Origin of the sequence: Virgibacillus byunsanensis, from assembly GCF_042675965.1 — a bacterium.
Classification (GTDB): Bacteria; Bacillota; Bacilli; order Bacillales; family Amphibacillaceae; genus Virgibacillus_R; species Virgibacillus_R byunsanensis.
The window spans coordinates 57672-156458 of record NZ_JBHTKJ010000035.1 but is presented as its reverse complement, the minus strand read 5'-3'; the positions used below and the strand labels follow the sequence as shown (position 1 = coordinate 156458).

General features: G+C 36.1%; 102 protein-coding genes and 3 pseudogenes (1 of these 105 cut by a window edge). 68 read left to right on the top strand and 37 right to left on the bottom strand.

What is annotated here, in order from left to right; all coding sequences use genetic code 11:
* Positions 1–118 precede the first annotated feature (118 nt).
* The 4 genes from ACFQ3N_RS13810 to ACFQ3N_RS13795 all read right to left on the bottom strand — a co-directional run bounded on the left by ACFQ3N_RS13810 (position 119) and on the right by ACFQ3N_RS13795 (position 2954).
* A complete protein-coding gene (locus ACFQ3N_RS13810; protein WP_390363116.1) occupies positions 119–283 on the bottom strand; it encodes a hypothetical protein in 165 nt (54 codons plus the stop codon).
* A gap of 84 nt (positions 284–367) precedes the next feature.
* A complete protein-coding gene (locus tag ACFQ3N_RS13805) occupies positions 368–1327 on the bottom strand; it encodes a metal ABC transporter substrate-binding protein (protein ID WP_390363115.1) in 960 nt (319 codons plus the stop codon).
* A 26-nt stretch (positions 1328–1353) separates the two neighbouring features.
* Entirely contained in the window at positions 1354–2211 is an 858-nt protein-coding gene (locus ACFQ3N_RS13800) for a metal ABC transporter permease (RefSeq protein WP_390363114.1), read from the bottom strand.
* A complete protein-coding gene (locus ACFQ3N_RS13795; RefSeq protein WP_390363113.1) occupies positions 2211–2954 on the bottom strand; it encodes a metal ABC transporter ATP-binding protein in 744 nt (247 codons plus the stop codon). The genes ACFQ3N_RS13800 and ACFQ3N_RS13795 overlap by 1 nt, the downstream gene beginning before the upstream one ends.
* Positions 2955–3408: 454 nt before the next feature.
* Here ACFQ3N_RS13795 and ACFQ3N_RS13790 point away from each other — a divergent pair.
* The 3 genes and pseudogenes from ACFQ3N_RS13790 to ACFQ3N_RS13780 form a co-directional block, all read left to right on the top strand.
* A pseudogene (locus ACFQ3N_RS13790) lies at positions 3409–3795 on the top strand (MBL fold metallo-hydrolase); the annotation flags it as partial.
* 712 nt (positions 3796–4507) lie between these two features.
* Entirely contained in the window at positions 4508–5083 is a 576-nt protein-coding gene (locus tag ACFQ3N_RS13785) for a biotin transporter BioY (protein ID WP_390363112.1), read from the top strand.
* A gap of 393 nt (positions 5084–5476) precedes the next feature.
* On the top strand, positions 5477–6043 hold the full coding sequence (locus tag ACFQ3N_RS13780; RefSeq protein ID WP_390363111.1) for a CBO0543 family protein: 567 nt from the start codon (positions 5477–5479) through the stop codon (positions 6041–6043).
* Positions 6044–6936: 893 nt separating this feature from the next.
* Here the strand turns inward: ACFQ3N_RS13780 and ACFQ3N_RS13775 are convergent.
* The 5 genes from ACFQ3N_RS13775 to ACFQ3N_RS13755 all read right to left on the bottom strand — a co-directional run bounded on the left by ACFQ3N_RS13775 (position 6937) and on the right by ACFQ3N_RS13755 (position 10763).
* Complete coding sequence (locus ACFQ3N_RS13775; protein ID WP_390363110.1) at positions 6937–7242, bottom strand: MerR family transcriptional regulator; 306 nt, start codon at positions 7240–7242, stop codon at positions 6937–6939.
* 125 nt (positions 7243–7367) lie between these two features.
* Positions 7368–7529, bottom strand: a complete 162-nt coding sequence (locus tag ACFQ3N_RS13770; protein ID WP_390363109.1) for a Fur-regulated basic protein FbpA — start codon at positions 7527–7529, stop codon at positions 7368–7370.
* Between the two features lie 35 nt (positions 7530–7564).
* A complete protein-coding gene (locus ACFQ3N_RS13765; protein ID WP_390363108.1) occupies positions 7565–8251 on the bottom strand; it encodes an LrgB family protein in 687 nt (228 codons plus the stop codon).
* A complete protein-coding gene (locus ACFQ3N_RS13760; RefSeq protein WP_390363107.1) occupies positions 8248–8607 on the bottom strand; it encodes a CidA/LrgA family protein in 360 nt (119 codons plus the stop codon). Before ACFQ3N_RS13760 ends, ACFQ3N_RS13765 begins: the two co-directional genes overlap by 4 nt.
* A gap of 827 nt (positions 8608–9434) precedes the next feature.
* Positions 9435–10763 (bottom strand): cation:proton antiporter, encoded by a 1329-nt coding sequence (locus ACFQ3N_RS13755; protein WP_390363106.1) that lies wholly within the window; start codon positions 10761–10763, stop codon positions 9435–9437.
* A 353-nt stretch (positions 10764–11116) separates the two neighbouring features.
* Here ACFQ3N_RS13755 and ACFQ3N_RS13750 point away from each other — a divergent pair, with 353 nt between their 5' ends.
* Together ACFQ3N_RS13750 and ACFQ3N_RS13745 are read left to right on the top strand one after the other, a co-directional pair.
* Entirely contained in the window at positions 11117–11404 is a 288-nt protein-coding gene (locus ACFQ3N_RS13750; RefSeq protein ID WP_390363105.1) for a GlsB/YeaQ/YmgE family stress response membrane protein, read from the top strand.
* Positions 11405–11410: 6 nt separating this feature from the next.
* Complete coding sequence (locus ACFQ3N_RS13745) at positions 11411–11824, top strand: hypothetical protein (protein WP_390363104.1); 414 nt, start codon at positions 11411–11413, stop codon at positions 11822–11824.
* A gap of 230 nt (positions 11825–12054) precedes the next feature.
* On the opposite strand, the gene ACFQ3N_RS13740 is transcribed toward ACFQ3N_RS13745, so the two are convergent.
* Complete coding sequence (locus tag ACFQ3N_RS13740) at positions 12055–12300, bottom strand: hypothetical protein (RefSeq protein WP_390363103.1); 246 nt, start codon at positions 12298–12300, stop codon at positions 12055–12057.
* A gap of 21 nt (positions 12301–12321) precedes the next feature.
* Positions 12322–12567, bottom strand: coding sequence for a hypothetical protein (locus ACFQ3N_RS13735; RefSeq protein ID WP_390363102.1), 246 nt, complete (start codon positions 12565–12567; stop codon positions 12322–12324).
* Between the two features lie 70 nt (positions 12568–12637).
* On the opposite strand from ACFQ3N_RS13735, the gene ACFQ3N_RS13730 reads away from it, so the two are divergent.
* Positions 12638–13054: a MerR family transcriptional regulator gene (locus tag ACFQ3N_RS13730; protein ID WP_390363101.1), complete on the top strand. Its 417-nt coding sequence runs from the start codon at positions 12638–12640 to the stop codon at positions 13052–13054.
* A 363-nt stretch (positions 13055–13417) separates the two neighbouring features.
* On the opposite strand, the gene ACFQ3N_RS13725 is transcribed toward ACFQ3N_RS13730, so the two are convergent.
* Positions 13418–13882, bottom strand: coding sequence for a hypothetical protein (locus ACFQ3N_RS13725; RefSeq protein ID WP_390363100.1), 465 nt, complete (start codon positions 13880–13882; stop codon positions 13418–13420).
* A gap of 85 nt (positions 13883–13967) precedes the next feature.
* Positions 13968–14555, bottom strand: a complete 588-nt coding sequence (locus ACFQ3N_RS13720) for a YitT family protein (RefSeq protein WP_390363099.1) — start codon at positions 14553–14555, stop codon at positions 13968–13970.
* A 182-nt stretch (positions 14556–14737) separates the two neighbouring features.
* Here ACFQ3N_RS13720 and ACFQ3N_RS13715 point away from each other — a divergent pair, with 182 nt between their 5' ends.
* From ACFQ3N_RS13715 to ACFQ3N_RS13700, 4 genes and pseudogenes are all read left to right on the top strand, one after another.
* Complete coding sequence (locus tag ACFQ3N_RS13715; RefSeq protein WP_390363098.1) at positions 14738–15658, top strand: ParA family protein; 921 nt, start codon at positions 14738–14740, stop codon at positions 15656–15658.
* Positions 15651–16217 carry a hypothetical protein gene (locus ACFQ3N_RS13710; protein WP_390363097.1) on the top strand — a complete coding sequence of 189 codons (567 nt, stop codon included), beginning with the start codon at positions 15651–15653 and terminating at the stop codon, positions 16215–16217. Before ACFQ3N_RS13715 ends, ACFQ3N_RS13710 begins: the two co-directional genes overlap by 8 nt.
* A 374-nt stretch (positions 16218–16591) precedes the next feature.
* Complete coding sequence (locus ACFQ3N_RS13705) at positions 16592–16795, top strand: rhodanese-like domain-containing protein (protein WP_390363096.1); 204 nt, start codon at positions 16592–16594, stop codon at positions 16793–16795.
* A 117-nt stretch (positions 16796–16912) separates the two neighbouring features.
* Positions 16913–17709, top strand: a pseudogene (locus ACFQ3N_RS13700) (MFS transporter); the annotation flags it as partial.
* Between the two features lie 108 nt (positions 17710–17817).
* Here ACFQ3N_RS13700 and ACFQ3N_RS13695 read toward each other — a convergent pair.
* On the bottom strand, positions 17818–18471 hold the full coding sequence (locus ACFQ3N_RS13695; RefSeq protein WP_390363095.1) for a TetR/AcrR family transcriptional regulator: 654 nt from the start codon (positions 18469–18471) through the stop codon (positions 17818–17820).
* Between the two features lie 631 nt (positions 18472–19102).
* On the opposite strand from ACFQ3N_RS13695, the gene ACFQ3N_RS13690 reads away from it, so the two are divergent.
* The 11 genes from ACFQ3N_RS13690 to ACFQ3N_RS13640 all read left to right on the top strand — a co-directional run bounded on the left by ACFQ3N_RS13690 (position 19103) and on the right by ACFQ3N_RS13640 (position 31202).
* Positions 19103–19888, top strand: coding sequence for an enoyl-CoA hydratase (locus tag ACFQ3N_RS13690; RefSeq protein WP_390363094.1), 786 nt, complete (start codon positions 19103–19105; stop codon positions 19886–19888).
* Positions 19889–19954: 66 nt separating this feature from the next.
* The gene (locus ACFQ3N_RS13685) at positions 19955–21121 is read left to right on the top strand and encodes an iron-containing alcohol dehydrogenase (protein ID WP_390363120.1); all 1167 of its coding nucleotides are present in this window, start codon (positions 19955–19957) and stop codon (positions 21119–21121) included.
* Between the two features lie 15 nt (positions 21122–21136).
* Entirely contained in the window at positions 21137–22597 is a 1461-nt protein-coding gene (locus ACFQ3N_RS13680; protein WP_390363093.1) for a CoA-acylating methylmalonate-semialdehyde dehydrogenase, read from the top strand.
* A gap of 27 nt (positions 22598–22624) precedes the next feature.
* Positions 22625–23677 (top strand): enoyl-CoA hydratase/isomerase family protein, encoded by a 1053-nt coding sequence (locus ACFQ3N_RS13675; protein WP_390363092.1) that lies wholly within the window; start codon positions 22625–22627, stop codon positions 23675–23677.
* Positions 23678–23746: 69 nt separating this feature from the next.
* The gene (locus ACFQ3N_RS13670; RefSeq protein ID WP_390363091.1) at positions 23747–24562 is read left to right on the top strand and encodes an enoyl-CoA hydratase/isomerase family protein; all 816 of its coding nucleotides are present in this window, start codon (positions 23747–23749) and stop codon (positions 24560–24562) included.
* A gap of 55 nt (positions 24563–24617) precedes the next feature.
* Entirely contained in the window at positions 24618–26765 is a 2148-nt protein-coding gene (locus ACFQ3N_RS13665) for an acetate--CoA ligase family protein (RefSeq protein ID WP_390363090.1), read from the top strand.
* A gap of 117 nt (positions 26766–26882) precedes the next feature.
* Complete coding sequence (locus ACFQ3N_RS13660; protein ID WP_390363089.1) at positions 26883–27680, top strand: ABC transporter permease; 798 nt, start codon at positions 26883–26885, stop codon at positions 27678–27680.
* 36 nt (positions 27681–27716) lie between these two features.
* Entirely contained in the window at positions 27717–28817 is a 1101-nt protein-coding gene (locus ACFQ3N_RS13655; protein ID WP_390363088.1) for an ABC transporter substrate-binding protein, read from the top strand.
* A 23-nt stretch (positions 28818–28840) separates the two neighbouring features.
* Complete coding sequence (locus ACFQ3N_RS13650) at positions 28841–29626, top strand: ABC transporter ATP-binding protein (protein WP_390363087.1); 786 nt, start codon at positions 28841–28843, stop codon at positions 29624–29626.
* Positions 29627–29797: 171 nt separating this feature from the next.
* Positions 29798–30577, top strand: coding sequence for an ABC transporter permease (locus ACFQ3N_RS13645; RefSeq protein ID WP_390363086.1), 780 nt, complete (start codon positions 29798–29800; stop codon positions 30575–30577).
* A 331-nt stretch (positions 30578–30908) separates the two neighbouring features.
* A complete protein-coding gene (locus ACFQ3N_RS13640; RefSeq protein WP_390363085.1) occupies positions 30909–31202 on the top strand; it encodes a DUF1292 domain-containing protein in 294 nt (97 codons plus the stop codon).
* Between the two features lie 90 nt (positions 31203–31292).
* On the opposite strand, the gene ACFQ3N_RS13635 is transcribed toward ACFQ3N_RS13640, so the two are convergent.
* From ACFQ3N_RS13635 to ACFQ3N_RS13600, 8 genes are all read right to left on the bottom strand, one after another.
* The gene (locus ACFQ3N_RS13635) at positions 31293–32081 is read right to left on the bottom strand and encodes a DUF2935 domain-containing protein (protein ID WP_390363084.1); all 789 of its coding nucleotides are present in this window, start codon (positions 32079–32081) and stop codon (positions 31293–31295) included.
* A gap of 142 nt (positions 32082–32223) precedes the next feature.
* The gene (locus tag ACFQ3N_RS13630) at positions 32224–32367 is read right to left on the bottom strand and encodes a hypothetical protein (protein ID WP_390363083.1); all 144 of its coding nucleotides are present in this window, start codon (positions 32365–32367) and stop codon (positions 32224–32226) included.
* Positions 32368–32540: 173 nt separating this feature from the next.
* Positions 32541–33581 (bottom strand): sigma-70 family RNA polymerase sigma factor, encoded by a 1041-nt coding sequence (locus ACFQ3N_RS13625; RefSeq protein ID WP_390363082.1) that lies wholly within the window; start codon positions 33579–33581, stop codon positions 32541–32543.
* Positions 33582–33699: 118 nt separating this feature from the next.
* A complete protein-coding gene (locus ACFQ3N_RS13620) occupies positions 33700–34482 on the bottom strand; it encodes a DUF817 domain-containing protein (protein ID WP_390363081.1) in 783 nt (260 codons plus the stop codon).
* Between the two features lie 88 nt (positions 34483–34570).
* Positions 34571–34792 carry a helix-turn-helix domain-containing protein gene (locus tag ACFQ3N_RS13615; RefSeq protein WP_390363080.1) on the bottom strand — a complete coding sequence of 74 codons (222 nt, stop codon included), beginning with the start codon at positions 34790–34792 and terminating at the stop codon, positions 34571–34573.
* 10 nt (positions 34793–34802) lie between these two features.
* Positions 34803–35279 carry a DUF2975 domain-containing protein gene (locus ACFQ3N_RS13610; RefSeq protein ID WP_390363079.1) on the bottom strand — a complete coding sequence of 159 codons (477 nt, stop codon included), beginning with the start codon at positions 35277–35279 and terminating at the stop codon, positions 34803–34805.
* Positions 35280–35933: 654 nt separating this feature from the next.
* A complete protein-coding gene (locus ACFQ3N_RS13605) occupies positions 35934–36251 on the bottom strand; it encodes a TIGR04104 family putative zinc finger protein (protein ID WP_390363078.1) in 318 nt (105 codons plus the stop codon).
* A 207-nt stretch (positions 36252–36458) separates the two neighbouring features.
* On the bottom strand, positions 36459–36797 hold the full coding sequence (locus ACFQ3N_RS13600; protein ID WP_390363077.1) for a YobA family protein: 339 nt from the start codon (positions 36795–36797) through the stop codon (positions 36459–36461).
* A 214-nt stretch (positions 36798–37011) separates the two neighbouring features.
* Here ACFQ3N_RS13600 and ACFQ3N_RS13595 point away from each other — a divergent pair, with 214 nt between their 5' ends.
* The 13 genes from ACFQ3N_RS13595 to ACFQ3N_RS13535 all read left to right on the top strand — a co-directional run bounded on the left by ACFQ3N_RS13595 (position 37012) and on the right by ACFQ3N_RS13535 (position 52991).
* Positions 37012–38310, top strand: coding sequence for a DUF4139 domain-containing protein (locus tag ACFQ3N_RS13595; RefSeq protein ID WP_390363076.1), 1299 nt, complete (start codon positions 37012–37014; stop codon positions 38308–38310).
* A gap of 1590 nt (positions 38311–39900) precedes the next feature.
* On the top strand, positions 39901–40215 hold the full coding sequence (locus ACFQ3N_RS13590; protein WP_390363075.1) for a DUF3870 domain-containing protein: 315 nt from the start codon (positions 39901–39903) through the stop codon (positions 40213–40215).
* A 165-nt stretch (positions 40216–40380) separates the two neighbouring features.
* A complete protein-coding gene (locus tag ACFQ3N_RS13585; protein WP_390363074.1) occupies positions 40381–41610 on the top strand; it encodes a M20 family metallo-hydrolase in 1230 nt (409 codons plus the stop codon).
* Positions 41611–42510: 900 nt separating this feature from the next.
* A complete protein-coding gene (locus ACFQ3N_RS13580) occupies positions 42511–43845 on the top strand; it encodes a dihydroorotase (protein WP_390363073.1) in 1335 nt (444 codons plus the stop codon).
* Between the two features lie 21 nt (positions 43846–43866).
* Positions 43867–44925 carry a TRAP transporter substrate-binding protein gene (locus tag ACFQ3N_RS13575; RefSeq protein WP_390363072.1) on the top strand — a complete coding sequence of 353 codons (1059 nt, stop codon included), beginning with the start codon at positions 43867–43869 and terminating at the stop codon, positions 44923–44925.
* A gap of 74 nt (positions 44926–44999) precedes the next feature.
* Positions 45000–45500: a TRAP transporter small permease gene (locus ACFQ3N_RS13570; RefSeq protein WP_390363071.1), complete on the top strand. Its 501-nt coding sequence runs from the start codon at positions 45000–45002 to the stop codon at positions 45498–45500.
* A gap of 1 nt (position 45501) precedes the next feature.
* Positions 45502–46782, top strand: coding sequence for a TRAP transporter large permease (locus ACFQ3N_RS13565; RefSeq protein WP_390363119.1), 1281 nt, complete (start codon positions 45502–45504; stop codon positions 46780–46782).
* A gap of 22 nt (positions 46783–46804) precedes the next feature.
* Positions 46805–47617, top strand: coding sequence for a creatininase family protein (locus ACFQ3N_RS13560; protein ID WP_390363070.1), 813 nt, complete (start codon positions 46805–46807; stop codon positions 47615–47617).
* Between the two features lie 40 nt (positions 47618–47657).
* On the top strand, positions 47658–49001 hold the full coding sequence (locus ACFQ3N_RS13555) for an aminotransferase family protein (protein WP_390363069.1): 1344 nt from the start codon (positions 47658–47660) through the stop codon (positions 48999–49001).
* Between the two features lie 126 nt (positions 49002–49127).
* Positions 49128–49787 carry a CoA transferase subunit A gene (locus ACFQ3N_RS13550; protein ID WP_390363068.1) on the top strand — a complete coding sequence of 220 codons (660 nt, stop codon included), beginning with the start codon at positions 49128–49130 and terminating at the stop codon, positions 49785–49787.
* A 3-nt stretch (positions 49788–49790) separates the two neighbouring features.
* Positions 49791–50417, top strand: a complete 627-nt coding sequence (locus tag ACFQ3N_RS13545) for a 3-oxoacid CoA-transferase subunit B (RefSeq protein WP_390363118.1) — start codon at positions 49791–49793, stop codon at positions 50415–50417.
* Between the two features lie 13 nt (positions 50418–50430).
* The gene (locus ACFQ3N_RS13540; protein ID WP_390363067.1) at positions 50431–51621 is read left to right on the top strand and encodes a thiolase family protein; all 1191 of its coding nucleotides are present in this window, start codon (positions 50431–50433) and stop codon (positions 51619–51621) included.
* 11 nt (positions 51622–51632) lie between these two features.
* Positions 51633–52991, top strand: coding sequence for an aminotransferase family protein (locus ACFQ3N_RS13535; protein ID WP_390363066.1), 1359 nt, complete (start codon positions 51633–51635; stop codon positions 52989–52991).
* A 427-nt stretch (positions 52992–53418) separates the two neighbouring features.
* Here the strand turns inward: ACFQ3N_RS13535 and ACFQ3N_RS13530 are convergent.
* Positions 53419–53910 (bottom strand): annotated as a pseudogene (locus ACFQ3N_RS13530) (transposase); the annotation flags it as partial.
* Between the two features lie 255 nt (positions 53911–54165).
* Between ACFQ3N_RS13530 and ACFQ3N_RS13525 the strand changes: the two are divergent.
* The 5 genes from ACFQ3N_RS13525 to ACFQ3N_RS13505 all read left to right on the top strand — a co-directional run bounded on the left by ACFQ3N_RS13525 (position 54166) and on the right by ACFQ3N_RS13505 (position 56818).
* Complete coding sequence (locus tag ACFQ3N_RS13525; protein ID WP_390363065.1) at positions 54166–54549, top strand: hypothetical protein; 384 nt, start codon at positions 54166–54168, stop codon at positions 54547–54549.
* Entirely contained in the window at positions 54446–55360 is a 915-nt protein-coding gene (locus ACFQ3N_RS13520; protein WP_390363064.1) for a hypothetical protein, read from the top strand. The genes ACFQ3N_RS13525 and ACFQ3N_RS13520 overlap by 104 nt, the downstream gene beginning before the upstream one ends.
* A gap of 146 nt (positions 55361–55506) precedes the next feature.
* Positions 55507–55659, top strand: coding sequence for a hypothetical protein (locus ACFQ3N_RS13515; RefSeq protein ID WP_390363063.1), 153 nt, complete (start codon positions 55507–55509; stop codon positions 55657–55659).
* Positions 55660–56171: 512 nt separating this feature from the next.
* A complete protein-coding gene (locus ACFQ3N_RS13510; RefSeq protein ID WP_390363062.1) occupies positions 56172–56456 on the top strand; it encodes a hypothetical protein in 285 nt (94 codons plus the stop codon).
* A 152-nt stretch (positions 56457–56608) separates the two neighbouring features.
* On the top strand, positions 56609–56818 hold the full coding sequence (locus ACFQ3N_RS13505) for a hypothetical protein (RefSeq protein ID WP_390363061.1): 210 nt from the start codon (positions 56609–56611) through the stop codon (positions 56816–56818).
* Positions 56819–57071: 253 nt separating this feature from the next.
* Here ACFQ3N_RS13505 and ACFQ3N_RS13500 read toward each other — a convergent pair whose 3' ends face one another.
* Genes ACFQ3N_RS13500 through ACFQ3N_RS13490 form a run of 3 tightly spaced genes read right to left on the bottom strand, consistent with a single transcriptional unit; the run spans position 57072 to position 58871 of the window.
* The gene (locus ACFQ3N_RS13500) at positions 57072–57284 is read right to left on the bottom strand and encodes a hypothetical protein (protein WP_390363060.1); all 213 of its coding nucleotides are present in this window, start codon (positions 57282–57284) and stop codon (positions 57072–57074) included.
* Between the two features lies 1 nt (position 57285).
* Positions 57286–58041, bottom strand: coding sequence for an IS21-like element helper ATPase IstB (gene istB, locus ACFQ3N_RS13495; RefSeq protein WP_390363059.1), 756 nt, complete (start codon positions 58039–58041; stop codon positions 57286–57288).
* Positions 58038–58871 carry a Mu transposase domain-containing protein gene (locus ACFQ3N_RS13490; RefSeq protein ID WP_390363058.1) on the bottom strand — a complete coding sequence of 278 codons (834 nt, stop codon included), beginning with the start codon at positions 58869–58871 and terminating at the stop codon, positions 58038–58040. The genes istB and ACFQ3N_RS13490 overlap by 4 nt, the downstream gene beginning before the upstream one ends.
* A 158-nt stretch (positions 58872–59029) precedes the next feature.
* Between ACFQ3N_RS13490 and ACFQ3N_RS13485 the strand changes: the two genes are divergently transcribed.
* From ACFQ3N_RS13485 to ACFQ3N_RS13475, 3 genes are read left to right on the top strand one after another with little or no spacing between them, the layout of a single operon-like run.
* Positions 59030–60274, top strand: coding sequence for a tyrosine-type recombinase/integrase (locus ACFQ3N_RS13485; RefSeq protein WP_390363057.1), 1245 nt, complete (start codon positions 59030–59032; stop codon positions 60272–60274).
* Positions 60271–61239, top strand: a complete 969-nt coding sequence (locus tag ACFQ3N_RS13480) for a tyrosine-type recombinase/integrase (protein ID WP_390363056.1) — start codon at positions 60271–60273, stop codon at positions 61237–61239. The genes ACFQ3N_RS13485 and ACFQ3N_RS13480 overlap by 4 nt, the downstream gene beginning before the upstream one ends.
* Positions 61232–62272, top strand: coding sequence for a tyrosine-type recombinase/integrase (locus ACFQ3N_RS13475; protein ID WP_390363055.1), 1041 nt, complete (start codon positions 61232–61234; stop codon positions 62270–62272). Before ACFQ3N_RS13480 ends, ACFQ3N_RS13475 begins: the two co-directional genes overlap by 8 nt.
* Before the next feature lie 55 nt (positions 62273–62327).
* Here the strand turns inward: ACFQ3N_RS13475 and ACFQ3N_RS13470 are convergent, their stop codons facing one another.
* Complete coding sequence (locus ACFQ3N_RS13470) at positions 62328–63119, bottom strand: integrase catalytic subunit (RefSeq protein ID WP_390363054.1); 792 nt, start codon at positions 63117–63119, stop codon at positions 62328–62330.
* Between the two features lie 431 nt (positions 63120–63550).
* Here ACFQ3N_RS13470 and ACFQ3N_RS13465 point away from each other — a divergent pair, with 431 nt between their 5' ends.
* The 8 genes from ACFQ3N_RS13465 (at position 63551) to ACFQ3N_RS13430 (ending at position 71639) form a co-directional block, all read left to right on the top strand.
* Positions 63551–64156, top strand: a complete 606-nt coding sequence (locus ACFQ3N_RS13465) for a TetR/AcrR family transcriptional regulator (RefSeq protein ID WP_390363053.1) — start codon at positions 63551–63553, stop codon at positions 64154–64156.
* Positions 64157–64531: 375 nt separating this feature from the next.
* On the top strand, positions 64532–65410 hold the full coding sequence (locus ACFQ3N_RS13460; protein ID WP_390363052.1) for a BKACE family enzyme: 879 nt from the start codon (positions 64532–64534) through the stop codon (positions 65408–65410).
* 13 nt (positions 65411–65423) lie between these two features.
* On the top strand, positions 65424–66392 hold the full coding sequence (locus ACFQ3N_RS13455) for a 3-hydroxyacyl-CoA dehydrogenase NAD-binding domain-containing protein (RefSeq protein ID WP_390363051.1): 969 nt from the start codon (positions 65424–65426) through the stop codon (positions 66390–66392).
* Positions 66393–66407: 15 nt separating this feature from the next.
* On the top strand, positions 66408–66887 hold the full coding sequence (locus tag ACFQ3N_RS13450) for a thioesterase family protein (RefSeq protein WP_390363050.1): 480 nt from the start codon (positions 66408–66410) through the stop codon (positions 66885–66887).
* A gap of 16 nt (positions 66888–66903) precedes the next feature.
* Complete coding sequence (locus ACFQ3N_RS13445; RefSeq protein WP_390363049.1) at positions 66904–68103, top strand: quaternary amine ABC transporter ATP-binding protein; 1200 nt, start codon at positions 66904–66906, stop codon at positions 68101–68103.
* Positions 68100–68930, top strand: coding sequence for an ABC transporter permease (locus tag ACFQ3N_RS13440; RefSeq protein WP_390363048.1), 831 nt, complete (start codon positions 68100–68102; stop codon positions 68928–68930). The genes ACFQ3N_RS13445 and ACFQ3N_RS13440 overlap by 4 nt, the downstream gene beginning before the upstream one ends.
* A gap of 19 nt (positions 68931–68949) precedes the next feature.
* Complete coding sequence (locus ACFQ3N_RS13435) at positions 68950–69831, top strand: glycine betaine ABC transporter substrate-binding protein (RefSeq protein WP_390363047.1); 882 nt, start codon at positions 68950–68952, stop codon at positions 69829–69831.
* A gap of 62 nt (positions 69832–69893) precedes the next feature.
* Positions 69894–71639, top strand: coding sequence for a CocE/NonD family hydrolase (locus ACFQ3N_RS13430; RefSeq protein ID WP_390363046.1), 1746 nt, complete (start codon positions 69894–69896; stop codon positions 71637–71639).
* A 395-nt stretch (positions 71640–72034) separates the two neighbouring features.
* On the opposite strand, the gene ACFQ3N_RS13425 is transcribed toward ACFQ3N_RS13430, so the two are convergent.
* Together ACFQ3N_RS13425 and ACFQ3N_RS13420 are read right to left on the bottom strand one after the other, a co-directional pair.
* The gene (locus ACFQ3N_RS13425; protein WP_390363045.1) at positions 72035–72262 is read right to left on the bottom strand and encodes a heavy-metal-associated domain-containing protein; all 228 of its coding nucleotides are present in this window, start codon (positions 72260–72262) and stop codon (positions 72035–72037) included.
* 134 nt (positions 72263–72396) lie between these two features.
* On the bottom strand, positions 72397–73209 hold the full coding sequence (locus tag ACFQ3N_RS13420) for a cytochrome c oxidase assembly protein (RefSeq protein WP_390363044.1): 813 nt from the start codon (positions 73207–73209) through the stop codon (positions 72397–72399).
* A 280-nt stretch (positions 73210–73489) separates the two neighbouring features.
* Here ACFQ3N_RS13420 and ACFQ3N_RS13415 point away from each other — a divergent pair, with 280 nt between their 5' ends.
* The 4 genes from ACFQ3N_RS13415 to ACFQ3N_RS13400 are packed head-to-tail and all read left to right on the top strand — an operon-like array spanning position 73490 to position 75475.
* Positions 73490–74077, top strand: a complete 588-nt coding sequence (locus tag ACFQ3N_RS13415) for a DeoR family transcriptional regulator (protein ID WP_390363043.1) — start codon at positions 73490–73492, stop codon at positions 74075–74077.
* Between the two features lie 26 nt (positions 74078–74103).
* Entirely contained in the window at positions 74104–74409 is a 306-nt protein-coding gene (locus ACFQ3N_RS13410; protein WP_390363042.1) for an SCO family protein, read from the top strand.
* On the top strand, positions 74396–74671 hold the full coding sequence (locus ACFQ3N_RS13405) for an SCO family protein (RefSeq protein ID WP_390363041.1): 276 nt from the start codon (positions 74396–74398) through the stop codon (positions 74669–74671). The genes ACFQ3N_RS13410 and ACFQ3N_RS13405 overlap by 14 nt, the downstream gene beginning before the upstream one ends.
* 33 nt (positions 74672–74704) lie before the next feature.
* A complete protein-coding gene (locus tag ACFQ3N_RS13400) occupies positions 74705–75475 on the top strand; it encodes a FixH family protein (protein ID WP_390363040.1) in 771 nt (256 codons plus the stop codon).
* Between the two features lie 484 nt (positions 75476–75959).
* Here the strand turns inward: ACFQ3N_RS13400 and ACFQ3N_RS13395 are convergent, their stop codons facing one another.
* The 4 genes from ACFQ3N_RS13395 to ACFQ3N_RS13380 are packed head-to-tail and all read right to left on the bottom strand — an operon-like array spanning position 75960 to position 78890.
* A complete protein-coding gene (locus tag ACFQ3N_RS13395; protein WP_390363039.1) occupies positions 75960–76634 on the bottom strand; it encodes a dihydrolipoamide acetyltransferase family protein in 675 nt (224 codons plus the stop codon).
* A gap of 18 nt (positions 76635–76652) precedes the next feature.
* Positions 76653–76895: a biotin/lipoyl-containing protein gene (locus ACFQ3N_RS13390; RefSeq protein WP_390363038.1), complete on the bottom strand. Its 243-nt coding sequence runs from the start codon at positions 76893–76895 to the stop codon at positions 76653–76655.
* Between the two features lie 6 nt (positions 76896–76901).
* The gene (locus tag ACFQ3N_RS13385) at positions 76902–77885 is read right to left on the bottom strand and encodes an alpha-ketoacid dehydrogenase subunit beta (protein ID WP_390363037.1); all 984 of its coding nucleotides are present in this window, start codon (positions 77883–77885) and stop codon (positions 76902–76904) included.
* Positions 77886–78890 carry a thiamine pyrophosphate-dependent dehydrogenase E1 component subunit alpha gene (locus ACFQ3N_RS13380; RefSeq protein ID WP_390363036.1) on the bottom strand — a complete coding sequence of 335 codons (1005 nt, stop codon included), beginning with the start codon at positions 78888–78890 and terminating at the stop codon, positions 77886–77888. It abuts the gene before it with no gap.
* Positions 78891–79234: 344 nt separating this feature from the next.
* On the opposite strand from ACFQ3N_RS13380, the gene ACFQ3N_RS13375 reads away from it, so the two are divergent.
* Positions 79235–79897 carry a TetR/AcrR family transcriptional regulator gene (locus ACFQ3N_RS13375; protein WP_390363035.1) on the top strand — a complete coding sequence of 221 codons (663 nt, stop codon included), beginning with the start codon at positions 79235–79237 and terminating at the stop codon, positions 79895–79897.
* A 210-nt stretch (positions 79898–80107) separates the two neighbouring features.
* Here ACFQ3N_RS13375 and ACFQ3N_RS13370 read toward each other — a convergent pair whose 3' ends face one another.
* A complete protein-coding gene (locus tag ACFQ3N_RS13370; protein WP_390363034.1) occupies positions 80108–80881 on the bottom strand; it encodes an SDR family NAD(P)-dependent oxidoreductase in 774 nt (257 codons plus the stop codon).
* 62 nt (positions 80882–80943) lie between these two features.
* Here ACFQ3N_RS13370 and ACFQ3N_RS13365 point away from each other — a divergent pair, with 62 nt between their 5' ends.
* From ACFQ3N_RS13365 to ACFQ3N_RS13355, 3 genes are all read left to right on the top strand, one after another.
* The gene (locus ACFQ3N_RS13365) at positions 80944–81120 is read left to right on the top strand and encodes a hypothetical protein (protein ID WP_390363033.1); all 177 of its coding nucleotides are present in this window, start codon (positions 80944–80946) and stop codon (positions 81118–81120) included.
* A gap of 729 nt (positions 81121–81849) precedes the next feature.
* Positions 81850–81984, top strand: coding sequence for a hypothetical protein (locus tag ACFQ3N_RS13360; protein ID WP_390363032.1), 135 nt, complete (start codon positions 81850–81852; stop codon positions 81982–81984).
* A gap of 337 nt (positions 81985–82321) precedes the next feature.
* Complete coding sequence (locus ACFQ3N_RS13355; protein WP_390363031.1) at positions 82322–82828, top strand: restriction endonuclease; 507 nt, start codon at positions 82322–82324, stop codon at positions 82826–82828.
* 195 nt (positions 82829–83023) lie between these two features.
* On the opposite strand, the gene ACFQ3N_RS13350 is transcribed toward ACFQ3N_RS13355, so the two are convergent.
* Complete coding sequence (locus ACFQ3N_RS13350) at positions 83024–83698, bottom strand: AroM family protein (RefSeq protein ID WP_390363030.1); 675 nt, start codon at positions 83696–83698, stop codon at positions 83024–83026.
* Positions 83699–83757: 59 nt separating this feature from the next.
* The gene (locus ACFQ3N_RS13345) at positions 83758–85383 is read right to left on the bottom strand and encodes an ABC transporter substrate-binding protein (RefSeq protein ID WP_390363029.1); all 1626 of its coding nucleotides are present in this window, start codon (positions 85381–85383) and stop codon (positions 83758–83760) included.
* A gap of 241 nt (positions 85384–85624) precedes the next feature.
* On the opposite strand from ACFQ3N_RS13345, the gene ACFQ3N_RS13340 reads away from it, so the two are divergent.
* From ACFQ3N_RS13340 to ACFQ3N_RS13300, 9 genes are all read left to right on the top strand, one after another.
* On the top strand, positions 85625–86590 hold the full coding sequence (locus ACFQ3N_RS13340) for an ABC transporter permease (protein WP_390363028.1): 966 nt from the start codon (positions 85625–85627) through the stop codon (positions 86588–86590).
* 1 nt (position 86591) lies between these two features.
* Entirely contained in the window at positions 86592–87485 is an 894-nt protein-coding gene (locus tag ACFQ3N_RS13335) for an ABC transporter permease (protein WP_390363027.1), read from the top strand.
* A gap of 15 nt (positions 87486–87500) precedes the next feature.
* Positions 87501–88532 (top strand): ABC transporter ATP-binding protein, encoded by a 1032-nt coding sequence (locus tag ACFQ3N_RS13330; RefSeq protein ID WP_390363026.1) that lies wholly within the window; start codon positions 87501–87503, stop codon positions 88530–88532.
* A complete protein-coding gene (locus ACFQ3N_RS13325) occupies positions 88510–89478 on the top strand; it encodes an ABC transporter ATP-binding protein (protein WP_390363025.1) in 969 nt (322 codons plus the stop codon). Before ACFQ3N_RS13330 ends, ACFQ3N_RS13325 begins: the two co-directional genes overlap by 23 nt.
* 16 nt (positions 89479–89494) lie before the next feature.
* Complete coding sequence (locus tag ACFQ3N_RS13320; RefSeq protein WP_390363024.1) at positions 89495–90430, top strand: DUF1177 domain-containing protein; 936 nt, start codon at positions 89495–89497, stop codon at positions 90428–90430.
* A gap of 16 nt (positions 90431–90446) precedes the next feature.
* Entirely contained in the window at positions 90447–91718 is a 1272-nt protein-coding gene (locus ACFQ3N_RS13315; RefSeq protein WP_390363023.1) for a M20 family metallopeptidase, read from the top strand.
* A 95-nt stretch (positions 91719–91813) separates the two neighbouring features.
* Positions 91814–92578, top strand: a complete 765-nt coding sequence (locus tag ACFQ3N_RS13310) for an IclR family transcriptional regulator (protein WP_390363022.1) — start codon at positions 91814–91816, stop codon at positions 92576–92578.
* A gap of 20 nt (positions 92579–92598) precedes the next feature.
* On the top strand, positions 92599–93516 hold the full coding sequence (locus tag ACFQ3N_RS13305; protein WP_390363021.1) for an aminopeptidase: 918 nt from the start codon (positions 92599–92601) through the stop codon (positions 93514–93516).
* A 77-nt stretch (positions 93517–93593) separates the two neighbouring features.
* Positions 93594–94001, top strand: coding sequence for a CocE/NonD family hydrolase C-terminal non-catalytic domain-containing protein (locus ACFQ3N_RS13300; protein ID WP_390363117.1), 408 nt, complete (start codon positions 93594–93596; stop codon positions 93999–94001).
* Between the two features lie 150 nt (positions 94002–94151).
* Here the strand turns inward: ACFQ3N_RS13300 and ACFQ3N_RS13295 are convergent, their stop codons facing one another.
* The gene (locus tag ACFQ3N_RS13295; protein WP_390363020.1) at positions 94152–96863 is read right to left on the bottom strand and encodes a class I SAM-dependent DNA methyltransferase; all 2712 of its coding nucleotides are present in this window, start codon (positions 96861–96863) and stop codon (positions 94152–94154) included.
* Between the two features lie 225 nt (positions 96864–97088).
* On the opposite strand from ACFQ3N_RS13295, the gene ACFQ3N_RS13290 reads away from it, so the two are divergent.
* A protein-coding gene (locus tag ACFQ3N_RS13290) for an McrB family protein (RefSeq protein ID WP_390363019.1) crosses the window boundary here: on the top strand, positions 97089–98787 show its 5' portion. 878 nt of this gene lie beyond the right edge of the window; the window shows 1699 of its 2577 coding nt (coding positions 1–1699); the start codon lies at positions 97089–97091; the stop codon falls past the right edge of the window.

Below are 98787 nucleotides of genomic sequence, written 5' to 3'. Positions count from 1 at the left end.
TCCTTGAGGAAAGGTCCCCTCCTACTTGACCCATTAAGGCTTGCACTCCAGAGCATAAGGGCTTCTATGAAAGCAAAGTTCGCTTACTAAGAATTCCTTTAACGATAAGCCAAGTTTTCTAATAAATACCAGGCCCCTTTTCATCAAACTTTTGCATCATTTTAGTTATAGAGGAAGGAAGGACACCTAATGGAGAAGCTATATCCACTGACCGTTCATAGCCTTTTTCTTCAAACAATAAATATATTTTTTCTGAATAGTCCTCCATACTAGGTGTTGGCAAATATCTCCCATCCTTCCTATTTCTTATTATTGAATGGTTTTATTTTTTATTTTTTTGCTAGATTTGAATGAAACCCTTTGTCATTTAATTTGTTAATCCTTCAAAAATAGTTTTTATATTCCATTCCATCATTTTTATATACGTGTCTCCTTCTTCACCAGGTTTACCAAGAGAATCTGTAAATACGTCTCCTTTGATTTCAATACCTGTTTCTCTTGAAACCATTTCCATGCTACGGGGATCAATACTTGTTTCTAAAAATAGTGCTTGAATATCCTTTTCATTAATAATATCTACAATACGAGTAATCTGGTTCGGTGTTCCTTGGTTTTCTTGATTAATTTCCCAAATATATTCAGCCTCAAAATCATAAGCTTTACTAAAATATTTAAATGCACCTTCACTCGTAACTAATATACGTTTTTCTTTTGGGATTTCTTTAAAACGCTCAAAAGCATTATGATGAAGTGCCTCTAGTTCATTAATATAGTTTTCAGCGTTTTTTTCATAATCATCAGAATGTTCCGGGTCAATCTTTATTAAAGCATCTCTAGCATTTTCTGCATACTTAATCCCGTTTTGAACGTCTAACCATGCATGAGGGTCTTCTTCTCCTTCATTCCCTTCCGTTGTTAAGAACATCGGATCAACATTTTGACTTAACCGAAATACCGGTGCATTATCTCCCTTTTTTCCAGCGGTTCCTAGTAAGTTTTCAAACCATGAATTTCCAGCTTCAAGATTTAATCCATTGTAAAAAACTACATCAGCATCTGTTGTGTTTTGTACATCTAATGGGAGTGGTTCATACTCATGGGGATCGCCACCAATCGGTGCCAAGCTGTGAATCTTCACTCTATCCCCACCTATATTTTTTACAATGTCATAAAGAACAGAATACGTCGTAACTACCTCTAATTTATTATCCTCTTCAGTGTCGCCGTTCGTTTCACCATTTCCATATCCATATCCACTTGTTCCACAACCTACTAAAATAAACAATAAAAACAAGCCAATCATTAAGAATTTCGCTTTTTCCCTCATAAGTATCATACTCCTTTTTTAAATTTTTAAGTTAATCTTTTGCGTTTCCTTTTGGCGCTTAATTCCCTCCACAAAATCCCTTGTTTAGGTGAGAAGAGAAATGCTAGAAAGAACATAGATGTTGCTGCAAGCACAATAGTTGCACCTGAAGCCATATTGTAAACAAAACTAAAATATAGACCAATTACAGCGGTGCTTGCACCTATAATAGCTGAAACGAAAATCATTACGGATAAACGGTCCGTTAATAAATAGGCCGTTGCTGCAGGTGTAATAAGCATGGCAACCACGAGAACTATTCCAACTGTCTGTAATGACGCTACTGTTACCATAGTAAGAAGTGTCATTAAAAAATAATGGATGATTCTATTGGGTAGTCCGTAAGCTGCCGCCATTGTTGGATCAAAAGATGTAACAAGAAGCTCCTTGTAAAATAAATAAACAGATAATAAAACGATTACTCCGATACTAAGTGTTATCCACATATCTGAAGGGCGGACAGCCAGGACATTACCGAACAAAATGTGATATAAATCCGTACTAGTTTTTAGCATAGTAATAAGAATAATCCCTAATGCAAATGCGGCTGTAAACATAATCCCTATTGATGTATCATGCTTTATCCGACTATTTTGGCTAATATAACCAATCCCTATTGCTGTTAATACACCTGTGAAAACAGCTCCAAAAAAGAAATTGATTCCAAGCATATAAGATAAAGCTACACCAGGTAAAACAGCATGTGATATGGCTTCTCCCATCATCGCCATACCTCTTAAAATAATAAAGCAACCAATCACACCACAAATGACACCAACCATAACTGATGTTAAAAGTGCTTTTTGTAGAAAATCATAATAGAACAATGCATCAATAAAACCCACTATGCTTTCACCCCGATTTCCTCTAAAAAGGATAGCTCTCTTTCATAGGCTTTAATCATTACATCTGGACGGAGAACTTCATCCACATTACCAAAATGAATCAACTCTTTATTTAACAAAACCAATTTATCAAAGTAATCTTTTGCTTTACTTAGATCATGGTGAACAACAATCACGGATTTCCCCTTATCTCGCAAAACCTTTAGTAGATTTATAATGGTTTCTTCACTAGTTATATCAATTCCGACAAATGGTTCATCTAAGAAGAAAACATCGGCTTTTTGTGCAAGTGCTCTTGCAAGGAAAACTCGTTGTTGCTGTCCCCCTGACAATTCCCCTATTTGTCGATTATAAAAGTTTTCCATCCCAACCTGCTTTAGACACTCATACGCCCATTCTTTGTCTTTCTTCTTTGGACGATTAAATATACGTAAATTAGGATAGGTTCCTATTAAAACCGTATCAAGAACATGAATTGGAAAATCCCAATCAATTTGGCTACGCTGAGGAACATACGCGATGTTTTTACGAGTCTCAATTATCGTTCTTCCAAATATGTCAATTTCCCCTTTATCGATCGGAACCAAATTTAGCATAGCTTTTAGCAAAGTGGATTTACCTGCACCATTTGGCCCAATTATTCCGACTAAATTCCCCGGTTCAATCGATAAATTTATGCCATTAATTGCTTCTTTACCGAAATAAGAGACATGTAAGTCCTTAACTGAAATCGTAGAAATCATTTTAACCTCTCCTTTCTTTCCTTAAGTAATTATTGTTTCCTAAGGGAAACTTTTGGTCAAAAAAATATGTTTATGTCATGACACGATCCAAAGTCCTTTTACTAAAGGGGGATATTTGGGGTTTATTTTGTATGTTATGAATTCATATAAGTAACTGTGATTACCAAAACCACAAAATGGCTTCAAATTACATTTTGACTTTACGAACCTTTGTTTACTTTATGCAACTTTTGTTAATTGTATAACGTTAAAGAGTGTTTGTAAACAAAAAACTTTGATAAAGGCGCAATTATTTTTAAAGAGAGCTTATATAAGGCCTATCATGTCATCTACACAAATTCTCATTTTGTATGGATCATTACTAAACATGGTGAAATTTAAAATAACATATGGAATTTTATGTTAAAGTATGATCAATAATTGTTATATTTTAAATTAAGGAAATGATGTAACCCTCATAGACTCAGGAAAAGAAGAACATTTCGAGCACCTTGAAACTGCAATGAAAAGCATTGAAATCGATAAAAGAGACTTTTCTAACTTTATAGCGACTCACGGTCACAAAGACCACATAGGAGGAGTTCAATTTTTAGAGGATGTAGAAGGATTTATTCATAACCATGATTTAGAATTGTTACCAGAGAAGATTAAAAGCAAATTAAATCTGAATCTCTCTAACAATGGCGTAACTATAACCAATTTAGAATGTGTTCTCCTTGGGCATCATACCAAAGATTCTGTTGCGTTATATCATAACGATAGCAAAGTGCAATTTTGCGGTGATCATATTTGTTTCTTCGGAGAACCATTGAATGGAAAGTTGTCGAGGAAGGTAGGGTAGACAGAGAAAAATTTAAGAAATTTGTATTAGATTCGTCTCAAAGTGAAGAAATGAAAATACAACAAACCTTTGATTTGTGTATCAAAGGTTTAAGGGCAATCAACAAATTTGATATAAAATACCTGTGTACGGGACACGGATTGGTTTTAAAAAAATATTATAAACGGATTTATTTCAGATTTACTTGAATTTAAATAACAGTTAGAGAACTGATTCTATCGGGAGTTTAAGAACGGACTACTTCAGCAAGCCCTTTTCTTGCAATGTTTATGGGGCGGCAGAATACTAGAGAGGAGTTGGACAAATGCCGATTTGCCAGAATTGCGGCAATAAATGGAGTTGGAAGCAAGCCTGTAAAAAACCTTTTACATTAGACACTGGAATGACTTGCCCATATTGCGGGGGAAAACAATACGTACTTCACGTACAAGGAAAAAGACCGCTATGATTAGTTTTCTAGCACCTATCTTAATGCTTTATATTACCTCACTATACGTTCATTCGAGCACCTTTTTGGATCTAGGTAACACTCAATCAAATAATAAAAAGGAAAAAAATGATTTTTAGAGTATAAGTAAACTACAGTGTAACAGCTTACGTACTACCAGCTAAGAAAAATACTACCCTTATTAAAAATAATATGTTAATCTATTTATTGTCAACCATTTATTTATTTGGTTAACAATAATTAAACATATAGGGGGATCATCTTTTGACTACGAGTAAATCAAAACTAAGAGCAATTATTTTATGTGGTATTTTTGCAGCTGTAACAGCGGTATTGGCACAAATTGAGGTTCCACTGCCAATTGTTCCTATTAGTGGACAAACATTAGCAGTAGGGTTAACAGCAACGATTATTGGTAGTAGATACGGTGCAATTGCAATGACTTGTTATGCCTTATTAGGGGCAGTGGGTTTACCAGTTTTTGCTGGATTTAAAGGTGGAGTACAAGTATTAGTTGGTCCAACCGGCGGATACATATTCGGCTTTATTGTCACAGCGTTTGTAACAGGCTTTATTTTAGAAAAAACAAAACATAATATAACGATGGCAATGGTAGCCAACACTGTTGGAATGATTATTACGCTTATTTTTGGAGCGGTTCAGTTGAAAATTGTATTGGATATGACTTGGAATCAAGCGCTAGCCGCAGGAGTTTATCCGTTTATTGTAGTTGGACTCATCAAGGCATATTTAGCTAGTTGGCTCGGAATTACTGTCAGAAAAAGGTTAATTCAAGCTAATCTAATGGACCCTAGACCGACAAACAAATTAGCTGCATAAGAACAGAAAAACCTCACTCAAAAGAGTAACGGGTTCACTTCAGAGGTGCAAACATTAAAAACACATCATAAAACACACGGATTTTCACAAGGGAAATCTCGTGTGTTTTCTTATTGCTATATCAAGTTTTGAAAGAGTTTTTAATTTCGATTCACAGAATAATTCACAACAAGAGTGAAATATTTATTGTAGTGTATGTGATTTTATTGTGATTTATGGTGTGAATTTAAATGTGAATTGCAATATTTAGTAAATTCATATAAGGGAATATGGGTATTTATGTTAAAATAAATATAGAGATTGTGAACTGTTACACTTAAACTAACGGAGCAGAATAGTTTAACAAACAAAAGGTTAAAATACCGGATAATATATATTATCGGGTGGGGTATTATGAAGGAAAAACAATTAGAACTTTTGAATAAAATCAGGTCTATGGCTGAAGAGGTAACTCAATTTCAGATAGAGTATTGGAAATCTTTTTCCGACTTTGGCATATGGCAATTTTGGGTAGTAATTCTAATGTTAATCATACCCCTAATCGTGTTATTCATTTCAATTGATAAAGGTAAAATGTTGCTTCTTGGTTTTTTTGGACTTAACTATCATATATGGTTTGCTTATGTTAATTCTTTTGGTATTAGTCTGGGTTTGTGGGAATACCCTTACCAAATTGTACCTTTTTTACCCAGCTTTGCCTTAGACGCTTCATTAGTTCCGATTAGTTTTATGTTGTTATATCAATGGACGTTAAATCATAAAAAGAATATCTATCTATACTCTATACTACTATCAGGAATATTTGCCTTTGTATTAAAACCAATTATGGTAAACCTTCACTTTTTCCATATGTTTAAGGGAGTAAATTACGTTCATTTATTTCTATTTTATGTGGCATTTTTCATTGTATCTAAACTTATTACAAACTTGTTTCTATGGTTGCAACAAAAAGGAAATTAAATAAATTGTTCTTAAACAAACGGGTACCGCTCGACAAGTTCTGTTATAAGCGTTCTTAACGTGAGAAACAGGAGGTAAACAAGATTTATCTCAACTTTACAACCGAGAATGGGAATGATAGAACCATGTTTCTTGAAACCATTCCGTCAATACTCCTGCATGCGTCTTGACTGACAGGGCAAGGGGTTGTGCAGGTAGATTCGGCAGAACGAAGGCTAAAGCCATTCCTTCGGAAAAGGTATGCCGACGGATATGCCGCACGGCTGAAAAACTTGATAGGTGAGAATCGTTCTACTGAAAAAGAACGAATAACCGAAAGTAAGGGTCTAAAGTTACGAACATAGGGAAACTTATGTACCATCCAACGAACCTATGATTCTAAAGATAAACCAATATCGTCAACAATGCGGTTTGGAATCAAGTTTATAATCTTAAATCTATGAGTAACTAGGAACTTATAATTTAGTACATATCTTTAGGTGGAGTGCGGAGTGCTGGGAAACTAGCATGCTCCGTGTTGAGCAGGGGAAAAGCTGGAGATTACCTCAAACGCTTACCTATTGCTGACAAGAGTTGAAGAAGAAGTGTTTACGAGGGACCGTACGAACAATGTAGGGTAGCTCAAGAAGGAAGATGAGTTAAACACATTTTAAGTTGTAAAATTACATTGTATTGTTAAAGTTAGTAAATTGAAGGTGCCGGAGATATTCAATCATATCTCCAGCTTTTATTTCACATAAATCGCGGGTGCATCTTCTTTCCATCATACTCTAATGCAAAAAGTCTAACTTGTTTCCCCCACGTCGAAACGGGCAGTAGATGGAGACACTATTGAAATCCGATATATTGAACTACATTAGCACTTTTCTTCCTAGTTCAGCCTAGTCTATCTTTTATCGTAATTTTTTAAAGTGGGCGTTCAATTGACCACGGAGCATTTCATCACGAATATTAGTGTCTTTCTTTTTGTTCATCATATCTTTTCTAATTTCATTTGTTTGAACCCCATCTTCCCGCTTATCAGCAATCTTCATAAGAATTTCAATATCTGAAAAGGAATATGTTCTGGTACCACGTTTTGTTCTTTTAGGATAAATCAATCCACGTTCCTCATAATAACGAATTTTACGTTCAGATAAACCCGTTAATTCGTTAACAATACCAATTGTTATTACTTTTTTGTCTTTATAAGAAACCACGATATTTTCTCCTCTCAATTTTCTACGTTCACCTAAAGTACTGCTGTATGTTCTGGTTGTAATAAGATATAAGAGTAAACTTTTACTTTGAAATTTTCAAGATTAGTAGTATACAAATTGGAAGGCTAATTATGAAGGTTATAAAACTTATACATATTTTCGAGTTCGCTTAAGGTAAGTGATGAAAGGTCTTCATCAGAAACAATTAACAAGCCTGCCTCTTGAAGTTCTTGAATATAGAAATTTTTCAATTCTTCAACAGCTTCCCGAAGATAATTTTTTCTCATATTGCACCTCTATTTTACTAATAATGATTAGTTATTCACGTAAAGTATGAAAAGACCGGCGTTAAAACAGAAAGAAATAATGCTGAAGTAGTCATCGCAATACCTCCCATTGCACCTTCTTCTTCACCCCAAACAAGGGAGCGAGTTGCACCGAGCATCTGTGCTGATGTACCCATTGCTAATCCTTTTGCTGATTTACTTCTTATGCCGAGTTTATTTAATAATTGTGGACCAATTGTTAAAGAGATGAGGGCTGATATTATAACAAATAATACAGTAGTTGAGCTTAACCCTCCAAGGCCACTGGATACGGTCAATGCAATAGGAAGGGTTACTGACCTTGGAATTAGTGAGGCTAACAGTTGTTCCTGCAAATGAAAAACCTGGGACATTCCTAGAACAGTTATCACTCCTAGCGATGTGCCACATATTACACCAATACAAATTTTCTTGTAATTTTTCTTTAAAAAAGACCATTGTTTGTAAAGTGGAACCGCTAGTGTCACTACAGCAAACTGCAATAGGTAATTAAAGATGGAACTCCCTTCCTTATAGCTATCCACCTGTATGGGACAAACAAGTATCAAAAGAATAAGAAGGGAAGAGGCTGTGTATAAAGGATTTAACCATTCTTTTTTATATTTTAGATAAAATTTTAGACAGATATAGTAACAAACAATAGTAGTAACTAAGCAAAGAAGTACATTTTCGATAATTGTCATTTAACATTTCTCCTTTTTTCAGTCCATTCAACAGCAAATGCTGTGCCTAATAAACAGCAAATACTACTTACAATTAAAATAATCAAAACGTTCCAATGTAGAATTTCAAGAAAAGCTGATGATAAAAAAAGACCTGTAATTAGTGGGATAAATAGTATGGTAAGGTGCTTTAATTGAAAGGATGATGCTCTTTCAATCCATTCTAATTTTATGATCCCGGTTAGAAGACAAACGAAAAGAAGAAGCATACCAATAATACTGCCTGGTACAGGAATGTGAAATACCTTGACAATCCCGGACCCCAGTAGGAGGAAGCCTATAATTATAAATAACTGTAAAAACCAATTAGTTTTCACTATTCCCTCCATCCATTATTTATTTGTTAATTTTAGCTTAAAGCACCTAATGACGATTGTCAGTAAACTTGTAAGAAAATCTAACACAGTTTTTTAAAAATTTTCATAAATACGTAAGAAACCCTTACATTAGTCTGTTACTTTTTAGACAACGAGTGATATTGGTTGGATCAATGTTTCTAAGTAGGATGAGAATTAAAACTAGAAGGCGATACGACTGTACATTATAATAAAGATGAAAAATTACAAAATAATTAGTTGGAATTCGAATATACAATTGATTATGAGGGAAATGAAACTTTATCTAAAGGCGAGTTGATTAAAATTGCGTCTTCTATAATCAATAAATAAAAAGATTCTTATTAAGCTAACCTGCTTTAGTTTAACAACAGATATTAGAAAGAAAAATGGCTTGGATATTTTTCCAAGCCATTTTTACTGTGAATTTAATAGTGAAAGTTGTGTGATTATATGTGAGATTTAACTTGTGATTCACTGTTTTGCAGACGCAGATCACAAGTGAATCCGTTATCAAAAGAGTTGAGGTTTTTTAATTTATTGTTTGAGGATGGGAATGACGGAACCACGTTTCCCAAAAAACAAGGAACGTTGCAATAGGAACTGTCATCCTAAACGTTTGTTATCAGGTATGTACCGAAGTGCATTTATCCTTGTAAGGGTAGGGGCGCATGACTGATGAACCTCCTGTAATGGGAGTGGAGTAATAGCCCAAGTCTAACGAATGGAACGATTAGTTTCCACAAGTACATTGCAATAACTTCCCTCTTTTAAGTAGCAAACTTCGGAAACTATGTTGCTTTCACAATTTAGCGATCATTATTTGTGGATTTATTATTAAGTTGTTCTTTATTTTTTTCTGTAACTAAATTTTCATCTCCAGGCATTAATCTCCATTTCTTGTTCAGCACGATACGGAACCAAACACCAGGTAAGAATGAGGTCATTAATGCTACCATTACTAATATGGCAAAAAACTCCTGATTAACAATTCCCGTTGAATATGCTATGGAAGCTAGGACAATTCCCGGACCTCCCCTGTCATTGATAGCTATTGCAAGATTAAGACTAGTTAAAGGATCTTGCTTGATCAGCCTTGATGTTATATAAACGGATAGAGTTTGAACGAAACAAGCAAATAAAAGAAAACCAAGGAAATAAAATGGATTAAAATGTTGAATAAGATCTAATTGTAGCCCGACAATCGCAAAATATAGTGGAATAAACCAGGCAAAGCCAACTTTTGAAACAATATATTCAATTTTATCCACTTCATCTGTTGGAATGGACAGTTTGATCATAATACCAGCGAGAAGAGCTCCAAAAATGGTCTCTACATGAAGGTACCCCGCAAATGCTGCTAACATGAACATGGTAAATAGGAAATATCCAAGATGTGATGCTCTAAAAAGGAAATTGTTTTTAAGAAATGTGAAACGATTAAATAAAAAGTATGCAGTTAAAAGTATTCCACCAATAAAGCTAAGGTTTATTAAAACCGTTTTGAGTCCTAAACTAAATGTAATAATACCTTCTTGGCTTGCTATTGCTGTTGCATATCCTAATGCCACCCATAGAATAATATCGTGTATACCAGCACATGCAAGCACTATTTTAGCAAATCTAGTACGCATGATTCCTAAGTCGCTAAATATTTTTGATATAACGGGTATAGAGGTAACAGCAATGGATATAGCGATAACAATCTTGATCGCAAGTGGACTGTTTGCGCTTCCCATGTAGGAAGTAACATTTAATAGATCAGTAGCAAACCAACCTACAATAAATGCCGGGATGGTTGCCCCCACAACTAATGCAGAAGTAATTTTTACATCCGCTTTATTAAATTTTGTCTGAAATTTTAACCCTGAACTAAACATAAGCATTAGTAAGCCAAATTGATAAAGTAGTCCAAATAACTGATCCTCTGCATGGAAACCTAAAAACATCCATTGAAAAACATCAGGGAAAAAGTAGCCTAACAATGTTGGTCCAAGAACAAGCCCTGCTGTTATTTCACCAATAACTCGGGGGATGAGGATACGTTCTGCTAAAAAACCCAACAGGTGAGCTAAAGCTAATAAGCAGCCCATGGCGAACAGAAAATGTGCGACATCTATACTCTGTAGACTAAACATAACTTACTCTCCTTTCTTTATATACGGTATGCCAGTACATGAAAAGATGCATATGCGAGAGCACATATAAATAAAAATAGTGAAATGGCTCTTTATATTTGTGAAAACTGCTTTTTCTTTAGTTTTATTAACCGTTTACTGTTCGGATTTGATAACATACTAACTTTTAAATAAATAGCCATAAACCAGCACGATTGTTGTGTTATAACTGGGCTATTTAGAGGCGATATCGAGATTTTAAAAGAACACTAGTCATGAATCACGATAGTATTCGTGTATCAGTAGCGGATTTTTTTTAGCATTCGAACCCTTGATAAATAGATTACATAAGCTGGTAAAAAGGATTTTATAAAATGAGTATTATTACTATTCTTCTATCTGTTCTTATTGCAATGGTAATTGGTACTGTTGCGGATAAATTATCTCCATTTGATATGCCAGGAAGCTGGGCAGGAGCTATAATTGCTGGTTTTATTGGGGATTGGATTGGTACGCTGTTATTTGGAACATGGGGGCCTATGCTGGCGGGCTTTTCGTTAGTTCCCGCTCTGCTTGGTGCCATCATTGTAGCTATTGTCGCAGGCAGCATCGTCAAGCTCCTTAAGTTACCCAAAGTTTCAAGGGACAAGAGAAAGAGGTAGTGGTCAATGGATATTTTTTATAGTATATTATTTATTCTTTTCTTTTCCCTTATATTTGTCTGTCAAGTAAGAACCAAATTGATAATAGCAAAAGAAAGAAAAGACTATCTTTTAACGGGACAATTAAAAAAAGGTGCAGATTCAATTTTATTGTATACTTCACCTGGTTTTTACCTTTATACTTTTCATATTAAAAAAGGAAGAGCTAGGCTAAGTCATAACCAATTTAATCCTGATGGTGGAGCATGGACGATTGCTGCTAGTCATAACAGTTTTTATAATTTTGTTGGGCCTAGTGTTTTTGAAATAAAAGTAAAAATTGGCACATCATTCAACCAAGTCGATCAGTTGCTTATTGTAAATCCTTCCTTAACAAATGAATTAATCTTTTCTTATGACAAGAAGGAAATTGCTTCATAAGTGCTTTTTTATGCGAAATTAAAAAAATTCCTCTTCTGAAATGTTCACATATGGAGGAATGAAAACTTGTGCTAACGGGTTTTATTTAAGAAGAATAAAGTAAAACTCCCTTAACCTATAAAAGATTAAGGGAGTTTAATTTTATGATAACGTAAATTCTTCTCTTAAAAGATTTTTGACTTCTTTGCTTCCAAATAGTTTTAATTTTATCGAGTCAGCTTCACCACTAACTAGAGTGAAAATTTTATGAAAGGACAACAACGATATTCGAAAGAAATCCATTCAGTAATCTTCAATAATAATGATTGTTCATTGGGATAAATAAAGATATAACCAGAAGCGATTTCCTCAATTGAAAGGTTTTTAGTTAGTTCCTTTTTAAGTTCATCATAACGACTTCTTCCTTCTGTATCGAACACCGAGATATTACAAGCAATTCCTGATGTATTGCTACAGCCACAACTACATTCAGCCATTTTAAAATCTCCTTATGACAATTATTTATAGTTACACGAACCTGAAGAACAATTACAGCCTGTTCTTGCACTACACGTTCTGTTATTTTTTACCGTTTTTAAAATTAGAAAAGCAGATAAAGCCAAAGCAATCAGCAATACGCCCCATTTCCAATAACCAAAACTTATTCCAACTATACCCGCAACTCCAGCAATTCCAATAACGGGTAAAGCACAACATAGTGCACATAATCCAACTATTCCAATCCCAGCAACTAATTTTTTCAAAAAAATCACTCCCTTTTGTATTGTTAAATTGTAATACTTAAAGTAAGCTTTAAGTCAAGAGGTGATAATTATGGATTCTTTTCTTTCTATTGGGGAGTTAGCAAAACAGGCTGATGTTAACCCTTCAACTATTCGTTTTTACGAGTCAATTGGAATAATGCCTATTCCTAAAAGGGTAAATAGACAAAGACGCTATACAACTGAAGTTATTGACCAATTAAAATTTATAAAAACGGCTCAATTAGCTGGTTTTAGTAATCAAGAAATTATTGAACTGTTGGAAGGTTTTAATCAGGCTTCTCTATCAGAAACGTGGAGAAAAATGGCAAATATCAAGTGTGCTGAATTAGAGGAACAAAAAAAGCATATTGACGCAATGTTGGATGTATTACAAAGTGGTTTGGAGTGTAAATGCCTTACTTGGTCAGAATGTCACACAAAAGTAAATTTAAATGGCACTTGTTGTAAAGAAGCAATGGAAGGATGAGTTTTTTTGTTTAGAATTCTTTCTGTGTTTTTTGGTGGGGGTTAGATATATGATTGGGTCGGTGCTGGCATATGCTTTTCTGCATAAGTGCAACTAAGGATTGGCGTTAAGCCAAGTTTTCTAATGTTTTGGTAATGTTATTAGCTCCCCGTCAATAAAAAAGTTATCGACTAATGGTCAGGATTTTTTAAGAAGATATATAAGGATGTGATCATCGATGTTAAGATGTGCTTATGATTGTGTAATTTGGAGAAATAAAAGCAACACTCTTATTAAAGTGACAGGTAGCTTCAGTTGTTGAACATAATTATATGAAAAATCCCAGTTTAGGTAACTGAGATTTTTTTATACTGGAATTATATTCTATTCAAGATCCTCATCGTGCAAACGCTTGAACCCTTCCTGCTGCAGGTAATCGGCTGCGCCACTATAGGTTGCATAGGTCGCGTCCAGCATATCACCTGCATAAATATCCCATGAGTCATAATCAAAAATCACCTTAAGGGTTTGATTCTCCTCGTTTATCCATGTCTCTTCAAAAGGCTCTGGTTCTGTTAGAGATTTAATCGATTGTTCGATGATCGTACGAAGCTCTTGTTCGGTGAAATCACGGATGTTAACCATCCCTTTAGAGTCGGTTGTATAGGTATCTTCTATTTGTTCGGCATACACAAATCCGTTACCGTTTGGGTGCAAGCGATATACCACGATTTTTTTGTCCATGGCACTTTCGTTAAAGTGAAAATTGACACGACCAAGTGACACGTCGTTGCGCTGTAATTCAGGGAATGATTCTATAATTTCTAGTTTTTCTTCAAATGTACGCATGTTACCTCCATGTAGATGTGATTAAGTTTCAAGCCCTATTATACCACTTGATTTTTGAAAAATACGAGTGATTGGAGTTTCGCCTCTAATACTCCATGTTCCACGTGCACAAACTTGTACATATTCCAACAAAAAGAATGGTGATCGACGAAAGGAAAAACGATTGGGGTGAAATTAACAAACCTCCCAGGCTTATGATAAACACATCAAATACAAATATGATAATCCCAACGTTGACTTGGAAAATTCTCGATAAAAATTGTGCTAGGAGATCAAGGCCCCCTGTACTCGTTTTGCTGCGAAGCATAATGCCTATTCCCACACCAATACATATGCCGCCCAATATAGAACTTACTATGGAAGGAACGTGATACATGTCAATAAATTGATAATGAAAAGGGTAGAGGATATCGATAGCAAATGATGAAAATAACATCCCATGTAAACCATTGTAGAAATAGTCCCTATTATAAATCCAAGCTAAAACAAATATCGGGAGACTCAAGCTAATGATGACTAATCCAGCCTGTGTCCCGGTTAAGTACTTTATAATTAATCCTAATCCAATAATTCCTCCGTCCAGAAGTTCAAACGGCACCAGGAAAAAATTAATCCCAATTGATAGTAAAATACTTCCTAAGATAATACTGCCTGCTTTTTTGATGAGAGACATATATCAAAACCCATTTCCAAAATTATTTTTGGGACATGTTTTATTTATATGTAACTCATCTAGTAACTTGTCATTAAAAACTACATTTTTCCCTCACCCATGAAAAACAACCTAGTTCCTTGCATATACATAACAACACATATGCAACTAAGGGGGAGAACGATATTGGGGTAGTTTCAGTCATGAACTATAAAGGCGGTGTTGGGAAAACGACGTTATCAGCTAATATGGCAGCTGAATTAGCAAACAGAGGGAAAAAGGTATTACTGATTGATATGGATCCGCAAGCTAATTTAACCTTATCATTTATGAATATCGATGAATGGAAAAGTCTGGATCGACAAGGGAGAACAATCAAGCATTGGTATGATGATTTCCTGGATCACGAGGGTGAAGCAACGTTACAAGACTTAATTATGACCCCTACTCGGGTAAATCGGGTACTGGAGAATAACGGTGGGCGAATCGATATGATCTGTTCCCATTTGGAATTAATTCATGTCGATATGGAGCTTTCCAGCAGACTCGGAGGCAATACTGATCGAACGATCCGCAGTAACTATTTGAAGGTGTTATTGCGGCTTCGCATGAAACTGGATGATATAAAAAATACCTATGATATGGTGTTGATTGATTGTCCGCCAAATTTTAATTTAGTAACGCAAAACGCACTGGTGGCAAGTGAGGTGTACATAGCCCCAGCCAAAGCTGATTATTTATCGACACTAGGTATTGATACGTTAATTCGCCATGTCAATGCATTGAAGGCAAAATTCAACCAATACAGTACAGAAGCAAACAATCGAGTCTTCATTTCCCCTCGCATGCTGGGCGTGGTATTTACGATGGTTTCTTTTTATAGAGAGGGACCAATTGCTGTTCAAAAAGAATACATGAATCAAGTAGGGGAAGGTCATGTATGTTTTCGGAATGTATTGCGTGAGACCAAGACGCTATATGCAACAGCTCCAGAAACAGGCATTCCTGTCCTGTTAACGAAAGGAAATAGCCTTCCCCAGCAACTCATTCGAGATGAGATCAAGCAGATTGTGAGTGAGATGATGAGTTTATACACGGATCTAATAGGGGTGAAACATGGGTAAAAAAGAAACGGAGCAGATGCTCGGGATTACCATGGATTTTCTAAGTAGGCTGACGACAAAGCAATTTCAGGAACTGGTAAATGGAAATGCGGTAATTCGCTATGAAGCGAATGGTGATCATACAAAAGCATATGAACAGGTAATGGAGAAGATCAAACAAACAGCTATGGTGGAAAAACACATGAAGAACTACACAAAAAAGGAGCTCCTATCCTTTTGTCGTTATTTTAAGATAGACATTAAATCAAGAGATACCAAAAATGTAATCTTTCAAAAAATAGCAGTACATGTAAACCTCGGGGATTCTAAAAGCACACCAAAAGCTGTGAACTACAAGCAACTTGAGACTGCCCTACATAACTGCAACACGATAAAGGAGGCCAACGAACTGTTAAGGAATGAGAATCTGCTTTTGTTAAAAAAAGATATCACTGCATTTGCAAGAGAACTCGGCGTATATGTAAATCAGAAGTATACGAAACAGGAATTAACCGAACGGATTGTTGACTCGGTGGTGGGTGCGCGGATCAGAGGGAAACTTATCCGGATGGAGGATTAACCAAACAACTCCGCTTTAGTGTCTTTAAGAGGCTAAAGTGGAGTTTTTATTTGTAGATAAGAAAGCATATAACTTGAAAGTTCTGTATATTCATCTACAGAATCAGCCACGTCCAGCTCCGACGCACAGAACGTGGCGTTTTCATCGGCCAGCGCCTAGACACTCAGGGTCATTATTGCCAATGTGTCACAGCATTTCTCAAACACTCCACCATGCAAGATTAGTAAATTATAATAAGCAGGGAAATTTTGTTATCTATGAAATAGCCATGCCGCTGCTTGGAGATTTCATGCGCAGTTTGCATGGTTTATCGGAACAGCAATTGACACAGGTACAACATATTAAAACAGGGATTTTTGAATAACCAGTTTGACATGGACAACTTATCACTGCCAGATCTTAAAATGAAGATGGATAAAGGGGAAGTATTACTTTTGGATGTAAGGCCGAAAGAGGAATACGCTGAGGCGCATATCCCGGGAGCGGTGTCTATACCAATGGAAGAATTAGAAGAAAAATTAGCTGAATTACCGTCCAATCATGATGTGGTCGACTATTGCAGAGGCCCTACTGCTTAATATCAATAGAAGCGGTTGATTTATTAAAGACAAAAGGATTTAGTGCTTTTAGAAGAAAGTGTTCAAGACTGGGAGCGATTTATACAACAAGAAGGGTAAAAGGAGGTGGGTCTGATCATGTCATTTAAAACTAGCGATGTTCAACGATATATGGATTCCCCGGAAAAGCAACGACAGTTATATAAACGGACGCTGATCATCGTAATCATATCACAAATTTTTGGTGGTGCAGGGCTTGCTGCGGGTGTAACTGTCGGAGCACTGCTTGCACAAGACATGCTGGCAACAGACAGTTTTACTGGGCTACCGGCTGCTTTGTTTACGTTAGGTTCAGCAGGGGCAGCGCTAATCGTAGGACGACTTTCCCAACGATTTGGTCGCCGGTCCGGACTAGCTGTAGGATTCCTGACTGGGGGATTGGCGCGATTGGGGTAGTGGTTGCGACAGTAACAGGTAATACACTATTACTGTTTGCATCCCTATTAATCTATGGTGCTGGTACCGCGACTAATTTACAAGCCCGTTATGCAGGTACTGATTTAGCAAAACCGAAACAGCGTACGACTGCAGTAAGTATCGCCATGGCATCCACTACATTCGGTGCTGTTGCGGGACCAAATCTGGTAGATGTTATGGGGAGATTTGCTACATCTATCGACGTTCCTGCTCTAGCCGGACCGTTCATTCTGGCAGCAGCCGTTTTCATCCTTGCCGGGTCAGTGCTACTCATGTTTCTTCGACCAGACCCTCTTCTTGTTGCGAAAGCCATTGCTGAGGCAGAGAATGCAGAAGAGCGTCATCAGGTGGACACGAATGCTGAATCAGCAGCAGTAAATAAGCGAGGAATCGCTGTCGGGGCAACGGTAATGGTGTTAACCCAACTGGTTATGCTCGCCATTATAACCATAACTCCATAGATCCAATCTATTAGGGAAAGGGTAAATACCTATATCTATTATAGTATGAAAATTGGTTTGATTGTTACTAATACTAATTTTATCTATCATTTTTGCTTCCTTCTTTTATATCTTATTTTTTGGAAGCACCGTAGAATTAATGTTAGTGATCTCTTTTTCACCAGAAATTTCTCCATTCATCAAATATCCCAAAATTGTTTTATAACATACGTCACGGTAAAACCCATGTAGTTCACTTTGATTTCTCATTAGCCACTGCAAAAGACAACCGTCAATAGAAGCTCGTATGGCAACTCCAGCTACGTCAATATCAAAATCGGGGAAAACCCCCTCCCTTTGTCCAATCGAGGCAATTTCCCTACCTATTGACCAGCAGTTTTCATAAAATCTGTTATTAATTTCTCGGTAATTTGAAGAATGATTAGCTTGTGCAAGAAAGTCTAAATACACGCGAAAGAATTGTTTATTCTTTTCAGGACTAGAAAATGCAGCATTCACATAGGCTTCTAATTTTTCCATAGCGGTATATTTACTACTCACTGCGGCACTTTCATTTTCATAAATCCGTTGAGTAAGCCATTCAAAAAGGTGCCCGAACACATCGGCCTTACTTTTAAAGTAATAATTTGTGACTCCTTTACTGACCCCCGCATAATCAGCAATGTCCTGCAGGGTTACGGTATTAAAACCTTTGTCTGATAATGCATTTAAAGATGCCCGCAAAATCTGATTACGACGATTCTTTTCTTTATAATTCATAGTGTTCCTCCATATCGAAATTTAGAAATTCGGTATTCACCGGGTTAAAGGGATACATGTTTTCTTATCCATCAATTTATGTTATCTCTTGCTCGGTATAAGGGAATTATGTGCAAAATATTTTCACGAAAGCTACAAAAATCAGTTGCCTTTTCGAGTACGAGAGTTGAAGGTGATTTTTCCTTTTAATAGAGAATATGCTCTTTTAATAGAGAATATGAAAGTTAGTTTTAAGTCAGGTCCAGGCATATTACTCAGCGATAGACAGCTTTGGTCATAAAGACAAGGATCTCTATCCTTCAAGAATACAAAAAAGTTAAGTGATGTCTAATGTGATTAGGAACTACATTCGCTAAATCTCCCGCTTTATTTGGCTTCTAATAAATAGTAATTTTTGTGATGTGTAAACATCTAATTAAGCATTATTGTTACTAGGAGTTGGTAATTTTGATTTTATAGAAATTCTAAAATTTAACTGGTTTTTGATGTATGAAAATGTCCTAATAACAAAATTCTGACCGGATAGATAGTTTGAATTTTCGGAAAAATATTTTGACCGTACAGATAATAACATGCATATTATATTAAGATTAGTCGTAATATTATAAAGAAAGGAAGGTGGTGCTAGATTATGAATTTTAAAAATGTATTATTTAAAGTAGAAAATCATGTTGCGTATGTATCTGTTAATAACCCGCCTGCAAACGCTCTAAACAGTGACATGATAACAGGAGTAAAGGATTGTTTTGAATATCTGTCTAAGGATGAAGATGTGAAGGTTGTTGTTTTAACTGGAGAAGGAAAGTTTTTTGTTGCAGGCGCCGACATTAAAGAGTTTACAAAGGGATTTGACAATACAGAGATAGGAGAATCAATGGCTGAAGCAGGTCAAGAATTGTGTGACAAGATTGAACAAATGGAGAAGCCAGTCATCGCAGCGATAAACGGTGCGTGTCTTGGCGGTGGTTTGGAATTAGCAATGGGGTGCCATTTACGAATTGCAGCCAATGAGGCAAAAATCGGCTTACCAGAACTCACGCTAGGATTGATCCCAGGGTTTGGCGGTACGCAAAGGCTGTCGAGATTAACAAACAAGGCAAAAGCGCTGGAATTGATATTGACAAGTGAATTTGTTAATGGAGAAGAAGCAGCCAATATTGGTCTAGTCAATCTTTCTGTTCCACTAGATGAACTTACTGCCGTAACCAAAAAGTTAGCAGAGTCCATAGCTCTTAAGAAAAGCTTACCTTCCATAAATGCAGCGGTTCAGGCAGTGAACCAAGGGTTTGATATGTCTCAATCAGACGGGTTAGCTCTTGAAGCAAAATTATTTGGTCAGATGTTTGGAACGGATGATATGAAAGAAGGTGTCAATGCTTTCTTAGAAAAGAGATCGGCTGTTTTTCATGATAAATAGAATGATAGTTTTTGAATGTGTAAACAAAAGGAGGCTTTTTCTGTGAATTCGTATCACCAACTGTTAATGCCTAACAGAATCGTATACGGTTCAGGATCTTTTCAACAAATTGGCCAAATTGTAAGTGAGCTAGGCAATAAGGCATTGGTTATAAGTGATTCTGTTATGAAAAAAATGAATCGGGTGAAAGAATGCGTTGTCCTAAATGAAGAAGCAGGTATTTCTACTGCAATTTATAGCGAAGTAAATACCGAGCCAACAGATGTCCATGTTCGTGAGGCAATGGAAATATGCCGTGAAAACAACTGTGAGGTAATTATTGCTGTCGGTGGTGGTAGTTGTATCGATACAGCAAAGGCAGTGGCTGTAATGATGACAAATGATGGGGAGATTGGAGAGTACTTTCGAGAAAAAATACCATTCCCGAATAAACCTCTTCCATTAATCGCTATCCCTACAACCGGAGGTACCGGATCTGAAGGAACGAAAGTGACAGTGATTACGGATACGGTCAACCAAGTAAAAATGATGATTTCTCAACCCGAATTACTACCTGCTGTCGCCATTGTTGATCCACTATTAACCCTATCATGTCCGCGGTCAATCACGGCTGCAACTGGTGTCGATGCTTTATGTCATGCGTTAGAAGCGTATATTTCGCGATTAAAACATCCTGTCTCAGATATGTATGCGCTTACGTCGATTGATTTAATTACGAAGTATTTACTTAGGGCTTATGAAAATGGTGAAGACATTGAAGCGAGGGAAAAAATGTCTCTAGCAGCCATGTTAGCTGGTATTGCTTTCTCGAATTCTTCTGTGACGTTGGTTCATGGAATGTCACGCCCCATTGGTGCGGTGTTCCATATTCCTCACGGGTTCTCCAATGCGATGTTGTTAGCAACGGTTTTAACATTTACGAAAGATGCAGCTGTTCAGCGGTTTGCTAGCATTGGGAAACATATTTTAGACACAGATGATGGATCCGATGAACAATTAGCTGACGAAGTTATCCAAAAGATTATCAAACTATGTAATGATCTAGACATTCCGAACATGAAGAAGTGGGGAATTGACAAAGAATCATACGACATTGCCATACCAAAAATGGCGGCAGACGCGATTGCCAGTGGAAGCCCGGCAAATAACCCAAAGGTACCCACTCAAGAACAAATCGAACAACTTTATTATAATGCCTATGAATTTAATTATGAAGTCGAAAAAATTCATTAGTTGAAGGGGATTAATATGTCTATTGTTACAAGAAGTGAGACGTTAAAAAACTATATTGGAGGAGAATGGACGGAATCAACTTCCGAGAAAAGTGAGGAAGTTGTCAATCCGGCAACAGGGGTAGTGCTATGCTCTGTTCCTCACTCCAACCAGAATGATCTAAATCGAGCGGTAATGGTTGCTAAAGAAACATTTAAAGAATGGAGGAAGACACCGGTTCCTCGGAGAGCACGTATCTTGTTCAAATATCAGCAACTATTAGTGGAACATTGGGAAGAGTTAGCCGAATTAGTAACCAAGGAAAACGGAAAAACCTATAAGGATGCTTACGGCGAAGTGCAGCGCGGAATTGAGTGTGTCGAATTTGCAGCAGGAGCACCTACTTTGATGATGGGTAGTCAATTACCGGATATTGCAACCAATATTGAGTCGGGCATGTATCGATACCCAGTTGGTGTAGTTGGTGGTATTACCCCATTTAACTTCCCAATGATGGTGCCATGCTGGATGTTTCCACTTGCCATTGCATGCGGTAATACATTTATATTGAAGCCCTCAGAAAAAACACCAATGCTTGCTAATCGTTTAGCAGAATTATTTACGGAAGCTGGTTTACCAGATGGCGTATTAAATGTCGTGCATGGTGCCCATGAAGCAGTAAATGGGATATTAGATCACGAACACATTAAAGCGGTTTCATTTGTCGGTTCACAGCCAGTTGCAGAATATGTCTATAAGACAGCTGCTGCAAATGGAAAACGTGTTCAGTCTTTGGCCGGAGCGAAGAACCATTCCATTGTTATGCCAGATGCCGATCTTGATCTTGCCGTTAAGAATATCATGGAAGCTGCATTCGGTTCTGCTGGGCAACGCTGTATGGCTTGTTCGGTAGTGGTGACAGTTGGTGATATTGGTGATGAACTAGTTAGAAGATTAGTAGAAGCAGCAGATGAGATCAAAATTGGAAATGGAATGGAGAAGGATGTCTTCCTTGGTCCTGTCATTCGTGGGTCGCAGCGGAAACGAACCATCAAGTATATTGAGTCAGGCGAAAAGGAAGGATGTCAACTCGTTCGCGATGGACGAAAAGATCGTATATCGGATAAACAAGGATACTTCATTGGGCCAACAATTTTTGATCATGTTAAACCAGGAATGATCATTTGGAAGGATGAGATTTTTGCACCATTGTTATCCGTGGTTCGTGCTGAGAACCTGGAGGAAGCAATCGATATTACGAACCAATCTGAATTTGCTAATGGGGCATGCCTTTTTACGACGAATGCAAAAACGGTAAGGGAGTTTCGTGAAGAGATGGATGCAGGTATGTTAGGGGTTAACCTTGCTGTTCCAGCACCGATGGCTTTCTTCCCGTTTTCTGGATATAAAAATTCCTTCTATGGAGATCTCCATGCCAATGGAAAAGATGGTGTCGATTTTTACACGCGAAAAAAAATGCTAACAGCTCGTTACTAATTTTACAAACGGATGAGGGGAATTGAAATGTTACAAGACTCACATGTCATAACCAATGTTCAAAATGGAGTAGCTTGGATACAACTCAATCGACCGAAGGCAATCAATGTTCTTAATGCTGAGATGGTGGAAGAAATAGATCATAAGTTAAAAGAATGGAAAGACAACGACAATATTGCGCTTATTTGTATCTATGGTTCCGGAGACAAAGGTTTTTGTGCTGGAGGTGATATGAAGGATCTATATGAATGTAGGGATATCGATGTGAAGGATCGGGCTTATCGATTTTTTTCCAAGGAGTATGCGATGGATTTGGATATTCATACTTATCCAAAGCCGGTTCTCGTTTATATGGATGGAATTATCATGGGAGGAGGTGTGGGCGTTGCAATCGGTGGAAGCTACCGATTGGTAACGGAACGTACCAAATGGGCAATGCCGGAAACGAGTATCGGTTTTTACCCTGACGTTGGAGCAAGTTATTTTTTAAATAAATTACCTGGTCAAATTGGCCTTTATCTTGGTCTGACAGGTTCTGTCATAGGTGCCGCAAGTGTGCTTTATGCAGAAGTGGCGGATGCTTATATAGAGAGTGGGAAGTGGGACGATTTGATGAATGCAATCCAGAAGCACAATTGGTCAACATCAACGGTAGACTCTGATATCAAGTCTGTTCTTAACAAACATACGTCTCAAGTCCCTGATGGATCATCACTTGCCGTTCTACAAACCAAAATTGATGAACACTTTTCTTACCATACAGTGGAGCAAATCATGGAATCTTTAGGCAAAGCTGCAAGAGAAGAAGGCGATGAATGGGCTAAAAAGACGTTGCACGTGTTAATGTCTAAATCACCGATTGCCCTAAAGATTACACTGAAGCAACTCGTTACAAGTCAAGCATTATCACTAAACGATTGTTTTACGAAAGAACTGAAATTAAGTATGAGCATGATGAGAAATGATGACTTTTATGAAGGTGTAAGATCCGTGTTAGTCGATAAAGACCATCATCCAAAGTGGGAGCCAAACACCTTAGAAGATGTGACAGATGAACGTATTCAGTCATTCATGAATTGAATGCATTTTCAATATAAAGTTTCGGTTTATAAAATACTTTATTAATAAATAGAAGGGGAGATTTTAATAATGAGTTATCAATTTATTGAGGCAAGTATAGATGGGAAACTAGGGTATATCACGTTAAATCGTCCAGATAAGCTTAACGCACTATCAGAGGCAATGTGGTTGGAATTAGAAGACGCAGTCCGTGAATTTTCTAATAACGATGATGTAAAGGTAATTATTATACGTGGTGCTGGTAGAGCATTTTCTGCGGGATTTGATATTACATCAGAAAAACTTGAAACGGTTCAAGATTGGTACAAACATACCAAGGTAGGCAATAATGCTTTATATGCGATTTGGAATAGCAAAAAGCCAGTAATCGCACAGGTACATCGTCATTGTTTAGGTGGTGCCCATTCACTAGCCTTAACTTGTGATCTTATTATCGCTTCTGATGATGCAAAATTTGGTGAACCTGAAGTATTACTTGGAACCTTTGCTCCATTTTTAATCTTACCTTGGGTCGTTGGAATGAAAAAATCAAAAGAATTGTTGTTTACTGGTGACACCATCCCTGCATCAGAAGCTAAAGAAATTGGTATCGTGAACAAAGTTGTTCCGCGTGACCAACTAGATGAGGTAACTAAATATATGGCGAACAAAATTGCGTTAAATGATTCCGTCACAAATGAAATCGTTAAGCAAGTGTCTAACAGAGCCTATGAAATTCAAGGAATTCTTGATGCGATGAAGGTATCAGAAGACATGTTTACGATTGTTGCTACTTCTGAAAAACCGGAAACAGATAAGTTCTTAAAAGTGGTAGAAGAAAAAGGATTTAAAGAAGCAACACGCCTCCGTGAAGAAAGCATAAAAACCGAAAGTATACGGTCTTGAGATAGGGGGGAGATTCCCCTCTGGTGAATAAAAAACCATGAGTGAGGTGATAAAAATGGAAGCAATAATAAGTAGTTACGAAAATATGGAATATTTAATGTCCCCTCGTTCCGTAGCAATCATTGGGTGTTCCGAAAAAAACATGGGTGGCGTTGCATTATCCAACTTATTAAATATGGGGTATGAAGGCGAAATTTATCCGGTACACCCAAAAAATAATACGGTATATGGATTGAGGTGTTATTCCTCAATAAGTGAGCTTCCTGATGGCGTAGAATGTGCGGTCATTGCACTTAAAAGCACTCGTGTAAAACAAACCTTAAAGGAACTGAACGAAAAGAACGTAAAAGCTGCCGTTATCTTGGCTAGTGGTTTTGCGGAAGTGAATGAAGAAGGGCAAAAGGAACAACAAGAGATTAGTCAATTGCTAAAGGAAAACGGGATAGCTGCCTGTGGTCCGAACTGTTTAGGGTTAATCAATGTGAATGAAATGACTCCTCTATATAGTGCGGATGCGCCTAGTTCACTCATACAAGGGGAAGTAGGTCTTGTGTCTCATAGTGGTTCCGCTTGTATTGCCTTGATGAGCTCTGGTAGTGATCTTGGGTTTAGCTATGTTATCTCTGCTGGAAATGAAGTGGGAATTACAACAGCAGATTATTTCCGTTTTCTCATTGAAGATGAAAAAACCAATATCGTTGTTGGTGTGTTAGAAAGTATTAAAAATCCGAAAGAGATGAGTGAGGTAGCGGAGTTAGCAAGAAAAAAGGGGAAACCCATTATCATCCTAAAAGTTGGAAAATCTGAAACCGGCGAAAAAACTGCTTTATCTCATACAGGTGCCATTATTGGTTCCTCCCATTTACATGAGGCTTTCTTAAAACAAAACGGGTTTATTGAAGTGAGCAGCTATGATGAAATCATAACGACCACTGCCCTTTTATCGAAACATCGGTTAAATCTACCAAAAAATAACGGGATAGGTGTCATGGCAATATCGGGTGGGCAACTTGCTTTATCTTGTGATATTGCTGAATCCGCTGGCTTGCAAATACCAGACATTGAGGAGAAGACAAAGGAAGATTTAGCAGTAGTTCTTCCGGAATATGCGACCATTTCCAACCCGTTAGATGGGACTAGTGATGCTTTATTTAACACTGAAATTTATAAAAAGTGTGTAATTGCATTGACCAACGACCCTAATATCGATTTACTGGCAATTTGTCAGGATGCGACCTCAGGTCTTGATTCTTCACAAAGTGCACTTTATCAAAATGTAGCACGAGCTATCGCGGATGTTTCAAAAAGTATCAAGAAACCTATTGTTGTTTTTACACACGTGTCTGGAGGGCTAGATGCACCAATACACAGAATCCTCAATTCGGCTGACATTCCTTTACTCCAAGGTGCTCATGCTAGTATGAAAGCCATAAAAAAATATATTGATTATGCAAATAGTATGGATCAACTAAGTCAAAGGAAAAAGAGTTACGACCAAGACAATCGTGAGTCATTAGATCTATATATATCTCATTTTAAAGGAACTAGTTTAAGTGAAAACGAGAGTAAAAGAGTACTTAGTCGCTATGAGATACCTGTTACAGCAGAGAAAGTGGCTAGTAAAGTTGAAGAAGCAAGAGATTATGCAACAGAAATAGGTTTTCCGGTAGCAATGAAAATCGACTCCCCAGATATTCTGCATAAAACTGAAGCAAAAGCTGTTAAATTATCTATTTCAGAAGACCAAAAAGTAATATCCTCTTTTAGTGAAATAATGGAAAATGCTAAAAAATTTCAACCGGATGCACGTATAAATGGTGTCCTTATTCAAGAGATGGTTCCTAAAGGCATTGAAACAATAGTTGCAGTTAAGAATGATCCGTTATATGGACATTATGTAACGTTAGGTATAGGTGGAACCTTAGTAGAAATGATAAAGGACTTTAGTATTCGAATATTACCTATTGATCAACAAGATGCATATGAAATGATTCATGAATTGAAATACAGTGAGATTTTTAAGGGGTATAGGGGTTCTAAGAAGGCAGATATTGATGAACTCGCTCATGTGATATTAAAGTTGTCAAACCTGGCAATTGATCACAAAAACTATTTTAACGAAATAGAAATTAATCCACTTGTTGTATTGGAAGAAGGAAGGGGAGTTAAAGCAGTAGATGCTTTAATAACAATTAATCGCTAGGTAGTAATGCTGAAGCAGTTCTAGTAATGAGATTCACTATACATCTCAGTTCCTAAGTAGCTACACATTGTCGTAATAGAAAAGTTGAATTAACTAATGGCGGAAGGAAGTGCGATGATGATTAATCGAAAGACCAAAAGGTGGTGGAATGTAAAAGAGTGGGCACCACATATTCTGACATTTGTTGTGATTATTGCTTTATGGGAAGGGGTAGTACGTGGACTGAATGTATCAAATGCTATATTCCCGACCGCAACAGATACGTTTGCTAGCCTTATTAATTTTTTCAAAAGCACTGAGTCTTTAATACACATATGGGCTACTCTTAGCGAGACCCTTTTAGGCTTCTTGATCGGGGGGGCAACAGGAGCTATCTTAGGTATTCTCATTGCTGAGATTCCTTCAATAAAAAAGCTAGTTTTCCCGTTTGTATTAGCTTTTAATTCCATTCCCAAAATGGCGATGGCTCCTCTGTTTCTTGTTTGGTTTGGTTACGGTATATCTTCAAAAGTTGCGATAGTTGTAGTTACTAGCTTTTTTCCTGTTCTAATTAATATGATGGTAGGTCTAAATAATATCGATAAATCACAGATTAAGTTACTTCAGGCTTATTCAGCTTCATCCTGGCAGATATTCCGGCGTGTGAAGCTGCCTGGTTCTCTTCCTTATCTGTTTGCAGGTCTAGAAATCGCCATCGTATTTAGTGTCATCGGTGCTATTGTCTCCGAATTAGTTGGTGCGAATAAAGGGCTCGGTTATCTAATGTTGTTTTATAATTCACAATTTAAAGTTGCAGAAATGTTCTCAGTACTGGTTGTCATGTCTATAATGGGTTACTTACTAGTGCTTTGTATACAGATTATCGCCGGGAAGGTTGTTTTTTGGCAAGGTAAATCGTCTAGAAAATCAGAGTAATTGGTTAAAAAATTTTTGAAAAAGGGGAGATTAATGATGTCTTATCGGTCAACTATTTTGGCAGTTGTGATCTTAGTTATATCACTTACATTGTTTGGCTGTGGATCTAAAACATCGGAGAATAAGTCAGAAATAAATAATGAAAAAGTAACGATAGCAATTGCTACTACTGATATTAATATTGGATATCCTTATGCCACCTTACCACTAGAGATGGGCTGGTATGAGGAGGAAGGCATTGATGTTAATGTTGTTCCTGGTGACGGCTCACAAGGGGTTATTCAACTTTTAGTTAGTGGTAAGGCTGATTTAGGGGTTATAAATACTGAGTCGGGAGTTATGGCTACTGCTAACGAACAAGTGGATGTTAAATCAGTGTATGCTGCCTCTAGGAAGAATGGTTACAGTTTTACTGTGATGGAAGATTCAGAGATAAACGATGTAGCAGATCTTGAAGGAAAGAATATTGGTTATCTTGATCTAGGTTCTGGTGGCGTGCCTTATGCTCATGCAAGATTTAAGGAAGCTGGTGTGCCTGTTGATTCAGTTGAAGAAATGAGTGTCGGATATGGTGCACAAGCATTTGAGGCACTTAAAAGTGGTACAGTCGATGCTTATGTTGTCTTTGCAGCCGGTCATGCTAGAGGTTTAGTATCGGGGTATGATATTAAAAAACTTCCTTTGGCAGATTGGCAGGATAATATGTATAACTTCAATCTGTATGCTACCGATAAATACATTAAAGAGGATGGAGATATTATAGAAAAAGTCGGGCGTGCTTTTGCAAAAGCAACAGTGTTTACTAAGACAAATCCTGAAGCAGTTGTTGACATCTTTTGGGATCAATATCCTGAGCAAGCACCCAAGAATCGTGATTCAAAGGCACTTGAATCTGACATGATTATTTTAGATGCACAATTAGACGATTTACGTGCAGAGGAATTACCGGTTGATTTTATGTGGGGTTCCCAAGAAGCAGATGCTTGGGAGTTTCAACAACAATTTATGCTAGATGAGGGTATGATAGAGGAAAAAGTTGATGTGAACTTACTTTTTGACAATCAGTTCCAGGACGAATTTATGGACTTTAATATTGAAGAAATTGTAAAGCAAGCTGAAGAATGGGAAATTAATTAAATGGTAAGGTTGGAGGTGATAGTGTGACCCTGTTAGAAAAGACAGTAGAAAAGACTCCTTGTATTGTGCTAAATAATGTGAATAAAATTTACAAAACACGTGAGGGAGAAGATTTGCATGCAGTGAAAGATATTTCTCTTACAGTTCAGGACGGTGAATTTCTTTCAGTAGTAGGTCCCAGTGGATGTGGTAAAAGTACGTTATTAACTCTTCTTTGTGGGTTGCTTGATGCCACAAGTGGCGACGTTTTGGTTGAAGGTGAGCCATTAAAGGGTCCGCGTCGTGACTTAGGGATTGTATTTCAACAACCATTACTTTTGCCATGGTTGCGGGTACTTGATAACGTGCTAATGCCGATTGACGTACAATCGCGGGACCGGTCCCAATATAAGAACCGTGCAATGGATTTACTTGATCTTGTTGGTTTAAAAGGGTTTGAAAACCGTTATCCCGGTGAACTTTCCGGTGGTATGCAACAGCGAGTTTCAATTGTGCGGGCCTTGATACATGATCCTTCGATACTATTAATGGATGAGCCATTTAGTGCTTTGGATGCTATGACGCGTGAAGAAATGAGCGCAGAGCTACAGCGTATATGGCAAGAAACTGGCAAAACTATTCTTTTCATTACCCATTCTATCTCAGAAGCTGTATTTCTTAGCGACCGTGTTGCTGTGATGACTCCTAGACCAGGGAGGATTTCGCAGGTTGTAGAGGTTGATCTTCCTCGACCGAGGCCTTTGGAAATAATGAATACTGACAAGTTTGGTGTTTATGCAAAACAGATTAGAAAAGTAATCGAAAAATAAAATGAACCATAAAAGCGGTTAATTGTGATGCTATTAGATTACCGATTTTGTTATTAGCCGTTCGACCACATCAATCTTTGTCAATGGAAATGTTTCATCTGGGATAATATCGATAATGTGTAAATAATATTTCTATTACTAAATTAACAAGCAGTTAAAGGGGGGATAATTATGCCTAGTGATGAGGGTAGGATTAGCGTCAGATGGAATGCAAGAGATATTGGCCTTTTACTACTAACATTTGTTGTTATTGTTGCTCTTTGGGAAGGTATAGTGCGAGCTTTTAATATTTCTGATAATATTTTCCCAACAGCAAGTGACGTTGGCCTGTACTTATTTTCCAACATTGTGGATGGCACATTTTTATCGCATTTTAAGGTTACCTTTATTGAAACGATTGGAGGTTTTGTGATTGGTAGTCTTGGTGCAATTGTATTAGGAGTGCTCGTTTCCGAAATTCGCTGGATAAATAATCTTATTTATCCATACATTCTTGCAACACAGGCAGTTCCAAAGGTTGCATTGGCTCCATTATTTTTAATTTGGTTTGGTTTTGGAATTTCATCAAAGATTGCTTTAGCTGTTACCATGGTTTTCTTCCCAGTTTTAGTAAATACAGTAACTGGTCTGCAAAATGCCAATGAGTCACAAATAAAGCTACTTCAAGCATATTCAGCTTCACGATGGCAAATTTTGCGCCGTGTAAAATTACCAGGTTCTCTTCCTTATATATTTGCTGGTCTCGAAATAGCGATAGTGCTATCTATCGTAGCTGCTGTAGTTTCTGAATTTGTTGGAGCTAATGCCGGACTTGGATATCTAATCATTATCTATAATAATCAACTTAATATGGCAGGACAATTTTCTGTGTTAATTCTTTTAGGAGTTGTTGGGATGGCTCTATCCGCGTTAATTCAAGGCATTTCCCGAAAGATTGTTTTCTGGCAGTGATTAGTTTATAACAACTAACGTTACTTATGGCTAATACACTTTATAAATGTTAAATATAATGGAAGGTAATTGTACTTAAAATGTTATGTCAAGCTCTGATAAGCAAACAATTGATGATAAAAGGGTCACATATTTTAGATATGACTAAAATGTGTGGTCTTTTATTAGTCTTACTAAAGGTAGAATTGTAATTGACAATAAGCCTAGGTAGGATCCTTCATCCTTGATAAGAGATATTTTCCCCAAAAATAGGGCATTAATTTTATGTGAAAGGGAAAGTATATAGAAGTAGAAAGTTAAACTTTAGATAGCTAGAGGAGGAATAGGTGAAATGGAACCGGTTAAAGTAGGCGAAGTCTTTACCATTAGTGATGAAACAACGGAAGAACAAGAGGTTGAAGTATTAGCAAAGGTCACATTAGAGGAAACAGATTATGTAGTTGTCAGTTTTTTAGAAGACTTAAAAGGAGTAAAAGAGGCAGAAGAAGCAAATGAAGAAGAAATTGACATCTTTTTTCTCAAAATAGACGAAAATGGTGAATTGGCAGCAGTTGAAACCGATGAGGAATTTGACAAAGTATCCGAGGCATTTGATGGAATATTGGGCGAGGATGTAGAAGCGTAATAACGTAAACAGAACTCCGTATTGCAGTAATAAAAAAGTCTCAGTTCAGTGAACTGAGATTTTTTCAACTTAAGGGAAAGTTAGTTGAAATCACGTTTGTTGCAAACTAGCTTCAAAAAAATCTATAATTTCTAAAAATCTCTCAGCTTCTCTAAATGTATGGTCAGCTAAAAGCGGATGAATGTTACTCTTGATTCGACATTCTTCTATTAACTCTCTTGCTGTTTTCTTAAAATCCCTCAACGAAGCAACCGATACTTTATTTTGGTCTAAAAATTGACTTAGCATTGGTCTGGTTTCAGATTGTGGTCGCATAGAGTTCAAATCAATAGCTTGAAAAACCAATTGATCAAAATCGTGACTAAATTCTCTTGCTTGTTCTACTAACTTTCTTTCTGAAGGGTCTAAAAGATGACCGATAAACTTAGCATGGTCTGCCATAATTTTAAGAAAGAAAACATTCTCTTCAATAATAGCTTCTTTTTTGGGAGCAAGTATTCCTTCATTGAGTTCTTTTAATCGATTTGCGAAGTATGCTGCTTCTCTACTAATGTGATCGACCAATAATGGATAATTATTTGAGATAATTTCACATCGTAACGTTAAACCTAATACTTTTCTCTTATAATTCCATATATTTACTGCTGCTTGATAAACTTCAATATTAAAAGTTTGAATTTGATTTAAGTCAGAGTTTACGGAGAACCTGCTCAACTTTTCCTCTATTCTTTCAAAAAGTGTGATAAACTGCTGCGCTTCATTAATTAATTTTTGTTGGTCATGGGTAAATCCCAAACTTAAAAACAATGAATGTTCTTTCATAATTCTAGACCAAAACCTAATCTCGTCTAATGACCTCACAACAATCGGGTTAGGCATTTTTAACCTCCTAATTACTCATCTCCTTTCATATGTATGAACCATATAATTGTCCAAATGCTAACTTTTATTATTTCCCTCTGATTTGTTGGCTTTTTGTTTTATAAATGACCATCGCATGAACATACAATTTAAGGTCATTTTAGAGTGCATTTTTAACAAATGCTTCACCATAGTATTCACGTAACGCTCCTGCACGTTCTTCCCATTCGATGGGATGACCATCGATTAACTTAATAAGTGCATCCAGGCATCTATGCCACCCTGCAGCAATATACTTCGCCATGATTGATCATCAAAGGTATGCATGAACGTCATGCGGCACCCTTGGCCATCATCAAATTGTATCTTTCTACCAATTTTGAGATCCGTTTCACCTGTTGCAAAAGGGTACTACTATCATACATTCCTCCTAGTACAACTACTCATTTACTTTAAGAAATTAAATTAAGTCCTTGTTTATAAACGAACGATATGTTCTCGTAATTGCAATCTTGCCCGATGTATACTTGTTTTAACTTTTGAAAGTTTCCAATTCATTACATCAGCAATTTCCTGATAGGATAATTCTTCATACTCTCGTAAAATTAAAACAGTTCTATACTCTTCTTTTAATGTTGATAAGTAACTGGCTATTTCTTCTGTACGTTCTGTTTCTTCGATATAATATTCTGGCTGTTGATAACTACTTTGCGTAAACTCAAATTTTTGTGTATCGAAATCAATCAGGTCTATCCGTTTATCTTTACGATACCAGGTTACAAATGTATTGTGAGCAATTCGATAAATCCAGGCCCTTATTGATTTACCTTTTTCTACTGACTGAATAGAGTTTAATACCTTAACAAATGTTTCCTGACATAAGTCTTTAGCAAGTTCTTCATTTTTAGCCATGCGGAAAATATAATAATAGATTTCCTGATAGTAAAGTCTATACAATTCTTCTGATTTCGAAAAACTTTTCGCAACGTTAACTGCTGAAAATAATGCTTGAAGATGGCTTGATTTGACATGTTCCATTGTGGTCATAATAGAGACGGTTCCAGTAATGGAGTCAGTGAAGTGAAAAGGTACAGAGATACACGCAGTATTATAAAGACAGGAATGGTAATGCTCCTTACCAAAAACCTGAACTGCTTCACCAAGATCTAAAGCCATAGAGATTGAATTGATTCCTGCACATTCCACACAAAATTGCACTCTAGGTGTGATACCTAATGAATGAACCTGATCTTGAATGGCTTCATCGCCGTACATTTCGATGATGGATCCCTCGTTATCGGAAACAACAATCAACACTGGAATACTACCAATATCCCAAATTACATTTTTCATAAACTGCTTTTCAAGGGAGAGGAAATCACTGTACGTAGACTTTTTTTGTTCCAATTCTTTTTCCGATAATTTTGTTTTAAACGTTGGTTTTTCATTTGGATCTATTTTTAATTCATTTTCACATGTAGCTTTTAATTTCTCTAAATACATCTGTTTCGTTGACATAGAAAACGCTCCTGTAGCTATTACTTTTAGTAAATAGTAACATATATCGCAGCTATTAGGTGCGATAATCGAAATGTTCTGAAATAGAAAAAACAACCATTCGAACGGGGCGAATTTCTTACCTCGTATCGATCCTAGTGGAATCTTTCCCCTTAACCTGCTTTAACTGCGCTACGATAAGAAAGCTAACAATTACTAATAAGAGCCATGAACTTATCTTTCCTAGATGAACGAGACTCCATGCGTCCGTTTGGTCTGGGTATTCCCAAGCTCCAAAGAACGTTGCGATATTTTCGGCAATCCATATAAAAAATCCGATGAGCATAAAAGAAAGTGCAATTGGCATACGATAACGAGTTCCACCCACCTCGTAAGTGACCCAAGATTTCCAAAAGGCAATTATCACAAGTCCAGATAACAAAAACCGGACGTCAACCCAATAATGGTGGGTGAAAAAATTCAAATAAATCGCAGCTGCAAGAAATACGACTACCAAGAATGGTGGCCACTTAACCAGTTCAACCTTAAGTCTTCTCCACGCCTGACAAAGGTAACTCGCAACACTTGCATACAAGAATCCGCTATATAAAGGTACACCTAAAATCTTGAAATATCCTTCCTCTGGATAAGACCAGGAGCCCATGTGTACCTTGAAAAGTTCAAGAGCAAGTCCAATAAGGTGGAACAAGGTAATCACCTTTAGTTCATCCCGTGTTTCCAGCCCAGAACGCACCATCCACCATTGCATCAGAAAGCAGATGATGAGCAACCAGTCATACCGTGGCAGGAAGGGAAGGGCTATGATTTGTGTCAATGCCAAAGAGGCAAAAATAACGACAGGGAACAAACATGATAGGGCCTGCTCCCACCCAAAACGAATGAGTTGTTTTAGTGCTCTCATGATTTGTGCCTCCAAAGGTTTTTCCTTAAATAGATGGGGGTTACACATAGGGTTCACCCTCGATTAACTTTCTTTTCCTTTCCATGTATTATTCTTTGGTGTCTTGATCACTTCGGTATTCTAAAATATCCCCAGGCTGACAGTCTAATGCCTTGCAAATCGCTTCTAAAGTGGAAAGCCTGATTGCTTTTGCCTTTCCATTTTTCAATATAGAAAGATTAGCCATCGTTATTCCAACCTTTTCTGAAAGTTCGGTAACACTCATTTTCCTTTTAGCCAGCATCACATCAATATTGATTATTATTCCCATGTTATTCACCTCAGACTATTAAGTCATTTTCTGATTTTATATCGATGGCTTCTTGTAAAAGTCTTTGAAGAACAGCAGCAAAGACTGCGATCACCAGGGAAGCAAAGGCAGGGACCGTTCCAATTATGATCAGACCTGGTGCATCGTCTAGCTCTGCTACGAGATAAACAAATGGCAGCATGACCACATACAAACCACTAATTGTTATTGCACAGAATTTGATCTTCTGCAGAGATTTAACAGACAATTCCGAGAACGCCTTGTTCTTGTCAATATAGCTTAATAGTTTAAAAGCCTGATACAGTGCAGCGAAAAACGGTATCACTGATCCATACAAACCTATTAAAATGGGGTATAGTATATGGGCATAATCTGGATTTACTGGATTATTAGCTAACCAGGGCAAGCCAAATATAGACAAAATAAGAACTGGAATTCCAATCAGAAAAACAGCTATCTTTAAAAAAAGTGTTGTTCCACGTTTCATAAAAAGCACCTCACTAATTTATTGTAGATTTGATTTTACCACGGAATTTATCGTTTTACAATAAATAATTACTGTTTATGGTTATGTTTTTACTGTTTTGCAATTTAGACAAGGATAAAAAGCGTTTCTCATTACAAAGAAATGCTTTATAGATATATACGATTCCAATAATAACCAGAAATACAAGTTCACAAAACTGTTATGTTAAAAAATCTATGACTAAATAAAACGCGTAAAAACAAGCAAGCTACTTTTTGGGTAGCTTGCTTGTTTTAGGTAGAAATTCTAGTTCACGTCTTGTTTCGGGGTGGTCTAATAGAGAGAAGGTGGTGATCTGTTTATGTTTTTTCAACTCTTGCTACTCGTTACTCAAATAACATCATTTTCACCGTTTAATCTTTTCACTTCTTTTTCCAAGTAATCTAACCTTCTATGAATTCGATATATAATTGGAAGATATGCAACAATAACAATGATTACCCAACCCATTTGTCTTCCCCCTTTTTAGCATCTTTTTTTTATAAAAAAACTACATCTTGCTAAACTATTCTGCTTATATAAGTTGCACCTGATACTATTAAATTTCTTCTTACACTATCCTGCGTCATTTAGTGGAATAGCGTTCGCTCAGCTTATTAAGCAATCGCGCTATTTTCACTGTTTGTCCTCAAAAAAGTTAATGTATTCTTCCTTGCTACTTGTCTCTACTAAAAACGGATAAAACAGCAGGACGAGAATAGATAAAATGGGAATTAGGCTGAGCAAGATGGTTCCTGGAATATCAAAGAAGACCTGAATAAGAAGTGGCGATAGGACAATAGGATAAAAAAAGCTACTTTTCATTTTTGACTTTTGTGTTTGATATTGTTTTTCATCGCAATAAGGGCAGGTCATTGCAGGGTCTAATGTAGTGATTTTTTTGATAGTTTGTTTCCAACTCCACTTATTGTTGCAATTATCGCAAGTTGGCAATTAAATCACTTCCTACTCCTAAAATTTGAGTTTGTCACTTATTATTGTATAAATTTCATAAGCAAAATATCCTAATAAATATCCCTATCCAGCTCATTTATCTTCTGAAATAACTCTTCCTATTCAAGCGAGTATAGTCTTAAAAGTTTGTTGAACAAGGATGTGACTCCTTATTCAAGGAAAGCATCCGTTTATGTTAACAAAACTTTACTCTATAACCTCAATTTTTTTGGCGCCTGCTTGCGCTGGGTAGGATTCGTCTATGCCACCATCAATCCAAACCCTTACATTATCACCTTTCTCAAAAGTACTTGAATCATCATAACTTAGATTTATTAGGCTTATATGTCCAGATAATCTATCTATCTCATTAACCGTTTTATCCTTAATCTCCTCATATTTTTCTATTGATATATCCTCTGCAACTAAAAGCCTTTGCTCATCAATTTCAATTATATAGCCCTCAATATCTGGTTCCGAACATGCAACTGTAAAAATAAGTACAAACATGAGTAAGACTGTTTTGATGTGCTTATATTTTCTCACCATTTTCTCCCCCTCAACCACTGTTGTTTAAGTATCCTGCGTCTTTACTTGAAGTACATTTTTCACAATATCTACTTCAAGTTTAACATAAAATTCCATATAAACTCTGGGTGGTTTAATAAACATAACGACCATACCTATACACGATTTTGCACAGCTCTTCCTGTATACTAAATGAAGAGTGAAAATGACATTTTATGGGGAGCGTGTACTTATGGTTTTCAAGTCAATTAGTAAAGAAACAACTGACTTAGCAATTACGGTATATAATGCTAATTTTGCCGTGGTGAAGGAAAAAAGGGATTTTAGATTATACGATCAGGATGAAACGATTCATTATATGAATGTATCGGAACAGATTGAGACAGACTCGATCATTATTAAAGGCTTGTCCATCCGTGAATTGAATTTTGATCATGATTTGGTGGATAAACATAAACTGCTTAAAAAATATATCGATCAAACGGTTTATTTGTACAACCCGAAAATTAAATTAAAGGTTGAATACCGTCTCTTAAGTGTGGATGGGGGAATTATACTGGAAAACACCAATACAAACGAAATTGTCATCGATCCAGAAGAGGAAGTCATTTTACCAAAATTGCCAGAAGGACTTATTGTGAAACCATCACTCATCTGGAAGGTCCGGCCGCAAAGAACAAGAGAAATTGACGTCACCTATACAACCGGTGGATTACAATGGAATGCCAATTATGTGATCTATTTACATGAGCAATCGCTCGACTTAACTGGATGGGTACTGCTCGAAAACAATACAGGATCCACGTTTAAAGATGCCCGGCTAAAACTAGTTGCCGGGGATGTAAACAAAACAACCAATCTACCAAACCATTCAACTGATTATATTGTCTACGATCAAGTGGACGCAGATTACGCATTTGAGGAAAAAAGCTTCAACGATTATCACCTTTATACACTTCAGGAAAAAACCACATTAAAAAGTAACCAGGAAAAACAGATCAATTTGCTGGACGTCAGTAACATCCAATACAAGAAATACTACGAGTGCGAATATGGCGATGATCAGGTTAATATCATCCTGGAATTTCAAAACACCAAAGAGAACCAGCTTGGCATGCCATTTCCAAAAGGGAAAGTAAAGGTATATAGTCAGGACACCGATGACGGGGATCTGGAATTTATCGGAGAAGATAGAATCAGCCACACACCTAAAGAAGAGCCGATTCGATTACAGTTAGGCCAAGCATTTGATATCGTCTGTGACAGCAGAGAAACTGACAGTTATCGAGAAGGAAAACTAGAATACTATACCTTTGAATATGAAATCAAGAATCACAAGGAGCAAGCCATTTCAATGAAAGTGAAACATCCCTTAAGACAGAAATTCAGCGAGATTGCGGAAACCACCCACGATTACCGTAAAGTTGATACGAGAACGATAGAATTCTTAGTAGAAGTTCCGGCAAATGAGAAGGAAACGATTCGCTTTGGGTATGTGGTAGATCATAGTATTAATGTGAGTATTCGGTAGTAGTTTTTAGTAACATTGTTATAGAATTACTAATGTGATATTTTCAACAGTATAGATATTTGCCCAAAATGTCACTCAATCCCAATCAATATTGTACAAATTAATTCCGAATAGGTATCTGAATAATATTAGTTCATTTTTGGATTGAACTGACAGCGTTTATAAAGAGTTAGCATTCCTTTGACATAATATATATTCAATTCGGAGTAGATTCAACTTATTAGGTTGGAGGGGGAACTATCGTATCGGCCCCTCTAATTATCAAGTGTGACTTCGTTCCTTATGTTCATAATTTCAGTGAATGATAAGTACTAGAATTTTGCCCAGTTCTGAAGATAAAATACTACCATCGTACTTTTTGATTTTTCTATAGAACAATCGGAAACTGTAATATAATGTTATTCATTTTTTTCTTATTAATTTCCAAATGAAATCGGATGCTGTCCTCTAATTAGGATTGCGTCCGTTCTGTTTGTTTTAAATTATTTAAAGTAGTTATACCTTCGCTAATGAAAAAGGTAAATTAGATGGTTCCGATAGCTTACATGAAGTTACTAACTCCTATTTGTTTTTGTAAGATAAATTACAAATTAAATAATAAAACGTAAAATGAAAGGAACACAAATACTAAAGGAGTAATTTTAGATGATAAATTGGGGTTATTTGAAAAAAGGCAAGGGCTTTTTGAACTATTTATTAAAATAATGTGAATGATAAATTTCCAGTTCACATTATTAAAAATAAAAATACTCCTACGAAAAGTAGGAGGAAGGAAAATGACGATCCAAGGAAAGACTTGAAGCGTCTAACTCGGCGAATGCCGAGAGTCTATGAAATTTTTGTGTTGATCAATAAACTCAACGATTTCAGTCTCGTTTATTTTTTCCGAATATGGCCATAGCCTTTTTTAAGATTTCGTTTTCCTCCTGCAACTTAAGCATTTGTTTTTTCATCTTCATTATACTTTTCGCCTGTATTTTTGTTTCCCTTATGGACACAACCTTTCTCTTATATAGTCTAGTCAATTTTCAAAAACTTAACTAAGTTATGTTCATGAATCTATACTTGATATTTATATTAAAGGAACATTTAACAATGTCGCCGAAATATTTGATACATCAGGGATTGATAGGGGTTCTTTTTACACTGAATTAAAAAAGAGGGGAGTAACTCCTCGCAAATATAGATAGTTAAAGCAAACAGTATCGTAGAAGTTAGTTACATAATTATATCAAATATGAATTATTACAATGATAAAAAAGGGGTGATACCATTGTTGAACGAAAGACTGTGTATTTTTCCAAATACATTCAAATACATTCAAGAAGAGGACATCTTAACACTTCCGAATAATATAAACCAAGATGAATTATATAGGTGTTCAATTACCATACCTTTTAACTCTTCTTTTCCGTCTTCTTAATACTCTCTGTGAACCATTGATTTAATTTCATTTTTCATTCGGATGCAGAGTTATTTTGATTATTATAAAAATTCATTGTTGACAGATAACTTAATGTTATGTAATATATATGATATAAATTTATAATTCATTTGCATATACTAAAAAAATAAAAGCGGTGGTAACAGATGGAGGAGTTGAACACAGTACTGGTAACTGGTTATTCAAAAGCACCACAAGGAACATCTATGTATGAAAGCTATAAATATGCTGGGATTGTTTTAGAAATTAATATGGATAATCACAGGATAATTAATGCTGATTTTACTTTTTTAGCAGCATTAACAAAGGATTTTTTTCAAAGATTAGTAATAGGATATGATATAAGTGGAAATTTGGATCCCTTAATAAGTAAGATTCAAAGGCATTACGTAGCGCCTTCTCAACAAGCAGTCATAGTTGCTTTACAATCAGCTGTACAAAGATATTTAAATAGAAAGTAAATATTTAAACCAAAGAACATGGGATTTATATGTGGTAGATTGGCAAAACCAATTTAATTAATCATATTAAACCCGATAATTGTAGAGTGGCAAAAAATCATTAGTATTTTTTGCTTAACTTTGCATATTATCGGGTTTTTAATTTTATGAAAAGGAGTGTAATTTATGAATGAAGACCTAAAAATTAATTTAGAAAGGTTAATTTCTACTTTTGATACTAGTTCAAGTATAGGAGTAACAAAAAATAATGGTTTAAATAGAATAGGCTTAACCTCCGATGATAAAAAAATGAGGGATATATTTGTAGAATGGTTAAAGGATGAGGGGTTGGATATTAGAATAGATGACTTAGGTAATATTTATGGTAAAAGGTGTGGTACCTCCCCTGATGAAAATCCAGTTGTTATCGGATCCCACCTAGACACACAACCTAATGGAGGTAGGTTTGATGGGATATTAGGAGTACTGTCAAGTTTGGAAGTTATTCGTGTATTAAATGAAAAAGATATAAAGACGAAAAGATCTATTGAAATAGTTAATTTTACTCTTGAAGAAGGCGCTCGATTTGGAATTCCAATGGAAGGGTCAGGTGTTATAACAGGTAATTATGAGAAAGAGTATGTATATAAATTAAATGACAAAAATAATGTTACATTTAAAGAAGCACTGGAATCAATAGGATATCGAGGAGAAATCGTTAATAGATTAAAGAATCCTGGTTTTTTTGTTGAACTGCATATAGAGCAGGGGCCAATGTTGGAGATAAATGATAAACAAATTGGTATTGTAGAGGGAGTTAAAGGTGTTACTAAGTTTGAAGTGGTGATAGAAGGTCAGGCCAGTCATGCTGCATATCCTGCTATCGGTAGAAGAGATGCACTTGTAGCTTCTTCAGAAATGGTATTATTTATAGATTCAATTACTGAACAATTTGATGATTTATCAACAACAGTCGGAGTATTTGAAGTATCTCCGTCACTTTATAGCATGAGTGCAGGCAGAGTTAAATTTACATTTGATGTACGACACATCAATGATCAAATAAGAGCAAAAGCTATCAAATTAATTATTAATGAAATTAAAAAAATTGCTAATGAGAAGACCTTAAATTACGAGGTAAATGAATTTTGGAATATAGATGGAACGTACTTTTCAAATAAAATTAACAATCTAATAGAAAATTCAATAGTTAAAAGAGATTATACATATCAATATATAACTAGTGGAGCAGGTCATGATGCTAAATTTTTTAATGATTTATGTGATTCTACAGTTATATTTACTCCAAGTAAGGATGGCTTAAGTCACTGTGAAGAAGAATTCACCTCATTTGATGACATTGAAAAAGCCGCAAATGTCCTTTTAGATATCACCTATGATTTAGCAAATAAATAGACTCTCGGAGTTTTTAGAGTGAAATCAGCAATAATTTCTAAAAAGTCCCTGGAAATAGCACCTAATTTGGTAAGTGGAGGGTTATTTTTAAAGTGTTTTCAAAATGGGCATGCCAAAGAACCCTAAGGCTTTTATTTTTAAAAATTAATAGTAGTTAGGCTACAGACTGAAAAATATGGCCTTTCAAAAATGCAAGATCATCTTTTTGATGAATATACCAAGCATCTATGTGCTGACACATCATGATTCCAAAAATACGCACGTACCACATCATAGTTGAACGATGATTGCCAGCTTCTAAATAGTTAATCGACCTTCTCATGCTTGGTTTGAGCGTTCTACAGAAGAGCGTCGTTTGTAGATTAATTTCCATTTATCTGTTTCCCTTGATGTTTTGGGAACAAACGCAGGTTATCTTTATGGTGCGTATGGTAGATTCGTTCGTATTTGGCAGTAGAACAAGGTGTTTTTCGCTCCACATGCCAGTGGACAACGTATTTTTGGCAGTTCTGTATGCGATCGTAGCCGTTTGGTTTCATATTTTTTTGATGGGGCAAATAGGTACCCCTTCTGGTGAAATTTGAATATCACCTCCAGTTTTGATGTTTTTCTTGGCCCGTTTGTTTAGATCAATGATGGGTTCCGCTTGTATATGATCAATCAATTGATAAATGGCTTTGGAATCATGTGAAGCATTAAAAAGCATTTTATCCGCCCAAGTTTAGTCGTTGCAAAAACTCAAAATAATGTGAATGATAAATTTCCATTTCATATTATTTGAAATAAAAAATACTCCTATGAAAAGTAGGAGGAAGAAAAAGTGACGGTCCAAGAAAAGCCTTGAACCGTCTAACTCGGCGAATGCCGAGAGTCTATATAAATAAAAGGAGGGATAACAAATTGGAATTTTTCGACTTAATTTTAAATGGTAAAGTTGTGTTGGAAAACAAGATAATTCAAGGAGAAATAGGAGTTAAAGATGGAATGATTATTTATATTTCCCCTGACAAAAGTGATAATCAATCAAAAGTTAGGATGAAATATGATGACTGTTATATTTTTCCTGGGTTGATTGACCCACATGTTCATAGTTTAAGTAATCCTAACGAAGGAATTAAAAAGACTACTCGACTAGCAGCAGATGGCGGATTTACAACGATATTTGATATGCCATTTGATTACAATAGCCCTATTACGAATAAAAGAGCGTTAAAAGAAAAGATTAAGGTAATTGAAAAAGAGGCATTTGTTGATGTGGGTTTATGGGGTACAATAACAAAATATGGAGGATATTCCCAAATTAAAGATCTAGCTAATCTAGGTGTAATAGGAATAAAAATGTCAACATTTGAAACTGATGAAAGTAGGTTTCCGAGAATTCCAGATTCAGGGATTGTAAGGGCTTTCAGAGAAATAAAAGAAATTGATTTAATTGCTGCTTTTCATGCAGAAAATGATGAAATTGTAAAAGACTTAATAAATGAATTTAAAAAAGGTGATAAAAAGTATTTAGGAGCACATGGTGAGACTAGACCTCCATACACTGAAACAGCAGATATATTAAAATTAATGGAATTTGCTTACTGGACTGATGCAAAAATACATTTCGTACACGTGAGCCATCCAAGGAGTATAGATCTAATAAATTATTTCAAGAGACAAGGGTTAAAGGTGACAGCAGAGACTTGCTATCAATATCTTTTATTAAGTGATGATGATTTGAAAACTAAAGGTCCCAATGCCAAAGTTAACCCTCCATTAAGAGACAGAAGATCAAGAGAATTAATGTGGGATAAATTATATAAAGGTGAAATTGATTTTATAACAACAGATCATGCAATATGGGATGTGAAAAATAAAGAAAAAGGTTATAAAGATATATTTACTGCTCCATCAGGAATGCCAGGATTATCAATAGTTGCCTCATTAGTTTTTAGTGAGGGAGTATTAAAAAGCAAGATATCTCCAATTGATTATGGAAAATTAATGTCAACAAATATAGCTGATGTTTTTGGGATTAAGCAAAAAGGAAGAATTAAAAAAGGTAATGATGCTGATTTTACTATAATTGATCCAAATATTGAATGGGTGATACAAGATGAGTTATCACCATTTAATGGGAAGGAGGTTAGGGGGCAAGTGAAAAAGACTATTTTAAGGGGGGATGTTATTTATTCAAATAAAAAAAAGATAGATAACCAAAATTCAGGAAAGTATGTAACGAAAAACAATTAAGTATTTAGGAGGATAAAAATTATGAAAAAGGTTATTTTAAACTCGATGATAATATTAGTTTTAATGATGCTATTAGTAGCATGTGGTAGTAATCAGGAAAGTTCGAGTGGTAGTGACGGTTCTAGTTCAAGCCAAAATAATACATCATCAGATGAAAGTCAGACAGATGGTACATTAGAAAAATATGAGTTCTCTGTAGCACATAATGCTCCAGCAGATTCTCACTATGATCAGTGGGCACAAAAATTTAAAGAAAAAGTAGAAGAAGAAAACGAGAACATTACTATTAAAATACACTCTCCTGGTTCACTCGGAGCTGAGCGTGAATTAATTGAATCAGTACTTAATGGATCATTAGATATCGCTATATCTTCAGATGCTCCTGTTGTAAATTTTTCCGATGCGGTGGGTGCTTTAAGTTTTCCGTTTTTATTTGAAAATGAAGAACATGCTTATGAAGCATTAGACGGTGAAGTTGGAGAAAAGATAAACAAGTCTATGGAAGAAGCAAATTTAAAAAATTTAGCATGGATGGAGACAGGATTTTATCAAATCTTTTCAAATGAACCTATAAGGACTTTGAACGATCTAGATGGCATAGATATTCGAGCACAAGAAAGTCAGGTACAAATAGATTTCTTAGAGGCATTGGGTACTAATCCTACACCAGTATCATTTGGTGAATTGTATGTTTCTGCTGAACAAGGAGTAATAGACGCATTTACTTCATCTTTTGCAACAGCCGTTCCAAATAACTTACATGAGGTTTCCGATTATATGACGATAAATAATTTATTCTATTCATCAGCTGTAAATGTAATGAATAATGATAAATTCAATGACCTGCCAAGTTCAGTTCAAGATACCTTGTTAAACGCTGCTAAAGAAGCAACAAGTTTTGAAAGAAACTTTATTAAAGAACAGTCTGTTGAATTAAGGGCGACAGCGGAAGAAGAGGGCTTAGAAATTATTGAGGACGTTGATAACGCACCATTCGTAGAAGCTGTTCAACCTGTTTATGACAAATATAGTGATAAATATGGTGATATACATCAAAAGATATTTGAACTTAAAGAATAGATACAAGTTCCTATTAGAATGATGTAGTTCTAATAGGGTAATATATAAAACCCAATTACAAGGGAGTAAATCTAATGCAATTATTATTAAAAATAATTGATAAATTGAATAAATTGGTCTATTTCATAGTTGGATCAATGGCTATTGTTATGTTTCTACTAATAATTTCTCAAATTATTAGTAGAAGTATTTTAAGCAATTCGATTTCATGGTCAGAAGAACTTGCTAGGTATTTGATGATTTGGATAGTATTTTTAGGGGCAGCTTTAGCACTAAGAGAACGTTCTTTAATTGCAATAGAATTACTAACATACCCACTAAAAGATAAGTGGAAAAAACGCCTTCAAATAGTTGTTTATATTATTTGTACAATATTTTTTACCTTTATTTTAATTTATGGTATTGATTTATTGCAATTTGTAAAAGTCCAAAGTTCACCAACATTACCATTTAGTATGGCTATCCCATATGCAAGTATACCAGTAAGCGCAGTATTTTTGATAATGAACTCTTTGGCTATTCTCTTGGAGTTATTTACAAAACGACATGTCGATAGAGAAGGTGAGGTGACCTAATATAGCACTTTTAATACTAATTACTTTAATTAGTTTACTAGCACTTTCTGTTCCGATAGCCGTATCAATTGGACTATCAACTGTTATAGCAGTTTTATACGTTGGAGATATACCTTTAAGCTCACTAGCACAAAAGTCTTTCACAGCATTAGATTCGTTTCCGCTAATGGCGATTCCTTTTTTCATTATGGCAGGTACAATTATGGAATATGGAGGTATATCTAAAAGACTAATTAATTTTGCTAATACATTAGTAGGGTCACTACATGGGGGATTAGCAATGGTTGCAGTTTTAGCTTCGTTATTATTTGGGGCTATGTCGGGTTCTGGTATAGCAACTACTGCTGCTATTGGTGCAATTTTAATTCCTTCCATGGTCAAAAAGGGTTATGATAAAAGTTTCGCAGGGGCAACTCAAGCAATATCAGGAGAACTAGGAGTTATTATTCCCCCTAGTATTAATATGGTTGTTTTTGGGGTAACCGTCGGAGTTTCTGTAGGTGATTTATTTATAGCAGGTATAGCACCTGGCTTCTTAATGGCAATCTCATTAATTATTGGAGTGTATGTAATATCAAAAATAAAAGGATATACCGGTGAATCAAACGATTATACTATAAGACAAAGACTTGCGATATTTATTGATGCTATACCTGCACTACTTATGCCGGTAATAATTTTGGGTGGTATTTATAGTGGTAACTTTACCCCTACTGAAGCTGCAGCAGTTGCTATTGCCTATGCCTTAGTAATTTCACTTTATTATTATCGGGAGATTAAATTAAAGGATATATTTAATATATTTATAAAGTCATCAATTTCGTCAGCAACTATTATGTATATTATGGCGAACGCAGGTTTGTTTACGTGGATTCTTTCGTTTGAAGGAATTCCTCAATTGATATCTGAATACTTTACACAACTAACTAGTTCACCACTTATCTTTTTACTAATAATTAATGTAATGCTATTACTTTTTGGTATGTTTATAGATGGACTAACCGCAATTATTATTTTAGGACCATTATTGATGCCAACTGCAATTGAATTAGGAATTGATCCTATTCATTTTGGAATAATTATGATTATAAATCTAGCTTTAGGAATGTGTACACCACCAGTAGGAATTGGGTTATTTGTAGCTAGTCAAATATCTAATTCGCCTATTGAAAAGATAACCAAGGCTATTATTCCTTTCCTAGCAATTGTAGTTATAAACCTAATAGTTTTAAGTTTATTTCCTGAAATTAGTCTGTTTTTAGTTGAATTATTAGATAAATAATGATTATAAAGGAGAAATTTTAATGAAAACAAATTATTCACATTATACTTGGCCGGAAATTGACAAAATGAGTAAACAAGATGCTGTGGTTATTGTACCTTTCGGGGCCACAGAAGAACATGGTCATCATTTACCATTAGACGTTGATACAAATATTGTGACAAATATATGTATGAGTGCAGCAAATAAAACATCCAAAGATTTAGTACTTCCAGTTATTCCATTTGGTTTTGAGTCGCATCATATGGGGTTTCCTGGAACAATTGATATTCCCTCTTCAATCCTGATAGATTTCGGAAGAGCAGTAACTGGAAGTTTGGCTAAACATGGGTTTAAACATATATTGCTTGTTAATGGTCATGGAAGTAACAGACCAATAATTGATCTCATAGCTCGACATACAATTATAGATTACCCTGAAACATTATGTGCATCTATTTCCTGGTGGGAATTGCAAAAAGTAAGGGATGTATCTGATGAAATTTTAGATAAAGCACCTACTAGTCACGGTTGTGACTTAGAAACATCTGTGTATTTACACCTTAATAAAGAAAGAGTTGATATGGAGTTAGCACGTAAAGATGGTTTAAATAATATAACACCACATTTTTGGAATGATTTATTAGGTAGAAGACCTGAAGGGTATTCCAATCCAGCTAAGATGATGGAAATATGGCATACCATTACTGAAACAGGGGTTAAAGGAGATCCTACCAAATCAACAGATGTTAAAGGGGAAAAATTGTTTAATGCAGCTGTTGAAGAGTTAACAGAGTTATTAGATGAATTTCGCGATCGAAAGCCGAATAATGCGCTTGGTCCAGTATTACCATAGCTTATAAAATATATATTATTGTGAATAAGAGGTGCTTAAATTGACATCAACATCTAATGTTTTTTATCGAGATTTAAATAAGAATTATCCAATAGCATCAAGAGGAGAAGGGATTTATATATATGATAGTAATAAAAAAAAGTATTTAGATGGTTCTTCAGGAGCTTTAGTAGCAAATGTTGGTCATGGACAAAAGGAGATATTTGACAGTATGTATGAGCAAATGAAAAGTATCTCATTTGCTCATACTAGTCAATTTCGGACGATTGTCTTAGAAGAATACGCAAGCAAACTATCAAAAATTACACCAGGAGAAATAAAATATAGCTATTTTGTCTCTGGTGGATCTGAAGCCTTAGATACAGCAATAAAAATGAGTAGGCAATATCAGTTGGAAAGAGGAAGGAGTTCAAAGTATAAAATTATTGCAAGATGGACTAGCTTTCATGGACATACACTAGGGGCATTAAGTGTTGGGGGATATGCAGAATGGAGAAGACCCCAGGAGCCAAATCTAATACCAGTTCATCATATTAATCCACCAAACTGTTTCAGATGTCCTTTGAGTTTAGAATATCCAAGTTGCCAGGTAAAGTGCGCATTAGAATTAGAGGAAATGATTTTACGAGAAGGTCCTGAAACAATATCAGCTTTTGTGTTTGAACCAATTATAGGCTCATCTGCCAGTGCTGTAATAGCACCAAGTGAATATTTCAAAGTAGTTTCTGAAATATGTAAAAAGTACGATATACTCATGATTGCCGATGAAGTAATGAGTGGATTTGGAAGAACTGGCGAATACTTTGCTTGTAATCATTGGGGAATTAAACCGGATATTATTATATCTGCAAAAGGGATAAGTGGTGGGTATGCTCCTCTAGGAGCAGTATTAGTTCATGAAAAGATTTATAAAGCATTTAAAAGTGGAAGTGGTAGGTTTGTTCATGGTTTTACTCACAGCGGTAATCCAGTGAGTGTTTCAGCGGGTTTAGCCACACTTAAATTTATTATTAAACATGACTTATTAAACAATGTGAAGAAATTATCAAGCTATTTAGAAGGTGAATTGAAAAGGTTGGCTGATGAATTTTCTATTATTGGTGATGTGAGAGGTAAAGGTTTTATGTGGGGTCTTGAATTGGTTAGTGATAATAAAGAGATGTCATTTTTTGATCCAGAATTAAAAGTTACTAATAATTTAGTGAAAATTTGTTTTGAGAATGGATTAATTGTATATCCTAGCCAAAAGTTTCATTATGGTGTTTATGGTGATAGCATTATGATTGCACCACCAATAATAATTAGTAAAGATGAAATCGATGAATTAATATCACTTCTTCGAAAATCTCTTACACAGTTAATAAATTATAAAATTACAGGATGATCTGAGATGAATGGGTATCCTCTATTCATAATTATCATTTTATACCTGATAATTGTTTAGAGTTAAGAATACTTTAAGAATGCTTATATCTAAACTAATTATCAAGCTTTATTTTGAGGTGAAAAAATGAATAAACAAATAACTACAGGTCAAATATTACAAATCTTTAAAGATAATCAAACAATAATGGTTGGTGGTTTTGGTATAGTAGGAAGCCCATTGACACTTATAGACCTACTATCGAAATCAGAAGCTAAAAATCTAACTATTATAAGCAATAACTTAGGCGAGCAAGGTAAAGGACTAGGTAAACTAGTTATTAATAAACAGGTAAGAAAAGGGATAGGATCCTATTTTACTACAAATAAAGATGTTGTAGAAGCATATAATAAAAATGAATTAGAAATTAAATTATTACCTCAAGGAACTATGGCTGAGTCTATAAGGGCAGGGGGAGCTGGAATTGGTGGGTTTTATGTAAAAACTAGTACTGGAACAAGTCTTTCAAAAAATTCAGAAATAAGAAATATTGATGGAATAGACTACGTATTTCAAAAACCCTTGAATGCGGATATAGCATTAATTAAGGCAAAGAAATCTGATAAACTAGGAAACTTAATCTATAATAAATCGGCAAGAAACTTTAACCCGATTATGGCAACAGCTGCTGACATAGTTATAGCAGAAGTAGAGGAAATAGATAATGAAAACTACCTATCACCAGAAGAAATAGTAACTCCACATATATTCATTGATTACGTAATTGAAAGTAAGGGAGTGGAATAATTGATGAACATAAAGGAGCATATAGCCAAAAGAGTTTCAAAAGAATTACATGAGGGTGATGTTGTTAATCTTGGTATAGGTATTCCAACATTAGTTACTAATTTTATAGATACAAGTAAGATTTTTATTCACTCTGAAAACGGAATATTAGGTGTAGGCAAATCTCCATCTAAGGGTGAAATAGACATGAATGTGGTTAATGCAGGCAAAAAGCCAGTTACAATTGTAAATGGGGCATCTTTTTTTGATAGTAGTTTTTCATTTTCTATGATCAGGGGTGGCCATATCGATGTGTCGGTATTGGGTGTTATACAAGTATCGGGAGAAGGTTTAATTGCAAACTGGGCTATGCCTGGAAAAGCAGTTTTAGGTGTAGGTGGTGCAATGGATTTACTTGAAGGATCAAAAAAGATTATTGTTGCTACGACTCATACTACAAAAGATGGAAAACCTAAAATTGTAAATAAATTAAGGTATCCACAAACGTCTCTACGTAAAATAGATATGATTGTTACAGAACTTGCTACGTTTTCTTTTGATGAAGATGGAATTTATTTAAAAGAGATTGATAAAAATAGCTCCTTAGAAGAAGTTGTTAAGAAAACAGGAGTTAAATTTAGAGTGAAATAGAAAGGGGTTTAAAATGGTAGTTATTGTAAATGCTTTGCGTTCTCCCATAGGAAAATTGCATGGTAGTTTGTCAGAAGTGAGTGCTGAGAAGCTCATATCAAATGTTATTAAAAATTCTTTTGCTAATCTCGGTTTAGACAAATCGCATGTAGAAGAAGTTATTTTAGGCCAAACTAAGCAGAATTCACATGCTCCTAATATAGCTCGAGTTGCATCTTTGCTTTCTGGAATTCCAGAGAACGTACCGGCACACACTGTTCATAGACAATGTGGATCAGGAATGCAGTCTGTTCATGAGGCATTTCTATTAATAAATAGTGGTTTATCAGAAGTGGTACTTTCTGGAGGAGTTGAAAGTATGTCACAAGCACCATACTACTCAATGGGCAATAGATTCTTAAATCATAAAGCGGGGAATATTACATTTTATGACTCTAATATTGAAAGTCAACCTAACTCACAGCCTAAAGAGATATATGGGGAGTTTAATATGGGTGACACAGCAGAATATTTAGCGAACAAATATAGTATAAGTAGAGAAGAACAAGATGAATACGCTCTAAATAGTCATTTGAAAGCATTGAATGCAATTAAAACAAATCGATTTGATGACGAAATTGTTCCAGTTGAAATAGATAATAGAAATGGCTTTAGCCTGATAACTAAAGATGAACATCCAAGAAACACAAGTATTGAAAAGTTATCTAAATTAAAACCAGTTTTTAGTAAGGACGGTACTGTAACTGCAGGTAACTCATCAGGTCGAAATGATGGAGCTGCTTTACTAACAGTTATGAGTGAAAGGAAAGCGAGAGAGCTAGATCTGCCAATACTTGCTAGGATAAAAGGTATTGCGTCCACAGGTGTTCATCCAAAAGAAATGGGATTAGGACCATTACCTGCATCCCAAAAAGCCCTCAAAATGGCTAATTTACAGTTGAAGGATATGGACTTAATCGAACTAAATGAAGCTTTTGCAGCGCAGACTTTAGCAGTTTTAAAAGAATGGGATATAAATAACACACATGTTAATGTTAATGGAGGTTCAATAGCATTAGGGCATCCTTTAGGGTGTACAGGTACTAGGATACTTGTAACGCTAATTCATGAACTTAGAAAACGCAACTTAAAATATGGACTCACTACAGCATGTATAGCAGGAGGACAAGGTACAGCAACAGTTATAGAAAACTGTCAAGACTAAACATACCAGTTTTGGGAAAGGAGGTAATTAAAATCAATATAAGTAAAGAAGATGATCATGTCTTTCACAGAAATTTAAATCTTGAATATCCAATTATTGACCGTGCTGAGGGTGTTTATCTTTATGAAAGTAGTGGTAAGAAATTTATTGATGGTTGTAGTGGAGCTGTAGCTGCCAATCTTGGACATGGAGTGACACAAATAACTGATGCTATGAATCAACAAGCAAAAAAAGCTGCATTTGTTCACTCACTGAGGTTTGAAACTGAAGTATTATATAAATTATCTAAAGAAATTATAGATTTAGCACCCAAAAATTTTTCAAAGGTATTCTATACATGTAGTGGATCTGAGGCAAATGAAAGTGCTATAAAACTAGTTCATCAATATCACAAAGATCGGGGAAATGAATTTAAAAGGTTAATTGTTGGTAGATGGCAATCATATCACGGCAATACATTAGGTACCCTTTCAATAGGTGGGGATCTGAAAAGAAGAACGTCCTTTTCTGCTTTGCTATATGAACATCCTCATATTAATTCACCAATCACAGATAATGAAGATATGTCGTTAACTAATTATATTGACGAACTAGAGAGTTTAATTAAAAATTATGGTGCTGAAAATATAGGAGCTATTATTTGTGAACCAATAGTAGGCAGTCAACAGGGTGCTATGGTCCCACCATATGAATATTTTAAAAGAATTAAAGATATATGTAAAAAAAATGATCTGTTATTAATAATTGATGAAGTGATGACAGGTTTCGGTAGAACTGGAAAGAACTTTGCGATAGAATATTTTGATGTAATACCAGATATTATTACATTTGGTAAAGGAGTAACTGGGGGATATGCACCTTTAGGAGGAATAATTGTTCATAATGATATTGTAAAAGCTATTCTAGAAAATAGTAATGGGATATTTAAACATGGTTTTACATATAGTGGGCACCCTGTTTTAGTTGCAACCGGACTAGCTGCTATAAATTACTATAAATCAAATGATATTCTTTACAACTGTAATATTCAAAGTGAATACTTATTAAAAGGACTAAATCAAATTTACGATAAATATAAAATGATAAAATCCATTAATGGTAAGGGGCTGTTAATTGGTTTGGAGTTTGTACCTAATAGAGATCATGATAAAGATTTTAAGGCAAGTGAAAAAGTTTCAGAAAGATTAAATCAAATTTCAATGGAAAATGGTTTAGTACTTTATCCGGGTTCAGGTGCAAAAAAAGGCAAATTAGGTCAGCACATTATTATAGCCCCTCCATTAACTGTTAATAATACAGAGATAGATGAAATTTTAGAGATACTAGATAAATCACTTTTAAAGTTACAAAAAGAAATAAATTACAATTAATTTAGTTATTTAATTCACGACTATTCAATATAAACTAATGGACACATTCAAGTTTTTTGAAGAAAATAATAAATAGGGTTGAATGTGTCCGTTAAAAGAGAAGTTAGCTAACAAGTGAACTAATTGTGACTGTGAATAGTATATTAAAAAAAAGCTTAAGCAACTCCTCATTATACACTTCTCTGATAAGTAAAAAACAAAATCATATTTAGTATTATCAACTAAGAATAAACTGGTTTATTTCCTCACACATATTTTCCTTATATTCTTTAATTACAAATTAATGCAATATAAAAAATCCTTCGAACCCAATAAATAAACTAATTAGGAATCTTCTTCTTTTCCGAATATGAATCAATTTCATAATTGCTCTTTTTAAAAATATAAAGACCTACAGAATTTTAAAAATACAGTTTAAAAAATTATTTTAAGCAGCTTGTTGCTGATTTAACAGTGTATTGATACGATCTGCAGCCAATTTTGAAGCATTATAAATAAGCGTTACGATGTCAAAGTCAACTTTTGCACGTTTACCTGTACGATTACGAACATTGTTGAGTTGAAAGTATTCCTTTAAGTAAGCATTGACGCGTTCAACTGCACTATGGCGTTTGAAAATTGTTTTCCATGCTTTTGATCCTCGTGCTGGTGCTGTATATCTTCTGAGATCTGTTGTGATTTTTACTTTATAAACCTTTTGGCAGATACCTTCGTTTGCTAGAGGACAATCACTGCACTCTTTTGGTCTAGTGTATTTCAACGTTTCGTATTTGCCATCAAAACTATCATAACGGTACGAGTGTTCCCTGAAACAGGTCGGGGCAAAATGCTTATCAAAGCCAAAAGGTTCACTTTCATTTTTCTTGTTATAAGCAATGACAGATTGTTGTTGAATATTGCGGATGAATTGAGCCACGGGTGCGGAGTTTTGAGCCAGTGATTGCGGATAAAATGAGCCACCATTTGCGGACTTGAGAGCCAGAGATATAGGAAGAGAATAACCTACATCATTTTCTCATGAGCTATAGATTGCTAGAAGGATTGTACTACTTGATGCTTATATAAAACTTTTCGATCTCATGTCAATACAGGCATGGGCTTATTTTTGTTTTAAATTGACTGAAATTTCCTATGAATATAAAATGAAGTAAAGGATGAGGAGAGGGAAAAAAGAATGCTATCAATCTCTAGGAATGATTTATATGAAAAACTGTGGAGTATAGGAATTACTAAAACAGCTAAAGAACTAAATGTTCCATATAATAAATTGAAAAATGCTTGTACTAGTAATGATATGCCACTACCTACAGCATCTTATTGGAGTAGTTTACATATGGGGAATGAGAAGCCAGTCCAACCACTACTACCAAATCCAAATGATAATCGAATAATTGCTCTTGGAAAAGCTAAAAAACAAAATGCAGTAGCACCTAAAAAAATTATAACAGCTGTAAATGACAAAACATCCATTAGTACCTCTACTGAAAAAAAATGTCGTTTCATCTATAAAGAAAGAAGAAAAGGAAAAACCGACCTATTTTTCATACTTAGAATCTGATCAAGAAAATTTAACTGATATTTATAACATGTTAAATATTAATAAAAATTTATCTAGTAAACCCCATAGGGAAATAGTGAAATACCGCAAAAAAACTCAATCATATAGAGAAGATAAATTAAGAATTAAGTCAGCTTCTGGTGAAATCATTCCAGAAATTTTACCTTTTATCGATAGTTTATTTAAAGCACTTGAAAAGGCAGGAGCAAAAATCGTTAGTAAGTTTGATGAAACACAAGTACTGTATAAAAAATATACTATCTTATTAAACTTTAAAATTCCCTGTAAAAAAATAATGTTCTCACCAGATGATAAAGAGTATTCAACTTACAACACATTTAAGTATGAAACAACAGGAAAAATAATTGTTGAAGTAGGTTACAAGTTGTATTGGCGTAATTGGAGTAAAAATGAAAAGTTAATGAAACAAACGAAAACTATGACGGCTGAAGATTTATTAAGAAAAGTATTCTTAAACATATTTTCACTTCCATCAATCATTGATGAAGAAGAAAAATCCTATATAATAGCGGAAAAGAAAAGATTGAAAGAAGAACAGGAGAGAGAATTACTTAGAAAGCGGCGAGAAAAAGACTATAAAAGAACTCAGGATTTGCTGAATAATTCGATGAACTATTTTAATTCGAACCTAATCAAAGAATACATTTCCGCTGAACTAGATAAAACAACAGATGAATATGAATGGGCTATGAATAAAGCTAATTGGATTCAAGATTCAAATAAATATCAAGATGACCTATTAAGAGAAGAAGACAAAAAAGTATTATTAAATATAAAGACAACTATATAAGTAATTTTGGGTGCCTATCACCATCCGGATTTATTTCTAAAAAATACTAGTTGACGGGGGAGTTTCGATGAGAGAGCGTCATGGATTGGAGATATCTCAATGCTTTCTGAAGAAGTGGAAATCCGTATAGCTAAGTATTTTTTCATATGTATTTACCTGATGACATAATGCAGGAAGTAAAAGAGAAACTATTACCTCCATGTGGCTGGCTGGATGAAGAGAAATTGGACCATGTTGAACTTGTTCGCTCAGCTCTTGAAATCATTGATAAACAACTAGACGGGAAACGCTTTAAATAAGATAAGCAGCAGCTATTGGAGGCTTCTACGTTTCTAATAGCTGTTTATTCTTTAGTCCTATTGGCTCTCGACTCAGCACTTACTGGCTTAATCGTCCACAAGTGGTGGCTCAAAACTCCGCACAGCTGGCTCATTCTGTCCGCAATAATCATAGAATGATTTAAAACCACTTGGGAGGGAAATTTTCCAGAAACCTTGTTACAAGAAAAATGATTTTACCTAAATACCGAAATGCAATGGATCTAATTGTGAATGTTTAGGCTGGTTCTGGAATTTGATGATTCATTACGTTTATCTATTTTACTCTGGGTTACGTTATTTTTTCGGCTGCATCAGGACTTTAATCGTTATGATATTGGCAAAATACTAAAACGCGTCAGAGATATCATGTAGGTAATTTAATTCATGAAAATGGTTATAGAAGAAAACTAAGTGAAGCTATAGAAAAAGGATATAAACCACATTTAGCTTTCCCGTATACGGATAGAACGTATTCATCGAATCGACTTTCTGTGCCTTTCGAATGCTGGCTCTCCGATAGAAGAAGACCTGATTTTGATGATCTGTTACAAGAATTAGGATTGCCTAAAGACTACACAGAAATGGATTTGTTGCAAGCAACTGGCGGTCGATTAGCAACTGACTCTTATGAGTTTGTAAACCCGATATATGTAAACGATAATCATTTTGAATTAGACTTTTATATTGCTGGTTGGCGTTATTATGATGGTGAAGAAATCTTCAATAATTTAAAACCCGGTGATAAGGTAGAGTTTAAACGTATGAAGCAAAGATAGAAAAATTAAATCCAAAAGCCGTTCCACAGAGAAAGATAAATATCTCAGTCATTAGAAAATTGAACAATACTTTTAATATGCACCATGTTTTTAGTAAAAATGATGAATTGCAGCTAATTAAACAATAAGATCCATCTTGCTTTATGTGCAGGATGGATCATTATTTCTTAATATTTCTCGATTTTGTTTTTCAAATCATAGTTTTTTTCTCTACCGTAACTGGTATTGAAATTCAGCGAGATTGCAGAAACTACCCAGATACGAAAACGATAGAATTCCTAGTAGAAGTTCCGACAAATGAGAAGGAAACGATTCGATTTAGGTATGTGGTAGATCATAGTATTAATGTGAGTATTCGGTAGTAGTTTGGGAGGATTGAAGAGGTCTTTACCGAAAAGACCCATTTGAGAATGTTGCATAGGAATTAATTTCATACGGAAAATTTCATGTAATTTCTAACTTGATTACGGCCACGTGATTTTACCACCCTTGCCATGTTTTTTACCAGTGTTCGCCACTGAATTTACCACACAATGCCAACACCTTTACCAACCATCATAAAACCCTACAGATTACTAGTTTCATAAACTGTAGGGCTTTTCTTTTACATTGTTGTTAATTAGAATTGTTTTTAAAGTACTTTATAATTATTTTTCTAGAACCCTCAAAAATGTCCTGTTCATTCCATTCATGAGGAAAGGGTTCATTTCCATAGGTGTCCATCAACTGCGTTTCTAGTTCCTTGGGGAACGGATACCAGTGCTTGTATCCGACACAGTAGAAGTATTCCTCCAACTCCCTTAGGTCTTTTTTCGTCATAATTGTCATATCAGATTTCTCCACTTAACCCATGGCGCTCACGCATGGAGACTTCTCCATCTATCAGGATTTGATAGGAGTCATGGATAATTCGGTCTAAAATAGCTTCTGCTATCGTTTCATTACCTAATTTAATATGCCATCCACTAGGGTCGATTTGTGAACAAAAAATAGTAGAAGCTAACTTGTGGCGAGCTTCTGTGATTTCCAGTATGATTGCTGCTTCATCGGTTGATAAATCTGTCAGTAACCATTCATCAAGTATGAGTAGGTCAACCTTCGTGTATATTTTAATAGATTTCCGGTAGCTTCCGTCTGCAGCTAATTTTGCGAGTGATAATTCATCCAATAGTTCCGGTAGGCGAATATATTTCACTTTATAAAATTGACGACAAGCAGCTACTCCGAATGCACTTGCTATATATGATTTACCTGAGCCAGTGGCTCCTTTCAATATGATATTATGACTGTCTTGTATATAATTACAGCTAGCCAATTTTAGAATCATTTCTTTATTTAATCTTCTGTCCTCGTGGTATTCTATATCTTCAATACAGGCATTTGAATTTAAAAAAGTAGCTGTTTTTATCAAGCGTTGAAGCTTATTGCTCTTCCGACGGGAATGCTCTAAATCAACGAGTAAAGAAAATCGATCTTCGAAATTCATCTTTTGAAACTCCTTGTTTGATGCTTGCTCTTTATAGGATTCCGCCATTCCATTCAACTTCATTTCGTGTAATTTAGAAAGCGTTTGATCATTCATCATTTGTCTGTTCCTCCATAGTAATGAGCTCCTCTTGTGAAGCCAAAATTATTTTCACTAGTTTCTGTTTTGCGTTTCATTTCTTGCTCGGCATCATTCTTTTTATTGCTCTTTAAGATGGTTTGAATACTCTTAACCGTAGGCCTTTTTGTCATAGAAATAATCATTTTACATGCACGTTCAATTTCATATTTGGTATAACGGCGCTCAGACTTTTTTAAAGAAAATATTGACTGTAACGCTAGTTTTTCAGTTTGAGAAGTATCTAGAATATATTTAACGACAGTCAATGTGGAAGCTCCCATACTTTCAGCCCATTCAAATGCAGCTTCTGGTGTTTGGTCCACAAATAACTTATGATTATCAGGCATATGATCACGAATAGTAGATAATTGGCCGAATTTCCCATATAATCGTTTATGGGAAGCTACCCGCATATGATTGAAATAAACTTCAACTAGGTCGTCTGAAAGTTTCACATCTACCCCTCGGTTGATATACTCATATGGCAAAGAATAAAACATACTATCGACAGAGATGTGATAGTCAGGACGTACTTTCGCTGTTTTCCATTCAGACATTTTGTAAGGCGTTGATGGTAGAGGGGAAAGTGCGAATTTCTCCTCTTCCTCAAATGCCGACAGACGACACCCTTTTTTACGAGTAAAGGGACGTTCATTAAATTCAGCTAACTTCTTCCAAACTTCTTCATTTAATTCATCGATACTGAAACAATGTGTATTTCTTAAGGCTGCAATGATCCATGTAGAGATGACATTAACTGAACCTTCTACACTGGCTTTATCCTTGTTATCCTGAATTCTTGATAACAAGGATTATTCCGAAGTTTTTATTATTCCGAACATTTAACTGCTTTTCCTTATTTATCACGTTAAGGGAGTTAAATGTTCGGGATAATTGTTGTTCATTTTTTCCACCCACTTCATAATTAAATCGGGATGTTCCCAAATATAATTATGGAGGCGAAAAGATGAAAGAAATTTTAATGACAGAATTGATTACCCAAGCTAAGGGGGCAATAAAACCAATCCAACATAGTGCATCTACAGTCTATCAGTATGGATTGGCATGGGATGAACTGACTCATTTTTTTGAATCAAACGGGCAATCATACTTTTCCGAGGAATTGGCAAATCGTTTTGTATTAGAGTCGAAGGATAATCTTGACAAAGGACTGATTAAGAACTGGCGTTATAAACTCAGACGCCTTTCTGTGCTGATTCTTCTTGAAGTTCTGAAAACAGGCAGTTATAGCTGGAAATTCCATTTTGCGGATGCCAACAGCCCTCTTTCCATCGAAATGAAGCAGTTGCAAGCCGATTATGTGGAAGAACTTATCCGTTCCGGAAAAGGTAATGGGACACGCAGGTGTTATGAGACACTTTCGAGGCAGTTTTTAAAATATGTACATTTAGAACTCAATAAAAATATATCTGATCTCCGGCTCGATGACGTTCGAAGTTTTATTCCTTATATAGCAAGATCTTACCAAAGCACCAGTATGCGAACTGTACTATCTGCACTTCGGTCCTTTTTGAAATATCTCTATAAAGAAAGTGCGACTAAAGAAAAATTAGTTCTGGCAGTTCCAAGCAGCGGTTCGAGAAGAACCGCTGTTGTACCAACTATTACACAGGAAGAAGAAGACCGTCTACTTCAGTCAATCGACCGTTCCACCTGTATTGGAAAGCGTAACTATGCCATGGTGCTTTTGGCAATGCGCACAGGGCTTAGAAGCATTGACATTACAAATTTAGAAATATCCAGCATTGACTGGCGGAATAAGACAATCGCCATCGTACAACAGAAAAACGGAAGGCCTTTAATGTTACCTATTCTTACAGATATCGGTAATGCATTGTCTGACTATATACTAAATGCAAGACCTCAAAGCAGTCTTCCCTATGTTTTTCTGAGATACCAGGCACCATACACAAAATTATCTCGTTCCAACTGTTATGCCATCAGTTGTAGCATCATGAAAAAGGCGGACATCCGGCAGTCAGGAAATCAGCGGAAAGGATTTCATATTTTCCGCCATACTGTGGCTGCAAGAATGCTTTCACAGGAAATATCACTTCCTGTGATATCCAATACATTGGGACATGGCTCCATGTCCTCCAGCAAGGTATATCTTTCAACAGATGAAAAACATTTGAAGGCATGTGCTCTCACATTTCAAGGTATTGAAGTGACAAAGGAGGAACTGTTATGAAGTATCCTTATAATAGTAATTTCAGGATCTATATAGAAGGTCTGGTTGAACAGAAGCAGTCTCTTGGATACCCTTATGTCAGTTCAGGAAGGATCTTACGCACGTTTGATAAATATTGCATAAAATATTTTCCTAATGAACATACATTAACCTCTGACATTGTCATGAGCTGGGCATCATTAAAAGAAAATGAACACCAAAATGGGCTTATGCGTAGAATTACACCTATAAGACAGCTGGCAAAATATATGAACACTATCGGAATTGATGCTTATGTCTTATCTTCCAATATACCGAAAAAGCAAATACGTTATGTACCACACATATTTACAAGTCAGGAACTGTCTAAATTTTTTAAGGCAGTAGATGCCTGTCAGGTGAGCGCTTTTAGTCCAGGTCGACATCTAGTCATACCGGTACTTTTTAGGCTCCTATATAGTTGCGGGCTTCGGTCGTCTGAAGCACGAATGCTTCAAGTGTCAGATGTGGATTTTAAATTGGGGTCTGTATTTATCCGGGAATCGAAAGGTCATAAAGATAGAATCATATATTTGTCTGACGATATGTTACATCTATGTAAGATGTACGATGAAAGAATCCAATTCCATTATCCTAATAGAATTGCATTTTTCCCAAATCAGAAAGGAAACTTCTATAATCGTAGCCTGATAAACTACTGGTTTCATTTATTCTGGGATAACCTTACCGTAGCGAAGACATGCACAGGAAATCCTCCAAGAGTTCATGATTTCCGCCATACTTTTGCCGTTAACCGGCTGAACCAGTGGGTGAAGGGAGGGAAGGATATCAATGCATATCTTCCATATCTAAGCATGTATCTAGGTCACGAAAATCAGATAGATACAGATTATTACCTGCATCTGGTTCCAGAGTTCTTCCCTGTGTTCCGCGATAAGTCCAGGGGAATATCTGAAAACCTCCTTCCGGAGGTGGATTATGAATAAGTCGATAGAAGGTACCTTTTTTAAATATGTCCGCAGCTTCCTGACGGTGTATTTGCCAAGAAATAAATGTTATAGCCTTAACACAATCAAAGCATATCGGGATACTATAAATCTCTTACGGCTTTTTCTGTCGGATCAAAAGAAGATTCCTTTTACTAAGATTACTTTCGAAATGATTAATCATGGTTTGGTGTACGAATTCCTAGAATGGCTTCAATCATCGAGAAACTGTAGCATTTCTACCAGAAATCAACGGCTAGCTGCACTAAAATCTTTTCTGCATTATTGTACAATTGAAGAACCCTCGCTTACAGCAATATACATGGATATTCAGGACATAACAGCTCTTCGGGAGATGAAAAAGGGAGTATCATATATGTCGCAGAAAGTGTTGAAAACAATTCTGACACAGCCTAATGTAAAAGACAAACTCGGTCTGCGGAACCGTTTCTTTATGATAGTCATGTATGATACTGGTGGACGTATACAGGAAATCCTTAATCTAAGGCTTCGGGATATTTCTCTCGATCTGGATATCCCATGCATCTATCTTACTGGCAAGGGAAATAAGGTTAGGGCAGTTCCTTTAATGGAGAAAACTATTCTTCATTTAAAAGAATATCTAAAAATATTTCATTCAACAGGTTTAGAAAACACCGATGACTATCTGTTTTATACTGTAATTAAAGGGAAAAAGGGAGCAATGTCCCCCGATAATGCCTCTGTATTCATAAAAAAATATGCCGAACAAGCAAGGACTACCTGTCCAGAAGTCCCTAAAAAGGTACATGCACATTTATTTAGACATAGCCGGGCGATGCATTTATATCAATCAGGTATCCCGCTTTCTTATATAAAAGATTTCCTTGGACATGAAAGTTCTACAACAACGAGCATCTATGCCTCGGCCGACACTACCATGATAAGGGATGCCCTTGAAAAAGCAGCCAAACTGGATAGCAACTCAACTAGTGAGATCCCAGTTTGGGAAGGTAATGAGGATATGATATTAAAACTTTGTGGTTTGAAATAGCATGACCGTCTGTCTATAGTTATCCCGAAGATAATAGAATTTGTGGCTGTTATTATCAACAATAGCAGCCGTAATTCGGGATAATAAAAACTTCGGAATAATCTTTTGGTGTGCGCACCCGTGCAGGCATGACTACAGTATTATAGTAATCTGCCATTTCCCTATAAGTTGGGTTTAACACTAACTCACGTGTAGTATGTTTCGTGACGCTCGCTTTAAGGTTATCTGGCACAATAATTTGTGTGGTACCACCAAAATACTTATACGCATGGTTATGTGCGGTTATCCATGAGTGTAAATCCATCGATAACGTGGCTTCTGCATACGAAAATTGACTACAAGGCAGTGTCGCAACGAAAACATACGCTTTTACCTTCTCGCCAGTATCTCTATCAATGATGAAGGATGTGGATCCTGCCCAATCAACCTCCATGATTTCGCCTGGTTTTCTACGGATACGTAAAGTGGCTTTATACTTATCGGCATATTTACTGTAATGTCGCAGAAAACTGCGATACGAGTAAGGAATCTTTTGATTCGCACGACACTCAGCTTCGTATTCATGGTGGAGAAGGGAAAGCGTCACGTTAGGCTTCGCCAACTCTTCATGAATATAATCAAGTTTCAATGGTTGTCGTCCAGAACCCTCCATAGTTTTCTCTGGAAAGAGAAACTCCTCGATCCATTGATCCGTCATTTCTTCGTCTAACGGAAACACTAATCCTTTCTTTTCAGCCAAGCTGATGATCTCTGTTACTTTTTGACGAGAGTTACCGGTACTTGCGGCAATGCCTCTGAGACTGATTCCCTCATCGTTTAATTCCAATATCTTTTGATAATGGATCATAAAAAAATACCTCCATATAATAATGTCACACCCATAGGTGTGCTCATTAATTATACAAAGGTATTAGGTGGTAAACGCATGGCATTTACTGGTACATTCTTTGTCATTCAGTGGTAAAAAGTATGTCACAAGTGGTACATTTCAGTGGCCGTAATCATCTAACTTGAACGTGGTTGATTTTCTGATTTGGCGGTAAATCAGAACTATGAATAGGGCACGGATATAATTTATCAGCGAATTTGAAGATTTATCAGCACTTATGGATGTTTTATCAGCACTTTTAGGAATTTATCAGCACTTTTGGCTACTTTATCAGCGAAATATGAAATTTATCAGTATTTGCATATTTTTAAGTTAATTGAAACGATAAACCAAGTTAAAATAGTATAATGCCGCCAATGAAATACGGATTTAATTAACTATTTTAGGATTTGCAAAAAAACCGTCCGGGTAGTATAGTAATATTGCATGTACCTCCATTACTAGAAAAGGGGATTGAAATGGGTCGAAATTCAAGAAAGCAGGAAATCCTTGATGCTGCCTCGAATATTGTCAGCGAACAGGGCATTTTTAATTTAACACTGGATGCTGTAGCTAAACAAGCGGGTATTAGCAAAGGTGGTTTGCTCTATCATTATCCTTCTAAAGAAGCGTTGGTAAAGGGAATGGTTGATCATCTTACGAACAATTATAAAGAGAAAATAGTCCATAATACTGAAATCGATCCAACTGATAAGGGGAAATGGACACGTTCCTATGTTAATGTCACATTTAACCAAACCTACACAAATAAAGATATGAACTCTGGATTGCTGGCTGCAAAAGCTGTTAATGCTGAATTACTAGATCCAATTCGTCACCTGTATTCGGAGTGGCAGGAAGAGATCGAAAACGACGGACTTGATCCGGTCAAGGCTACCATTATACGATTGGCAACAGATGGAATATGGCTTGCAGAGCTTTTTGATATACATCATATTGAGAAAGAAAAGAAAGAAACCATTTATAAAATGTTAATGGATTGGGCAAATGAATAGAACGTTTTAGGAAATACCATCACCCAGGATGGTATTTTTTTAGCAAATAAAACTTTCTTATTTGCATAAGAGCAACTAGGTCATTCGCCATAAAGGTTTGCACTCCAAAGCATAAGGGTTTCTAAGAAAGCAAAGTACGTACCAAGAATCCCTTTTACGAATGCCAAGTTTTCTAATGGATTTTTTAATAGTCCAATACCCTAGATTCATCAACGGTTTTGGACTATTTTTATGTACTGCACAAATTAATTGGTGATATTTTCCTGACAAAAAGGCTGTTGCATATAAACCGTCTGGATGGTATAGTATCACTTGTGAACATAAACCGTCCGGATGGTACATAAATATAACGCTTTACAAGAGAGGAGAATTTATATGAGTAAAAAGGTCATGTTAACTGCAGCGGTGACAGGTGCGGGAGATACAACCAGTAAAAGTACGCACGTTCCAGTAACACCCAAAGAAATCGCTGAAGCTGCTATTGAATCTGCAAAAGCTGGCGCAACTGTAGCACACGTTCATGCTCGTGATCCGCATACTGGTGGAATTAGTCATGAGGTGGATCATTATCGTGAAATTGTCGATCGTATTAGAGAATCTGAAACGGACGTCATTATCAATATAACCTCAGGTGGTGGCGGTGACTTTATACCAAGTTTGGATACACCTGCTGCTGGAGGCAATGGTACAGACATACAGCGACCGGAAGAACGTCATGAACCAGTTGGGGAACTACTGCCGGAGATGTGCACACTCGATTGCGGGAGTACGAACTTTGGCGACATGATTTATATGAGTCCCACTGACTGGTTAAGAAAGCAAGCAAAACTGGTACAGCAAAGTGGTGTAAAGCCTGAGCTTGAGTGTTTTGATACCGGGCACCTGCGTTTTGCTAATCAATTAATACATGAAGGACTTATTGATGGGGATCCCATGTTTCAATTCTGCTTAGGCATCCCGTGGGGGGCAGCAGCGGATGCGGAGACGATATTATATTTAAAAAATCGTCTTCCGGAAAATGCGCATTGGTCAGCATTTGGGATTGGACGAATGCAACATCCCATAGCTGTACAGACAGCAATGCTTGGTGGAAATGTTCGTGTAGGCCTAGAGGATAATTTATACCTTAAAAAGGGCGTACTAGCTCGTAACGACCAGCTCGTAGAAAAAGCAGTGAACACGTTGCATGAGAACGATATAGAGATTATGACACCAGAAGAAGCACGAAAACAATATGGTTTGAGAACCCCTTAAGGAGGAAACAAAAATGCATCAAAACGAACAACGAACACTAGCCGTCATCGGCACAGGGGTAATTGGAAACGGATGGATCACCCGCTTTTTAGCAAATGGGTATGATGTGGTTGCATTTGACCCAGCTGTTGGAGCAGAGGCACGTACCCATCAAAATGTAGAACGTGCATGGATATCGATGGAGGAAATAGGGCTTGCTGAAGGGGCGGCACGTAACCGCATCACATTCGTTCGCACCATCGAAGAAGCTGTCAAAGACGCTTATGTGATTCAGGAAAACGTTCCTGAACGGGAAGATTTGAAAAAAAAGGTATTGGAAGAAATCGATCTGCATGCTAACCCAGAAGCTATTATTGGATCTAGCACATCAGGTATTAAACCAAGTACCTTACAGGAGAATCTAACACATCCGGAGCGCTTAATTGTTGCGCATCCATTTAATCCGGTTAACATTCTGCCACTTGTCGAACTCGTTGGAGGTCAAGGAACAGAGCAAACGACAATTGATCGAGCAGTTGAATTCTATGAATCTATTCAAATGAAACCATTGGTGGTACAGCGGGAAATTGAAGGACATGTTGCTGACCGGTTGATGGAAGCCCTTTGGCGGGAAGCGTTGCACCTGGTTAACGATGGCATTGCCACAACCGAAGAAGTGGACGCCGCTATTGTGTATGGTGCAGGATTACGCTGGGCACAGATGGGACCATTTTTAACCTTCCATCTAGCAGGTGGCGAGAAGGGGATGCGTCATATGCTGGAGCAATTTGGACCGGCGTTAAAACTACCATGGACGAAGCTCGAGGCACCTGAATTAACAGATGAATTAAAGGAAAAAGTAGTCGAGGGCTGTGAAAGCCATGCCGGAGATATGTCTGTTTCCAAGATGGAAGATCGCCGTGATGAATTTTTAGTAAAGCTCATTGATCTGGTTGAAGATTATTGGCCGGAGTCAAGAAGCCTTGCAAAGAGTGGGCAATAGAGGAGGAGCATGACCATGGAGAATCAATCGTTTCGTTATCAGACTTTAGTCCACAGGGAGTGGGTCGACTATAACGGCCATATGAACGACTCGGCCTATGCAGTTGTATTCAGTATTGCTGTTGATCGGTTGATAGATTTTATCGGTCTGGATGCGGATGCACGAGATAGCCTGTCCTATACCATGTTTACGTTAGAAACCCATATTTGTTATTTACAGGAAGCACATGAGAACGAAGAGCTTCATGTAACCATGCAATTATTGGATACGGACGCAAAACGAATGCATGTCTTCTTTTACTTAACCAACAATGAAAATGAAATACTGGCGACCAGTGAACAAATGCTGATGGGAATGGATACGCTGCAAGGTAAGCCTGCACCATTTCCGGAGCCAGTAGTAACGAAAGTCCAGAAGATATGGAGCGAACATAACCAATTGGAATTACCTAAACAAGCAGGAAGACGAATTGGAATAAAGAAAAAGAAGGAATAAAACGAGGAGAATTTTTATGAACAAAATAGAAGTGAAAGATCTTACGAAAATATTTGGTTCTCATCCTCAACAAGGGCTGAAACATTTAGGAAGCGGAAAGTCAAAAGGGGACATATTACAGGAAACTGGTATGACCGTTGGAGTAAACAAAGCTTCTTTTACAGTTAAACAAGGCGAAATATTTGTGATCATGGGTCTTTCTGGAAGCGGGAAGTCAACCCTGATCAGATTAGTCAATAGATTAATAGAGTCAACAGAAGGAGAAGTACGCATTGATGGTGAGGATGTCACCAAAATGGATCAGAAACAGTTGATCCATACTAGACGGCAAAAGCTTGGAATGGTCTTTCAACGCTTTGGTCTGCTCCCACATCGGTCTGTCCTACATAATGTGGCATATGGGTTAGAAATCCAAGGCATTAGTAAGGAAGAACGTAATGAGAAAGCCATGAAAACCATTGAGGATGTTGGATTAAAGGGCTATGAAAATAGCAAACCAAGTGAATTAAGTGGTGGAATGCAGCAGCGTGTGGGGCTTGCCCGTGCACTTACCAACGACACCGATATTTTGCTAATGGATGAAGCATTTAGTGCGTTGGACCCGATTATCCGTACCGAGATGCAGGACGAACTATTGAAATTACAAAATAGGTTAGGCAAAACGGTTCTATTTATCACCCATGATCTGGATGAAGCGCTCAAATTGGGTGATCGGATTGCGATCATGAAGGACGGCGAAATCGTTCAGATTGGAACTGCTGAAGAAATCCTTGAAAATCCGGCAAACGATTATGTTTCCCAATTTGTGAAAGATGTTGACCGTTCCAAAGTTCTAGAAGCATCACACGTCATGCGAAAACCTGAAGTGTTGATATCGTATAAAGATGGTCCTCGCGTAGCGGTACGAAAAATGGAAGAAGTCGGAGCATCCAGTATCTTTGTTGTTGATAAAGAAAAGAAATACAAAGGATTACTGACGATTGATGACGCTATTAAAGCATATAAAGAACATATAGCCATAGATGAATTTCTGATTGAAGATGTTCATACAACTTCTCCGGATACACCGTTGGATAGTCTGCTAGGAGTTGCTGCAGATGCAAAATATCCGATTGCGGTATTGGATGATGGGGTATTAATCGGGATCATTTCCAGGGTATCCATTCTTTCTGGATTGGTTCTTGGCAAGGAAAAAGATGAGGAGGTGTCCACATGAATTACTTTTACTTCCCATTAGAGGAATGGACAAACTCGTTTGTGAATAATTGGCTATTACCAGAACTCAGTGGATTCTTTAACCAAATCAGCTTGATCTTGAGATCATTTGTGGAGGGTGTTACCAATATTTTGGTTGCCATCCCACCTGAGTTGATTACGATTGTCGTAGTCTTATTGGCATGGAAGCTATCTGGTAAAGGTCTTGCGCTATTTGCATTAATTGGTGGACTATACTTGGGTTCTGTTGGCTTGTGGCCTGAGTCTCTGCAGACACTGGCAATTGTAATTGTCTCCACGATCATATCTATCATTCTCGGAGTCCCCCTTGGTATTCTCAGTGCAACCAATAAAGTTGTAGACCAGATTACCCGACCCGTTTTAGATTTCATGCAGACGCTGCCTATATTTGTATATCTAATACCAGCTATTCTATTATTTGGGCTTGGTGGTGTCCCAGCTGTGATTGCAACTTTCGTCTTTGCTACGCCACCAGCAGTCAGATTCACAAGCTTAGGGATCAAACATGTGCCTGAAGAAATCGTCGAGGCATCTAGGGCGTTTGGATCAACAAGGAAACAATTGTTATTTAAAGTACAACTTCCATTGGCGGTACCGACCATAATGGCTGGAATCAACCAGACAATTATGCTTGCACTATCCATGGCTGTTGTAGCATCCATGATTGGAGCACCTGGTTTAGGGGCTCAAGTATTAAAAGGCATATCAACCGTAAACGTTGGTCTGGGCCTAGCGGCGGGATTAGCAATCGTCGTACTAGCCATTATTTTAGATCGATTGACACAGAGTATCGGTAATAAACTATAAATCATTAAGGAGAGGTACAATGAAGAAAATTTTAGTAAGTTCATTTACAGCACTATTACTATTGATGGTAGTAGGTTGCTCATCAGAATCAAATGGCGAAGAGAATACAGATAGTGAAAATTCCGAGGGTGAGCAGACAATTACGCTTGGTGTTACCCCATGGACAAGCACCGTTCCTCCCACTAAGGTTGCTCGCATTTTATTAGAAGATATGGGTTATACAGTTGAGGAAACACAAGCAGATGCAGGTAGTGTGTTCGTTGGTCTTTCACGAGGTGACATTGATGTATTTATGGATTCTTGGCTACCTGTCCACCAAGTTTATTTAGACAAATATTCAAACGACATTAACGATACTGCAGTTAGCTACGCTGATGCTGATGCTGGCCTAGTAGTTCCAACTTATATGGAGGATATCAACTCCATTAGTGACTTAAAAGGTAAAGAAGACAGCTTTAAAAATAATCTCTACGGCATCGAAGAAGGTGCAAGTGTAACAGAGGTTATTGATGAAGCCATAGAAGGATATGGACTTGATATGAAACAAGTCAATTCTTCTGAAGGTGGAATGATGGCAGAAGCAATGCGTAAGATGCAAAGCGAAGACCCCGTAGTATTTTACGGCTGGCGCCCACATACCATGTTCAACAAGTTTGACCTTAAAATATTGGAAGATGATGAAGGATTCTTCGATAAATCATCTGTGCACGTTATAACCAACAATAATTTGGAGGAAAACGCACCAGATGCTTATGAGTTCCTAAGCAATTGGAGCATTCCGATCGATGACGTGGAGAACATGATCGTTCAGATTGAAGAAGAAGGCATGGATCCAGAAGAAGTTGCACAAAACTGGATTGATAACAACGAAGATAAAGTAAATGAAATGCTGGGTAAATAAAACCCTGAAAATGCCCTGTGCTGATGTAGCACGGGCATTATTTTTTTAGTGAGGTGTTACGCATGGAAAAAGAAGAAAGCAAGCAAATCATTGTTGACAGAGAAGTACCATGTACAGTCCGGGATGGCGTGAAGTTGTATGCCAATATATATCGCCCAAATGATGCAGGTGCATATCCGGTATTACTATGCAGACTGCCATATAATAAAAACCTATCCGATTTTTCGCATCGATACATCGATCCAATCCGAACAGCGATAAACGGGTTTGTCGTGATTATCCAGGATGTTAGGGGACGGTTTGCATCTGAAGGAGAATTTGAACCATTTGTTCAGGAGTCAACCGATGGGTATGATACGGTCGAATGGGCAGCAGACCTTCCATATTCCAATGGTAAAGTTGGTATGTTCGGGCTTTCTTATTATGGTTTTACACAATTATACGCATCCTTGGAAAAGCCACCATCATTAAAAGCGATTTTCCCTGCGATGACTGGAAGTATTTACAGTGAAGCGTTTAACAAGGGTGGTGTATTTCAGTTTGCAGCTGCAGAGACATGGATTCTAGATTCCATAGCGCCTGATTATTTGAAACGAAAACAGGACACTAGTACGTACGCCGAATCCATGAAAGAAATTATAAGTGACTTGGACCAAATCGAAGAATGGCACGATTATAAACCAATTAATCAATGGCCACCAGTCATGAAGCATCCAGAACTCAGAGAATTGTTTACCAAACATATCACCAAGGAACATATCACAGAAACCTTATCCAAAGAAAAGCTCACGTCAGCCAATTTAACTATACCCGCCTTCCATTTAGCAGGCTGGTACGATAACTTTTTAGGATCAACGATTATGAATTATGAAGACATGAAAAAGACAGACGATAACCAAAAAATGATTATCGGACCGTGGGCACATGGGATGTTCCATTCTGAAATTGGCGAACGTTCTTTCGGAGTAAACAGTTCAGGTTCATCGATTGATGGGGAAGACGATTTAACGTCCCTTCATATCAAGTGGTTTGATTATTGGCTGAAACATGATCACACTTCCTTATCAAACAATGACGATCCCGTTCAGATTTTTGTAATGGGTATTAACCAATGGCGTTCCGAAAAAGAGTGGCCATTAAACCGTGCCATCATGACACCTTTTTATTTTCACAGTGATGGTCACGCAAACACAAATTTAGAATCCGGTACGTTGACTACCGTTCCACCTGCAGAAAAACAAACTGACCAATTCATTCATGATCCCGAGAACCCAGTACCAACCAATGGCGGCGGTGTTCTATTTTATAATGGTAGAAATGCAGGACCACGCGACCAAAGCGAGATAGAGACCAGAAATGATGTCGTTGTTTATACATCCCAACCAATGGATACCCCATTAGAAGTTACAGGCTGGATAAAAGTAGTACTATGGGCAGCCACAGATGCACCTGACACCGATTTTACAGCAAAACTTGTCGATGTCGATGTACTTCCAGACGGAACAGCGTATAATCTGACCGAGGGAATCGTTCGAGCATCGTTTGCCAACAAAGAAAATGAACAGGAAAACCTTAAAGACAAGGTTGTCAAATATGAAATAGATCTATGGGCAACCAGCAACGTGTTCTTACCAGGACACAAGATCAGAATCGAAATAGCTTCCAGCAACTATCCCTGGTACGATGTTAATCCAAACACCGGCAAAACCACACTCGACACAACCGTAATGGTAAAAGCAACCCAAACGATACTGCATGATAGTGAGCATCCATCACATGTGGTGTTGCCAGTGATACCAGGTGAATAAGATGAAAGTTAAAAGAAGCAGGGACCTAATGTGGATTCCTGCTTCGTTTCATTTCCGTTTTTTTACAGAATAAATATAAAGCCCTTCGTTCAAATAATAAAGGATTTCGGAATATTAGTATGACTTAATGAAGTTAACTTTAACAGTCGGTTAATTCTATATTAAACTGTTTTAATGAAAATTGGATAACCCGGGTCTTTATCTACTTTAGCGAAAACGAAGTCCTGATGTGACTGATAAACTAAAGTATACAGTTTCCGACTAATTTAAAGCTAATTAGAAAAGTAAATCAAAACCTCCCTTAGCATGAGCTAGTAGTGCTCATGTTAAGAGGGAAGGGAACAGTGTCAAAAGAGTGAACTTCCATTGAAAACTCCTAATGTAACTGTATTTTACTAAGTATTACTTTGGACGTTTTTCGCCTCAAATCCCATTTTATTAATTTTATTAATGATATCGGAAATATCTGTCAAATTGCTATTTAACGTTACACAACCATTTTCAGTTTCTAAGTTAACTTTTATTTGGGTTACTCCATCCATTTTTGAAATTTCCCTTTCAATTTTTGTGGGACAATCAGGACAATGCATTCCTTTTACGTCTAAGTATACTATTTCATTCATGTAGTTACTCACCACCTTTAGTAACATTTAGGATTTTATCCTTGCACTTAACTAATCTTACTTAGACCAAACGAAATTTATGAATAAGTTTTTGTGGTTCAAGAAAAGGACTACAGAGAATCTATACCTTCCTATTAGTCGCCTTCACTTTTACTACCACTACCTAAACGAAATGAAAGCATGATACCAAATTTATGCATTCCTAACATTAATGTTCCGGCCATTATATGGTCAAATTTAGTGTTGAAAGGAGAGGGGAGTAAATTCAAAGAATTAGTTTGAGTGGGTGTGCAAAGGTGGGCTGTAATTTGAGTAAGAAAAGGATTATCTATTCCATCAACCAAAGCATTGAAGATAAATAAAATGCAGGCAGGCATTAATATAAGTCCACTTAGAAATGCATAACGTTTCTTTTGATCCTTGTAGAATCGCTGTTTTGGGTCTGGTGAAACAATTGGCCACCACATACTAAATGAGAGCATGAATAACAGTAATAAAAATCCATTCTGAATGAAGGAATACTGGGAGACAACGTTCAACACATCTGGTAAATGGTACATTAAGAATAATAAAGCAAATAAAAACAGAGCAGGCTTGGGTGTTATAAATAATTTACTTATTAATTTTATCATTGGAAGTTTAAACACCTGTTTAAACATAAGGTCAGGAATCCCTACCAGAATTAAAGGTGGGACAATAAAATAAAGAATGCTCATTTGCATCATATGTAAACTGAATGAAAGATGGCTGATAGCTGATAAAGGACTACCTACTATTAGACATAATAAACCTAAGGACAGAAAAAAGAGAAGTGGTTGTTTATTATGAAGTTTTAGATTAGTAAATTGTTTAAGTACGTATGCATATAGGATGGCAATACCTAAAAAGCATACTAATAGTGGAATATTCCACACCAGTTGGCCCCAAAGTAAAACTTCGTAAAACATAAAATTCTCCTTCTTGTTGTAATGTAACCTCAGTTTCACCCTATGTTATCTTAAATAACTGTATATTATATGTTTGAATTTGTTATTTATAATAATAACTCATAAATAAATTAAATACATGGATCTTTTTAAAATTTAGTGGAATTTAGTGTTATTTTCAATGTTTCACATAGTGTTCACATTAATTCTATTGATAAGTCATTCCATTACTGATAGATTCTTGTTAGAGATTGTTTGAATTTGTTAAAAATAATCAATGAAATAGGAGGATATTAGAAATATGTTACCAATAGAACGACAAAATCGAATTAGAGAATTCATCCTAGAAAAACAAAACATGAAAATTTCCGAATTAAGTAAAGAAATTGGTGTATCTGAAATGACTATTCACCGGGATTTAAAACCATTAATTGATGAAGGAATAGTCATAAAAACGTTCGGTGGAGTTACGCTAGTGCGCGAAAACACAAATGAATTTTCTGTTTCCGAAGCGTGTGTTTTTTGTAGTCGTAAAGTAAACGAACGATTGGCTTATCGTCTATTCCTACCGAATAATAAAATTGAAATGACGTGTTGTGCGCATTGTGGACTTCTTCGTCATCGTCAACTAGGGGATAAAGTAGTTCAAGCAATATGCCCAGACTTTTTCAGGCAAACAACAATAAGTGCCCCTTTAGCTTGGTATGTTATGGATACATCTGTTCAGATGGGTTGTTGTCATCCACAGGTTTTAACGTTCGAGTGGAAAGAACATGCGGATAAATTCGTCAAAGGGTTTGGAGGAAAAGTTTACAGTTTTAGTGAAGCAATAGAAACCATTTTCCAAAAGATGAATGGAAATGACCAATGTTGTAGCAAACATTATTAAATGAAGGAGAGGAAGGATGCTAATATATGAAAAGTTTACAAGTTTTAGTCATTGGTTTTACCCTTTTTCTAGTTGCTTGTGGGGAAAAAATTGAAACAAATATGTCGACAGAAGTGCAGGACTTTGAGTTTACAACGCAAGATAAAAAAACACTATCCTTAGAAGAATTGAAAGGGCAATGGTGGATAGCAGATTTTGCTTTTACAAATTGTACAACAGTCTGTCTGCCAATGACATCAAACATGTCCAAGCTTCAGGATAAAATGAAAGAAGAAAATCTGGATGTTCAGCTTATCTCTTTCAGCGTTGATCCCAAACATGAATACGACTGAGGTTTTAAAAGCGTATGCGGAAGGTTATCAAGCTGATTCAAGTAATTGGTCTTTTTTGACTGGCTATGACTTTCAAACCTTAAAATCTATAAAATCATTTAAATCCCTTTTGGAAAAGCCACCAGAAGGATCTGATCAGGTAACGCACGGTACCAGCTTTTTTTTAGTAAATCCAGATGGGGAAGTCATTAAACGATACAGTGGGGTAGACTCAAAGGAAATAGATGTCATTATTAAAGACCTTAAGAAAGTCCTTGAATAAGTAAGGATTAAAGAAAAGTGGAGGGTTCAAAAAATGAGAAAAAGCATATGGATGTTAATGTTTGTTTTGATAATTGCTGTTTTAGCTGGGTGCAGTAATGGAACAGAAAAGGAAAAAGAGCAGGAATCTGAAGAAGTAAAATCGCTTGGAGTTGAATTTAAAGCTCCTGAGAAAGCTGATGTAGATGAAACAGTTGAACTGAAAGCAATCGTTACATACGGTGATGAAAATGTAAAAGATGCGGATGAAGTTAAATTTGAATACTGGGAAAAAGGAAATGAAGAAGATAGTACAATGATTGAAACGAAAAATAATCAGGACGGAACATACATTGCTGAAGTGTCATTTGATCATGATGGAGTTTATGAAATGTTTGCACATACAACGGCAAAAGACTTACACACAATGCCAAAAAGGTCTATTACAATTGGTGAAGGCGTAAGTGCTGAAGAGCATCATGATGAAGCAGGAGGTCATGAGCACTCTGAACATACCAAAGGATTTGGTATGCATTTTATGGAGTTAGGAGATGTTAAGGTGAATCAAAAAATAGACCTGAATGTACACTTACAAATGGATAATGAACCTCTTAAGAATGCTAACGTCCGTTATGAAATTTTTAATAACAGTAATACAGAGAAGCATGATTGGGTTGAAACGGAAGAATCTGTTTCAGGTGAATACACTAGTTCTTTTACATTTGAAGAAGTGGGTACCTATACGATAACTATTCATGTTGAAAATGATGAAGGTTTACATGAGCATGAGGAGCATAAGGTTGAAGTAAATAAAGGTCTACATTAAGAAGCAAAGGGGACGGTTTTTATGCTTCTTGCTGTTTAATCAACTAAAAAGCAAGGAACCGTCCGAGGCCAGTGAAAAAGGCATGATTTTTTGAAACCGCCGCGAATTCCCGTCTATATATAAAAAGCCTACATGCGGGTTTTGAACGCCTCCTTCTCTATAAAAAGCTTTTTTACCAGTCTCAACCGTCCCCGTGCTTCTATGGTTTATAATGCTAGAATCAAAGTATTATCAGAAATGGATGTAAAGAGACGCAAGTTTTAAAAAGAAGAATTGGCGAGGAAGGGAACTTAAAAGGATAATCGGAGGTTTTTCATGTAATATAAAAGAAGTAACTACCTCATACCAAGTTCTGGGGTAGTTACTTCTTTTATTTTCATTATAAGGTTTAGATCTTATTATAGTATTTGGTTCTGATTTCCTTCAAATAAACAAAAACAGGGATAGCGCATCTCCACGCTATCCCTCTTCCTACTAATAAATATTAATCTCTCAACCGTTCCGGATCTTCCAACACATTCTTTAACTCTTTCAAAAATTCGCCACCAGGTGCTCCATCAACTGCCCGGTGATCAATTGTTAAGGATAGGTGAACAACTGGGACATTTTGAATATCCCCGCTAATCACCCGAGGCAACTCTTGAATTCTTCCAATTCCCAGTAAAGCTACCTGTGGAGGATTTAGGATTGGCGTAAAACCATCAACCGGATACATACCAAGATTCGAAACAGTAAAAGTACCCGAGGTGACTTCCTCAGAAGATAATTGTCCTGTTTGCGTTTTTTCAATTAGCACCTTTCTTTCTTTAGCAATCTCTTCAAGTGTTTTTTGCTCGACATTTTCAATGACAGGAACCATTAAACCTTCGTCTAATGCAACCGCTACCCCTATATTTACGGTTGCATACACATTAATTGTATTATCAATCATCGTTGCATTTAAACTTGGATTATCCCTTAAGGCAACTGCAGAAGCTTTCAAAAACAAGTCTGTATAAGATACGCTATTTTCCTTTTTAAAGGCCACTAATTCAGGTATTTCCAACCTCGTATGCAAGGTTAATTGAGCTGTCTCCGATAGACTTTCATGCATTCTCCTTGCAATCGTTCGACGCATGCCCTTAACTTTTCGAGTTACTGGTTTGTTCCGTTCATCCATATTTTATCCCACCATTTATCAATCTACTTCAATTTTCGCAATTACTTCTCCAACTTCTACGTTATCATCCTCTTCTCTCTCAAGGTTGACAACCGTTCCAGATACTGGTGAAGTTACATTAAATGTTGTCTTCGCGGTATCTACCTCAACAATATCCTGGCCTTTTTCAACCTTATCGCCTACAGTAACTAACCATTCAACGATATCACCATCCGTCATGCTTGCACCTTGTTGAGGGAGTTTTACATTGTATACTTCCATCTTTAATCATCCATTCTGCTTTTGTTTTGTAACCGTAAGAACAGCATCTAAAATTTGCTCCTTACCAGGTAATACTTCTTTTTCAATCACCTTACTAAAAGGTACTGGAATCTGTGGACGAGTTACTCGTTTAATCGGTGCCTTCAATGCATCAAAGGCTTCTTCTGAAACAATTGCTGAAATCTCTGAAGCGAAGCTACAAAAACGGTATCCGTCATCGACAATGACTAGATGACCTGTTTTTTGTACCGAATTTAAAATAGCATCCTTATCTAATGGGAATAGTGTGCGTGGATCAACTACCTCTACAGAAATACCATCCTTTTCTAAGTCTTCAGCTACTTTTATTGCATCTCTGACTAAATGGCCAACTGCAACCACAGTAACATCTGTACCTTCTTTCTTAACGTCGGCTTCTCCAAGCGGGATGGTGTATTCCTCATCAGGTACTTCACCGCGAACGCCATATAATGAAGCTGGTTCAAAAATTACAACGGGATCATTTTCACGGATTGCCTGTTTAATTAACCCCTTGGCATCATAAGGGGTGGATGGAACCACTACTTTCATTCCCATATGAATCAATTGAGCATATGTGTTATCTGAATGCTGAGCTGCCATGCCACCTCCACCACCTGAACCGACTACACGAACAGTTAGAGGCATCTCTACTTGACCGCCTGTCATATATCGTAATTTTCCAGCCTGGTTCACGAGCTGTTCCATTCCTAAATAATGAAGGGTGTTAATTTGGTATTCTACAATTGGACGTAAACCTGCCATTGCAGCACCAACCCCTAGTCCAGTAAACCCTAACTCCGATAATGGTGTATCTCTCACACGTTTTTTTCCAAACTCTTTTACTAAACCACTCGTCGTCCCCATAAGGGATGCTTCCACATCTAATCCGATTACGAACACATCAGGGTCATGCTGTAACTCTTCACGCATGGCAGCATGAACCGCTTGGATATATCTAATTTTAGTCATTTAGGACCATCCTTTCACAGGCATACTCTTATGTTTAACAGCGTAGGCATCCTCATAAGCATCCTTAGGATCTGGGTATGGTGAATCTTTCATAAATGAAACTGCATTTTCGATAGTTTGATTGACTTTTTCTTGTACTGCATCTAATTGTTCTTCCATAACACCCTCATCTAGTAAAATGTTTCTTAGCTGAACAACCGGATCCCTTTGTCGGTAGGATTCTATCTCTTCATCCGAACGATATGGTTCACTTAATAGATGTGGCTCACCAGCAAAGTGACCGAAAAAGCGGTATGTTTTGCATTCGATGAAAGTTGGCCCTAACCCTTTTCTAGCTCTTTCTACGGCTTCTTTTGCAGCTTCTTGTACTGCCAAAACATCCATACCATCAACTACAATTCCATGCATTCCATACCCTTTTGCACGATCTGCTATATTTTCAACACTTGTACTGTCCTTTACGTTATAGCTAACTGCGTATTGGTTGTTTTCACATACAAAAATTGCAGGCAACTTCCAGATCGAAGCCATATTCATTGACTCGTGAACGGATCCTTCATTTGAAGCACCATCCCCAAAAAAGGTAACCGCTACATTATCAGATTCTTTATATTTCCTAGCAAAAGCAGCTCCTAACCCAATCGGAACACCTTGGCCAACCATGCCATTCGTTCCAAATATTCCAAGTTCAAGGGAAGTAATATGCATGGACCCACCTTTTCCTTTACAGTAACCAGTAGTACGTCCACCTAATTCGGCCATCATCTTACTTACATCTCCACCTTTAGCAAGCAAATGACCATGTCCACGGTGTGTACTCGTAATAACATCTTCTTTTCTTAGCACGGAACAAACCCCTACTGCCACTGCCTCCTGGCCAATATACTGGTGCACTTCACCCGTTACTTCCCCTTCATCAACCAAACTTGCCCCCCGTTCATCAAACCGGCGAATAAGCAACATTTTTTCAAACAAATCCAATTTCTCCGCTTGTGATAATGTCATTTTTTCAACTCCTTAGGGACAGGTTCTTTGTCCCGTTTTTTTTGAGAACAGAAACTCTAGTTTATTCCCCCTTTCTTTGATAGTTATATAGAAATCACCTCAGATTAACTAATAAATGGTTGGGTATGTTGATGAGTTTTATAAAGAATTCGTTTATAAAAATTGAGGTGAGTATTAAAACTGATGAAGGTATGAAGAATGTGGGCTGTCCTAATTGCTATTAGTTTAATCATAAAAACAAAATTAGTAGGTATCAATCATTAAAATGCTTCATAGTGTTTAGTAAATAGACAGGTTTTTGATAGTTGTTTATTACTAAACAGAAATGCAGGAGGTGATGGAACATGAAAGATGTACAACTAGATCGAAGAAGTCGTAGAACAAAACGGATGTTAAAAAATGCTTTTATTGAACTTATGCAACAAAAACCCTGTTATAAAATTACAGTGACCGATATTGTGGAACAAGCAGACTTTAACCGTTCAACGTTTTACCTTCATTACAAATACAAAGAACAATTGATAGATGACTTTGTTACAGAAATGATTGAAGGACTTGTTAAGGCTTTTCGCTATCCTTATCAGGATTCCAAACACCTTAATTTATACTTGTTATCCCCATCTGATGTCGTGTTGTTTGACTATATTAAAAACAATGCTACATTTTTTTCACTATGGAAGACATCCGACTCCATTTTAGGATTCCAAGAAAAATTTGTTCACACCATGATTGCTCTATTTAAAGAAGATATCAATCTTTTACCAAAGGGGAATGACGACATCAATAACAACCTGCTTATTACCTTTCGAGCCTACGGTATATTAGGATTAATACAAGAATGGATTAAAAGTGATTTTTCCACTTCCCCAAGGTATATGGCCGATCAATTAATCAAAATATTAAACTACCAACCACTAAAATTTTATGATGTAAAACCTTCTAAAATAGATTCATTTGAATTTAACTTTTCGACTTCCAGCGCTTCTCAAAACAATTTTCTTACTTAAACTACCGGCCACTTATCAAACTTACGGACTGATTGAAGTGGGGGATGGATGTAGTAGTCGGACAATTGAGATAGCTAAAGCTATCCCTTGTCCGAAAGCGCATGTGTCCTTCTCATTCCTTGAAGTAAATGATAAAAAAAGATAGTAAATCACGTTTATGGATCTACTATCTTCGTAACAAAACCTTTTATTAACAAAAACCTTTAAAGGTTATGTTGCCAACGCCCCACCGTCTACTGGATAAGTTGCCCCGGTAACAAAGGATGCTTCATCAGATGCGAGGAATAGAACTACCTGTGCAACCTCTTCAGGTAAGCCATATCTGCCCATAGGTACTGTTGATTGTATTTGTTTGCGAACCTCTTCAACATTATCAGCTGAAATATTTTTTTCAATATTACTAAGCATAGTCGTGTCAATCGCAGCAGGGGCAACACCGTTTATACGCACACCGGTTCCCGCACACTCCAGGGCTGCTGTTTTCGTTAGGCCCACAACAGCATGCTTGGATGCAATATATGCTCCCATTCCAGCACTCCCAATGAATCCTGCATTGGAAATCGTGTTAATAATGGATCCAGAACCTTGCTCTTCCATCATATTTATCACATGCTTTAATCCAAGAAATACACCATTAACATTGACCGACATAACCTTTTGAAAGCTATCATAATCCAGCTCTTTTAAAAATTTAAATGGACCTTCAAACCCTGCATTATTAAAAAATACATCTACCCTTCCAAACTTTTCTTTCGTTTCACGCACATAGCGTTCAACATCTGCTTCCTTGGTAACATCAGCTCTGATAGTTAAAATTTTATCATCAGAAACATCCAACTCTTGTCCTACTTCTTCCAGGGCTTGTCCATTTAGATCTACTAACGCTAGTGAAGCCCCCTTTTTCGCAAATGCACTTGCAGTCGCTTTACCAATCCCTCCTGCACCACCTGTAATCAACACAACTTTATCATGTAAACTATCCATAGAATCTCCCCTTTCTACAATAATTCTATGCACCAACTTAGTAAAATTTAACCAAAACATGAGTGCCTGTCACCTGTCGAATTTCGACAAGTGACAGGCACCGACATTTTAGAACTGGTGAAGAAGTTGTCGTTAAGATACAAATTCATAATATTGATGAACAAATATTTGAAGATGGTGAAAAAATATCCATTACATGGGAAGATGAAAATACTATAGTATTATTGTCTGATGAATGAATTTATGAGATTGAATGTGCAGGTCATACCCGCTGTTATTCGGGTTTTTGGGTGTAAAACTCGCTCTAGAGAATTGACTGGGTGGTTGGTTCGAGCCCAATCGGAATCATCCAAATGTAAAAGGATGAACACCTTGGTATGCAAGGGTTTCATCCTTTTTATATGTATTCCCTGTTTTGAGTGTTTTCAGTCCGAATAACTGATGTTCCATTTTGTTGCCTTTTAGTGTGCTAAAGGGCTAAACAACTCCAGCCCAAACGACTAGTGGGCCTCCTTATCCTCCTTACGATAAATCAACATCGATTCGCTTACGCTCTTCTTGTTTTTTTAGATGAACTTGACTTATCGCTAATAATGGCGAAAGTCAAAGTGAATCTTATACTCTGGAGTGAATTTCATGGTATTTAAGAAGGGTCGACTAACATCGCCGCTTTGCACGGCAACGTCGACCCACCCGCGATGTGCGGGCGCAGCCCATACGTCGCTTAACGGGTACTTGCGCTTTAGTTCTGGAATAAATATGGATCCATTCGTTCAAGTAATAAAGGGTTCCGGCATATTAGTATGGAAGAAGTTAACAGTTGAAGAATTGGAAAGCCGATTCTTCCTAGATAGGAGTGACTATGTCTATGAAAATAGAGAGAGGTGGTTTCTATTATAAATATTTTTTTAAACGTGTTTTGATGATACTTTTTAGTGGAATTTCTTTCGCTGTATTTGGACACGGGTATGGATATGTTATGGAGGGATGAACTAAGAGATTGGGTAGGAATATTGTTTGTTGGTTACGGATTTATACTAGGAACTGTATTAGCTATTATTTATATGTTGGTTGCTTTTATTATGAAAAGGAGAAACAGGTGATTTTAGGTTGCAGATAAAGATATACTTTTTATTGATATTTTCATTAGTATAAAAGGGGAAGAGCAAAGAGGTTTAGGGGGGGAAGGTAATGTTTCGAAATGGTGAACTAAGCGTAAATCAGTGAATAGGGGTTTTCCTATTAATAAGTATACCTTTAATTGGTTGGATTTTTTTATTAGTCTGGTCAATTGCTAGTAACGTTATTAGGGATGACACGATAACGGAACTGAATAATCGGCTTCTTAGAAGATATCCTGAATTTGAAAAGTTTTCACGAAGAAAGAAAAACAATGATTCTATTAGTAGTAAATCTGGTCCAATCGAACGAAAAACACCAGTGGAAACTATCGAAGAAACGAACGAGCTCATGATTAAAGAGTTAGCAGACGACATATTAAGTTCCATTAAAGAATGTTCACCGGAATTCTTTGAAAAGTTAGTCGTAGAGTTACTGGTAAAAATGGGGTATGGTGGTTCTTTAAAAGATGCCGGTCAAGCTGTAGGGAAAAGTGGAGATGGCGGAATTGATGGTGTCATAAAAGAAGATCAGCTTGGATTAGATTTGATTTATATTCAAGCAAAACGTTGGGAAGGTAGAATCGGTCGTCCAGAAATCCAAAAATTTGTTGGTGCACTCCAAGGAATGCGAGCAAAAAAAGGTGTATTCCTAACCACTTCTGACTTTTCTATAGAGGCTCGTGAATATGTAAGTCATATAGAGAATAAAATTATTCTTATCTCAGGAGACATCCTTGCAAATTTAATGATTCAATTTAATTTAGGTGTGTCAGTTGAATTAACCATAGAGGTTAAGAGGATTGATTGGGATTATTTTGTTGAATAGTAATAGTAATAGATTTACTAAATAAACTGCCTTTCTCTGTTATTTTTAGGCGAAAGGCAGCACAGATGTTTTTCTAGTCTCATTTTACTGGGTCAATTCATCATTATTAAGGAACGAGGGAGGAAGTGCTTTCTGGGATTTCATCCTTCCATAATGCCTTAATAGGGCAGATTTTTGTGAAATATAAATCAATCATTAAAATAATTCAGCCGCGTTTCTGAATACAATATTTCTAGATAATAAAACATTTTTACTTGAATGTCTTTTTACAATATCTTTCATTTGCTGATTATAACCTATACAATCTAGCACAATAGTATTTATATTAGATTGTTCGAGTTTATTTGTAGCCTTAATGAGCGATTGTTCATCAAAAGCGTATGGTGAGCTTGCGACAGATATAGCTTTAAAGCCTGCAGATTGCCACTTCTTTTCTATAGATTTAAATTGTTCAGGTAAAGGTACGATGACACCAATTTGTCCTTTGTTTCTAAAAATTCCTTGAGCAACATGATTTAATAAATAATCTGGGTATATGATCGGAACATTTGAATGAAATAGTTTAAATTCCCCTGTACAAGCTAGGATAACTAGATTGACTTGATCTCGATTAAAATCATCGATAATCTGTTGAATAATGGGAAGTATTTTTTCTTTTGCCATGGTGATGGATGTACCATCTTTGAGTCTAGAAACAAGTGTTGTTTGTCCTGGTTCAGGTTTTATTTGTTCTAGTCGTTTATTATCAAAATGATCTAGCACACCTCGTTGAATAAATTCAACACCGTTTGAAAAGAATTTTTCTACCTTTGGTATTAAATCTGTTCTCGGAGCTTGTCCGATTGTAATGACGCCAATTTTTTTGCTCATTAATATGACTCCTTTTAAAGAAAGAGAAGTAGGAAATGTCCCTACTTCTCTTAACTTAATTATTCTTCAATTGAAATGTTGACACCATTTGGACTTACGACATGAATTGATCCGTCAGGAGAAAGGTTGAATCCTTCAACTTTTGGATTGATACCTGTTGCGATGTCTAAGTTATCAAATTCAATGGTTGCATAATCTTGGATGATTTCTGCAACAGCTTCTTGATATAATTCAGAACGTTCTGCTTGGTCAACTGTTTCTGTTAGTGCACGGTCTAGTAGTTCATCTACTTTTTCGCTTTCATATCCTTTACCATTACCATTAGATCCGTGTTGATTAGAGTGGAAACGTGGGTTAAGGAAGAAATATGGATCTGGATACCAAGACCATCCACCAATGTTCATTGGTGCGTTATTTTTAGAAATCGTGTCTGTTAACGTTCCCCACTCAGAAACTTGAATGTTAACATCTATATTTAAGTTTTCTTTCATTTGGTTTTGAAAAATTGTTGCGTAGTTAGTGCGTGTCTCTAGTACATAAAGGTCAATTTCAAATCCACCTGCATATTCAGTTTCATCTAAAATATTTTTTGCCTCTTCTGGGTTATATTCAGGTTTTATTGATTCAAAAGACTCATCATAACCCCAAGACCCTTTTGGTAGTGGACCATATGCAGCAGTACCTCCACCCCATTGGTGTACACCTTGTACAATATCTTCAACATTTGTGGCTTTAAAAATGGCTTCTCTTACTTTAGGATTTGCAGTAGGACCTTGTTGAAAGTTCATGTCGAGATAAGTAATAGAAAGACCAGGAGTTGATAGTAACTCTAGATTTTCATCTTGTTCAATAACTTCTCTATTTTGTCCTTTAATGTCTGTTGCGATATCAATATCACCCGATCGTAAGGCATTTGTCATCATAGATTGATCAGAAATAAATTTGTATGTTACACCATCAAAGTTAGGTTCGTCACCCCAATAGTCTTCGTGCTTAATTAAGTCTACTTGTTGGTCAGTTTGCCAATTTTCAAGAATAAATGGACCTGTACCAACCAAGTGAGCACCAAATTGGTCTCCCCAGCCTTCAACTTCTTCTTTTGGAATAATAATATTACCTTGGTCAGTTAGCATTGCTAATAATGCTGAATTTGGTTCTTCTAAGTGGATCACAACTTCGAATTCACCAGTAACTTCAACACTTTCAACGCCATTTAAACGGTTTTGTGCTGAATTTTCAGCTGACCGTTCTAAACTGTATTTAACATCTTCAGCTGTCATTTGTTTTCCATCTTGATATTCACCTGGTTGGAAGTAGACATCATCTCTTAATTTGAATGTGTAAGACATCATATCATCTGCAGCTTCCCACTCAGTCGCTAATGATGCTGAAAAACCTTGCAGATCTTGATCGTATACAATAAGGGTATCGGCGATTGAACGCATGATTTGTGATTCATATACGCCAGTATAAAGAGTAGGATCTAAAGTTGCTGCGTTAGATGATAAGCCAATATTCAATATGCCACCACCACCAGAGCTTTCACCTTCAGATTCTTCGCTTCCTTCAGTATCTGTTTCGTTACCTTCTTCAGAATCATCTCCTGAAGAGCAGGCTACTAATATCATTGATAAAAGACCAAAGATAATAGCAAAAAGAACTAATTTCCAATTACTCTTTCTCATAAAATTTCCTCCTTTTTATTTTGTTTCACATAATGATACAAAAGTTCAAATAATGAATATCTACTAAATTAACACAAAAATGATAATATTGTAAATAGAAATTACGAAATAAGTATAGAAAAGTCTAAAATTTTATAATTATTGTTAAAAGTCTATTTACATACAAAATAAAGGATGGTAACATTCAATTAATTCACATAATAAAACAATAGTTCATATAATGAATCAAGGAGGGGATTTTTTGAAAGGGTTTCTTTTAAGGAGAATATTACAATTAATACCAACGTTATTTATCGTTGCGGTTATAGTATTCTTTATAACTCGAATGCTACCAGGTAATCCTGCGGCCGTAATGCTTGGACCACAGGCTAGTGCAGAGGATATAGCGGCGTATTCTGATAAATTAGGGCTAAACGATCCACTATACCTACAATTTTTTGATTATCTAATCAACCTAATTTCATTTGATTTTGGAAACTCCCTTACTTATAATCAACCAATTGTTGATTTAATTTTGGAACGTTTCCCTAATACAATTATTTTAGCAGTTAGCGCATTAATTATCGCGGTAATTATAGGTGTACCTGCCGGTATTATTGCTGCTAGAAAACAGAACACCATTGTCGATTATTCAGTTACGACATTATCTTTAATAGGAGTTTCGATGCCTATCTTTTGGTTAGGTGTCATGTTAGTTCTATATTTTAGTGTTAATTTGGGGTGGCTTCCTGCAACGGGTATGGGATCACTCGAGGATGGTTTTGGTGATTTTGTCAGTCATCTCATTTTACCTAGTTTAGCATTAGCGACGATACCTACAGCCCAATTTGCAAGAATTATTCGTTCTAGTATGTTGGAAACCATTTCACAGGACTATATTAAAACTGCCCGTTCAAAAGGATTAAAAGAGTCCATAGTTATTTATAAACATGCATTTAAAAATGCTTTAACACCTTTAATAACAGTAATGGGATTGCAATTTTCCATGTTATTAGGAGGAGCAGTATTAACTGAAACCATTTTTAGTTGGCCGGGCATGGGCTTATTAATTATAGATGCAATTGAAAAACGTGACTTTATAGTTGTTCAGAGTACAGTTATTTTTGTTGCGGTTATTTATGTAGTGATTAACTTAATTGTTGACATTCTATATAAAGTCGTTAATCCAAAAGTGAATTTTGACTCCAATAGTGGAGGTGCAAAATAGTATGAATACTGTTGAAGAGATCGAACAAGCCAAAGAGATTCAATATCAAAAAGCTAAAAAAGAACAATCTTTTAAGCGTAAATTGTTACGAAATAGATTTGCGGGATTAGGCTTATTTGTCATCTTGCTATTAATCCTAACAGCTATTTTGGCACCCTTGTTTGCGACACATGATCCATATGCTATGGACACGGCAAAAAGCTTATTAGGCCCAGGTGAAGCAGGTCACCTTTTAGGGACAGATAGCTATGGACGTGATATATTTAGTCGTATTGTTTACGGGGCACGTATATCATTAATTGTAGGGATAGCAGCTGTATTATTTGGTGCCATTTTTGGCTCATTTTTAGGTTTAGTTTCAGGTTATTTTGGTGGAAAAACGGATACGATCATCATGAGATTTATGGATGGTATGATGGCGTTTCCTTTCATCTTACTAGCTATCGTCTTAATGACTGTGTTGGGACAAGGTCTAGTTAATGTCATTATAGCCATCGGAATATCTAATATTCCAGGGTTTGCAAGGGTTGTTCGAGGTCAGGTGTTAAGCGTTAAGGAATCAGAGTATATAGAAGTAACTCGTTCATTAGGTGCTAAGCATGGAAGAATTTTACTTAGACATATAGTACCTAATAGTGTTGCTCCATTAATAGTCTATGCAACGATGGGTGTTGCTGGAGCTATTATATCAGAGGCTTCGCTGAGTTTCTTAGGACTAGGTGTACAACCTCCTACAGCTTCTTGGGGAAGTATGTTACAAGAAGGTAAAAACTTTCTCGTACTTAGCCCGGAATTAGCAACATTTTCGGGGTTGGCCATATTAATTACAGTTCTCGGTATTAATTTGTTTGGAGATGGATTAAGAGATGCCCTTGATCCTAAGATGAAATTATAGTAGGGAGGTGAACGTATGTCAGATCAATTTTTAAGTGTAAATGATTTGCAGGTAGAATTTAAATCAGGATCGATTATTACGAAAGCAGTTAATGGTGTTAGTTTTAACCTGAATGAGAATGAAAATTTAGGTATTGTAGGTGAATCGGGTTCTGGTAAAAGTGTTACAGCAACTTCCGTTCTTCGTCTAATACCTAATCCGCCTGGGAAAATTACAGGTGGTGAGATCTGTTTTAAAGGGAGAAATCTATTAAAACTTTCGAATAATGAAATTAGAAAAATTCGTGGTAATGATATTTCGATGATTTTCCAAGACCCTTCTACAAGCTTAAACCCAGTGTTTAAAGTTGGAGATCAGCTTGTTGAATCGATTCGAACACACAATAAAACTTCTAAAAAGGAAGCGAAGAAAAAAGCAATAGAAATGCTTGATTTAGTAGGTATTCCAGCTCCAGATAAAAGAATTAATATGTACCCGCACGAATTTTCTGGAGGGATGCGTCAAAGGGTTATGATTGCGATTGCGTTATCTTGTGACCCTAAACTTTTAATTGCAGATGAACCTACCACTGCATTAGATGTCACCGTTCAAGCTCAAATATTAAATTTAATGAAGGACTTACAAGATAAGCTTAACATGTCAATCATCATGATTACGCATGATTTGGGGGTTGTTTGGGAGACATGTGACAAAGTTTTAGTAATGTATGCAGGTAGAATTGTAGAATCTGGAGAGGTGAAAGATGTCTATAAAAATCCATTACATCCATATACATGGGGACTTTTAGATTCACAAATTACTGAATCTCAAGATAGTTTGGACCCATTGTCAACCATTCCGGGTACTCCGCCTGATTTAAGCTATGAAATTAAAGGCTGCCCATTTGTAGATCGTTGTCCATACGCCCAAGGGTTATGCCATGAGAAAACACCTGAGTTAATTGAACCTACTGATGGACACGCGGTCGCCTGTCATTTTCAAACTGCAGATCAGAAGTTAGAGAGAAGGGAGGAAGCATACTTCGATGGAAGCTCTACTAGAAGTTAAAGACTTAAAAAAACATTTTGCAGTATCTAATAATGTTCCATTTAAGAAGTCTACTCAAAGTGTAAAAGCTGTAGATGGAGTAAATTTTAAAGTATATTCTGGAGAGACATTAGGCGTTGTGGGTGAATCAGGTTGTGGTAAATCAACAATGGCTCGTCTTGTTAATCAATTGATAAAACCAACTGGTGGAGTTGTCAATTTTAATAATGAAAATTTAATTGAAATGGATTCAGATACATTACGAGGAACTCGAAAGAAAATTCAAATGATATTCCAGGATCCATATGCTTCTCTTGACCCACGTATAAAAGTAGGTGAATTAATCGAGGAGCCCCTCGTTATTCATAAAGTAGGTGACAAAGAAAGCAGGAGAAAACGTGTTGAAGAATTACTTGAAGTTGTAGGGCTTAATAAGAGGTTTGCAGATCGATATCCTCATGAGTTTTCTGGAGGACAAAGGCAACGGATTAATATCGCAAGAGCTTTAACCTTAAATCCAGAACTCGTTATATGTGATGAACCTGTTTCGGCATTAGATGTATCTGTCCAAGCACAAGTCATTAACCTTTTAAAAAAATTACAAGAAGAATTTAATCTAACGTATATTTTTATTTCGCACGATTTAAACGTTGTCCGTTATATGTGTGATCGCATAGCGGTTATGTATTTAGGGAAAATTGTAGAAGTTGGAAATTATGAGGAAATATATTCTAACCCTCAGCATCCATACACAAAGGCACTGTTTTCAGCAATTCCTAAAGAAAGTCCATTTGAAAATAAAGAACGAATTATTGTAAAAGGTACAGTACCCAGTCCGTTAAACCCGCCGTCAGGATGTAGCTTTCACGAACGGTGTCCAGTGGCAATTGATATTTGTAAGACGACGGAACCTAAAGTCGTGACTACTGATAATCAACATCAAGCATCTTGTCATTTAGTTAATTAATATAGGAGGAATTGAAATGTCATTAAAATACGTTATGGAAATGTTTGAATTAATGGATGATATAGCAGTTACTGGAGAAAAAGTTAAAGAATATTTATTACAAATTAGTGAAAATGGACAAATTGATGTTCATACAATTGAAGGTAAAAAAGGGAAAACAGATTTTATTAAAGTAGTTATTCCAGGTAAAAATGGAAAATCTAAAGGCGGGAATGCCCCGACGCTTGGTATTATCGGACGTTTAGGTGGTATAGGGGCTCGACCGGAAATGACTGGTTTCGTTTCAGATGGTGATGGTGCATTATCTAGTATGTCAGCAGCAGCAAAACTATTGGATATGACAAATAAAGGTGACCTATTAGATGGGGATGTAGTGCTCACGACACATATTTGTCCCAACGCTCCTACACAACCACATGACCCTGTTCCTTTTATGGGATCTCCGGTTGATATCTTAACAATGAATGAATATGAAGTCGCTGAGGAAATGGATGCTATTCTTTCCATCGATACAACCAAAGGCAACCAAATTATCAACCATCGAGGTTTTGCAATTACACCAACAGTTAAGGAAGGGTATGTTTTAAAAGTTAGTGATGACTTACTTCATGTCTATACACAATCAGTTGGTCAGCTTCCTGTCACAATGCCAATTACAACTCAAGATATTACGCCTTATGGTAATGATGTTTATCATGTTAATAGTATTCTTCAGCCTTCAGTAGCAACTGATAAGCCAGTAGTGGGCGTTGCTATTACTACTGAAACAGCAGTTGCAGGATGTGGTACAGGTGCTAGCCGCGTGACTGATATTGAAGAAGTTGTTCGTTACTGTATTGAAGTGGCAAAACTTTATGGGAAATCTAAATGTGACTTTTACAACGAAAAAGAGTTCAATCATTTAGAGGAACTATATGGTAAGATGACACACTTACAAAAATTAGGGAAGTAAGGAGGCTGTTCATAGTATGACAAATAAGCAGGAACTAAAAGATCGTTTAATTCAAGAGGTACAAAATAATGAAGATGAATTAATAGAGTTATGTAGTCAACTGATTAAAATTCCTAGTGAAAACCCACCAGGTGACTCAACAGAAATTACAACTTTTATTGATCAATATTTAAAAAATGTAGGTGCTGAAACGTCTTGGTATGAATCCACTGATAAGATGTACAACCTAGTTTCGACGATCGGTGAAGATAAAGGTGGAAAACACTTAATTTATTGTGGACACTCGGATGTAGTACCAACAGGTGACCATTCAAAGTGGGATTTCAGCCCTACTTCAGGTGAAATTGAAGATGGATGGTTGCTTGGAAGAGGGGCAAGTGATATGAAAGCGGGTTTAGGTGGTATTATTTATACATTTGGACTCTTAAAGAAATTAAACATCGATCTTCCGGGCAAATTGAGTTTAGCGGTAGTCCCAGATGAAGAGACAGGTGGAGAATTCGGAGTTCCCTGGCTATTAGAAAATGAAATTATTGATGGTGATGGCTGCTTAATTCCAGAGCCTTCCTCTCGATATAACCCAACAATCGGGCAAAAGGGTTCCTATTGGTTTAAACTCAAAGTGTATGGTGAACCAGGTCATGGTAGTCTATCACCACTAGCAGGTAATAATGCAATTACAAATATGATTGATGCTATTAATGAAATCCGTAAATTGTGGAATTTACATATTGAGGTTCCTGATGAGGTAAAACCATTAATAGAGAAATCAAAGCGATATATGCGCGAAGTTGAAAAAGATCGAGAGCCCTTTCAACGAGTCTTGGATCATGTCACTGTAAATATCGGAAAAATTCAAGGTGGAACAAAATCTAATATTATTCCTGAAAGTTGTGAGATAGAAGTCGATTGTAGACTTCCGTTTGGCATAACACAAGATGATGTAACTGCATTTTTACATGAAAAATTAGATGCATTAGAAATTGATTATGAAATTAGCCGTTTTGGATTCCGTAGTAATGCTAACTACACAAGTGCGGATGATCCAGTATGTAAATCAATAGTCGACAATATTACTCATGTAGCAGAACATGAAGCGTATGGTGTAATGCAATGGGCGAGTAGTGATGCACGCCATTTCAGAAATCACAACATTCCTGTACTTCAATATGGGCCAGCTTACTTACCAAGTATTCATGGTTATAATGAGAAAGTGAAGGTAGAGGATATTGTTAGATGTTGCAAAGTTTATATCGCAGCAGTTGTCGATTACTTATATGAAAAGTAGATTATAAGATTATAAGTAATTGATTTATTACGGTGCATGTATTAGTATTTTCTAATATGTGCACCAATTATTCTGTAGAGGGAGCAGTCTTACTAATGTTAAAAACTCTAAGCCTTGCTTTAGAAGTATTAAAAATGTTTACAAAAGATAAACCAACATGGGGAGGAAGAGAGTTAGCGGCTGAAATGAATCAAAACCATACAAAGGTTTATCGTATCTTAGAAACACTAGATAATCATAAATTTTTAATCAAGAATAAGGAAACAAAGAAGTATTCACTTGGATTTGCAGTTTGGGAGCTAGGTAATACGTTATCTGAAAATTTTCATATGAAAGAATTGATACACCCCATTTTAAAAAAATTAAGTGATTGTACAAATGAATCTACTTTTTTAACAATCTTGGATGGTGAAGAGGGCTTAACTTTTGAAGCTGTGGAAGCGAGAACGACGGTACGATTTTCGGTTTCTGTCGGAAGTCGAACGCCTTTATATGCTGGTGCTTCCTATCGCTCAATATTAGCCCATATGCCGACGGAGTTTATAGAGAGTTATTTAGAGAAACAATTCACTAGATACACAGAAAAAACGATGGTAGACCGTGAAGTAATTAAAGAAGATTTAAGATTAATTAGGGAAAATGGATATGCGAGTAGTGAAGGTGAGTATACAGAAGATGTGATTGCTGTTGCAATTCCTATTTTTCATAAAGAAATGATAATAGGCTCGTTAACCGTATCAGGACCTCAATATCGGATTACAGATGAACATATTAAATTGTTTATCACAGAATTACTAGAGGCTAAAAAGGAACTGAAAAAAGTTATCGAAAAGTATGGTCCCCATTTTGGTTTATCTTAATAAAGGAAGGAGAATATAACATGAGTTTAGTTGATGTTGCTAAATCTGTTCTATTACAAAATTTAACATTAAAAACCAGTGAATCTGTTCTAATTATAACGGATGAGGAGAAGCATGAAGTTGCAGATTTATTTTACCAAGCTAGTAAAGAGCTTTCCAACGAAGCTATTATTGTCAAAATGCCAACTCGAAATAAATCTGGTGAAGAACCACCTCACATGATTAGTTCATTAATGAAGACGGCAGACGTTATATTATGCGTGACCCAACATTCTTTGACACACACACAGGCAAGAAAAGAAGCTTCTGAAACGGGATCTAGAGTAGCGACAATGCCAGGAGTTACGTTTGATATGCTTGAAAATGGTGCAATTTCTGCTGATTATAATGATGTTCAAGAGCTTACTGAAAAGTATTGTCAAGAATTAGATCGTGGTGAAGAAGTTAGAATTGTAAAAGACAATTTTGAATTAACTTTCTCAATTAAAGGAAGAGAAAGTATTAGAAGTACAGGCGTTTTTAAACAAAAAGGGGAATCTGGCAATGTGCCATCAGGTGAAAGTTATATAGCACCAATTGAAGATTCTGCAAATGGTACCATAATGATAGACGGTGCTGTAAGTAACATAGGTGTGCTTGATGAACCAATAATTTTAAAGGTTAAATCGGGAAGGTTAGTAGATGCAACAGGTAAAAATGGACAAAAATTATTGGAATTATTAGGTGACGGTGATGGACGTACCATAGCTGAGTTTGGTATAGGTACGAATAAAAAAGCTCGATTAACTGGTAATGTATTAGAAGATGAAAAAGTTTTCGGAACGGTACATATTGCATTTGGAAGCAATAAATCTTTTGGAGGAAAAACGGATGCGGGTGTACATATTGACTGCATTATTAAAGATCCGAATGTGTGGATAGATACTCAAAAGGTATAAAGGTTTAGCTTATATACAAGAATAAACTATGAGATAAGGTCACTAGCAGTTTATACATATGCATCAATGGATAAGCCATTAGAGGTGACAGGCTGGGGAAAAGTCGTCTTATACGCATCAACTGTTGCACTGACACAGACTTCACAGCAAGGCCTGTCGATGTTTATCCAGACGGAACAGCATACAACCTATCAGATGGAATCGTTCAAGTGTCCTATGCTTGTGGTCGTAACGGACAGGATAACCTGAAGAACAAAATTAAGAAATATGAAATAGATTTATGGGCAATCAGCAATGTATTTTTACCAGGACAAGGACACAAATTCAGAATCGGAATAACTTCCAGTAACTATCCGTGGTATAATGTAAATCCAAACATAGGGAAGACCACTCTCGATACAACCGAAATGGTAAAAGCAAACCAAATGATATTGCATGATAGTGGGCTTCACTCATATGTGGTGTTGATACCGGGTAAATCATAAGGTATTATTATTTTTAAAATGAGGCAAGGACTTAATAAGGTTCTTGCTTCTATTACGTATAAAAGATTAATTCTGATATTTCCAATATAGGATTTTGGATAGACAGAATTTACTGCTTGCCTATGGTTTTGCCAAACTAGATAAGAAATTTCATTCTTTTAAACTGGAATATAAGCTTAATAAGGAATAGATTCTTTCTTCTTCAGAATGAAATGTTTTTTTACTATACAATTTATCAACTTCTCTATCAAGTACCTTGTGTAATTTTAATAATGCTTTTGGCATAGCCAAAGGGTCATACAAGTCCGCTAAAGTTGAGTTTGGGTATTCTTCCCTTATTAACATTAACTTCCTAGAGATGTTCCTAATATTTTCAATATTATCAGAAGACGTTTTGCTGGGGAAAGGAAAAGTATTATAAACTAGTTGTATTGAATATCGATAATCCTCCTTTATTCTTCCACCAGTATATTTTAACCAACACATATGCATTGAAGAAGATAAAATTCCAAAATAATATGGATCATCGGTATGTACAATAATGCAAGAATCACCAGCAATAAAATCTTTAGGGAAAATTGAAATTGGAATATATGTTCTACGTTGGGAGGTGTGCTTAGGGATTAGGATATATTGTTCTTTTGGTTGACGTATTTCGCCAAATAAATATGGTGTTTCAGCCAGTTTTCTTGTACTACTTCTGTTACTTTTGAGACGATGCTTTTGTACATTTTCAAGTCTCTCCACAACATATTTCATCTTCAAAAAAGTACTTGGTTCTGCGTCCTCAAACCATAAACACCATCTTTTTTCACCATTAAGATATTGTCTTGCTGAAAGGAAAGGTCTAAAAAACCTTTTTGCTTTAGGTTCTCTTAGTAAAAAATCTACTTTTTCAGTATTTGTAAATAGGAAGTTTTGATCGTCATTTGGCATACTTCCAGTACTAACCTTAGGTAACTCTGCATGAATTTTTTCCCTGCTTTTAGTTACTATAGTATTTTCAAAGTCTAATAAATAAGGATTTATATTTGTAGCTTTAATAATTTGCTGCGTTGGAATATCTCCCTTAATGTCAGTAATAATATATTTCAAATTATTATTATTTAAAGAAAAACCTATAATCACTACATAAACACTAGCTGTGTTATTTGATTCAGATGTCCATTTAAAAGTTCTGTAAGCAAAGTTTATTATGACACCATTGGAAATTAGATAATTCCAAAGAGGGGCGACTTGTTCTCCTTGTGTAATAGAGTTAGTAGACACAAACCCTACCTCTATATTTGTTCCTTGTATGTAGTCAGCAGCTTTTATATACCAGGCGGAAACATAATCTAATATATTATATCCTTTTTCCATACTCATACAAGCAATATTCATGTCCTGTGCCTGTTCGGTGGTTCTCTTTTTCTTTGATATAAATGGTGGATTGCCAATAATATAAGTCAGTTCGTTCTTAGATACAATATCGTTCCAATCTAAACGTATTGCATTACCATAAGTTATATTTGGGTAATTTGTTAGAGGTAGGCGATTATAATTTATTCCAAATTCTGAAGAAAACTGTATATTCATTTGATGGTCAACTAACCATAATGCAACTTGGGCAATCTTATGAGGGAACTCTTCTATTTCAATACCAAACATTGAATCAACATTAATACCTGTATATAAATTACCGATTTGAAAATCCTCTTTTTTTCTAGCTAAATATCTAATCTGAATAAGGATTTTGATTTCAAGTTTCCTTAGTTCTCTGTATGCTACGATTAGAAAGTTTCCACAACCACAGGCTGGGTCCAGAATTTTAATTTTACGTATATCAGTTAGCAATTTTTTTAATTCCTTTGCATTGTGTTCTGATAAAAGTAATTGCTCATAGAACTCATCTAGGAACATATTCTTTAATACTTTTAATATATTTTCCTCCGATGTATAAAAAGTACCAGAGTTATGGCTGTTATTTTTGATTACCAATTGGAAAAGAGAACCAAAAATAGCTGGTGAAATATCTTTCCAATTAAATTCACAGCATTCTAGTAGTATTTTTCTGAGTCTAGAATCAAAGGACGGAAACCTTATTTTCTCTTTAAATAAAGTACCATTTAGATAAGTGAATTTATGCAAGTCTTCATCATGAAATTGTTGCCTGTTCCGAGGTGGTGTATCAATGACATCAAATATTCCTGAAATATAAAAGCCTAAGTTTGACCCATCCTTGTTTGTGTTCTTTCTAACATAATTGTAGAAATGATTTTTATCCCATATTCCTGTGTCATCAGAAAATAAACAATATAGTATTCTAATTAGGAGTACTGCTAAATTGTGTCCCGTATATCCATTCTTATCTAATGAGTCATATAGCTTAACCATAAGTTTAACTGCATCTTCATTTACTGGTATCTCATCGATAGTTGGAAGAGTGTCACCTCCATACATAAAACTAAATAAGTGTATATTGTTATGTAGATTTTCTAATGAAAACTTATATTCCTTGGAGTTATCCAGATCATACAAACAAAATTTGGTGAAATCCGAAACTAATACAAACTGTGGTAATTCATCATTTTCTAACCCATTGAAATAATTTAATGCTTGGGAATAAGCTTTATTTAGATTTTTCCCTTTAGATTTATGTTCAACTACTAATTTCCCCCTCCAAAATAAATCTATAAACCCTAAGTTTTTATCTAACGTAACAGGCTGTTCAAATGTTGCTACCTTCCTTCTAGAAATACCAAAGACTTCAAAAAAATCATTCCAAAAAGATTGTGCTTCTGCTCTTTCATTTGATTCATCAATCCATGAATTAGAAAATTCAAAAGCCCTTGACCTTATTTCACTAAATAATGGATACATTTAATACACCCCCTAATATATATAATTTTGAAAGGAGGTAATTATTCTGCATGAATTCCATAATTTGAAATTTAATTAAACTTGTCTAGAGAATGTTAGTATCGCCAAGGAGTGCGGTGCCGTTCTATTGTTTAAACTGAATAAACATAAATTATACTATCCCTTCACTTAATTAACGAAACATTCTATAATTAAAACATATAAATGAATGGAGGAATTATCCAAATGAAACTTCAAACATTACTTGAAAAGGCTGCGTTATATAATTCAGACTTTAATTTGGTAGAAGAGGCTGAATCTGGACGTCGGTCTTTTATTAAAAGGTTTCCTATAGATCCATTAAGAGAAATGACAGTTGAAGAATACGCAGATACGAAAACGAAGGATAGTTTCATTTACTGGCTTGAGAGAAAACATATTTTAGCAGGAATAGGTGGAGGTAATTCTTCAAAGTTCGGGATTTATCGTGCTCAAAATGGTGATTACTGTAAAGGTTATGGTAAGCATAAAGTAGTATTAGAAGGTGAGATCTTACAAGAAGAGTTTTATGCACTAAAAGAAGGTATTATACAGGCTATAATGCTAGCTAAAGAGGATCGTATTTCTGAGCTGAGCAAACTAGAACTGCCATTATTCAATATGGTGTTGTTAAAAATTTTGAATATATACGTACCTGAAAAGTTTTTTAACGTGTATTCACCTCCCATTTTAATTGAGCTTGGGAGAGAGTTAGAATTAAGGGACGATTTGCTACTTCCACAAAACTCTGTTGAGTTGAATTATGAAGTACTTAACAGTCTACGAAAACAAGATGTTTTTTCAAAATGGTCCAACCAGGAAATCTCTATTTTTATTTGGGATACATTTGCCGAACGGGATAAAATGATAGATGAAGATGTGAGTTATTGGCTTGTCGGACATACATATGAAAATGAGGGTTCTATCCGGGAGTATCTGCTGCAAAATAATCGTATTGCAATTGGATTTTTAAGGGAAGATTTATCACCCTATTTAAATGAGGAAGATATGAATGACATTATAATTGAAAAAGAAGATTCCACTGCAGGACAAAAGGCGTTAAAGCAATTTTTTTCTATAAAAGAAGGAGATTTTGTTGCATTAAAGTCTACATTTACTCGAAAAGTGGATGGAAAGACAAAATCGGTACTTCGAATTAGTGGTGTAGGAATAATTAAGAGTGATGCTTATGATGGGTACGAATTTTCAGAGTCGTACGGTCACTTATTGCCAGTTGAATGGTTGGATAAAGAAGAAAACGAGTACATAGGTTACGGGGGTTATCGTAGTACAATTAATGAAGCAAAAAATAAGAATGTTATTAATATTGCCTTTATGCAGGAAGAAAGAGGTCAAGATTCAACAATATCTAAACCTGAATCACAACAGGACAATTTCCCTAATAATCTTGTCCTCTATGGCCCGCCAGGAACTGGCAAAACCTATCATATCGTTGATCGTGCTCTTGAGGTAATTGATAACAAAACGTTTGTAGAACTTCAAGCTGATGGTCGAGAGGCCCTTCAACAGGAGTTTTTGCGGTTAACAAAAGAAGAGAGGATTCATCTTGTAACCTTTCATCAATCTTATGCCTATGAAGATTTTATGGAGGGGTTGAAATCAGATGGAGCAGGAAATTTCATTCCAACGGATGGCATTCTTAAAAGAGCAATGATTGAAGCTATGTATGAAGGAGTACAGAACAATACAAATAACTATACGGAAGAATTGCGCTTTGAACAGTTATATGATTACTTGGTTACTAATGGGATCAAACAATCTATTGAGTTTGAATCTAAAACAGGTGGAAAGCTTATTATTTCGCACATCTCAGTTAATGAAAATTTAGTAATAACTAGTGCTGATGCCAAAACAAGGTCAATTGTTTCAAAAGATCGTTTATTAC

Excerpts from the sequence above, each read along its gene's own strand:
- ACFQ3N_RS13805 (WP_390363115.1), bottom strand. The coding sequence starts at position 1,327 with ATGAGGGAAAAAGCGAAATTCTTAATGATTGGCTTGTTTTTATTGTTT.
- ACFQ3N_RS13795 (WP_390363113.1), bottom strand. The coding sequence starts at position 2,954 with ATGATTTCTACGATTTCAGTTAAGGACTTACATGTCTCTTATTTCGGT.
- ACFQ3N_RS13780 (WP_390363111.1), top strand. The coding sequence starts at position 5,477 with ATGAAGGAAAAACAATTAGAACTTTTGAATAAAATCAGGTCTATGGCT.
- ACFQ3N_RS13770 (WP_390363109.1), bottom strand. The coding sequence starts at position 7,529 with ATGAGAAAAAATTATCTTCGGGAAGCTGTTGAAGAATTGAAAAATTTC.
- ACFQ3N_RS13765 (WP_390363108.1), bottom strand. The coding sequence starts at position 8,251 with ATGACAATTATCGAAAATGTACTTCTTTGCTTAGTTACTACTATTGTT.
- ACFQ3N_RS13755 (WP_390363106.1), bottom strand. The coding sequence starts at position 10,763 with ATGTTTAGTCTACAGAGTATAGATGTCGCACATTTTCTGTTCGCCATG.
- ACFQ3N_RS13750 (WP_390363105.1), top strand. The coding sequence starts at position 11,117 with ATGAGTATTATTACTATTCTTCTATCTGTTCTTATTGCAATGGTAATT.
- ACFQ3N_RS13745 (WP_390363104.1), top strand. The coding sequence starts at position 11,411 with ATGGATATTTTTTATAGTATATTATTTATTCTTTTCTTTTCCCTTATA.
- ACFQ3N_RS13740 (WP_390363103.1), bottom strand. The coding sequence starts at position 12,300 with ATGGCTGAATGTAGTTGTGGCTGTAGCAATACATCAGGAATTGCTTGT.
- ACFQ3N_RS13730 (WP_390363101.1), top strand. The coding sequence starts at position 12,638 with ATGGATTCTTTTCTTTCTATTGGGGAGTTAGCAAAACAGGCTGATGTT.
- ACFQ3N_RS13725 (WP_390363100.1), bottom strand. The coding sequence starts at position 13,882 with ATGCGTACATTTGAAGAAAAACTAGAAATTATAGAATCATTCCCTGAA.
- ACFQ3N_RS13720 (WP_390363099.1), bottom strand. The coding sequence starts at position 14,555 with ATGTCTCTCATCAAAAAAGCAGGCAGTATTATCTTAGGAAGTATTTTA.
- ACFQ3N_RS13715 (WP_390363098.1), top strand. The coding sequence starts at position 14,738 with ATGAACTATAAAGGCGGTGTTGGGAAAACGACGTTATCAGCTAATATG.
- ACFQ3N_RS13710 (WP_390363097.1), top strand. The coding sequence starts at position 15,651 with ATGGGTAAAAAAGAAACGGAGCAGATGCTCGGGATTACCATGGATTTT.
- ACFQ3N_RS13705 (WP_390363096.1), top strand. The coding sequence starts at position 16,592 with ATGGACAACTTATCACTGCCAGATCTTAAAATGAAGATGGATAAAGGG.
- ACFQ3N_RS13695 (WP_390363095.1), bottom strand. The coding sequence starts at position 18,471 with ATGAATTATAAAGAAAAGAATCGTCGTAATCAGATTTTGCGGGCATCT.
- ACFQ3N_RS13690 (WP_390363094.1), top strand. The coding sequence starts at position 19,103 with ATGAATTTTAAAAATGTATTATTTAAAGTAGAAAATCATGTTGCGTAT.
- ACFQ3N_RS13685 (WP_390363120.1), top strand. The coding sequence starts at position 19,955 with ATGCCTAACAGAATCGTATACGGTTCAGGATCTTTTCAACAAATTGGC.
- ACFQ3N_RS13680 (WP_390363093.1), top strand. The coding sequence starts at position 21,137 with ATGTCTATTGTTACAAGAAGTGAGACGTTAAAAAACTATATTGGAGGA.
- ACFQ3N_RS13675 (WP_390363092.1), top strand. The coding sequence starts at position 22,625 with ATGTTACAAGACTCACATGTCATAACCAATGTTCAAAATGGAGTAGCT.
- ACFQ3N_RS13670 (WP_390363091.1), top strand. The coding sequence starts at position 23,747 with ATGAGTTATCAATTTATTGAGGCAAGTATAGATGGGAAACTAGGGTAT.
- ACFQ3N_RS13665 (WP_390363090.1), top strand. The coding sequence starts at position 24,618 with ATGGAAGCAATAATAAGTAGTTACGAAAATATGGAATATTTAATGTCC.
- ACFQ3N_RS13660 (WP_390363089.1), top strand. The coding sequence starts at position 26,883 with ATGATTAATCGAAAGACCAAAAGGTGGTGGAATGTAAAAGAGTGGGCA.
- ACFQ3N_RS13655 (WP_390363088.1), top strand. The coding sequence starts at position 27,717 with ATGTCTTATCGGTCAACTATTTTGGCAGTTGTGATCTTAGTTATATCA.
- ACFQ3N_RS13645 (WP_390363086.1), top strand. The coding sequence starts at position 29,798 with ATGCCTAGTGATGAGGGTAGGATTAGCGTCAGATGGAATGCAAGAGAT.
- ACFQ3N_RS13640 (WP_390363085.1), top strand. The coding sequence starts at position 30,909 with ATGGAACCGGTTAAAGTAGGCGAAGTCTTTACCATTAGTGATGAAACA.
- ACFQ3N_RS13635 (WP_390363084.1), bottom strand. The coding sequence starts at position 32,081 with ATGCCTAACCCGATTGTTGTGAGGTCATTAGACGAGATTAGGTTTTGG.
- ACFQ3N_RS13630 (WP_390363083.1), bottom strand. The coding sequence starts at position 32,367 with ATGGCGAAGTATATTGCTGCAGGGTGGCATAGATGCCTGGATGCACTT.
- ACFQ3N_RS13625 (WP_390363082.1), bottom strand. The coding sequence starts at position 33,581 with ATGTCAACGAAACAGATGTATTTAGAGAAATTAAAAGCTACATGTGAA.
- ACFQ3N_RS13620 (WP_390363081.1), bottom strand. The coding sequence starts at position 34,482 with ATGAGAGCACTAAAACAACTCATTCGTTTTGGGTGGGAGCAGGCCCTA.
- ACFQ3N_RS13615 (WP_390363080.1), bottom strand. The coding sequence starts at position 34,792 with ATGGGAATAATAATCAATATTGATGTGATGCTGGCTAAAAGGAAAATG.
- ACFQ3N_RS13610 (WP_390363079.1), bottom strand. The coding sequence starts at position 35,279 with ATGAAACGTGGAACAACACTTTTTTTAAAGATAGCTGTTTTTCTGATT.
- ACFQ3N_RS13595 (WP_390363076.1), top strand. The coding sequence starts at position 37,012 with ATGGTTTTCAAGTCAATTAGTAAAGAAACAACTGACTTAGCAATTACG.
- ACFQ3N_RS13590 (WP_390363075.1), top strand. The coding sequence starts at position 39,901 with ATGGAGGAGTTGAACACAGTACTGGTAACTGGTTATTCAAAAGCACCA.
- ACFQ3N_RS13585 (WP_390363074.1), top strand. The coding sequence starts at position 40,381 with ATGAATGAAGACCTAAAAATTAATTTAGAAAGGTTAATTTCTACTTTT.
- ACFQ3N_RS13575 (WP_390363072.1), top strand. The coding sequence starts at position 43,867 with ATGAAAAAGGTTATTTTAAACTCGATGATAATATTAGTTTTAATGATG.
- ACFQ3N_RS13570 (WP_390363071.1), top strand. The coding sequence starts at position 45,000 with ATGCAATTATTATTAAAAATAATTGATAAATTGAATAAATTGGTCTAT.
- ACFQ3N_RS13560 (WP_390363070.1), top strand. The coding sequence starts at position 46,805 with ATGAAAACAAATTATTCACATTATACTTGGCCGGAAATTGACAAAATG.
- ACFQ3N_RS13550 (WP_390363068.1), top strand. The coding sequence starts at position 49,128 with ATGAATAAACAAATAACTACAGGTCAAATATTACAAATCTTTAAAGAT.
- ACFQ3N_RS13545 (WP_390363118.1), top strand. The coding sequence starts at position 49,791 with ATGAACATAAAGGAGCATATAGCCAAAAGAGTTTCAAAAGAATTACAT.
- ACFQ3N_RS13540 (WP_390363067.1), top strand. The coding sequence starts at position 50,431 with ATGGTAGTTATTGTAAATGCTTTGCGTTCTCCCATAGGAAAATTGCAT.
- ACFQ3N_RS13525 (WP_390363065.1), top strand. The coding sequence starts at position 54,166 with ATGCTATCAATCTCTAGGAATGATTTATATGAAAAACTGTGGAGTATA.
- ACFQ3N_RS13520 (WP_390363064.1), top strand. The coding sequence starts at position 54,446 with ATGACAAAACATCCATTAGTACCTCTACTGAAAAAAAATGTCGTTTCA.
- ACFQ3N_RS13515 (WP_390363063.1), top strand. The coding sequence starts at position 55,507 with ATGTATTTACCTGATGACATAATGCAGGAAGTAAAAGAGAAACTATTA.
- ACFQ3N_RS13505 (WP_390363061.1), top strand. The coding sequence starts at position 56,609 with ATGGATCATTATTTCTTAATATTTCTCGATTTTGTTTTTCAAATCATA.
- ACFQ3N_RS13500 (WP_390363060.1), bottom strand. The coding sequence starts at position 57,284 with ATGACAATTATGACGAAAAAAGACCTAAGGGAGTTGGAGGAATACTTC.
- istB (WP_390363059.1), bottom strand. The coding sequence starts at position 58,041 with ATGATGAATGATCAAACGCTTTCTAAATTACACGAAATGAAGTTGAAT.
- ACFQ3N_RS13485 (WP_390363057.1), top strand. The coding sequence starts at position 59,030 with ATGAAAGAAATTTTAATGACAGAATTGATTACCCAAGCTAAGGGGGCA.
- ACFQ3N_RS13480 (WP_390363056.1), top strand. The coding sequence starts at position 60,271 with ATGAAGTATCCTTATAATAGTAATTTCAGGATCTATATAGAAGGTCTG.
- ACFQ3N_RS13475 (WP_390363055.1), top strand. The coding sequence starts at position 61,232 with ATGAATAAGTCGATAGAAGGTACCTTTTTTAAATATGTCCGCAGCTTC.
- ACFQ3N_RS13470 (WP_390363054.1), bottom strand. The coding sequence starts at position 63,119 with ATGATCCATTATCAAAAGATATTGGAATTAAACGATGAGGGAATCAGT.
- ACFQ3N_RS13460 (WP_390363052.1), top strand. The coding sequence starts at position 64,532 with ATGAGTAAAAAGGTCATGTTAACTGCAGCGGTGACAGGTGCGGGAGAT.
- ACFQ3N_RS13455 (WP_390363051.1), top strand. The coding sequence starts at position 65,424 with ATGCATCAAAACGAACAACGAACACTAGCCGTCATCGGCACAGGGGTA.
- ACFQ3N_RS13450 (WP_390363050.1), top strand. The coding sequence starts at position 66,408 with ATGGAGAATCAATCGTTTCGTTATCAGACTTTAGTCCACAGGGAGTGG.
- ACFQ3N_RS13445 (WP_390363049.1), top strand. The coding sequence starts at position 66,904 with ATGAACAAAATAGAAGTGAAAGATCTTACGAAAATATTTGGTTCTCAT.
- ACFQ3N_RS13440 (WP_390363048.1), top strand. The coding sequence starts at position 68,100 with ATGAATTACTTTTACTTCCCATTAGAGGAATGGACAAACTCGTTTGTG.
- ACFQ3N_RS13435 (WP_390363047.1), top strand. The coding sequence starts at position 68,950 with ATGAAGAAAATTTTAGTAAGTTCATTTACAGCACTATTACTATTGATG.
- ACFQ3N_RS13430 (WP_390363046.1), top strand. The coding sequence starts at position 69,894 with ATGGAAAAAGAAGAAAGCAAGCAAATCATTGTTGACAGAGAAGTACCA.
- ACFQ3N_RS13425 (WP_390363045.1), bottom strand. The coding sequence starts at position 72,262 with ATGAATGAAATAGTATACTTAGACGTAAAAGGAATGCATTGTCCTGAT.
- ACFQ3N_RS13420 (WP_390363044.1), bottom strand. The coding sequence starts at position 73,209 with ATGTTTTACGAAGTTTTACTTTGGGGCCAACTGGTGTGGAATATTCCA.
- ACFQ3N_RS13415 (WP_390363043.1), top strand. The coding sequence starts at position 73,490 with ATGTTACCAATAGAACGACAAAATCGAATTAGAGAATTCATCCTAGAA.
- ACFQ3N_RS13410 (WP_390363042.1), top strand. The coding sequence starts at position 74,104 with ATGAAAAGTTTACAAGTTTTAGTCATTGGTTTTACCCTTTTTCTAGTT.
- ACFQ3N_RS13405 (WP_390363041.1), top strand. The coding sequence starts at position 74,396 with ATGAATACGACTGAGGTTTTAAAAGCGTATGCGGAAGGTTATCAAGCT.
- ACFQ3N_RS13400 (WP_390363040.1), top strand. The coding sequence starts at position 74,705 with ATGAGAAAAAGCATATGGATGTTAATGTTTGTTTTGATAATTGCTGTT.
- ACFQ3N_RS13395 (WP_390363039.1), bottom strand. The coding sequence starts at position 76,634 with ATGGATGAACGGAACAAACCAGTAACTCGAAAAGTTAAGGGCATGCGT.
- ACFQ3N_RS13390 (WP_390363038.1), bottom strand. The coding sequence starts at position 76,895 with ATGGAAGTATACAATGTAAAACTCCCTCAACAAGGTGCAAGCATGACG.
- ACFQ3N_RS13385 (WP_390363037.1), bottom strand. The coding sequence starts at position 77,885 with ATGACTAAAATTAGATATATCCAAGCGGTTCATGCTGCCATGCGTGAA.
- ACFQ3N_RS13380 (WP_390363036.1), bottom strand. The coding sequence starts at position 78,890 with ATGACATTATCACAAGCGGAGAAATTGGATTTGTTTGAAAAAATGTTG.
- ACFQ3N_RS13375 (WP_390363035.1), top strand. The coding sequence starts at position 79,235 with ATGAAAGATGTACAACTAGATCGAAGAAGTCGTAGAACAAAACGGATG.
- ACFQ3N_RS13370 (WP_390363034.1), bottom strand. The coding sequence starts at position 80,881 with ATGGATAGTTTACATGATAAAGTTGTGTTGATTACAGGTGGTGCAGGA.
- ACFQ3N_RS13360 (WP_390363032.1), top strand. The coding sequence starts at position 81,850 with ATGGATATGTTATGGAGGGATGAACTAAGAGATTGGGTAGGAATATTG.
- ACFQ3N_RS13350 (WP_390363030.1), bottom strand. The coding sequence starts at position 83,698 with ATGAGCAAAAAAATTGGCGTCATTACAATCGGACAAGCTCCGAGAACA.
- ACFQ3N_RS13345 (WP_390363029.1), bottom strand. The coding sequence starts at position 85,383 with ATGAGAAAGAGTAATTGGAAATTAGTTCTTTTTGCTATTATCTTTGGT.
- ACFQ3N_RS13335 (WP_390363027.1), top strand. The coding sequence starts at position 86,592 with ATGAATACTGTTGAAGAGATCGAACAAGCCAAAGAGATTCAATATCAA.
- ACFQ3N_RS13330 (WP_390363026.1), top strand. The coding sequence starts at position 87,501 with ATGTCAGATCAATTTTTAAGTGTAAATGATTTGCAGGTAGAATTTAAA.
- ACFQ3N_RS13325 (WP_390363025.1), top strand. The coding sequence starts at position 88,510 with ATGGAAGCTCTACTAGAAGTTAAAGACTTAAAAAAACATTTTGCAGTA.
- ACFQ3N_RS13320 (WP_390363024.1), top strand. The coding sequence starts at position 89,495 with ATGTCATTAAAATACGTTATGGAAATGTTTGAATTAATGGATGATATA.
- ACFQ3N_RS13315 (WP_390363023.1), top strand. The coding sequence starts at position 90,447 with ATGACAAATAAGCAGGAACTAAAAGATCGTTTAATTCAAGAGGTACAA.
- ACFQ3N_RS13310 (WP_390363022.1), top strand. The coding sequence starts at position 91,814 with ATGTTAAAAACTCTAAGCCTTGCTTTAGAAGTATTAAAAATGTTTACA.
- ACFQ3N_RS13305 (WP_390363021.1), top strand. The coding sequence starts at position 92,599 with ATGAGTTTAGTTGATGTTGCTAAATCTGTTCTATTACAAAATTTAACA.
- ACFQ3N_RS13295 (WP_390363020.1), bottom strand. The coding sequence starts at position 96,863 with ATGTATCCATTATTTAGTGAAATAAGGTCAAGGGCTTTTGAATTTTCT.